The sequence below is a fragment of the Dankookia rubra genome, from assembly GCF_004355005.1.
Classification (GTDB): Bacteria; Pseudomonadota; Alphaproteobacteria; order Acetobacterales; family Acetobacteraceae; genus Paracraurococcus; species Paracraurococcus ruber_A.
In genome coordinates this window covers 1-111,374 of sequence record NZ_SMSJ01000007.1, presented here as the reverse complement: position 1 = coordinate 111,374, position 111,374 = coordinate 1, and the positions used below count along the sequence as shown (strand labels likewise).

106 protein-coding genes (1 of these 106 running past the window's edge) are annotated in these 111,374 nt (G+C 71.5%); 51 read left to right on the top strand and 55 right to left on the bottom strand.

The window, feature by feature from the left end; translation table 11 throughout:
* The 3 genes from E2C06_RS08660 to E2C06_RS08650 form a co-directional block, all read left to right on the top strand.
* Positions 1-324, top strand: the 3' end of a protein-coding gene (locus E2C06_RS08660; RefSeq protein ID WP_133288201.1) for a glycosyltransferase family 2 protein. 846 nt of this gene lie to the left of the window's left edge; only the last 324 of its 1,170 coding nucleotides appear in the window; its start codon lies beyond the left edge, outside the window; its stop codon occupies positions 322-324.
* 71 nt (positions 325-395) lie between these two features.
* Positions 396-1,034: a sugar transferase gene (locus E2C06_RS08655; RefSeq protein WP_133288200.1), complete on the top strand. Its 639-nt coding sequence runs from the start codon at positions 396-398 to the stop codon at positions 1,032-1,034.
* A gap of 177 nt (positions 1,035-1,211) precedes the next feature.
* The gene (locus E2C06_RS08650; RefSeq protein WP_133288199.1) at positions 1,212-2,405 is read left to right on the top strand and encodes a glycoside hydrolase family 108 protein; all 1,194 of its coding nucleotides are present in this window, start codon (positions 1,212-1,214) and stop codon (positions 2,403-2,405) included.
* A gap of 8 nt (positions 2,406-2,413) precedes the next feature.
* Here the strand turns inward: E2C06_RS08650 and ugpC are convergent, their stop codons facing one another.
* The 5 genes from ugpC to E2C06_RS08625 all read right to left on the bottom strand — a co-directional run bounded on the left by ugpC (position 2,414) and on the right by E2C06_RS08625 (position 7,913).
* Complete coding sequence (gene ugpC / locus E2C06_RS08645; protein ID WP_133288198.1) at positions 2,414-3,487, bottom strand: sn-glycerol-3-phosphate ABC transporter ATP-binding protein UgpC; 1,074 nt, start codon at positions 3,485-3,487, stop codon at positions 2,414-2,416.
* Entirely contained in the window at positions 3,487-4,341 is an 855-nt protein-coding gene (gene ugpE / locus E2C06_RS08640; RefSeq protein ID WP_241671178.1) for a sn-glycerol-3-phosphate ABC transporter permease UgpE, read from the bottom strand. The genes ugpC and ugpE overlap by 1 nt, the downstream gene beginning before the upstream one ends.
* The gene (ugpA, locus tag E2C06_RS08635) at positions 4,328-5,209 is read right to left on the bottom strand and encodes a sn-glycerol-3-phosphate ABC transporter permease UgpA (RefSeq protein ID WP_133288196.1); all 882 of its coding nucleotides are present in this window, start codon (positions 5,207-5,209) and stop codon (positions 4,328-4,330) included. Before ugpA ends, ugpE begins: the two co-directional genes overlap by 14 nt.
* A gap of 84 nt (positions 5,210-5,293) precedes the next feature.
* Positions 5,294-6,625: a sn-glycerol-3-phosphate ABC transporter substrate-binding protein UgpB gene (gene ugpB / locus E2C06_RS08630; protein WP_133288195.1), complete on the bottom strand. Its 1,332-nt coding sequence runs from the start codon at positions 6,623-6,625 to the stop codon at positions 5,294-5,296.
* Between the two features lie 124 nt (positions 6,626-6,749).
* Positions 6,750-7,913: a diaminopropionate ammonia-lyase gene (locus E2C06_RS08625; RefSeq protein ID WP_133288194.1), complete on the bottom strand. Its 1,164-nt coding sequence runs from the start codon at positions 7,911-7,913 to the stop codon at positions 6,750-6,752.
* 85 nt (positions 7,914-7,998) lie between these two features.
* On the opposite strand from E2C06_RS08625, the gene denD reads away from it, so the two are divergent.
* Positions 7,999-8,985, top strand: a complete 987-nt coding sequence (denD, locus tag E2C06_RS08620) for a D-erythronate dehydrogenase (RefSeq protein WP_133288193.1) — start codon at positions 7,999-8,001, stop codon at positions 8,983-8,985.
* The gene (locus E2C06_RS08615) at positions 8,985-9,377 is read left to right on the top strand and encodes a RidA family protein (RefSeq protein ID WP_133288192.1); all 393 of its coding nucleotides are present in this window, start codon (positions 8,985-8,987) and stop codon (positions 9,375-9,377) included. Before denD ends, E2C06_RS08615 begins: the two co-directional genes overlap by 1 nt.
* A 58-nt stretch (positions 9,378-9,435) precedes the next feature.
* Here E2C06_RS08615 and E2C06_RS08610 read toward each other — a convergent pair whose 3' ends face one another.
* The 3 genes from E2C06_RS08610 to E2C06_RS08600 are packed head-to-tail and all read right to left on the bottom strand — an operon-like array spanning position 9,436 to position 11,170.
* Complete coding sequence (locus E2C06_RS08610; protein ID WP_133288191.1) at positions 9,436-9,816, bottom strand: YkvA family protein; 381 nt, start codon at positions 9,814-9,816, stop codon at positions 9,436-9,438.
* A 3-nt stretch (positions 9,817-9,819) separates the two neighbouring features.
* Positions 9,820-10,662 carry an alpha/beta fold hydrolase gene (locus E2C06_RS08605; RefSeq protein WP_165982284.1) on the bottom strand — a complete coding sequence of 281 codons (843 nt, stop codon included), beginning with the start codon at positions 10,660-10,662 and terminating at the stop codon, positions 9,820-9,822.
* Positions 10,663-10,720: 58 nt separating this feature from the next.
* A complete protein-coding gene (locus E2C06_RS08600; RefSeq protein ID WP_165982283.1) occupies positions 10,721-11,170 on the bottom strand; it encodes an acyl-CoA thioesterase in 450 nt (149 codons plus the stop codon).
* Between the two features lie 89 nt (positions 11,171-11,259).
* Here E2C06_RS08600 and E2C06_RS08595 point away from each other — a divergent pair, with 89 nt between their 5' ends.
* The 5 genes from E2C06_RS08595 to E2C06_RS08575 all read left to right on the top strand — a co-directional run bounded on the left by E2C06_RS08595 (position 11,260) and on the right by E2C06_RS08575 (position 18,913).
* Positions 11,260-12,222 (top strand): tripartite tricarboxylate transporter substrate binding protein, encoded by a 963-nt coding sequence (locus E2C06_RS08595; RefSeq protein ID WP_133288188.1) that lies wholly within the window; start codon positions 11,260-11,262, stop codon positions 12,220-12,222.
* A gap of 650 nt (positions 12,223-12,872) precedes the next feature.
* Positions 12,873-13,523 (top strand): GntR family transcriptional regulator, encoded by a 651-nt coding sequence (locus E2C06_RS08590; protein ID WP_165982282.1) that lies wholly within the window; start codon positions 12,873-12,875, stop codon positions 13,521-13,523.
* A gap of 148 nt (positions 13,524-13,671) precedes the next feature.
* The gene (locus tag E2C06_RS08585; protein ID WP_133288186.1) at positions 13,672-15,246 is read left to right on the top strand and encodes a gamma-glutamyltransferase; all 1,575 of its coding nucleotides are present in this window, start codon (positions 13,672-13,674) and stop codon (positions 15,244-15,246) included.
* A 97-nt stretch (positions 15,247-15,343) separates the two neighbouring features.
* The gene (locus tag E2C06_RS08580; protein ID WP_133288185.1) at positions 15,344-17,809 is read left to right on the top strand and encodes a methyl-accepting chemotaxis protein; all 2,466 of its coding nucleotides are present in this window, start codon (positions 15,344-15,346) and stop codon (positions 17,807-17,809) included.
* Positions 17,810-17,935: 126 nt separating this feature from the next.
* Positions 17,936-18,913: a Bug family tripartite tricarboxylate transporter substrate binding protein gene (locus tag E2C06_RS08575; RefSeq protein ID WP_133288184.1), complete on the top strand. Its 978-nt coding sequence runs from the start codon at positions 17,936-17,938 to the stop codon at positions 18,911-18,913.
* 25 nt (positions 18,914-18,938) lie between these two features.
* On the opposite strand, the gene E2C06_RS08570 is transcribed toward E2C06_RS08575, so the two are convergent.
* A complete protein-coding gene (locus tag E2C06_RS08570) occupies positions 18,939-19,838 on the bottom strand; it encodes a polysaccharide deacetylase family protein (protein WP_133288183.1) in 900 nt (299 codons plus the stop codon).
* A gap of 77 nt (positions 19,839-19,915) precedes the next feature.
* Here E2C06_RS08570 and rutA point away from each other — a divergent pair, with 77 nt between their 5' ends.
* Positions 19,916-20,995 (top strand): pyrimidine utilization protein A, encoded by a 1,080-nt coding sequence (gene rutA, locus E2C06_RS08565; RefSeq protein ID WP_133288182.1) that lies wholly within the window; start codon positions 19,916-19,918, stop codon positions 20,993-20,995.
* A 10-nt stretch (positions 20,996-21,005) separates the two neighbouring features.
* On the opposite strand, the gene E2C06_RS08560 is transcribed toward rutA, so the two are convergent.
* From E2C06_RS08560 to E2C06_RS08535, 7 genes are all read right to left on the bottom strand, one after another.
* Positions 21,006-21,701, bottom strand: coding sequence for a Crp/Fnr family transcriptional regulator (locus E2C06_RS08560; protein WP_165982281.1), 696 nt, complete (start codon positions 21,699-21,701; stop codon positions 21,006-21,008).
* A gap of 221 nt (positions 21,702-21,922) precedes the next feature.
* The gene (locus E2C06_RS08555) at positions 21,923-22,978 is read right to left on the bottom strand and encodes an LLM class flavin-dependent oxidoreductase (protein WP_165982280.1); all 1,056 of its coding nucleotides are present in this window, start codon (positions 22,976-22,978) and stop codon (positions 21,923-21,925) included.
* Positions 22,979-23,051: 73 nt separating this feature from the next.
* On the bottom strand, positions 23,052-23,201 hold the full coding sequence (locus E2C06_RS37470; protein WP_165982279.1) for a hypothetical protein: 150 nt from the start codon (positions 23,199-23,201) through the stop codon (positions 23,052-23,054).
* A 101-nt stretch (positions 23,202-23,302) separates the two neighbouring features.
* On the bottom strand, positions 23,303-24,490 hold the full coding sequence (locus E2C06_RS08550; protein ID WP_133288179.1) for a M20 family metallopeptidase: 1,188 nt from the start codon (positions 24,488-24,490) through the stop codon (positions 23,303-23,305).
* A gap of 59 nt (positions 24,491-24,549) precedes the next feature.
* The gene (locus E2C06_RS08545) at positions 24,550-25,527 is read right to left on the bottom strand and encodes a tripartite tricarboxylate transporter substrate binding protein (RefSeq protein WP_133288178.1); all 978 of its coding nucleotides are present in this window, start codon (positions 25,525-25,527) and stop codon (positions 24,550-24,552) included.
* Between the two features lie 96 nt (positions 25,528-25,623).
* On the bottom strand, positions 25,624-26,508 hold the full coding sequence (locus E2C06_RS08540; RefSeq protein ID WP_165982278.1) for a fumarylacetoacetate hydrolase family protein: 885 nt from the start codon (positions 26,506-26,508) through the stop codon (positions 25,624-25,626).
* Between the two features lie 40 nt (positions 26,509-26,548).
* Positions 26,549-27,943, bottom strand: coding sequence for an amidase (locus tag E2C06_RS08535; RefSeq protein ID WP_133288177.1), 1,395 nt, complete (start codon positions 27,941-27,943; stop codon positions 26,549-26,551).
* A gap of 155 nt (positions 27,944-28,098) precedes the next feature.
* Between E2C06_RS08535 and E2C06_RS08530 the strand changes: the two genes are divergently transcribed.
* Together E2C06_RS08530 and E2C06_RS08525 are read left to right on the top strand one after the other, a co-directional pair.
* The gene (locus tag E2C06_RS08530; protein ID WP_133288176.1) at positions 28,099-30,264 is read left to right on the top strand and encodes a malate synthase G; all 2,166 of its coding nucleotides are present in this window, start codon (positions 28,099-28,101) and stop codon (positions 30,262-30,264) included.
* Between the two features lie 187 nt (positions 30,265-30,451).
* Complete coding sequence (locus E2C06_RS08525; RefSeq protein ID WP_133288175.1) at positions 30,452-32,656, top strand: SulP family inorganic anion transporter; 2,205 nt, start codon at positions 30,452-30,454, stop codon at positions 32,654-32,656.
* 33 nt (positions 32,657-32,689) lie between these two features.
* Here the strand turns inward: E2C06_RS08525 and E2C06_RS08520 are convergent, their stop codons facing one another.
* Genes E2C06_RS08520 through E2C06_RS08500 form a run of 5 tightly spaced genes read right to left on the bottom strand, consistent with a single transcriptional unit; the run spans position 32,690 to position 37,584 of the window.
* Entirely contained in the window at positions 32,690-33,133 is a 444-nt protein-coding gene (locus E2C06_RS08520) for a DUF3237 domain-containing protein (protein WP_133288174.1), read from the bottom strand.
* On the bottom strand, positions 33,130-34,008 hold the full coding sequence (locus E2C06_RS08515) for a DMT family transporter (RefSeq protein WP_241671177.1): 879 nt from the start codon (positions 34,006-34,008) through the stop codon (positions 33,130-33,132). Before E2C06_RS08515 ends, E2C06_RS08520 begins: the two co-directional genes overlap by 4 nt.
* A complete protein-coding gene (locus tag E2C06_RS08510; RefSeq protein WP_133288173.1) occupies positions 34,005-35,249 on the bottom strand; it encodes a M20/M25/M40 family metallo-hydrolase in 1,245 nt (414 codons plus the stop codon). The genes E2C06_RS08515 and E2C06_RS08510 overlap by 4 nt, the downstream gene beginning before the upstream one ends.
* Positions 35,250-35,281: 32 nt before the next feature.
* Positions 35,282-36,553: a flavin monoamine oxidase family protein gene (locus E2C06_RS08505; protein ID WP_133288172.1), complete on the bottom strand. Its 1,272-nt coding sequence runs from the start codon at positions 36,551-36,553 to the stop codon at positions 35,282-35,284.
* Complete coding sequence (locus tag E2C06_RS08500) at positions 36,550-37,584, bottom strand: MBL fold metallo-hydrolase (protein WP_133288171.1); 1,035 nt, start codon at positions 37,582-37,584, stop codon at positions 36,550-36,552. Before E2C06_RS08500 ends, E2C06_RS08505 begins: the two co-directional genes overlap by 4 nt.
* Positions 37,585-37,826: 242 nt before the next feature.
* Here E2C06_RS08500 and E2C06_RS08495 point away from each other — a divergent pair, with 242 nt between their 5' ends.
* Positions 37,827-38,870: a sensor histidine kinase family protein gene (locus E2C06_RS08495; protein ID WP_133288170.1), complete on the top strand. Its 1,044-nt coding sequence runs from the start codon at positions 37,827-37,829 to the stop codon at positions 38,868-38,870.
* Between the two features lie 3 nt (positions 38,871-38,873).
* Positions 38,874-39,425: a sensor histidine kinase gene (locus tag E2C06_RS08490; RefSeq protein WP_133288169.1), complete on the top strand. Its 552-nt coding sequence runs from the start codon at positions 38,874-38,876 to the stop codon at positions 39,423-39,425.
* A 20-nt stretch (positions 39,426-39,445) separates the two neighbouring features.
* On the opposite strand, the gene rfbA is transcribed toward E2C06_RS08490, so the two are convergent.
* The 4 genes from rfbA to rfbC are packed head-to-tail and all read right to left on the bottom strand — an operon-like array spanning position 39,446 to position 42,880.
* Positions 39,446-40,318 (bottom strand): glucose-1-phosphate thymidylyltransferase RfbA, encoded by an 873-nt coding sequence (rfbA, locus tag E2C06_RS08485; RefSeq protein ID WP_133288168.1) that lies wholly within the window; start codon positions 40,316-40,318, stop codon positions 39,446-39,448.
* Entirely contained in the window at positions 40,315-41,208 is an 894-nt protein-coding gene (gene rfbD / locus E2C06_RS08480) for a dTDP-4-dehydrorhamnose reductase (protein WP_133288167.1), read from the bottom strand. The genes rfbA and rfbD overlap by 4 nt, the downstream gene beginning before the upstream one ends.
* Positions 41,208-42,269, bottom strand: coding sequence for a dTDP-glucose 4,6-dehydratase (gene rfbB, locus E2C06_RS08475; RefSeq protein ID WP_133288166.1), 1,062 nt, complete (start codon positions 42,267-42,269; stop codon positions 41,208-41,210). The genes rfbD and rfbB overlap by 1 nt, the downstream gene beginning before the upstream one ends.
* 11 nt (positions 42,270-42,280) lie before the next feature.
* Complete coding sequence (rfbC, locus tag E2C06_RS08470) at positions 42,281-42,880, bottom strand: dTDP-4-dehydrorhamnose 3,5-epimerase (protein ID WP_133288165.1); 600 nt, start codon at positions 42,878-42,880, stop codon at positions 42,281-42,283.
* Between the two features lie 277 nt (positions 42,881-43,157).
* On the opposite strand from rfbC, the gene E2C06_RS39215 reads away from it, so the two are divergent.
* Positions 43,158-43,994, top strand: a complete 837-nt coding sequence (locus E2C06_RS39215) for a flagellin (protein ID WP_133288164.1) — start codon at positions 43,158-43,160, stop codon at positions 43,992-43,994.
* A 15-nt stretch (positions 43,995-44,009) separates the two neighbouring features.
* On the opposite strand, the gene E2C06_RS08460 is transcribed toward E2C06_RS39215, so the two are convergent.
* Positions 44,010-44,771, bottom strand: a complete 762-nt coding sequence (locus E2C06_RS08460) for a hypothetical protein (RefSeq protein WP_133288163.1) — start codon at positions 44,769-44,771, stop codon at positions 44,010-44,012.
* A gap of 77 nt (positions 44,772-44,848) precedes the next feature.
* Between E2C06_RS08460 and E2C06_RS08455 the strand changes: the two genes are divergently transcribed.
* Complete coding sequence (locus E2C06_RS08455) at positions 44,849-45,826, top strand: Bug family tripartite tricarboxylate transporter substrate binding protein (RefSeq protein ID WP_133288162.1); 978 nt, start codon at positions 44,849-44,851, stop codon at positions 45,824-45,826.
* A 29-nt stretch (positions 45,827-45,855) separates the two neighbouring features.
* Here E2C06_RS08455 and tcuA read toward each other — a convergent pair whose 3' ends face one another.
* Positions 45,856-47,376, bottom strand: coding sequence for an FAD-dependent tricarballylate dehydrogenase TcuA (gene tcuA, locus E2C06_RS08450; protein ID WP_133288161.1), 1,521 nt, complete (start codon positions 47,374-47,376; stop codon positions 45,856-45,858).
* Positions 47,377-47,556: 180 nt separating this feature from the next.
* Between tcuA and E2C06_RS08445 the strand changes: the two genes are divergently transcribed.
* On the top strand, positions 47,557-48,420 hold the full coding sequence (locus E2C06_RS08445; protein WP_133288160.1) for an HpcH/HpaI aldolase/citrate lyase family protein: 864 nt from the start codon (positions 47,557-47,559) through the stop codon (positions 48,418-48,420).
* A gap of 13 nt (positions 48,421-48,433) precedes the next feature.
* Here E2C06_RS08445 and E2C06_RS38470 read toward each other — a convergent pair whose 3' ends face one another.
* From E2C06_RS38470 to ypfJ, 3 genes are all read right to left on the bottom strand, one after another.
* A complete protein-coding gene (locus E2C06_RS38470; protein ID WP_193560436.1) occupies positions 48,434-49,558 on the bottom strand; it encodes a general stress protein in 1,125 nt (374 codons plus the stop codon).
* Between the two features lie 23 nt (positions 49,559-49,581).
* Positions 49,582-50,016, bottom strand: a complete 435-nt coding sequence (locus E2C06_RS08435) for a hypothetical protein (RefSeq protein WP_206664476.1) — start codon at positions 50,014-50,016, stop codon at positions 49,582-49,584.
* Between the two features lie 80 nt (positions 50,017-50,096).
* On the bottom strand, positions 50,097-50,978 hold the full coding sequence (gene ypfJ, locus E2C06_RS08430) for a KPN_02809 family neutral zinc metallopeptidase (RefSeq protein WP_133288159.1): 882 nt from the start codon (positions 50,976-50,978) through the stop codon (positions 50,097-50,099).
* Between the two features lie 172 nt (positions 50,979-51,150).
* Between ypfJ and E2C06_RS08425 the strand changes: the two genes are divergently transcribed.
* Positions 51,151-52,356, top strand: a complete 1,206-nt coding sequence (locus E2C06_RS08425) for a cupin domain-containing protein (protein ID WP_133288158.1) — start codon at positions 51,151-51,153, stop codon at positions 52,354-52,356.
* Positions 52,357-52,371: 15 nt separating this feature from the next.
* On the opposite strand, the gene E2C06_RS08420 is transcribed toward E2C06_RS08425, so the two are convergent.
* Genes E2C06_RS08420 through E2C06_RS08395 form a run of 6 tightly spaced genes read right to left on the bottom strand, consistent with a single transcriptional unit; the run spans position 52,372 to position 58,807 of the window.
* Positions 52,372-53,601: a CaiB/BaiF CoA transferase family protein gene (locus E2C06_RS08420; RefSeq protein ID WP_241671175.1), complete on the bottom strand. Its 1,230-nt coding sequence runs from the start codon at positions 53,599-53,601 to the stop codon at positions 52,372-52,374.
* Positions 53,602-53,612: 11 nt separating this feature from the next.
* Positions 53,613-54,575, bottom strand: coding sequence for a Bug family tripartite tricarboxylate transporter substrate binding protein (locus tag E2C06_RS08415; RefSeq protein ID WP_133288156.1), 963 nt, complete (start codon positions 54,573-54,575; stop codon positions 53,613-53,615).
* A gap of 12 nt (positions 54,576-54,587) precedes the next feature.
* Positions 54,588-56,153 carry an ABC transporter substrate-binding protein gene (locus E2C06_RS08410; RefSeq protein ID WP_241671174.1) on the bottom strand — a complete coding sequence of 522 codons (1,566 nt, stop codon included), beginning with the start codon at positions 56,151-56,153 and terminating at the stop codon, positions 54,588-54,590.
* On the bottom strand, positions 56,150-56,995 hold the full coding sequence (locus E2C06_RS08405; RefSeq protein ID WP_133288155.1) for a fumarylacetoacetate hydrolase family protein: 846 nt from the start codon (positions 56,993-56,995) through the stop codon (positions 56,150-56,152). Before E2C06_RS08405 ends, E2C06_RS08410 begins: the two co-directional genes overlap by 4 nt.
* 3 nt (positions 56,996-56,998) lie before the next feature.
* Positions 56,999-57,901, bottom strand: coding sequence for a TauD/TfdA dioxygenase family protein (locus E2C06_RS08400; protein ID WP_133288154.1), 903 nt, complete (start codon positions 57,899-57,901; stop codon positions 56,999-57,001).
* A 54-nt stretch (positions 57,902-57,955) separates the two neighbouring features.
* A complete protein-coding gene (locus tag E2C06_RS08395; protein ID WP_133288153.1) occupies positions 57,956-58,807 on the bottom strand; it encodes a phytanoyl-CoA dioxygenase family protein in 852 nt (283 codons plus the stop codon).
* A gap of 130 nt (positions 58,808-58,937) precedes the next feature.
* On the opposite strand from E2C06_RS08395, the gene E2C06_RS08390 reads away from it, so the two are divergent.
* Complete coding sequence (locus E2C06_RS08390) at positions 58,938-59,432, top strand: CinA family protein (protein WP_133288152.1); 495 nt, start codon at positions 58,938-58,940, stop codon at positions 59,430-59,432.
* Here the strand turns inward: E2C06_RS08390 and E2C06_RS08385 are convergent.
* Entirely contained in the window at positions 59,423-60,589 is a 1,167-nt protein-coding gene (locus tag E2C06_RS08385) for an acyl-CoA dehydrogenase family protein (protein ID WP_133288151.1), read from the bottom strand. The genes E2C06_RS08390 and E2C06_RS08385 overlap by 10 nt on opposite strands.
* Positions 60,590-60,781: 192 nt before the next feature.
* Positions 60,782-61,555, bottom strand: coding sequence for an SDR family oxidoreductase (locus tag E2C06_RS08380; RefSeq protein ID WP_133288150.1), 774 nt, complete (start codon positions 61,553-61,555; stop codon positions 60,782-60,784).
* Positions 61,556-61,632: 77 nt separating this feature from the next.
* Between E2C06_RS08380 and E2C06_RS08375 the strand changes: the two genes are divergently transcribed.
* Positions 61,633-62,259, top strand: a complete 627-nt coding sequence (locus E2C06_RS08375; RefSeq protein WP_133288149.1) for a DUF2459 domain-containing protein — start codon at positions 61,633-61,635, stop codon at positions 62,257-62,259.
* A 6-nt stretch (positions 62,260-62,265) separates the two neighbouring features.
* On the opposite strand, the gene E2C06_RS37460 is transcribed toward E2C06_RS08375, so the two are convergent.
* The 5 genes from E2C06_RS37460 to E2C06_RS08355 all read right to left on the bottom strand — a co-directional run bounded on the left by E2C06_RS37460 (position 62,266) and on the right by E2C06_RS08355 (position 70,492).
* Entirely contained in the window at positions 62,266-62,415 is a 150-nt protein-coding gene (locus E2C06_RS37460) for a hypothetical protein (protein ID WP_165982277.1), read from the bottom strand.
* Between the two features lie 116 nt (positions 62,416-62,531).
* Positions 62,532-64,070, bottom strand: coding sequence for a TolC family protein (locus E2C06_RS08370; RefSeq protein ID WP_133288148.1), 1,539 nt, complete (start codon positions 64,068-64,070; stop codon positions 62,532-62,534).
* Positions 64,067-67,213 carry an efflux RND transporter permease subunit gene (locus E2C06_RS08365; protein WP_133288147.1) on the bottom strand — a complete coding sequence of 1,049 codons (3,147 nt, stop codon included), beginning with the start codon at positions 67,211-67,213 and terminating at the stop codon, positions 64,067-64,069. The genes E2C06_RS08370 and E2C06_RS08365 overlap by 4 nt, the downstream gene beginning before the upstream one ends.
* A 97-nt stretch (positions 67,214-67,310) precedes the next feature.
* Positions 67,311-68,705, bottom strand: coding sequence for an efflux RND transporter periplasmic adaptor subunit (locus E2C06_RS38465; protein ID WP_133288146.1), 1,395 nt, complete (start codon positions 68,703-68,705; stop codon positions 67,311-67,313).
* Positions 68,706-68,953: 248 nt separating this feature from the next.
* Positions 68,954-70,492, bottom strand: coding sequence for an acetolactate synthase large subunit (locus E2C06_RS08355; protein ID WP_133288145.1), 1,539 nt, complete (start codon positions 70,490-70,492; stop codon positions 68,954-68,956).
* A 128-nt stretch (positions 70,493-70,620) separates the two neighbouring features.
* Here E2C06_RS08355 and E2C06_RS08350 point away from each other — a divergent pair, with 128 nt between their 5' ends.
* The 5 genes from E2C06_RS08350 to E2C06_RS08330 all read left to right on the top strand — a co-directional run bounded on the left by E2C06_RS08350 (position 70,621) and on the right by E2C06_RS08330 (position 76,665).
* Positions 70,621-71,061: a hypothetical protein gene (locus tag E2C06_RS08350; protein ID WP_133288144.1), complete on the top strand. Its 441-nt coding sequence runs from the start codon at positions 70,621-70,623 to the stop codon at positions 71,059-71,061.
* An 88-nt stretch (positions 71,062-71,149) separates the two neighbouring features.
* Entirely contained in the window at positions 71,150-72,187 is a 1,038-nt protein-coding gene (locus tag E2C06_RS08345) for an ABC transporter substrate-binding protein (RefSeq protein ID WP_133288143.1), read from the top strand.
* A gap of 531 nt (positions 72,188-72,718) precedes the next feature.
* Positions 72,719-73,570, top strand: a complete 852-nt coding sequence (locus E2C06_RS08340) for a YsnF/AvaK domain-containing protein (protein WP_133288142.1) — start codon at positions 72,719-72,721, stop codon at positions 73,568-73,570.
* Between the two features lie 223 nt (positions 73,571-73,793).
* Positions 73,794-75,089 (top strand): dicarboxylate/amino acid:cation symporter, encoded by a 1,296-nt coding sequence (locus E2C06_RS08335; protein WP_133288141.1) that lies wholly within the window; start codon positions 73,794-73,796, stop codon positions 75,087-75,089.
* A gap of 97 nt (positions 75,090-75,186) precedes the next feature.
* Positions 75,187-76,665 (top strand): methyl-accepting chemotaxis protein, encoded by a 1,479-nt coding sequence (locus E2C06_RS08330; protein ID WP_133288140.1) that lies wholly within the window; start codon positions 75,187-75,189, stop codon positions 76,663-76,665.
* A 126-nt stretch (positions 76,666-76,791) separates the two neighbouring features.
* Here the strand turns inward: E2C06_RS08330 and E2C06_RS08325 are convergent, their stop codons facing one another.
* Entirely contained in the window at positions 76,792-78,480 is a 1,689-nt protein-coding gene (locus tag E2C06_RS08325; RefSeq protein WP_133288252.1) for a sigma-70 family RNA polymerase sigma factor, read from the bottom strand.
* Between the two features lie 391 nt (positions 78,481-78,871).
* On the opposite strand from E2C06_RS08325, the gene E2C06_RS08320 reads away from it, so the two are divergent.
* A complete protein-coding gene (locus E2C06_RS08320; RefSeq protein WP_133288139.1) occupies positions 78,872-79,840 on the top strand; it encodes a serine hydrolase in 969 nt (322 codons plus the stop codon).
* 61 nt (positions 79,841-79,901) lie between these two features.
* On the opposite strand, the gene E2C06_RS08315 is transcribed toward E2C06_RS08320, so the two are convergent.
* On the bottom strand, positions 79,902-80,447 hold the full coding sequence (locus E2C06_RS08315; RefSeq protein WP_133288138.1) for a BON domain-containing protein: 546 nt from the start codon (positions 80,445-80,447) through the stop codon (positions 79,902-79,904).
* A gap of 86 nt (positions 80,448-80,533) precedes the next feature.
* Between E2C06_RS08315 and fdhD the strand changes: the two genes are divergently transcribed.
* From fdhD to E2C06_RS08230, 19 genes are all read left to right on the top strand, one after another.
* A complete protein-coding gene (fdhD, locus tag E2C06_RS08310; protein ID WP_133288137.1) occupies positions 80,534-81,457 on the top strand; it encodes a formate dehydrogenase accessory sulfurtransferase FdhD in 924 nt (307 codons plus the stop codon).
* Positions 81,454-82,080 carry a molybdenum cofactor guanylyltransferase MobA gene (mobA, locus tag E2C06_RS08305; protein WP_241671173.1) on the top strand — a complete coding sequence of 209 codons (627 nt, stop codon included), beginning with the start codon at positions 81,454-81,456 and terminating at the stop codon, positions 82,078-82,080. The genes fdhD and mobA overlap by 4 nt, the downstream gene beginning before the upstream one ends.
* Before the next feature lie 44 nt (positions 82,081-82,124).
* A complete protein-coding gene (locus tag E2C06_RS40220; protein ID WP_277751798.1) occupies positions 82,125-82,250 on the top strand; it encodes a hypothetical protein in 126 nt (41 codons plus the stop codon).
* Between the two features lie 189 nt (positions 82,251-82,439).
* Positions 82,440-82,985 carry a permease gene (locus tag E2C06_RS08300; RefSeq protein WP_133288136.1) on the top strand — a complete coding sequence of 182 codons (546 nt, stop codon included), beginning with the start codon at positions 82,440-82,442 and terminating at the stop codon, positions 82,983-82,985.
* Positions 82,982-83,497, top strand: a complete 516-nt coding sequence (locus tag E2C06_RS08295) for a hypothetical protein (RefSeq protein WP_206664475.1) — start codon at positions 82,982-82,984, stop codon at positions 83,495-83,497. Before E2C06_RS08300 ends, E2C06_RS08295 begins: the two co-directional genes overlap by 4 nt.
* Before the next feature lie 43 nt (positions 83,498-83,540).
* Complete coding sequence (locus tag E2C06_RS08290; RefSeq protein WP_133288135.1) at positions 83,541-84,338, top strand: RibD family protein; 798 nt, start codon at positions 83,541-83,543, stop codon at positions 84,336-84,338.
* Positions 84,335-85,306 carry a zinc-dependent alcohol dehydrogenase gene (locus tag E2C06_RS08285; protein WP_133288134.1) on the top strand — a complete coding sequence of 324 codons (972 nt, stop codon included), beginning with the start codon at positions 84,335-84,337 and terminating at the stop codon, positions 85,304-85,306. Before E2C06_RS08290 ends, E2C06_RS08285 begins: the two co-directional genes overlap by 4 nt.
* A gap of 12 nt (positions 85,307-85,318) precedes the next feature.
* Positions 85,319-85,720, top strand: a complete 402-nt coding sequence (locus tag E2C06_RS08280; protein WP_133288133.1) for a 6-pyruvoyl trahydropterin synthase family protein — start codon at positions 85,319-85,321, stop codon at positions 85,718-85,720.
* Positions 85,721-85,973: 253 nt separating this feature from the next.
* Positions 85,974-87,011 carry a glycosyltransferase family 4 protein gene (locus E2C06_RS08275; RefSeq protein ID WP_133288132.1) on the top strand — a complete coding sequence of 346 codons (1,038 nt, stop codon included), beginning with the start codon at positions 85,974-85,976 and terminating at the stop codon, positions 87,009-87,011.
* Positions 87,008-87,907 carry a class I SAM-dependent methyltransferase gene (locus tag E2C06_RS08270; protein ID WP_133288131.1) on the top strand — a complete coding sequence of 300 codons (900 nt, stop codon included), beginning with the start codon at positions 87,008-87,010 and terminating at the stop codon, positions 87,905-87,907. Before E2C06_RS08275 ends, E2C06_RS08270 begins: the two co-directional genes overlap by 4 nt.
* 65 nt (positions 87,908-87,972) lie before the next feature.
* A complete protein-coding gene (locus E2C06_RS37450; RefSeq protein ID WP_165982276.1) occupies positions 87,973-88,149 on the top strand; it encodes a hypothetical protein in 177 nt (58 codons plus the stop codon).
* Positions 88,150-88,168: 19 nt separating this feature from the next.
* A complete protein-coding gene (locus E2C06_RS08265) occupies positions 88,169-88,615 on the top strand; it encodes a GNAT family N-acetyltransferase (RefSeq protein WP_133288130.1) in 447 nt (148 codons plus the stop codon).
* Positions 88,612-89,085, top strand: coding sequence for a cupin domain-containing protein (locus tag E2C06_RS08260; protein ID WP_133288129.1), 474 nt, complete (start codon positions 88,612-88,614; stop codon positions 89,083-89,085). Before E2C06_RS08265 ends, E2C06_RS08260 begins: the two co-directional genes overlap by 4 nt.
* A gap of 66 nt (positions 89,086-89,151) precedes the next feature.
* On the top strand, positions 89,152-89,793 hold the full coding sequence (locus E2C06_RS08255; RefSeq protein ID WP_133288128.1) for a MarC family protein: 642 nt from the start codon (positions 89,152-89,154) through the stop codon (positions 89,791-89,793).
* A 448-nt stretch (positions 89,794-90,241) separates the two neighbouring features.
* Positions 90,242-90,721 carry a hypothetical protein gene (locus E2C06_RS08250; protein WP_133288127.1) on the top strand — a complete coding sequence of 160 codons (480 nt, stop codon included), beginning with the start codon at positions 90,242-90,244 and terminating at the stop codon, positions 90,719-90,721.
* Positions 90,722-90,723: 2 nt separating this feature from the next.
* The gene (locus E2C06_RS40215) at positions 90,724-91,965 is read left to right on the top strand and encodes an HlyD family secretion protein (protein WP_133288126.1); all 1,242 of its coding nucleotides are present in this window, start codon (positions 90,724-90,726) and stop codon (positions 91,963-91,965) included.
* Positions 91,966-92,372: 407 nt separating this feature from the next.
* Entirely contained in the window at positions 92,373-93,638 is a 1,266-nt protein-coding gene (gene otnK, locus E2C06_RS08240; protein WP_133288125.1) for a 3-oxo-tetronate kinase, read from the top strand.
* A 95-nt stretch (positions 93,639-93,733) separates the two neighbouring features.
* Positions 93,734-94,339, top strand: coding sequence for a nitroreductase family protein (locus tag E2C06_RS08235; RefSeq protein ID WP_206664474.1), 606 nt, complete (start codon positions 93,734-93,736; stop codon positions 94,337-94,339).
* Positions 94,336-95,004: a nuclear transport factor 2 family protein gene (locus E2C06_RS08230; protein WP_133288124.1), complete on the top strand. Its 669-nt coding sequence runs from the start codon at positions 94,336-94,338 to the stop codon at positions 95,002-95,004. Before E2C06_RS08235 ends, E2C06_RS08230 begins: the two co-directional genes overlap by 4 nt.
* A 135-nt stretch (positions 95,005-95,139) precedes the next feature.
* Here E2C06_RS08230 and E2C06_RS08225 read toward each other — a convergent pair whose 3' ends face one another.
* The 5 genes from E2C06_RS08225 to E2C06_RS08205 form a co-directional block, all read right to left on the bottom strand.
* On the bottom strand, positions 95,140-95,727 hold the full coding sequence (locus tag E2C06_RS08225; RefSeq protein WP_133288123.1) for a histone H1-like repetitive region-containing protein: 588 nt from the start codon (positions 95,725-95,727) through the stop codon (positions 95,140-95,142).
* 268 nt (positions 95,728-95,995) lie between these two features.
* Positions 95,996-96,400, bottom strand: a complete 405-nt coding sequence (locus tag E2C06_RS08220; protein ID WP_133288122.1) for a hypothetical protein — start codon at positions 96,398-96,400, stop codon at positions 95,996-95,998.
* Positions 96,401-96,476: 76 nt separating this feature from the next.
* The gene (locus E2C06_RS08215) at positions 96,477-97,616 is read right to left on the bottom strand and encodes a bifunctional 2-methylcitrate synthase/citrate synthase (RefSeq protein WP_133288121.1); all 1,140 of its coding nucleotides are present in this window, start codon (positions 97,614-97,616) and stop codon (positions 96,477-96,479) included.
* 12 nt (positions 97,617-97,628) lie between these two features.
* Complete coding sequence (locus E2C06_RS08210; RefSeq protein ID WP_133288120.1) at positions 97,629-98,126, bottom strand: GNAT family N-acetyltransferase; 498 nt, start codon at positions 98,124-98,126, stop codon at positions 97,629-97,631.
* A gap of 56 nt (positions 98,127-98,182) precedes the next feature.
* Positions 98,183-99,721: an MmgE/PrpD family protein gene (locus tag E2C06_RS08205; protein WP_133288119.1), complete on the bottom strand. Its 1,539-nt coding sequence runs from the start codon at positions 99,719-99,721 to the stop codon at positions 98,183-98,185.
* Positions 99,722-99,899: 178 nt separating this feature from the next.
* Here E2C06_RS08205 and E2C06_RS08200 point away from each other — a divergent pair, with 178 nt between their 5' ends.
* A complete protein-coding gene (locus E2C06_RS08200) occupies positions 99,900-100,835 on the top strand; it encodes a LysR family transcriptional regulator (RefSeq protein ID WP_165982275.1) in 936 nt (311 codons plus the stop codon).
* Between the two features lie 54 nt (positions 100,836-100,889).
* Here the strand turns inward: E2C06_RS08200 and E2C06_RS08195 are convergent, their stop codons facing one another.
* Together E2C06_RS08195 and E2C06_RS08190 are read right to left on the bottom strand one after the other, a co-directional pair.
* Positions 100,890-101,924, bottom strand: coding sequence for a methyltransferase (locus E2C06_RS08195; protein WP_133288117.1), 1,035 nt, complete (start codon positions 101,922-101,924; stop codon positions 100,890-100,892).
* A gap of 5 nt (positions 101,925-101,929) precedes the next feature.
* Positions 101,930-102,877: a Bug family tripartite tricarboxylate transporter substrate binding protein gene (locus E2C06_RS08190; RefSeq protein WP_133288116.1), complete on the bottom strand. Its 948-nt coding sequence runs from the start codon at positions 102,875-102,877 to the stop codon at positions 101,930-101,932.
* A 152-nt stretch (positions 102,878-103,029) separates the two neighbouring features.
* Here E2C06_RS08190 and E2C06_RS08185 point away from each other — a divergent pair, with 152 nt between their 5' ends.
* A complete protein-coding gene (locus tag E2C06_RS08185; protein ID WP_133288115.1) occupies positions 103,030-104,418 on the top strand; it encodes a dihydroorotase in 1,389 nt (462 codons plus the stop codon).
* A 2-nt stretch (positions 104,419-104,420) separates the two neighbouring features.
* Positions 104,421-105,368, top strand: a complete 948-nt coding sequence (locus E2C06_RS08180; RefSeq protein WP_133288114.1) for a nitrilase-related carbon-nitrogen hydrolase — start codon at positions 104,421-104,423, stop codon at positions 105,366-105,368.
* Positions 105,369-105,526: 158 nt separating this feature from the next.
* Here the strand turns inward: E2C06_RS08180 and E2C06_RS37445 are convergent, their stop codons facing one another.
* Positions 105,527-106,405 (bottom strand): DUF1186 domain-containing protein, encoded by an 879-nt coding sequence (locus E2C06_RS37445; protein ID WP_165982274.1) that lies wholly within the window; start codon positions 106,403-106,405, stop codon positions 105,527-105,529.
* Positions 106,406-106,484: 79 nt separating this feature from the next.
* Here E2C06_RS37445 and E2C06_RS08170 point away from each other — a divergent pair, with 79 nt between their 5' ends.
* A complete protein-coding gene (locus tag E2C06_RS08170) occupies positions 106,485-107,873 on the top strand; it encodes a carotenoid oxygenase family protein (protein WP_133288113.1) in 1,389 nt (462 codons plus the stop codon).
* On the top strand, positions 107,866-108,336 hold the full coding sequence (locus E2C06_RS08165) for a DUF5662 family protein (RefSeq protein WP_206664473.1): 471 nt from the start codon (positions 107,866-107,868) through the stop codon (positions 108,334-108,336). The genes E2C06_RS08170 and E2C06_RS08165 overlap by 8 nt, the downstream gene beginning before the upstream one ends.
* Here the strand turns inward: E2C06_RS08165 and E2C06_RS08160 are convergent, their stop codons facing one another.
* Positions 108,337-109,764 (bottom strand): alkaline phosphatase family protein, encoded by a 1,428-nt coding sequence (locus E2C06_RS08160; RefSeq protein ID WP_133288112.1) that lies wholly within the window; start codon positions 109,762-109,764, stop codon positions 108,337-108,339. It lies immediately after the preceding gene.
* 21 nt (positions 109,765-109,785) lie between these two features.
* Positions 109,786-110,772: a Bug family tripartite tricarboxylate transporter substrate binding protein gene (locus E2C06_RS08155; protein WP_133288111.1), complete on the bottom strand. Its 987-nt coding sequence runs from the start codon at positions 110,770-110,772 to the stop codon at positions 109,786-109,788.
* Positions 110,773-111,374: the final 602 nt, after the last annotated feature.

The window sequence follows — 111,374 nt, the reverse complement described above, 5'->3', positions numbered from 1 at the left end:
CCGCGGCATGGCGGCATCGCGCTGGCCTTCGCTTCCGGCAAGGCGCTGCGGGTGGCGATGCCCTTCCTGCTGCTGCTGGCGATGCTGGGTACCCTGGCGCTCGCCCCCGTCTCCAGATTCTTTCTTTTCCTCGCAATTTGCGAAGCAATCGGCCTTACTCTGGCCCTGCTCGGGATGCTACTCGGAACTCGCGCGCTGAAGCCATTGGTAATCCTCAATTATTTAGTGACCGGCCACCTTGCCAGCGCGATCGGCGTGGCACGCTACCTGCTGTTCCGTCCCCAAGCGCCCTGGCGCCGCGCGGAGAATGCCGCGACGGCCTAGGGCGGAAGCGCCGCCTTTCCCCGGCAGCGCCTCCGCCCGCCAACAGCGGGGCGAGGACCGGAGCCACCGCGATGACCGAGACCTTGCACCTGCCGCTGCATGTCGCTGCCGCCAAACGAGCCTTCGACATCTTCGTCGCGCTGCTCGGGCTGCTGCTGACCCTGCCGCTCTGGCCGTTGATCGCGTTGGCGATCCGCCTCGACAGCCCGGGGCCGGTGCTCTACCGGCAGATGCGGATCGGCCGCATGCTGCCGGACCGCACCGAGGTCTTCATGATGCTGAAGTTCCGCAGCATGCGGACGGATGCCGAGATGGCCGGCGCGGTTTGGGCGCAGAAGCGCGACCCGCGCATCACCCGGGTCGGGCTCTTCCTCCGCAAGACCCGACTGGACGAACTGCCGCAGCTGATCAACGTCCTGCGCGGCGATATGGCGATTATCGGCCCGCGGCCGGAGCGGCCGGGCTTCTACCAGACGCTGGAACGCTCAATACCCTTCTTCGCCGACCGTACCGCCGGCATCCGCCCGGGCATCACCGGCCTGGCGCAGGTGAACCAAGGCTACGACACCTGCCTGGATGATGTCCGCAACAAGGCGGCCTTCGACCATGCCTATGCCATGGCGCTGCGCGACCTGCGCGCCTGGTTTTTCATGGATACCTCGCTTGCGCTGCGGACCTTCACGGTCATGGTGACCGGCCGCGGGCAGTAGCTTGCCAAGATGCCCCGGCAACGGCAGGCCGGGGGCCGGCGGGCCGAACCAGCCCGCCTGGTGAGCCGTAATGCCGACCCCGTTATAGCAATATTTTCCTTGCAAAAGGCGTCCGGATTTAGGTAATTTTTCCTCTCCGGGGCCGGTGCGGCCGGTCCCCCGTCGAGGAGACAGGCCATGCTGCCGCTGATTCCCCTGATATCTCTCGCCGGCAGCCTCGTGCCGGAGCTGGTCGGGTTGTTCGGCGGGCGTCGTGCCGGCGAGGTGGCCGGCAGGGTCGCCGAGGTGGTGCAGTCCGTCGCCGGCGTCGGTAGCATCGAGGATGCCGCCAGCGCGATCCGGGCTGACCCGGCCAAGGTCAGCGCGCTGACGCTCCGACTGGAGGAGATCCGGCGGGAGTACCTGGAGTTGCAGCAGAAGGATCGCCAGGCCGAGCGGCAGGCGCTGGCCGAGGCGCTGCGCACCGAGCTCGACGACCGCAGGCGGGCCAGCGAGGCCATGCTGGGTGCGCTCGGCGCCGAGGGCTGGACCGCCAGGACCGTGGCGCTGGGGCCGGCGATGGTTTCGGTGCTCGTCCTGCTCGGCTTCTTCGCTTTCACAGCTTGGCTGGTGCGGGATCCGCCGCAGACCAGCGACGGGACCGCGCTGACGCTGCTGAATGTCGTCGTCGGCTCCCTGGTCGCGGGCTTCACCGCGGTGGTGAATTTCTGGCTCGGCTCCAGTCAGGGATCGCGCGACAAGGACCGTACGCTGGTGGCGCTGCAGCAGGGCCAGGTGGCGGAGGCGGCACGGCGGGTGCCGGTTGCCGCCCCCGCCCCCGTTTCCACGCAACCGTTCCCCGGCCTGGTGCCCGGGCAGCCAAGCCGCTTCGACCTCTGCATGGAGGTGGTCCTGGCGAAGGAGGGCGGCTTTGTCGACGACCCGGCCGATCCCGGCGGTGCGACGCAGATGGGCATCACGGCCCGGACCCTTGCGGCCTGGCGCGGCCGGCCGGTGACCGCCGAGGAAGTCCGCGACCTGCGGCCCGCGGAAGCGAAGGAGATCTACCGGGCGCAGTACTGGAATCTGATGCGTTGCGAGGACCTGCCGCGCGGTGTCGACCTGGTGGTCTTCGATTTCGGGGTGAATGCCGGGCCGGCCAACGCGGTGAAGGCGCTGCAGCGGTCGGTCGGCACCACGCCGGACGGCGCGGTCGGGCCCTTCACCCTGCGCGCGGCGCAGGCGGCGGATGCCCGGGCCCTGGTCGGTGCCATCTGTCAGGCGAGGCTGGAATTCTACCGCAGCCTTGCCGGCTTTGACCGCTTCGGCCGCGGCTGGACCAGCCGGGTCGAGGACGTCCGGCGGCAGGCGCTGCTGATGGTGACGGCGTGAGCCGCCGCTCAGTCGCAGGCCGGGTCCAGCCGGCGGCCCCCATCCGCCGCGAAGACGTGCAGCGCCTCGGCCGGCAGGGCGACTGGCAGCGTGCCGTCGCGCGGGCCGGGGCCGGTGAGCTTGACCACCAGCGCCTCCCCATTCGGCAACCGGCCGTGCAGCACGGTCTCCGACCCCAGCGGCTCGGCCAGTTCCAGCGCGAGGGCGAGACCGGCGGCATCGAGGCGAATATGCTCCGGCCGGACGCCAATCGTCAGCGGCATGCCGTCCGGGCCCGGACGCGGGCCATCGGCGAAGCGGATCACCGGCCCGGCCTCCAGCGCCACGGCCTGCCCGGCCTCCGCCAGGCGGCCCGCCAGGAAGTTCATGGAGGGGCTGCCGATGAAGCCGGCGACGTAGGTGTCGGCCGGCCGCTCGAAGATCTCCATCGGCGTCGCCACCTGCGCCGCATGGCCCTGGTGCATCACCACGAGACGGTCGCCGAGGGTCATCGCCTCGACTTGGTCATGCGTCACGAACAACGAAGTGACGCCGAGCCGCTTCTGCAGCCGGCGGATCTCGGCCCGCATTTGGACGCGGAGCTTGGCGTCGAGATTGGAAAGCGGCTCGTCGAACAGGAACAGCTTCGGTTCGCGGATGATGGCGCGGCCCATGGCGACGCGCTGGCGCTGGCCACCCGAAAGCTGGCGCGGCCGGCGGTCAAGCAGCGGGCCGATGCCGATGAGTTCGGCCGTCGCGGCGACCCGGCGGGCGATCTCGTCCCGCGGCAGGCCACGGATTTTGAGCCCGTAGCCCATGTTCTGCGCGACGGTCATGTGCGGGTAGAGCGCGTAGTTCTGGAACACCATGGCGATGTCACGGTCGGCGGGCTCGAGACCGGTGACCTCCCGCCCCTCGATCCGCACATGGCCGCTGGTCGCGGTCTCGAGCCCCGCGACGATGCGCAGCAGCGTCGACTTGCCGCAGCCCGAGGCGCCGACGATGACGATCATCTCGCCATCCGCGACATGCAGGTCGACGCCGTGCAGCACCTGCGTCGGACCGAAAGACTTGCGGACGTCCATGAGGTCGAGGGTGGCCATTACTTCTCGGTATCCGTGAGGCCTTTGACGAACCAGCGCTGCATCAGCATCACCACCAGGACCGGCGGCAGCATGGCGAGCACGCAAGTCGCCATGACGATGTTCCACTCGGTATTGGACTCGGAGCCGATCATCTTGACCATGCCGATCACCACCGTCTCGACATCGGCCGAGGTGGCGACCAGCAGCGGCCAGAGATACTGGTTCCAGCCATAGACAAAGAGGATGACGAAGAGCGCCGCCATGTTGGTGCGCGACAGCGGCAGCACCACGTCCCAGAAAAAGCGGAGCGGCCCGGCGCCGTCCATCTTCGCCGCCTCGACGAACTCGTCCGGGATGGTCAGGAAGAACTGGCGGAACAGCAGCGTCGCCGTGGCGGAGGCGATGACCGGGATGATCAGCCCGGCATAGGTGTTCACCAGGCCGAGGTCGGACACCACCTTGAAGGTCGGGAAGATTCGGACCTCGACCGGCAGCATCAAGGTGATGAAGATCGCCCAGAAGAACAGCCGCCGGCCTGGAAAGCGGAAGAAGACCACCGCATAGGCCGAGATGATGGAGATGGCGATCTTGCCGATCGCGATCGACAACGCAATGACCATGCTGTTCCACAGCATCCAGCCGACGCCGACGCCGGTGCCGCCCTGGGTCCAGGCGGCGCGGTAGTTCTCCAGTGCATGGGCGCCCGGCAGCAGCGGCACCTCGCCACGGCCGATGGTGGCCGCGTCGTGGGTCGAGCCCATCAGGACGATCCAGAGCGGCAGGGCAAACAGGATGACGCCGATCCCGAGGATCGCATGCGTCACCCAGGCGCCCGTCTGGCGCTCGATGGCGGGCGCCTCAGTAGTGGACACGGCGTTCGACATAGCGGAACTGGATGGCGGTCAGCAGGATGACGACGATCATCAGCACCACCGACTGGGCCGAGGAGGAGCCGAGGTCGAGGTTCACCCGGCCGTCGACATAGGCGCGGTAGATCAGCGTCTCCGTCGCCTTGGCCGGGCCACCCTTGGTCAACGCGTCGATGACCCCGAAGGTGTCGAAGAAAGCGTAGACCAGGTTGACCACCAGCAGGAAGAAGGTGGTGGGCGAGAGCAGCGGGAAGATGATGGTCCAGAACCGCCGCGTCGCCCGTGCCCCATCGATGGCGGCGGCTTCCAGCACCGCCTTCGGGATGGATTGCAGGCCGGCCAGAAAGAAGATGAAGTTGTAGGAGACCTGCTTCCAGGCGGAGGCCAGGATCACCACCAGCATCGCCTGGTTGCCGTTCAGCTTGTAGTCGAAGGGCAGGCCGGCATCGTTCAGGGCCCGGCCGATCAGCCCGATCGAGGGGTGAAAAAGAAAGATCCACAACACCGCGGCGATCGCCGGCGCGATGGCATATGGCCAGATCAGCAGGGTGCGGTAGCCCGTGGCGCCGCGGATCTGCCGGTCCGCCAGCACCGCCAGCAGCAGTGCCACGGCCAGCGCGAGGATGGTCACGCCGGTCGAGAAGACCGCGGTGTTGCGGATCGTGTCGAGGTAGAGCGGGTCGGCGAAGAGGTCGGTGAAATTCTCGAAGCCCACGAAGGTGGTGCGGATGCCGAAGGCGTCCTGCCGCAGGAAGGCGAACCACACAGCCTGCCCCGCCGGCCAGAAGAAGAAGACGAGGGTGATCGCCATCTGCGGCAGCAGCAGCAGATAGGGCAGCAGCTTCTGATTGAAGACGACCTTCCGATCCAAGTCGCGCGCCTTGCTAGAGGTTTCCAGAGGCCTTTCGGCCTTTAGCGGGTGGGTCCAGGGAGGGCGGCGCCCTCCCTGGATGGTTCAGGCCTTGTTCGCCCGCTCGAAGTTCCGCAGCACCACGTTGCCGCGCCGGTTGGCGGATTCGAGCGCCGCGGTCGCGCCCTGCTGCCCCTGCAGCGCCTTTTCCAACTCCTCCTGGATGATGTTCCTGATCTCGACCATCCCGCCGAGCCGGAAGCCGGCGCTGTTCGGCGTCGGCTCGGCGCGGGAGAGCTGCAGGATGGCGGCGTCGGCGCCGGGGTTCTGCGTGTAGTAGCCCTCGGCCTTGGCCTTCTCGTAGGCCGCCAGGGTGATCGGCACGTAGCCGGTCGCCTTGTGCCACCAAAGGTCCTGGTCGACGTCGGAGATCGAGCGGAAGAACTCCGCCACGCCCTTGTATTCCGCCGGCGTCCGGGTCTTCGAGGTCAGCGTCCAGAGGCTGGCGCCGCCGAGCACGCCATTCTTCGGCGTGGCGATCACGTCGTCATGGTAGGGCAGCGGAACCGAGGCCCATTTGAACTTGGCCTCCTTGCCGACGCGCGCGCGCAGCGAGGAGGACATGAAGCTGACCGCCGCCTCGCCCGAGACGAAAAGCCCGTCGGCGGCATTGTCGCGGCCGCCGTAGCGGAACATGCCGTCCTTCTGCAGCGCCAACAGGTATTCCACCTGCTTGACGAAGAGCGGGCTGGTCAGCCGCAGCTCGGCGCCCAGCCCCTCGAAGCCGTTCGACAGGGTGGCGAAGGGCACGTCGTGCATCGCCGCCATCTGCTCGAACATGACCCAGGTGGGCCAGGACGTCGTGACGGCGACCGGCGCGGCATTGGCCGCCTTGATCTTCTCCGCCGCGGCGCGGATCTGCTTCCAGGTCTTCGGCAGGTCGGTGGTGGACAGCCCGGCCTTCTCGAAGGCGTCGAGGTTGATCCACATGATGGCGGAGGAGGAGTTGTGCGGCATCGAGATCAGCCGCCCCTGGGTGTCGCTGTAGTAGCCGCGGACGCCGGCGAGGTAGCGCTTCGGGTCGAGCGCAACGCCCGACTGGGCCAGCAGCTCGTGCACCGGGCGGATCGCCGGGCCGGCCGACATCATGGTGGCGGTGCCAACCTCGAAGACCTGGACGATATGCGGCGGGTTGCCGGCCCGCCAGGCAGCGATCGCCCCGGTCATGGCATCGGTGTAGCTGCCCTTGAAGCTCGGGACGACGGTGACGCTGGCCTGGCTGTCGTTGAAGCGCTTGACCTGCTCGGCCACGATCTCGCCGAGGACGCCGGGCATGGCGTGCCAGAACTGGATTTCGGTCCGGGCCTGCGCCCGCACGGCCGCGGGCGCGGCGAAGCCGAGGGCGGCGGCCCCGGCCAGCAAGGAACGGCGATGCATGGCGTGATCTCCCCGATCATCGATTGGTGCGGCGGCAGGTAGCCGCCGCGCGTTGCGCTTCTGTGACAACCTGGCGTCAGATTGGTGAAGCGGCAGCCCCGCGGCAAGCGGCCGCGCCGAAATATCACCCGGCCAGCTTGGCATAGAGCTCCGGGTCAGTGGCCCCCTCGGTACCGAAGAGCAGGATCCGGCTGCCCTCATCCAGCCCCAGCGCGTTGCGGCCGAAGGGATCGCGGGCGGCCAGCAGCAGGCCGGCGAGGCCGGCGACCGCGCTCTCCCCGGCAACCACCTTCGGGGTGCGCTTCGCCAGCAGCCGCATGCAATCCACCGCCGAGTCGTCCGGCACCGCCATCCAGGCGAAGGCGGCGCGCTCCAGCTCCTGCCAGGCGAGCAGGCTCGGCTCGCCGCAGGCCAGGCCGGCCATCAGGGTGTCCAGCTCGCCCTCGATGGCGGTCGGCTGCCCGGCCTCGGCGCTGGCCAGCAGGCAGGCGGCCTTCTCCGGCTCCACCACGACCAGCTTCGGGGCATTGGCGCCGTAGCGGGCGCGCATCTGGACCGAGACGGCGGCAGCGACGCCCCCCACCCCGCCCTGGATGAAGACATGAGTTGGCGGTTCGGGCAGGGATTCGGCGGCCTCGTCGGCCATCACCCGGTAGCCCTGCATGACGTCGCGCGGCACCTCGGTGTAGCCGGGGTAGGAGGTGTCGGAGACGACGAACCAGGCCTCGGCGGTAGCCGTGCGCTGGGCCACGCGCACGGCATCGTCATAGGTGCCGGGGATCACGCGGATCTCGGCGCCATATTTGGCGATGGCGTCGCGGCGACCCTGGCTTACCGCTTCGTGCACGAAGATGACGCAGCGGGCGCCGAAGCGCTGGGCGCCCCAGGCGACGCTGCGGCCATGGTTGCCGTCGGTGGCGCAGGTCACGGTGATGGCGTCGACGGCGTCCTTGTACTGGCCCTCGGCCAATTCCTCGGCGGTGGCGGCATTGGCCACGCCGCGGCGCGACAGCTCTGCCTGCAGCAGCTTCATCACCGCATAGGCCCCGCCCAGCGCCTTGAAACTGCCGAGCCCGAAGCGCCCGCCCTCGTCCTTCCAATGCACCGCTGCCACCCGGGCGGCAGTTGCCATATCCGGCAGCGGCAGCATCGGCGTCGGCGCATAGCCGGGCCAGGAGGCGATCTCCGCCTTGGCGCGGCGGAACCCGCCATCGGGCAGGACGACCACGCCGGGGGTCCCGGCATGGCGGTTGAGCAGCAGGCGGTAGGGGCAGCGGGGTATGGTCATGGCGGCGGACCATGGCCCGCTTGCGCCGATGCTGCCAAGGCGCGACATCAAGGCCAGGGCGCCACGGCGCGAAAAGGAGGACGCCATGCAGATCACGATCCTGGGCGGCGGGGGCTTCCTCGGCCGCAAGCTGGCGCATCGCCTGGCGGCCGACGGCGCGCTGGACGGCCAAGCCATTACCGGCCTGACCCTTTTCGACCTCGCGGCGCCGGCCCCGGTCGAGGCGCCCTTCGCGGTCCGCTGCCTCGGCGGCAACATCGCCGATGCCGAGGCGGCGAAGGCGGCGGTCCCGCCCGGCACCGACGTGGTGGTGCACTTGGCGGCCGTGGTCTCGGCGCAGGCGGAAGCCGATTTCGACCTCGGTTTGACGGTAAACCTGCACGGGACGCTGGCGGTGCTGCAGGCCTGCCGTGCCCTGCCGAAACCGCCGCGGGTGGTCTTCACCTCCTCGGTCGCCAGCTTCAGCGGCGGGCAGGAGGCGCGGCTGGAGGACGATGCGCGCCAAATGCCCGGCAACAGCTACGGTGCGGAGAAGGCGGCGGCCGAACTGCTGCTGCAGGATGCCAGCCGACGCGGCATGCTGGATGCGGTCAGCCTGCGCCTGCCGACCGTCATCATCCGGCCGGGCCGGCCGAACAAGGCGGCCTCGTCCTTCGTCTCGGCCATCCTGCGGGAGCCGCTGCTGGGGCTCGAGACCGAATTGCCGGTGCCGGAGGAATTCGCCCTCTGGATCTGCTCACCCCGCCGCGCGGTCGACTGGTTCCTGCATGCCATGGCGATGGACACCGCCCCACTCGGCCTCGACCGCGGCATCAACCCGCCGGGCCGCAGCGCCACCGTGGGCAAGATGCTGAGCGCGCTGGAGGCGGTGGCGGGCCCCGAGGCGCGGGCCCGGGTCAAGCCTGTGCCGGATGCGGCGATCGAGGCGATCGTCGGCACCTGGCCGGCCAGCTTCACCGCCGAGCGCGCCCGCCGGCTGCACGGCTTCTCCGAGCAGGAGAGCCTGGAGGAGATCGTCGAGGCCTTCATCGCCGACGACCTGGCGGCGACCCGGGCCGAGCGCGGCCTGTAGTGCTGGAGGTCACCCGCTTCCTGCTGCCCGATGCGCCGCAGCGCGTCGCGCCTTTCAGCCATGCGGTGCGGGCGGGCGACTTCCTGTTTGTCACCGGCCAGATGCCGACCCTGCCGGGCGGCGGAATGCGGCTGGTGGAGGGCGGGATCGAGCCGCAGACCCGGCAGGTGATCGAGAACCTGAAAACGGTGCTGTCCGGCAGCGGCGGCGCCTGGAAGCGGGCGGTCTTCGCCCGGGTCTACCTGACGGAGTTCGTCCGCGACTATCCGGCGATGAACGCGATTTGGGAGGCCAGCTTCCCGCCCGGCGGCCTGCCGGCGCGGACCTGCGTCGGCGTCACCGCGCTGGCGGTCGGCGCGCTGGTGGAGATCGACCTGGTGGTGGCGCTTTAGCAGCCGCGGGCAACGGAACGAGGGCAGGCCGGGGAGGACATGCCTTTTCCGCCCCGACCTAAGCCGCCGTCCGCGGCCAGAACCACCAGGCCAGCCCCGCGGCTGCCAGCAGCCAGACCAGAACGACGAAGGCCGCCCCCACCCGGCTGCCCGGCCGCGCTTCGGTCGCCGCGGCGGTGGCGCGGAACTCCGCCAGCAGGGGCGCAGGGATCAGCCGGATCACCAGCAGGATCGCCAGCGGCAGCAGGATCGCCTCGTCGAGCAGGCCGAGCACCGGGATGAAGTCCGGAATCAGGTCGATGGGCGACAGCGCATAAGCGGCGATCAACAAAGCCAGCAGCCGCGCCGGCAAGGGCGTGCGCGGGTCGCGCGCCGCCAGCCAGAGGGCATGGACGTCGCGCCGGACCGCGCGCGCCCGATCCTTCAGCCGGCGCAGCAAGGCTCAGCCCCGCCGCGCCTCCTGGCCGCGCAGGAAGTTGATGAAGACGGCAGCCAGCCGCGCCGTCGCCGCCTCCCAGCCGGCAAAATCGACATCGGCATCGGCCGGCGTGGTCAGCACTTCGCGGAACACGCTGTTCGGCATGCAGCGATGCGCGGACTGCGCGCCCTCGGCCGGGTGGACCCGGTCGTTGCCGGCAACCAGCACGGCGGGGACGGCAATGCGGCGCAACTCCTCCGGCGCCAGCCCGGCGACGGGATGGCCGGAGCCCTGGTGGAAGCCGGCCAGCCAGCGCCGCATCTGCGGCGCGAAGGCCTCGGCGCCCATGGCCTCGAGCCGCGCGCGGTTGGATGGGTTCGCCTTGATCAGGGCGGAAAAATGTTCGGTCCCGCAGACCGCCTCGATCCCACCCCGCTCCACCGCGGCCAGGTACTGCTCGTAGTAGTTGAAGGCGAGCCGCTTCGCCGCGTAGGCGCCGCCGGTGACGCGCCAGAGCAGCAGGCCCAGCACCGCGTCCGGGTGGCGCAGGCCGAGCAGCAGCGACAGCCGGGCGCCGGAGGAACACCCGGCGACATAGGCCGGGCCGGTGCCGAGCGCCCGGAGCAGCGCCAGCAGATCCTCCGCCTGCTCGTGGCTCTCGGAATCACCCGCCAGCGCGATGTCCGACCCGCCGGTGTTGCGGCGATCGTAGACCAGGGCCCGATATCCCGCCTCGGCCAGCAGCAGGCCGAGAGCGCGGTCGGAGCCGAGGCCACGCCGCCCGCCGGGGGAGATGGCGACCACCGGGCCGCTGTCGCCCAGAACCTCGTAGACGAGGTTGACCCCGCGGACCTGCATGACGGGCATGGGCGCTTCCTGTTCCGGAGTTTCCGGCCGGGAGACTAGGACCGCCGCCGGCGCCGCGTCACCCCGCCTCGTCCTTCGCGCCGGCGGCCAGCATCGCTGCGCGGATCGGCGGCGGTACCGGAACCCGCGCGCCGCTGGTCTGGTCCACCGCCACCAGCACCGTCCGGCAGGAAAAGCAGAGACCCTGCCGCCACACCGCATACTCGTGCACGAAGCTGGTCCGCTTCACCGCGGCGAAGCGCAGCGTGACCATGGCCTCGTCCTCGAAGACCAGCGACTTCAGGTAACGCGCCTCCAGCTGGGCGACGACCGGGCTGACCGAGCCGGGGGCGAAGGTGCCGCCCAGCGCCGACCAGCCGGGCCCGACGCGGAGATCCTCACAGAGCGTCAGGTAGGCCACGTTGTTGGCATGCCCCAGCGCATCGCATTCCGACCAGCGGATGCGGTGGCGCCGCGCCACCGGCCAGTTGCCATCGATCCCGAATGCCGCGCGGTCTTCCGGTGTCATCGCCGCCTCATGCCCTTGCGCCTGGCGCATGGCGTATCGCACCCTCTGGCAAAATCCCACCATGGGAATCCCCGAGGGAGCGTCCGCCCATGCCGACCCGCCGCGGCGCGCTCGCCGCGCTGCCCGCCCTGCTTTCCGCCCCGGCGCTGGCCGAGGCGCCATGGCCGACCGCCCGGCCAATCGAGGTCTTCGTCCCCTTCCCGGCCGGCGGCGGCGTCGATACCATGGTGCGCGGCATCACCGCGCAGGTGGCGACGCGCCTGCCCGGCGCCCGCTTCGTCGTCACCAACCGTCCAGGCGCCGGCGGCCAGCTGGGGTTCGAGGCGAACTTCAACGCCGCCCCGGACGGCTATACGCTGGGCGCCGCCACCAATACGGCGATGAACGCCATCAGCGTCGAGCGCATGCCGCGCTACCGGCCGGCCGAGTTCACCTACATTGCCAACGTGGTCGACGACCCGGCGGCCTTCTGGGTGCATCCCGACAGCCCGTGGAAAAACCTGTCGGACCTTGCCGCTGCCGCGAGGGCACAGCCGGAGGCCTTCGGCGTGGGCACCGCCGGGGTGGGGTCGGACGACCATATCCTGCAGCTTACCTTCGAGGAGGCGAGCGGCACCCGCCTCATCCACATTCCCTACAACGGAACCGCGCCGACGCTGCGGGACCTGCTCGGCGGCCGGCTGCCGATCGGCAGCTTCAACATGGGCGAGGGCATCACCCTGCTGCGGGAGGGCAGGATTCGCTGCCTCGGCCAGGCGGGGCCGCAGCGGTGGGAGGCGGCGGCGGACATCCCGACCTTCCGCGAGCAGGGCTTCGACATCCTGGGTGGCAGCGCCCGCGGCATCGCCGGCCCACCCGGCATCCCGGCGCCGATCCGCGGCGCGCTGCGGGAGGCCTTCCGCGAGGCTCTCTCCGATCCCGGTTTCGTCGCCGAGGCAGCCAGGCTGAATCTGCCGCTGCGGCCGCTGATCGGCGACGACTACGCGGCGATGATGGCGGCCGACCTTGCATCGCTCCGGCGGCTCTGGACGCGGCGGCCCTGGAAGGACTGACGGCGGGGTCGCGGCCTGGTGGCAGGACGGGCCGCCGCGAGTGGCTTGTCCAGGCGCCCGTCATCGGCCGGCCAACGCGGCCATGACGCAGCCAGGTCCGAGTCGGGGCCTCGCCGCGCCGATCCGCTCCGCCAAGCCGCCGCAGTTCCGGGCACCGCAGGCAATCCCGGGTGCCCGATTGGCGCCTCGGCTGGCTGGTTGCGGGCCGGTGTTCCTGGCGGGAGTAAGCGGTTCACCGCTTTCGGATGGAACCGTGTCTTTGGAGACACATGTGCTTTAGCCGGCTGAGGCGGGCCGGATACAGCCCTGCGTTGTACCGAATACGTCACATATTGTATGCCGCTTTACTCGCGATCACGTGAATGGCTGCTTGCGGGCACATCGGAAATCCGGTATAAAACTTTTGGTTGAATAAGCCGGAGACGCTTGAGCGCCATGGTCTGCAAGTTGCGGTCGCCGCGGCGAAGTCTGCGCGGCCACGGCATTGCTTCCCAAACCAACAGGTTGAATTTAAACTTCTCGGGTTCGCGAGCGGGACGGGAGCTATGTCTGTGGCAGTTCGGGACCACCGCGCGCGCGCCGGCGCAACGGTGGCAGTCATCTCCTCCGGTACGGATCAGCGTCGCCTCGTGCCGGTTCAACCGCGCACAATGGTGGAGCAGGCGGCCGAGGCGATCGTCGCCGGTGCCGCCCGCGGCATCTTCCTGCCGGATGACCGGTTGGTCGAGGCGGAAATCGCCCGCGACCTCGGCATCAGCCGGGTCCCGGTCCGGGAGGCGCTTCGCCTGCTGGAAAGCCAGGGTATCGTGGTCAGCACGCCCTACAAGGGCATGCGGCTCATGCAGGTCAGCAACAGGGGAGTTGCCGCCCTGATGCGGGTGCGCTTGGCGCTCGAGACCCTGGCGGTGCGGGAAGCGCTGGCCCAGCCGGGCGGCCCGGAGCGGTTCGACCGCCTGCGCCGCGCGGCTGACGCCTTCGCCGATGCGACGCGGTCGAGCGATCCCGCCCTGCACGTCCTGGCGGAGCAGGAATTCCACGCCGAGCTCTGCCGCTCCGCCGGCAATCCGCCATTGCTCGCGCTCTGGCAGAGCTTGGCGCGGCAACTGGCCGTCGTCTGGGGCCTCGCGCTGCAGTTGCGCGACAGTGCGTCGCAAAGCGAAGAACACTACACCCTGCTCGAGGCGCTCGAGTGCGGCGACGGTACGGGCGCGCTGGCGCTGCTGGTTGCCCATATCGAGCAGCACGGCGAACTCGACTTCGAGACCCTGGTCGCCGAGCGACGGAACCAACCGGCCGGCTGACCGCGCGGCTTCGGGCGCCCGGCCGATCGGCGCCCGTGGCGCCGACCATACCGGGGCCATCCGGGACGACGTAATCCAGGCCGGGGGGCTTGCCGCCGCCCTGGTGCGGCAGGACCATGCCGGCGAGATCCTTGCCGGAGCCCGAGACATGTCGGAATTCCCCGCCCCGCACGTGACCCAGAACTGGCAGCTGCGGAAGCCCGCGGCCCGGAGTGGTGGCGGCATGGTCGTCTCCCAGGTCAAGGCTGCGGCCGAGGCCGGCGCCCTGATGCTGGAAGCGGGCGGCACGGCGGCGGACGCGGCCGTCGCCACCGCCTTCGCCCTCACGGCGCTCGAGCCGTGGAATTCCGGCCTGGGCGGCATCGGCTTCGCTCAGGCGATGAAGCCCGGCATGGCGCAGGCCGAGACCTTCGATTTCGGTCCGGTCTCCCCGGCCGGGCTCGACCCCAGTGCCTATCCGCTGACCGGCGGGATGAAGCGCGACCTCTTTCCCTGGCCGGAGGTCGAGGGCGACCGCAACGTGCACGGCCCGCTCTCCTTCGTCGTGCCCTCGGCCGTCGCCGGCTATGCCCTGCTGCACGAGACGCATGGCCGCCTGCCGATCCGCGACGTGCTGGCCCCGGCGGTGGCGCTGGCAAAGCGCGGCCTGCCGCAGGACTGGTACACCACGCTGAAGGTCGCCTCCTCGGCTGCGGTGCTGCGGCTCTACCCCGAAAGCGCCCGGGTTTACCTGCCGAACGGCCTGCCGCCGGTGCCGCCCTACCAGGGCAGCCCGGGCTTCTTCACCCTCGGCAACCTGCCGGCGACGCTGGAGCGACTGCAGCAGGCCGGCCTCCGCGACCTCTACGAGGGCGAGATCGCGGCGCAGATCGCATCGGATGTGAAGGCGATGGGCGGCTTCCTCTCGGCCGCCGACCTCGCCGCCTGCCGCGCCCGCATCCTGCCCTCGGTCGCCGTGCACTGGCGCCGGCGGGAACTGATGCTGGTGAACGGCTTGACCGCCGCGCCGACGCTCCGCCGGGTGCTCGACGGCATGGCCGATGCCGACTGGGCGGGGGCCGAGCCCTCCGCCGCGTGGTATGGCCGGCTCGCCCGCGCCATGCAGGATGCCTATGCCGAGCGGCTGGCCGGATTGGGCGATGCGGAACCGAAGGGCGCCGACAGCTGCACCACCCACATCACCGCCGCCGACAAGGACGGGATGATGGTGGCGATGACGACGACGCTGCTGTCCTCGATGGGCTCGCGCGTCATGCTGCCGGGGACGGGGATCATGATGAACAACGGCGTCATGTGGTTCGACCCCGTCCCCGGCACGCCGAACGCGATCGGCCCGGGCAAGCGGGCGCTGAACAACATGTGCCCGGTGATAGCTGCCAGCGGCGGCCAGCCGGAGATCGCGGTCGGCGCCTCGGGCGGCCGCCGGATCATGGCCTCGGTCTTCCAGCTGCTCTCCTTCGTCGCCGATTTCGGCATGGAGGTGGAGGCGGCCGCGCATCACCCGCGGATCGACGTCTCCGGCCCGGCCGGCATCGGCGCCGACCGCCGGCTGCCGGAGGCCGTGCTGGCCGCGCTGCGCACCGAGGGCGAGGTGGAACTGCTGGAGCACGGCGTCATGCCGATCAACTTCGCCTGCCCCAACCTGATCCGGCGCGGGCCGGAGGGGGTGGTCGGCATCAGCGACGCGGCCAGCCCCTGGAGCGCGGCGGTGGCCGCGGGGTGACGCGCGGCCGGCCTTCGGAGACCTTGGCATTGAGGAGGCCTTAGCAAAGCTCGGTGCATGCTCCGCGGGCGAAGCCCTGTCCGAGGAGCGGAATGCGATGCGCGTGAACGAGCCCGTCACCACCCGAGAGACCCTCGTTCCCGAGAACGACGTCCTGGTATCCAGTACGGATACCGGCGGGCGCATCCGCTTCGCCAACCCGGCCTTCGTGGCGATCAGCGGCTTCACCGTCGAGGAGCTCGAGGGCGCGCCGCACAACCTGGTCCGCCACCCGCACATGCCGCAGGCGGCCTTCAAGGACCTGTGGTCCGCCATCAAGGCCGGCCGGCCCTGGGAGGGGCTGGTCAAGAACCGCAGCAAGTCCGGCGACTTCTACTGGGTCCGCGCCAACGTCACCCCGGTGGTGGAAGACGGCAAGGTCACCGGCTATGTCTCCATCCGCACCCGCCCCGAGCGCGAGGAGGTCGCGGCCGCCGAGGCCGCCTATGCGGAGCTGCGCCAGGGCAGCCACCGCTTCGCGCTGCGGGACGGCGAACTCCTGCCGACCGGCTGGCGGCACAACATTGCCGAGCTCGCCGGCAGCGTCACCGGCCGCCTGGTCGCCGCCGGCGCGGTCACCGCGCTGGCCATCGGCCTGGTCGGCTGGCTCGGCATCGCCGGCATGGCGGCGACCACCGCCGGCCTGCGCACCGTGCATGAGGAGCGGCTGCAGCCGGCCCTGCAGCTGGCGGAGATCCGCGACCTGGAGCGGGATGTCCTGCTGCAGGTCGCCCTCATGCCCGGCGAGATCCTCAGCGGCACCAGCATCACCCCGCGGATCGAGGCGGTGCGCGCAAATCTCGCGCAGGTCGGCACGGCCTGGCCCGCCATAAAGAATCGCATGCACGACGCCGCGGAGATTTCGCTGGTGGACCGCCTCGAGGCGGCACGGCAGCGTTTCCTGCGGGAGGGGCTGGAGCCTGGTCTCGGGATTGCCGAGCGGGGCGACGGATTGGCGTTGCGCGCCCATCTGCGCCAAGCGCTGGTGCCGCTCTTCACCCCGGTGAGCCAGCTCAACCTGGAACTATCGGCCCTGCAGGCGCGGGGCACGGCCGCGAGCAACGATGCGGCTCAGGCTGATTACCGTCGACGCCTCTGGATGGTGCCGGCGGCCGGCCTGGGTGGGCTTGTGCTGCTCGGCGGGCTTGGCCTGCTCGGCTACCTTGGCCAGCGGAGCCATCTCCACCAGCTCGAGGCCGAGCTGGTGCGCATCAGCCGCGGGGAACTGCAAGGCAGGATTCCCACCCCGCCGGCACGCGAGTTCCGCCACGTGGTCGCCCTGCTGCGGGCGCTGCGCGCCCGGCTCGCCTACGCCGAGCAGGAACGGGCCGAAATGGACCGCTGGGCCGGCGAGGAGCGCAGCGCGGCGGTGCGCGAGATGGCCGGGAAGGTCGAGGCGGAGGCGCGGACCGCGGTGGATTCGGTGGCCAGCCGCGCCACCGAGATGGCGACGCAGGCGGAGGAGGTCGCCGGCGCGGCGGACCGGCTTGGCGAGAATGCCGCCGCCGCGGCGCAGGCCTCGGGCCGCGCCCTCGAGAATACCCAGGCGGTCGCCGCCGCGACCGAGGAACTCTCCGCCTCGATCCGGGAGATCGCCACCCAGACGGCGCATGCGAGCGAGGTGGTCGGCCGTGCCGTCGAGGGTGGCCGCACCGCCGAGGCGACCATCGCCTCCCTCGCCGAGGCCGCAAGCCGGGTCAACGACGTGGTGCACCTGATCGGCGACGTCGCCGCCAAGACCAACCTTCTGGCGCTCAACGCGACGATCGAGGCGGCGCGCGCTGGCGATGCCGGCAAGGGCTTCGCGGTGGTCGCCGGCGAGGTGAAGCAGCTCGCCGCACAGACCGCGCGGGCGACCGAGGACATCTCGCGCCAGCTCACCGGCATCGCCACCGCGACCAGGGCGGCGGTCGAAGCCGTCACCGGCATGGGCGAATCGATCGGCAGGATTTCCGAGACTGCCGGCGCCATCGCCGCCGCGGTCGAGCAGCAGGGCGCCGCGACGCAGGAGATCGCCCGGAACGTCGCCGCCAATGGCGAGGAAGTGCGCGAGATGGCCGGTCGCATCGACGCGGTGGCCCGCGACGCCATGGCGGCCGGCATGCGCGCCGGGCACCTGCGCGACGGCACCGGCGAGGTGGGCGAGAGCGTGCGCGAGTTGCGGCAAGGGCTGATGCTCGTGGTCCGTACCTCGATGGCGGAAGCCGACCGGCGGGTCGAGCCGCGCTTTCCGACCTCGGAGGCCTGCGTGGTTGAGGTCGGTGGAACGCGGACGGAAAGCAACCTGATCAACCTCTCCGCCCATGGGGCGCTGCTGGCGGGCACCACGGGGATGTCGGCCGGGATGGGCGGAACGCTGGAACTGCCGCGGCACGGGGTGCGCATCAGCTTCGAAGTGCGCGAGGCCAGCATGCGCGGGCTGCACCTGCGCTTCCTTGATGCGGGGCTGACGCCGGCCTGGCAGCAGGCCTTTCATTCGCTGACCGGCCAGCGCTTCCCGCAGCCGGCCGAAGTGGCGGCCTGAGCGAGGGCGGGCGGCACGTCCCTTGCTGATCCGGGCCTGTCGGGGCAGGGCAGCAAGCCGGTTTCGTTAACTCTGCGTCATCTGCAGGCAAGCTGCCCTCGCCCCTGCCGCAAAGGAGCGCAGAGCATGCAACGCCGCCACCTTCTTGGTCTCGCCGCCGCCCTGGCCCTGCCGGCTCTTGCCCGCGCCCAATCCGGCGCCTGGCCGGGCCGCGGCTCCATCCGCCTGGTCGCGCAATTCCCGCCGGGCGGGCTGGTCGACACCATCTCGCGCCTCATCGCCCCGCCGATGGCGGCCGCGCTCGGCCAGACCGTGGTGGTGGAGAACCGGGCGGGCGCCGGCGGCGTCATCGGCACCGACTTCGTCGCGAAGTCGCCGGCGGATGGCTACACCTTCCTGGTCAGCCATGCCTCGGTGCAGGTCTTCTCCACCGCGACGCTCCCGACCCTGCCCTTCGACCCGGTGACGGATTTCACCCATCTGGGCATGCTGGTCGAGGCGCCGAATGTCCTGATCGTCAAGGCGGGCTCGCCCTACAAGACCCTGGCCGACTACCTGGCGGCGGCGAAGGCCGGCCCGGTGCGCTACGGCTCCTCCGGCATCGGCTCGGCGCCGCACCTGCTCGGCGTGATGCTGGGGGCGGAGGCGCAGGCCCGCAACCTCGACCACGTGCCCTATCGCGGCAGCGCCCCGGCTATGCAGGACCTGATGGCTGGCACGATCGAGAGCATGATCGACCCGGTCACCACCAACGTGGCGATGCTGAAGGACGGCACGCTGCGCTGCCTCGGCATCTCCTCCCCACGGCGGCTGCCGCAGCTGCCGGATGTGCCGACCTTCGCCGAGCAAGGCTTCGGCAAGCTGACATCCAACCAGTGGCTCGGCCTGTCGGCGCCGAAAGGACTGCCGGAGCCGGTCGCGGAGAAGATGACCGCGCTGATCCCCGCGTTGCTGGAGACGCCGGTGCTGAGGCAGCGCTGTGAGGACTTGGCGACCCTGCCGCGCAAGCCGACGCCGCTCGGCGCCGACTTCGTCAAAGTGATGCGGGAGGACATCGGCACCTGGACCGCCATCGCAAGGCAATTCAACATCGTCCAGAGCTGACGCTTGCCTGCACGCCGGGGGTGGTTCAGCCCCCCGCCGCGGCCTTCACGTGGCGCGCCACCTCCTCATGCGTGGCGAACCAGACGTCGCCCTTGGCCTTCATGTGCTGGATCAGACGGTCCAGCAGGGCGATGCGGCTGCGGTGGCCGATGACATGCGGATGCATGGTCAGCAGGAACATCCCGCCTTCCGCATGAGCGCCGTCGAACTCAGCGCGGAACACCTCCTCGACCCCCGACGGCGGCGTGTAGGGCCGCAGCGCGCTGAAGCGGACGAAATTGAAATAAGGCGCGTCGTCGCGGATCCACTCCGGCGGCAGCTCGATGATCCCGGTCGGCTCACCCTGGTCCAGCAGTTCGTAGGGATCGTCATCCGCCATCAGGCTGCTGTCGTAGAACAGGCCGAGCTCGCGGATGATGGACAGGGTGTCGGTGGAGAAATCCCAGCTCGCGGTGCGGATCCCGACTGGACGGCGGCCGGAGAGCGATTCCAGCACGTCAGCGGCGCGGAAGGTCAAGTCCCGCTCGACGCCGGGCGGCAGGGCAGTGTTGGCCTCGTGGATCCAGGAATGGATGCCGATCTCATGGCCCTCTCCGGCTACCGCGCGGATCTCCTCCGGGTGAAGCAGCGCCGAGACGGCGGGGTAGTAGAAGCTGGCGCGCAACCCGTGTTTCGCCAGCAGCGCGCGGATGCGCGGCACGCCCTGGCGGTTGCCGTACTGGCCCTGGCTGATCCGCATTGGGCTGTGGTCGGCGTCGCGTAGCGGAATGGTCTCGTGGTCCGCATCGAAGGACAGGGTGACGCAGCAGCGCGCGCCGCCTGGCCAGGCTTTGGGCGCCAGACTGCGGCCGGCGCGGGCATTGCCGACGATCCGGCGCCAATCCGGCTCCGGCCATTCCCAGGGCTTCGCGGGTTCGTCGCTCATGCCTGCCCTCCCGTGTCGCGGCATCCTGGCATGCCGATTGCTGCGCCGCACAGGGACATTGCACCAGGGGTCATGCCATGGACATCGGCGTCTTCATCCCGATCAACAACAACGGCTGGATCATCTCCGCCACCTCCCCCCAGTACATGCCTAGCTTCGAGCTCAACAAGCAGGTGGTGCAGAAGGCTGAGGGCTACGGGTTCGACTTCGCGCTGTCGATGATCAAGCTGCACGGCTTCGGCGGGAAGACCGAATTCTGGGACCACGGGCTCGAAAGCTTCTCGCTGATGGCCGGCCTCGCCGCCGTGACCAGCAGGATCCGGCTCTATGCCTCGACCGCCGTGCTGACCATCCCGCCGGCGATCGTCGCCCGCATGGCGGTGACGATCGACAGCATCTCGGGCGGCCGCTTCGGGGTGAACATCGTCTCCGGCTGGCACAAGGTGGAATACAGCCAGATGGGCCTCTGGCCCGGTGACGCGCATTTCGGCAAGCGCTACGACTACAGCACCGAATACGTGCGGATCATGAAGGAGCTCTGGGAGACCGGAACCTCGGACTTCAAGGGCGAGTACTTCCAGATGGACCAGTGCAAGCTGTCGCCGCCGCCGCAAGTGCCGATCAAGCTGGTCGCGGCGGGGCAGTCCGACCGCGGGATGGAATTCGCCGCGACCTACTGCGACTTCAACTTCGCCCTGGGCGAAGGCGTGAACGAGCCGACCAAATGCGCCGAGGTGCCGCGGCGGATGACGGAGCATGCAGCGAAGACCGGCCGCGATGTCGGCTCCTACATCCTCTACACCGTCATCGCCGAGGAGACCGACGAGGCGGCCCTGGCCAAGTGGGACCTCTACAACCGCGGCGCGGACCGGGAGGCACTGGCGCATCTGCTCGGCCATGCCGCGGCCGACACGACAGCGCACGACACCTCGATGGCCGCGGCGATCAAGCGGGCACCCTCCCCGATCAACTTCAACATGGGCACGCTGGTCGGCTCCTATGCCAATGTCGCGCGCATGCTGGACGAGGCGGCATCGATGCCAGGCACCAAGGGCCTCATGCTGGTCTTCGACGACTTCATCGCGGGCATGGACAAGTTCGGCCAGCATGTCCAGCCGCTGATGCAATGCCGCAGCCACCTGAAGCTGGCGGCCTGACGGGCGCCCCTCAGCCGCGCTGGTAGGCGAAATCCGCCAGCGCGGCGGAATCCAGCACGGCGATGCGGTTGTAGCCCAGCCGCACCCAGCCCGCCGCCTCGAACTGCGCGAGCGACTTGTTGACGAGGTTGCGGGAGGCATTGGCCATCCGCGCGATCTCCAGCTGGGTCAGCCGGATGTCGCCGGTTGGCGCCAGCGCTGCTTCGTCCAGCGCGCCGGTCACCCGCAGCAGCACCGCGCCGATCCGGCGGTCGGCGCGCCGGATCATCAGCTGGGCGACGTTGGCGATCGCCACCCGCATGGCGATCTGGCCGAGCTGGCCGACGCTGCGCGCGGCGGCCGGGTTCGAGAGCACCAGCGCCCGCGCCGCCTCATAGGGCAGGTGCATGGCCCAGGACGACTCCATCGACCGTACGGTCAGCACCCGCTTCGGCCCGCCGAGCGCCGGCCCCTCGCCGCACCACCAGCCCGGATGCAGGATGTGCGACAGCGCCGGCGCGGAATAAGGCGTGCTCACATAGGTGCCGAAGGAGCCGGCGACGATACCATACAATCCGCCTGGACCGTCGCCGGCCTGGAAAACGACCTCGCCCTTCCTGAAGTGGCGCGGCTCGGCTCCGGCGAGCAGCGCCGCCTGGAAGTCGGCCGGCTGATCCGGCAGCCAACCACGGGAGAGCAGGATGGCTTCGGCCGCCCGGCGATCCATGGCCGGGTGGTGCCGCCATGCAGTCGCGGTTCCGGCAGCGTCCCCGTCAAGCCGGGACGCATCGCGTCCAGCTCCGCACGCCATCCTATCGTTCCCCCACGCCACGCGGCAGCCCGCCCGTAGACTCCGGCATCCAGCCGCGCGGGAAAGGGTGCGGCAAATACCTCGCGTCTTGCAACAGGAACGATTCCGGGATGCGGGACGGAGGCCGTCGCACTGCCTCAGGCGGCGAGCGCTTCCGCCTCCGCCGCGCGGCGCAGCAGGGGCAGCACCTCCCGCCCGAACCGCGTCAGCGACCGCTCGACCGCGGCGCCTGCCAGGCCCGTGAAGCCCATGTAGAGGCTGTAGTGGGTCGGCCGCAGCAGGCGCATGTCGCCGGCGAGTTGCTCGGCGATCTTGCCCGGCGCGCCGATCAGCCCGTGTTCCAGCAGCCACTCCACCGTCGGCTCGCCCTGGAAGGGCACGGCGCGGAGATGCACGCCGTCCCGGGCCGGCAGCGCCGCGCGCAGCGCGACCGTGTTGCGGGCCAGCGCCAGCAGTCCCTCGGCAGCCTGCCGCGCCTCGGCAGCATCCTCCGTGACGAAAAGATAGCGCTGGATGCCGAGCGGCAGCGGCTCCGCCCCGCCGACACCGCGCCAAGCGTCGAGCATCGCCTGCCGCATCGGCAGGGCCTGAGTGCCGGTGCGGTAGCCCTGGCTGATCATCGGCGTGGCACCTGCCCTCACGCCGCGCGCCAGCACCGCCGGCGTCGCGGTGGCGACGTACATCGGCGGCATGCGGCCCGAGAGGGTGCGGGCGGCGACCGGCGTGTCCTCGATCCGGTAATGCTCACCGAGGTGGTGGACACGGCCCGTTGTCAGCGCCTGCTCGACGATGTCCCAACCTTCCAGCAGCCGGGCGTAGCGGCTTTCCAGCGGTACCTGCAGGCTGCGGAATTCATGCGGCTGGTGCCCCGGGCCGAAGCCTAGCAGCACGCGGCCGCCGCTGATCTGGTCGAGCATGGCGACCTCCTGCGCCACCCGCAGCGGATGGTGCAGCGGCAGCACCACGACGGCGGGGCCGAGCAGGATGCGGCTGGTCACCGCGGCGCAATGCATCGCCATGAGGAGTGGAGAGGCGCAGATCGATGCGTTGGAAAAATGATGCTCGGCGAACCAAGTGGCGTCGAATCCGAGTTCCTCCGCCAGGCGCACCTGGCGGACGGTATTCGCCAGAACCTCCGCCGGGGTCTCCCCCTGGTGGTTCATCGACATCAGATTGAAATAGGCGAACTGCATCTCGGGCCTGGCCTGCTGCGCTGCGGCAAGACTGGCATCCGGCCCGCCCTGGCGCAACGCCGGGGCGGCGATGCTACCTTGCCCTGGCCGGCTGCGACTGGCCGGCGCTGCTGCCGGACGGCGTGGTTTCCATGCTGCGGGACGTCGGGGCATCGCGCGTGCAGCCCGCGACCAGCAGCAGGGCGAGGAAGGCACCGGCGAACAGTCCATGCCGTGAGATCATGCCGGCAATCCTTCTGCGTGCAGTGAAAACTGCCAACGCAGCACCGGCGGCATCGCTCCCTGCGGACGCCCATCCATTCGGAGGGGAGCGAGGCGCCTCACCTACAGGCCCGCCCGGTCCAGCCGCAGGATCGCCCGCGCCATGGCCTGGGCGCGCGGCACCAGGCTGGCGACCTCGAGGTATTCCTCCGGGCTGTGCGCCTTGCCGCCCACCGGGCCGACGGCGCAGATGGTGGGCGCGCCGACCGCCGCGGTGAAGCCGCTGTCGGCGCAGCCGCCGGAAAACTCGCCGGTCACCGTCAGGCCGCTTTCCTTCGCCGCGTCGACATACATGCCGAAGAGCCTCGCCGCCTCGGGCGTCTGGGTCAGCGGCAGGAACTCGCCGCGGATGGCCAGCGTCGCCTTAGTGCCGGGGATGAAGCTGCGGGCGATGATCTCGTGGATCCTGCCCATCACCTCGTCGCGGTCGGCGGGCTCCACGTAGCGCAGGTCGATCTGACCCTGCGCCCAGGGGGCGACGGTGTTCACGCTCTGCCCGCCGGAGACGAGCCCGACATTCAAGGTAATGCCGCGCTTCAGGTCGGTCAGCGCATGCAGGGCGGTGATCTTCGCCGCCAGTTCGCCGATGGCGCTGATGCCGGCCTCGAAATTGCCGCCGGAATGGGCCGCCTTGCCCTCGATGTCGAAGACCGAGAAGACGCCGCCCTTGCGTCCCGTGACGACCCCGCCGTTGGGCCGGCCCGGTTCGCTGTTGAACACCACCCGGGCCTCGCGCGCCGTCGCCTCGATCACTTCGCGCCCTTCCGGGCTGCCGATCTCCTCGTCGCCGGTGAACAGGCCGAGCAGCGGGCCCGGGGCGCCGCCGAAGCGCTTGAAGCCGGCCAGGACGAACATGTTCATCACCAGGCCGGCCTTCATGTCGGCGACGCCGGGGCCGGTGGCGATCCCGTTCTCGATCCGGAAGGGTCGCCGGGTCGGCTCGCCCTTGGGGAAGACCGTGTCGCGGTGGCCCATCATGACGATGGACCGCTTCATGTTGCCGCTGTTGAGCGCCTCGTCGCCCTCCACCCGCGCCTTCAGGCAATCGCCGTGCTTCTCGCGCGGCACCACCTCGACCGGGATGCCCTGCTCCGCCATGAAGCGCTGGACGATGGTGCCGACCGCATCGACGCCCGGCTTGTCGTAGCTGCCGCCATCGGTGTTCACCATGGCCTCGAGCACCCCGAGCATCGCCTCCTGCTGGGTGGCGAGCCAGGCGGTGATGGCGGATTCGGGGCGCTCGGCGGTCATGCTGGTCTCCGGTGGGGTGCGGCGAAAAGCCTGGAACCGCCGGCCGGGGCTGGCAACCCCTACTCGATCCGGCCGATCCGCTGCACCGCCTTGACCAGCCGCGCGGTGTCCTCCCGGAAGAAAGCCTCGAAGGCGGCGCCGTCGCGGTAGTCGAGCGCATTGCCGCCGGCGGCCAGCGCCCGCTGCACCTCCGGATCGCGCGAAGCGGCCGCCATAGCCCGGCGCAGCGCCTCCCGCAGCGGGGCCGGCGTGGTCGCCGGGGCGAAGACGCCGGCCCAGATGTAGTACTCGATCCCGTCGAAGCCGCGCTCCTGCAGGGTCGGCACCTGCTCGAAGCCGGGGATGCGCTTGGCGCCCCAGCTCGCCAGCACCCGCAGCGCGCCGGATTTCAGGTGCGGGGTGATCGGGCCCGGCCCGCTGGTCATGGCCTGGACTTGGCCCGAGAGCAGCGCGGTCAGCGCCGGACCGCCGCCCTGGAAAGGGACGTGCAGCAGGTCGAGCTTCGCCGCCGTGGTCAGCATCGCCATCGGCAGATGCAGCGCGCCGTAATTGCCGGAGGAAGAGTAGGAGATCGCCCCCGGCCGCGCCCGCGCATCGGCGATGAACTCCTCGAGCGTCCGCCAGGGTGCGGCGGCCGGCACCGCGAGAAAGGTCGGGTCGGCGGTGAAGAGCGCGACCGGCGCGAACTGGTCGATCTCATAGGCCGGCTGCCGGCCGAACAGCCGCGCCGCTTCCGGGATCACCGCGAGCGAGGAGAGCCCCATCAGCAGGGCGTAGCCATCGCCTGCCGCCCTGGCGATGGAGGCATAGCCGATCTCGCCCGAGGCACCAGCGCGGTTCACCACCGGCACCGGCTGCTTCCACAGCCGCTCCAGCCCCGCCGCCACCGGCCGCGCCACCACGTCGCCCTGCCCGCCCGGCGGAAAGGCGACCACCATGGACACGGCATGGCTGGGGAAGTCGGCGGGCTGGGCGTGGCCGGAACGGGGCAAGGCCGCCGCGGCAAGGGCGGCGGCCAGCAAGGGGCGGCGAAGCAAGGGCGTCTCCCGGGGTTTCCTTGTGCCCGGAGGATAGGCCGGATCGCCGCAGGGCGGCATCGCCCGAAGGCGTGAATCCGGCCTGATTCGCGGAGGTCAGCCGACCGGGTTCTCCAGCACCCCGATCCCCGGCACCTCCACTCGCACCACGTCGCCCTTCTTCAGGAATTTCGGCGGGGTGAAGCCGATGCCGACGCCGACCGGCGTGCCCGTCGCGATCACGTCGCCCGGCTCCAGCGTGATGCCGGCGGAGATCGCCTCGATCAAGGTCGGGATGTCGAAGATCAGGTCGGCGACCGATGCGTCCTGCCGCTTCTCGCCGTTCACATGGGTGATGACCCGCAGCGCCTTGGGGTCCGGCACCTCGTCCGCGGTCAGGATTGCCGGGCCCATCGGGCAGAAGCCGTCGATGCCCTTGCCGATCACCCATTGCCGGTGCCTGTGCTGCAGGGTGCGGGCGGTGACGTCGTTGACGATGGTGTAGCCGAAGACGTGCCGCAGCGCCTCCGCCGCCTTGATGCCGCGCCCGCCATGGCCGATGACGACCGCAAGCTCACCCTCGTAGTCCGTGGAGTTGCTGGTATCGAGATGGGCCGGGATGGCCTCCCCGGTCGGGATGATGGCGGTGGCCGGCTTGCTGAACACCACCGGCGCCTCCGGCACCACCTCCTTGCTGCTGGCATCGAAGCCGGAGCCGGCGAACTCCTTCGCATGCTCGTGGTAGTTCTTGCCGACGCAGAAGACGTTCTTCGGCGGCCGGGGGATCGGCGCGCAGAGCACGGCGCCCTCCGCCACCGGCGCCCGCGCCACCGCGTCCTTGGCATGCTGCAGCGCCGCCGCGCCGCCAGCGATGAAGGAGGGCATGTGGCCGCCGGCCAGCGCCGGGTCGGCCGCCGCCAGGTCGAGCACCGCGCCGTCCTCGCGCAGCGCGCCGATATGCGTCCCCAGCCTATGGGGCTTCTTGAACGTCACCAGCCGCATGGGCCTCGGCCTCCCTGTGTCGCCGTGGTGAAAAGCAGGTTCAGGCCGGCTGCGCCAGCGGCAGTTCCGCCGCCCGCTCCAGCGCCCGCGCGGCGCGGAACACCAAATCGTCGCGGTAGAGCGCCGCGGCGATCTGGACCGCCCGTGGCATGCCATGCTCGTCGAGGCCGATCGGCACGCTGATCGCCGGCTGGCGGGTCAGGTTGAAGGCGAAGGTCCAGGGCGCCCAGTCGCGCCACAGCGCCTCGGTCGGGCGAATGGTCGGCTGGTCGGCGGCGAAGGCGGCGGTCGGGGTGCAGGCGGTCAGCACCAGGTCGTAGCGCTGGTGGAAACGGGCCATCGCATGCGCCGCCTCGATCCGCAGCGCCTCGGCACCGAGGAAGTCGGTCGCCAGCATCGCTCCCTCGCGCTCTGCGACCTCGGTCAGCCCGGCCTCCAGCAAGGGGCGCTTCTCGGCCGGCGTCGTTGCCACCAGCCGGGCGAGCGCCACGCCCCAGACCCGGCCGAAGATGGCGCGGGTGTCGGGCAGGCCCGGATCCGCCTCCTCGACGATGGCGCCCTGGTCCTCCAGCAGCTTAGCCGCCCCCACCAGCGCCGCCTCGCCATCCGCATCGAGGGGCGGCTCGAAGCCGAGGCGGCGGACCAGCGCGACGCGCATCCCGGCGACGCCGTCCTCGATCCCCCGCCGCCAGTCCTGTGCCTCATCGGGCAGGCTGAAGGGGTCGCGCAGGTCGTGCTGTGCCATGGCGGAAAACATCAGCGCATTGTCCCGCACCGTCCGGGTCATCGGCCCGGCGCAGGCGACGCTGGCGAAGGCGCCGAGCGGCCATTGCGGCACCCGGCCGAAGCTGGGCTTGAGGCCCACCAGCCCGCAGAAGGCCGCCGGGATGCGGACCGACCCGCCCGCATCGGTGCCGATATGCAGCGGGCCGAAGCAGGCGGCGCCCGCGGCCCCGGCGCCGCTGCTGCTGCCGCCGACGGTGCGCTCGCGGTTCCAGGGATTGCGGGTGATGCCGTGCAGCGGGCAGTCGCCGGGCGACTTCCAGCCGAACTCGGTCGTCGTGGTCTTGCCGAGGATCACCGCCCCGGCCTGCTTCAGCCCCGTGACGGAGGGCGCGTCCTCGGTGGCCGGGGTCGCATCCGTGGTCTTGCTGCCGCGCCGGGTCGGAAACCCCGCCAGATTCAGCAGGTCCTTCACCGTTGCCGGCACGCCGTCGAGCGGCCCGATCGGCCGTCCCGCCATCCAGCGCGCCTCGCTTTCGCCGGCCTGGCGCAAAGCCTGCGGGTTCATGGCGGCGAATGCATTGACCCAGGGGTTGTACAACGCGACCCGCTGCATCACAGCCTGCAGCACCTCGACCGGCGATAGCGCCCGGCGGGCATAGAGGCCGAGCAGGGTCTCGGCGGACATCAGGGCGGGGTCGGTCGGGGTCATCGCTTGTCCTGGGCCAGTGGGCGGCAATCTGCGCCGCGGCCGGGGCCGGTGGAAGCCCCGGGGAGGCCCGCCCCCTTTGCGCCCGCCAGGGTTTCCGCCTAGGTACGCCCCAGCTTTCCCGGCCCGGCCGGGGCATCCAGCAGCGGAGACGGTCAGTGGCGGATACGGTCGAGATTGCGGGCCTGACGGTCGCGCGCAGCCTGAGCAAGTTCCTCGAGACGGAGGCCCTGCCCGGCACCGGGGTGACGCCGGAGCGCTTCTGGACCTCCTACGCCGCGATCCTCAAGGACCTTGCCCCGCGCAACGCCGCGCTGCTGGCCAGGCGCGACGAGTTGCAGGCGAAGATCGACGCCTGGCACAAGGCGCATCCGGCGAAGCCGGTCGATCTCGGCGCCTATGCGGCCTTTCTGAAGGAGATCGGCTATCTCGTGCCGCCCGGCCCCGATTTTGCCGTCGGCACCACCGGGATCGACCCGGAATTCGGCCAGATCGCCGGGCCGCAGCTGGTTGTCCCGGTGTCCAACGCCCGCTACGCGCTGAACGCGGCGAATGCCCGCTGGGGCAGCTTGTACGACGCGCTCTACGGGACCGATGCGATCCCCGACAGCGATGGCGCCGCCCGGGGCCGCGGCTTCAACCCGGTGCGCGGCAAGAAGGTGATCGATTTCGCCCGCGGCGTGCTGGACAGGATGGCGCCGCTGGCCGGCGGTGCCTCGCACCGCGACGCGAAATCCTATGCCATCACCGCCGGCGCGCTGGCGGTCACGCTGCAGGATGGCCGCAGCACCGGCCTCGCCCAGCCCGGCCAGTGCGTCGGCTATCAGGGCGAGCCGGCGGCGCCGGACGCCATCCTCTTCGTCCATAACGGCCTGCATGCCGAGCTGCGGATCGACCGCGACCACCCGATCGGCCGCGACGATCCGGCCGGCATCGCCGACCTGGTGCTGGAGAGCGCCGTCACCACCATCGTCGACTTCGAGGACAGCGTCGCCGCGGTGGATGCCGCCGACAAGGTCGAGGTCTACCGCAACTGGCTCGGCCTGATGAACGGCACGCTGCAGGCGAGCTTCGAGAAGGGCGGCAAGACCCTGGTCCGCGCCCTGAACAAGGACCGCACCTGGCTGAAGCCCTCGGGCGGCGCGGTGACGCTGCCGGGCCGGTCGCTGATGCTGGTGCGCAACGTCGGCCACCACATGATGACCGACGTGGTGACGGAGGGCGGCGCCGAGACGCCGGAGACCATCCTCGACGCCATGTGCAGCGTGGCGATCGCCCTGCACGACCTGCGCGGCAAGCGGCTGAACAGCCGCGCCGGCAGCGTCTACATCGTCAAGCCGAAGATGCACGGGCCGGAGGAAGTGGCCTGGGCGAACGAGCTCTTCGCCCGGGTCGAGGACGCCTTCGGCCTGCCGCGCGACACGCTGAAGATGGGCATCATGGACGAGGAGCGCCGCACCACGGTGAACCTCCGCGAATGCATCCGCGCCGCGCGCGACCGCGTGGTCTTTATCAATACCGGCTTCCTCGACCGCACCGGCGACGAGATCCATACCTCGATGGAAGCCGGGCCGGTGATCCGCAAGAACGACATGCGCGGCGCCGCCTGGATCAAGGCCTACGAGGACTGGAACGTCGATACCGGCCTCGCTTGCGGCCTGCGCGGCCGGGCGCAGATCGGCAAGGGCATGTGGGCGGCCCCGGACGAGATGGCGAAGATGCTGGAGCAAAAGGTCGGCCACCCCAGGGCCGGCGCCAATACCGCCTGGGTCCCCTCGCCCACCGCCGCCACGCTGCACGCGCTGCACTACCATGAGGTCGATGTCGCGGCGCGGCAGGACGAGCTGGTTGCCGGCGGCCGGCGGGCGAAGCTCGACGACATCCTGACCATCCCGCTGGCGACCGATACCAACTGGCCGGCCGATGCGGTGAAGGCCGAGCTCGACAACAACGCGCAGGGCATCCTCGGCTACGTCGTCCGCTGGGTCGACCAGGGCGTCGGCTGCTCCAAGGTGCCTGACCTGCACGATGTGGGCCTGATGGAGGACCGCGCGACGCTGCGCATCTCCGCCCAGCATATCGCCAACTGGCTGCGCCACGGCGTCGCCACCAGGGCGCAGGTCGAGGAAACGATGCGCCGCATGGCGGTCGTGGTTGACAAGCAGAATGCCGGCGACCCCGCCTATGCGCCAATGGCTCCGGGCTTCGACGGGCCGGCCTTCAAGGCCGCCTGCGACCTGGTCTTCGAAGGCGCGACCCAGCCGAACGGCTATACCGAGTTCGTGCTGCACAAGCGCCGCCGCGAGGCGAAGGCGCGCGGCTGAGCGCCAGGCGGCGCACATCTGCGGAGGGGCGGCGCCAGTCCTGCCGCCCCTCCCGCATAAGAGAACCAAATCGTAACCGTTCCTGTGTTTTTCCGAATACTTTATTCGTTCTACAGTCCTGCAACGAGACGCAGCCGTGGCCTTGCCGGCCTGACGGTATTCAGCGGCTGGGCGGGAAACGTCGGGCATGGACTCTTCGGTTGCCGCTGCCGGCGGTACCCGAAAGGGTAGGTTGTTCCGTAGCTTGGCAGCCGTCCCGGCGGGCGGGCTCGTCGCCCTGGTCACCATTACCTACACCATGTCCTACGCCGCCTTGGTCTTCTCGGGGGGCCTGGCGCCTGCCTACGGGCTCGGCCTGTCCAGCATGCTGATGGGCTGCGTCCTGTGCGGCGTGCTGACCGCCCTCTGCAGTTCCATTCCCTTCGCCGTCTCGGCGCCCGACAGCAACGTCGTGGCGATCCTGGCCGCCTCGCTCGCTCCGCTGGCCTGGCAGGTGGGACGCGGCGCCGACCCGGAGGCCCTGGCTGCGACCTCCCTGCTCTCACTGGTCCTGGCGACGCTCGCCGTCGGCTTCGTCATGGGCGGCCTCGGCCTTGCCCGCGCTGGCCGCCTGGTGCGTTTCCTGCCCTTCCCGGTCATTGCCGGCTTCCTCGGCGGCTCCGGGTGGTTCCTGGTGGCGGGCGGAGCGGGCGTCGCGGCCGGCCTGCCGGGCCTTGAGGGCCTGCTCGAGCCGGAGAGACGGCCGCCGCTCGCCGCGGCACTGGCCGGCGGCGCCGCGCTGCTCGCCGTCACCAGCCGCAAGGCGGGGCCCTTCAGCCTGCCCTGGCTGATCCTCGGTGGCGTGCTGCTGCACCACGCGATCGCCGCCTGGTTGGGCATCGACCTGGCGACGCAGGCTGCGGCCGGCTGGCTGCCGCCGGCGCCGGACCGGCTCGCGCCGCCCCTGCCCTGGGATCCTGCGATGCTTGCGCTGGTCGACTGGGACACGATCATCCGGCACCTGGCCGACCTCCCCATGATCGTCCTGGTGACCACCATCGGCCTGCTGATGAATGTCAGCGGCGCCGAGGCCGCGACCGGCCGGGATGCCGAGATCGACCGGGAATTGCGCGTGGCCGGTGGCGCGGCGCTGGCGGCTGGCGCCGCCGGCGGGCTGTTCGGCCTGATCTCGCCCGGGCGCAGCCTCCTGCTCTGGCGCACCGGCGGCAACGGCCGCCTCGGCGGCGTGGTCGGCGCCCTGCTCGTCAGCCTGCTGCCGCTGCTGATGCCGCAGGCGCTGCGCCTGGTGCCGCGCTGGGTGCTCGGCGCCCTGCTGGTCTTCCTCGGCCTCGACCTGCTGCGGCGCTGGGTGATGCTGTCGCGCCGCGACCTCTCCCTCGGCAAGTGGCTGCAGGTGGTTGCGGTCGCCGGAGTCACCATCGGCTTCGGCTTCCTGCTCGGCCTCATCGCTGGCCTGGTTCTGGCCTGCGGGCATTTCATCGCGCTCTACGGCCGCGCCTCCCCCATCCGCAACCGCTACGACGGCACGGTGGAAACCGGCCACCGCGCGCGGCCGGAGCAGGACCGCGCGGCGCTCGACGCGACGGGCACGGCGCGGCTGATCCTGCACCTGCAGGGCTTCCTGTTCTTCGGCACCGCCAACCGCCTGGTCGAGCTGGTGCGGGCCGAACTGGCCTGGCCGGCGCCGCTCACCCACCTGCTGCTTGACTTCCGCGAGGTCGTCGGGCTCGACAGCTCCGCCGCGATGGCCTTCACCCGCCTGCGGCCGATGGCCGCGGGGCGCGGCGTGACCCTGGTGCTGACGGCCCTCGCGCCGCATGTCTCGGCAAGGCTCGGGCCGCTGGCGACCGACCCTTCCATCCGTCGGCTGCCGACCCTGCAGGATGGCGTCGACTGGATGGAAGAGGATGCGCTGGCCAGCCTGCCGCCCTGCCAGCCGCCGCTGCCCTTCCCGCAACGCCTCGCAACCCTGATGGGCGAGGCCACGGCCGCGCGCTTCCTCGCCGCCCTGCCGGAGGTGGCGGTGCCGCCGGGCACCACGCTGATGGTGCAGGACGAGGGCTCCGACGACATGGTGCTGCTCGAGGAGGGCGAGGTCACCATCCGCATCCGCTCCCCCGGCCGCGTCATGCTGCTGCGGGTGCAGGGCTCCGGCGTCCTGATCGGCGAGATGGGCTTCCTGCTCGGCCTGCCGCGGACAGCGACGGTGACGACAGAGGTGCCCTGCCGCTTGCGCCGCCTGACCCGCGCCGACCTCTCGCGGCTGGAGCGGGACGAACCCGAGCTTGCCATCCAGTTCCACCGGCTGATGGCGCGTCTGCTGGCCGGCCGGATCCAGGACAAGGACCGTCTGATCGCCGGACTGCTGCGCGGCATGCGCCAGCCGGCGTGAGTTGCCTGGTGCGGCGAGGCCGAACCGCTGCCGTCAGGGCACCAGGGCGAAGACCCGCACCAGCACCGCCGGGCGCGGCGCCAGTGGGTGCAGCGTGCCGATGAAGGCCAGCCGGTTCAGCCAGGCGTGCGGGCCCTCCGGCGCGGCGATCTCGAGCGTCGAGGCGCGGTAGTCGGGCGCGCCCTCCCTCGGCGCGATGACGACGCGGTTGAGCACGGTGATGACCGCGCCATCCTCGGCCTCGATCTCGTAGAGCGCCTCCAGCCGCTTCACCCCGTCGCGGCGGATCAGCTGGCGGTCGGCGCCGCCCGGCAGCACCCGGCCGCGGATCCGCGGCCCGGCGAATTGCCCGCCGGTGATGGGGACGATGCGGCGCTCGCCGAGCGGCCCCTCCCCCAGCAACCGGGTCGGCGCGATCTCGACCAGCGCCTCCCAGACGAAGTCCGCGCCCGGGGTGACGAGGGGGATCTCGGTCATGCTGTGGCCTCCCTGCGCAGCCGCGCCTCGCGCCGCGCGATCCAGGTGGTGCTGGCGAAGATGATGGCGCCGCCGAGCAGCGTCGCCGGGCCGGGCAGGTCGCTCCAGACCGCGAAGCCGACGAGGGAGGCCCAGATCAGCTCGAGGAATTTAACCGGCTGGGTGGCCGAGACATCCGCCAGCGAGATCGCCCGGGTCAGGCAGAAATGCCCGGCCGAGCCGATCATCCCGGTCAGCAGGAACAGCGCCCATTGCGCCGGCGTCGGCCAAGTCCAGGCCAGCAGCGCCAGCGGCATGCTGAAGAGCGTCACGGTGATCGCCTGCCAGACCACGATCACCTGCGGGCTGTCCCGCCGGGTCAGCGCCTTGGTGATGAGGAAGGAGGCGGCAAAGAGCGGCGATGCCGCCAGCATGACGAAGCCATAGGGCCCGCCGCCGCCGCGCAGCCCCGGCGAGACCACCACCAGCACGCCGGCGAAGCCGACCAGGGCGGCGATCCAGCGCGCCGCCACCATCCGCTCGCCGAGGAAGAGGATGGCGCCGAGCATGATGAAGAGCGGCGTGGTGAAGCCGAGCGCGGTCATCTCCGCCAGCGGCACCCGCGGCACCGCGATGAACCAGAGCAGCAGGCCGGAGGTATGCACCGCGCCACGCCAGAGCTGGCCCGACAGCCCCTTCGGCCGGTAAGCGGCAAGCCCGGCGCGCCAGATGAAGGGCAGCATCACCAGCGCGCCGGCACCGTAGCGGAGGAATTGCGTGACAAAGGGGTCGAGCTGCTGCGCCAGGGTCCGCAGCAGCGCGTTCAGCCCCGTGAACAGCAGGCCGGAGGCGAGCATCCACAGCATCGCCCGCGGGACATTGGCGATCTGTGTCACGCCGCGAGGAAGTCCAACGCCGCCAGCGCATGCACAAGCGCCACTTGGCGCAGCTCCTCGACCAGCACGTATTCGTCCGCTCCGCCCATGTTGTGCGGCGTCGGGCCATAGACCACGGTCGGCAGGCCGGCCATGCGGAACCAGCGCGCATCCGAGCCGCCGACCCGCATGTTCACCGCGCAGGGGCCGCCCAGCACCTCGGCCGCCGCGGCGGCGGTGCGGCGGACGATCTCATGCGCGGGGGCGGTGTGGTTCGGCTCGAAGCGGCGGAGGACCTGGTAGCTGATGCCCTCCCGCCCGCCGAGTGCCGCGGCCAGCGCCGCCTCGGCCGTGGCGCAGGGGATGCCGACCGGCAGGCGGATGTCGATGCCGGCGCGGGCGCTGGCGGGCACCAGGTTGGTCGAGGTGCCGCCCTCGACCCGGCCGATATTCACCGTGACGCTGCCGAGCACCTCGGCCTCGCCGGCCCCGGCCAGTGCCTCGCTGACCGGCCTCGCCGCGGCGATCGCCGCCGTTACCCCCGGCGGCGCATCCGGCACCAGGTCGCGCAGCCCTCGCACCGCATCCAGCGCGGCGCAGAGGCGGTCGAGCGCATTGACGCCGAGATGGACATGCGCGCCGTGGCTGGCGCGGCCCGTGGCCTCCAGCTCGATCCAGAGGAAGCCCTTCTCGCCGAAGCGCAGCACCCGCGGGCTGCCGGCATCGCCGATGATGACTGCATCGCCCACCGCATGCGGGACGTTGTCCATCAGCCACCTGGTGCCGAGGACGCCCATGCTCTCCTCGTCGCCCGCCAGGGTCAGCACCGCCTCGCCGCGCCAGAGGCCGGGATGCTCGGCCAGCAGCGCCAGCGCGTGGATCGAGGCGGCAATGCCCCCCTTCATGTCCGCCGTGCCGCGACCGTAGAGCCTGCCGTCACGCAGCAGCCCGCCGAGCGGCGGCACCGTCCAGGGCAGCGCCTCGTTCACCGGATAGGTGTCGAGATGGCCGTTGAAGACCAGCCGCCGTCCCGGCGCATGGCCGCGCACCCGGGCCACCAGGTTGGTGACGAGGTCGGAGGTCGCATGCAGCGCGATCTCCACCCCGGGCACCGCATCGCCGACCAACGCAGCGGCGACTTCGGCGCAGGCGCGGGTGTCGCCCGGCGGATTGGGCGAGGGCACGGCGACGAGGGCCCGGGTCAGGGCGACGACGCGATCGGCGTCGGACTCGGCGCGGGCGGCGAATTCGGTACGTGTCATGCGCGGCACCATGCCCTGCCGCGCCGCCGCCGTCAGCCGAGCGCGGCGTCGACCTCGCGCGCGGCGCGCTCGCCGCTCTCCCAGGCGCCGCCGACCGTGCCGGCGGTGCGGGTATGGCAGGCCTCGCCGGCGAAGCGCAGCCGCCCCCCGGCCAGAACCGCGTCGCGCAGCGTCGCGCGGGCGCCGTAGCAGCCCACCCGGGCATGGCTATAGGCGCCGAGGAAGAGCGGGTCCTCCGCCCAGCCGGTCGCCACCGCGCCGGGGGCGAAGGCGCGCGCCACCTCGGCCGCGCCGAAGTAGCGGGCCAGTTCGGCCCGGGCGAAGGCCCCTGCCGCGGCCGGGCCTTCCCGCGCCAGTGCCCAGGCCGTCGCACCGCCGATGAAGCCCACCGCATGGTCGCGGCCCCAGGGCCACAGCATCCAGGACATCGGGTGGTCGCCCGCACCCTGCGCCTGCCGTCCGAGCCGGGCGAAGGCGCCGAGGCCGAGCCGCGCCTCCCCCGCCGCCCGCAGCGCGACCTTGCTCAGCAGCCCCTGCGGCAGGCCGGCGATTGCCGCCTGGATATCGTCCGGCAGCGCCGGGTCGAAGCGGATGCCCTCGGCGGCCAGCACGCCGGTCGAGACGGTGACAATCGCCGCGCCGGCGCGCAGCGCCCCCCATGCCCCCTCCGCCCGCACCCCCGCGCCGTCCCAGCGCAATTGCGCGACGGGCGTCCGCAGGGTCACCGGCAAGCCTTCGCCCAGCCGCGCCACCAGCGTGCCGAACCCCTCGGCGACCTGCAGGTTGGCACCGTCCAGCCCGGTCGCCACGTAGTCGCGCAGGCTGAAATCCTCGGCCTCGACGCCCGAGATGATGCTGCTGAACCAGTGCGAGACGGTGGCGTCCCAAGGCCCGTCCCGCGGCACCGCCGAGGCCAGCGGGATGTCGGCGTCGCCCGCCGCGTCGCGCGCCTCGACCGCCGCCTCCCAGGCCTCGCAGGCGGCGTCGTGCGCGGCGCGCTCGGCGGCGCTCGCCGGGCGCCCCTCGAACAGCAGGATATCGCGCACCCGTCGCCGTTCGTCGCGCAGGGTGAAGCCCATCTCGCGCGCGATCGGCGTCAGCGGGTTGCGCTCGGCGACATGGATCCAGGAGGCGCCGTGGTCGAAGGGCGCGCCGAGCGAGGCGGTCTCCGTGAAGGCGCGGCCGCCGATCCGGCCGCCGGCCTCCAGCAGCCGCACCGTCCGGCCGCGTGCCCGCAGCAGCCGGGCCGCGGCGATGCCCGCGGCGCCGGCCCCGACCACCACCACGTCGACCTCGGGACTCATGCGCGGGTGCGGAACCTCACGGCCTCCCCGGGGCCGGGCTCGACCGCGAGCCGGCCCTGCCGTTCCAGCCGGCGGAGATGCGCCAGGGTCTCGCCGACGGTGAAGCCCATCTGCGGCAATTCGCCGGTCGCCCGGGGAAAGAGGATCTGCGCCGCCTCGAAGGCGGTCAGCGGCTCGCGGCAGGCCTCGGCCAGGGTGTCCAGCCGCTCCGCATGGTGGCCGGCCAGCTGGTCCAGCCGGCGGTGCAGGGTGTGGAAGGGCTCACCATGCGAGGGCAGCACGTAAGTGTCGTCCGGCAGCGGCCGGAAGCGCTCGTTGCTGGCGAGGAAGTCGCCCAGCGGGTCGGCCTCCGGCTCGCCCGGATGCAGGCCGATATAGGGCGAGATCCGCGGCAGGATCTGGTCGGCCGAGATCAGCACGCCGCGCTCGGCGCAATAGAGCGTCGCCATGTCCGGCGCATGCCCGGCGCCGGTGACGACGCGCCACTCGGTGCCGCCGATCGTCACGCCGCGGCCGTCCTTCAGCGCGTGGAAGCTGCGCGGCAGCTCCCCCACTGCCCGCTGGTACAGCGCGCCGCGGCCCTCGACAAAGGACAGGTATTCCGGCGGGCAGCCGGCGCGGGTGTAGTGGGCGATCTGCTGCGCCATCATGTGCGGCCCGCTGTCGTACCAGAGCGCGCGGGCCATCAGCCACTCGATGCGGGTCATCATCGGCAGAATGCCGAAGCGCTCGCAGAGCCAGCCGGTCAGGCCGATATGGTCGGGGTGAAAATGCGTCACCAGCAGCGCGGTCAGCGGCCGGCCGCCGAGCTGCGGCTGCGCCAGAACCTGCTCCCACAATTCCCGACTCGCCCGCCCGGCAACCGAGGTATCGACCGCCAGCCAGCCCCCATCATGTTCCAGGAACCAGATGTTCACGTGGTTCGGGGGAAACGGCAGCGGCATGCGGGCCCGCAGCAGGCCGGGCTGCAGCACCCGCACCTCCCCCGGCGCCGGCACGTCGGGGGCGAGGTCGCGCGGGGCGTCGGGCATCCTGGGGCATCTCCGCCGCTGGCGATCGGGCCAGGCTGGGGCTGGGGGGAGCCGTGGGGTGCGGCCTTACCGGAAGATAAGGGGGTCCCAGTGGGATTGTCGATCCGCCCGCCCCGTTATCCCGGAGGACACTAATTCGCCTCTCACGAGATTTCGAACTACGATCGTTCGCATTATGGTCCATGGTGTCACGCAACAGCATGGGGCGCAGGGCCCGGTGCGACGGGAACAGGCGCCCCGAGTTGGGCTATACCGAAACCATCCACCCCACGCCGATATCGGCTCAGGCCAGGCCGGACCTGCGTCCTGCCGCGCGGCGCAGCGCACCGCGGGCGTCCGGCCTGCTGTTCCTGGCGGCCATTCTGCTGCCGTTGGCGCTGCTGCCGCTCGGCCGGCTGGTGCCGACGCTCGGGACGGAAGCGGGCGACCTGGCACGGCAGGCTGCGGTCGCCGCCGCGCAGGTGGCCAGCAGTCTCGGCCGGCAGGGCGATGCCTCCCGCGATGCCGCGGCAGACCCGGCGCTGCTGGTCACCGCCCTGGCCGGCGCGCCGCCGCCGGGCGGGATCCGGCTGGCGATCCTGGGGCCGGATGGCCAACTCCTGGCCAGCGCCTTCGGCGAGGCGAGCCCCGGCGCCACCCCCTTCCTGACCGCCGAGCATGCGGTGGCCGGCTGGCCGCTGCGGGTGCTGGCGATCCGCACCGCCCCGCCGCCGCGGGACGGGATGCTGCCGCTCGGCGTCGCCATGGCGGCCCTGCTGGCGCTGGCGGTCATGACGCATCGCCGCGAACAGCGCGCCCGCGCCGCTGCGGCGACGGAGGCACGGCGGGAAACCCTGCGCGCCGCCGCCCTGGCCGAGAGCGAGGCGCAGCTCCGCCTCGCCCTCGCCGCCGCCGAGCTCGGCTGCTGGAGCTGGGACGAGGCGGCGGACCGCGTCGCCTGGGACGCCCAGGCCGCGTCCATCCTCGGCTGGTGCCAGTCCGGTCCCGTCGGCCTGACGGCGCTGCGCGACTGCGTCGACCCGGCCGACCGGGCGCTGTTCGACGCGACGATCGCCCGGGCGCGGCGCAGCGGCGACCCGGCGCAATGCGCGGTCCGGCTGCGCGCCACCCCCGGCCTGGCGCCGCGCTGGATCGAGCTCCGGGCCCAGGCGACGGCCGGGCTCGGCTGCCCCACTTGGCACGGCGTGATCGCCGACATCACCGAACGGCGCCTGGTGGAGGAGCAGCAGCAGCTGCTGCTGCGGGAGGTCGACCACCGCGCCAAGAACACCCTGGCCGTGGTCTAGGCGCTGCTGCGGCTGACCCGGACCGAGGATGCCGACAGCTTCCTGCCGCGGGTCGAGGCGCGCATCGCCGTCCTGGCGCGTGCGCATACCCTGCTGGCCCAGACGCGCTGGCAGGGCGTCGGGCTACGGCGCCTGGTGGAATCCGAGCTTGGCCGCCATCCCGCGCCGAACACGGCGCTGCAGCTCTCCGGGCCGCCGGTGATGCTGGCCTCGGTCGCCACCCAGCCGCTGGCGATGGTGCTGCACGAATTGGCGAGCAATGCGTCGCGCCATGGCGCGCTGGCGCAACCCGGCGGGACGCTGACGATCGACTGGAACGTGGCCCCGGCCGGCTGGCTCGAGCTGGTCTGGGCGGAAAGCCTGGCCGCTGCGCCGGACGGGCCGCCACCGCCGCCGCCGCCGCACAGTATCGGCTCGCGCATCCTGGAAACGACGGTGCAGGATCAGCTCGGCGGCCGCATCGCGCGGGACTGGACGTCAACGGGGATGCGCTGCGCCATCCGCCTGCCGCCAAGCTGCCTGCGCCCTGCTGCCCCGGCCGAGGCGGCGGCCTGAGCGAAGCCCCCCGGCGAGACTTAGCCGTGGGCGTGCTGCAGCAGCGATTCCAGATAGCGGCCATAGCCACTGTTGCGGAGCGGCTTGGCCACCTCCAGCAACTGGGCGTCGGTGATGAAGCCCTTGCGCCAGGCCACTTCCTCCGGCGAGGCAACCTTCTGGCCGGTGCGCTTCTCGATCGCCCGGACGAATTCGCCGGCTTCCAGCATGCTGTCATGCGTGCCGGTGTCGAGCCAGGCATAGCCGCGGCCGAGCCGTGCCACGCGCAGCGTGCCTTCCTCGAGATAGACCTTGTTGAGATCGGTGATCTCGTATTCGCCCCGTGCCGAGGGGGCGAGGTTGCGGGCGATCTGCGGCGCGCGACCATCGTAGAAATAGAGGCCTGTCACCGCCCAATCAGATTTCGGCTTGGCCGGCTTCTCCTCGAGCGACAGGGCGCGGCCCGCGGCATCGAATTCGGCGACGCCGTATCGTTCGGGGTCGGCGACGCGATAGGCGAAGACGGCGGCGCCCTTGTCCGCCACCGCATCCGCCATGCGGTTGTCGAGCTCATGGCCGTGGAAGATGTTGTCGCCCAGTACGAGGGCAGAGGGACCGCCGGCGAGGAATTCCTCGGCCAGCACCAGCGCCATGGCGATGCCGTTCGGCTTCTCCTGGATCTGGTATTCGAGTTTGATGCCCCATTGGCTGCCATCGCCCAGCAGGCGCTGGAACAGCGGCATGTCATGCGGCGTCGAGATGATCATGATCTCGCGGATGCCGGCCAGCATCAGGACGGACAGCGGGTAGTAGACCATCGGCTTGTCGTAGACCGGCAGCAGCTGCTTGGAGACGGCAAGCGTCGCCGGATAGAGCCGGGTGCCGCTGCCACCGGCGAGGACGATACCCTTCATGCCGCGGGATCCTTCATCAATTGGTCGAGGCAGCGTTCGAGCCCTTCGCGCCAGTCGGCCGGCGGGATACCGAGCACGGCCGCGGCGCGGCTGCAGTCGAGCCGGGAATTGGTGGGACGGCGGGCCGGCGTCGGGTAGTCCGCCGTGCCGATGGCGGTAAGCTTCGGTGCCGGCTGGCCGCGCCGGGCCGCCGCCGCGAAGATCGCCTCGGCAAAGCCGTGCCAGGTGGTGTAGGGTGCGCCGGTCAGGTGGGTGACGCCGAAGACCGGGTCGCCGGCCGGCGCGGAAGCCAGGCGCGGCAGCAGCGTGACAGCGGCATCGGCGAGGTCGGCGGCGAAGGTCGGCGCGCCGTGCTGGTCGGCAACCACGCGCATCTCCGGGCGCTCCTTCCCGAAGCGCAGCATGGTCTTGACGAAATTTCCCCCATGCGGCGAGCAGACCCAGGCGGTGCGGAGCGTCACGCTGCGCGGCTGCGCCAGGTGCAGCAGCAGCTCCCCCGCCAGCTTCGAGGCGCCATAAGCGCCAACCGGGTCAGGCGCATCGGTCTCGGCATAAGGGGTGTCCTTGGCGCCGTCGAAGACGTAGTCGGTGGAGTAGTGGATCACGGGAATGCCGGCGCCGGCCGCCGCCTCGCCCAGCAGGCGCGGGCCGGTCGCATTGACCGCGAAGGCCATGGCGCGCTGCTCCTCCGCCTTGTCGACCGCGGTATAGGCGGCACAGTTCACCACCGCCTCCGGCCGGAAGCGCTCGAAGGCGCCTGCGACCTGGGCGGCATCCGTCAGGTCGAAATCAGGCGGTTCCAGCGCGAGTGGGTCGTGCCCGGCCGCGGCGAGGCGCGGCAGCAGCTCGGTGGCGATCTGGCCGGTGCGGCCGATGACGAGGACCCGCATCAACCCGCCTTCGCGGGAAGCAGGCCCAGCCGCTCGCCGGTGTATTTGCCCTCCCGCAGCGGCCGCCACCACCAGTCATTCGCCAGGTACCAGTCGATGGTGCCGGCGATGCCGCTCTCGAAGCTCTCCTGCTGGCGCCAGCCGAGCTCGCGCTCGATCTTGCTGCAGTCGATGGCGTAGCGCTGATCGTGACCGGGGCGGTCGGTGACGAAGCGGATCAGCTCCCGCCGCGGCCGCACCGCCGGCCGGCGCTGGTCCAGCACGTCGCAGATGGTCTCGACCACCGCCAGGTTGCGCCGCTCGGCCCGCCCGCCAATGCAGTAGGTCTCGCCGACCCGGCCGCGCTCGACCACCGTCACCAGGGCGCGTGCGTGGTCCTCGACATGCAGCCAGTCGCGTATGTTGCTGCCATCGCCATAGACGGGCAGGTCGCGGCCCTCGAGCGCGTTGAGGATGACCAGCGGGATCAGCTTCTCGGGGAAGTGGTAGGGGCCGTAATTATTCGAGCAGTTGGTGACCAGCACCGGCAGCCCGTAGGTCTCGTGCCAGGCGCGCACCAGGTGGTCGGACGAAGCCTTGCTGGCCGAATAGGGCGAGCGCGGATCGTAGGCCGTGGTCTCCGAGAACGCGCCGGTCGGGCCGAGCGAGCCGAAGACCTCGTCGGTCGAGATGTGGTGGAAGCGGAAGGTCGCCTTCGCCGCGCCGTCGAGCGAAGCGTGGTAGGCCCGCGCCGCCTCCAGCATGCAGAAGGTGCCGTGGATGTTGGTCTGGATGAAGTCGGCCGCGCCGGTGATGGAGCGGTCGACATGGCTCTCGGCCGCCAAGTGCATTACCGCGTCGGGGCGGAACTCGGCCATCGCCGCGCGCATCCGCGGCAGGTCGCAGATATCGGCCTCGAGGAACTGGAAGCCGTGCTTCCCCTCGCAGTCGCGGATCGAGCGGCGGTCGCCGGCATAGGTGAGCTTGTCCACCACCAGCACCGTGGCGCCGCGCTGCTGCGCGAGGAGCCGGGTGACGGCCGAGCCGATGAAGCCGGCACCGCCGGTGACCAGGATACGCATGGGTCTGGGCCTCAGTCGAAGACGGTCGGCAGGTCGCGCAGGCGCGGGGCGCGCCGGTCCTTGTCGGACAGCTCCACCGCGGCCGGGTCGAATGGCCAGGGCAGCGCCAAGTCGGGATCGTCCCAGGCGATGCCGCGATCGCAGTCCGGGGCGTAGAGATCGGTCACCTTATAGGCGACCTCGGTATCCGGGGCGAGCGTGCAGAAACCATGCGCGAAGCCGGCCGGGATGAACAGCTGCCGCGCATTCTCGGCGGTCAGCTCGACCGCGACGTGCCGGCCGAAGCTGGGCGAGGACCGGCGGATATCGACCGCCACGTCAAGGATGGCTCCGCGCAACACGCGAACCAGCTTCGCCTGGGCATGCGGCGGCAACTGGAAATGCATGCCGCGGATCGTCCCGGGCTTCGCCGACAGCGAATGGTTGTCCTGCACGAAGACGTCCGGGATGCCGAGCGCAGCGAAGTCGCGCGTGCTGTAGGTTTCCAGGAAGAAGCCGCGATGGTCGCCGAAGCGCCGCGGCGTGATCAGGACCGGGCCCGGCACCGCGAGACGGGTCGCGGTGAAGTTGCCTGATATCAGCTTGCCGAAGTGTCGGTCGCCATCGCTCATACCCGTCTCAGTCGTCTGTCGCGCGAGCACCGGTCAACCCCCGTCAGCTGGTTTCGATCGCAATCAGGCTTGATGTCTGGAGCCGCAGAGGCGGTTTGCCCGCCTCTGACACGCTCTGTAATTGAACCCTGAGTGAAGTCAACTTCAAGGGAGTTCAACGGTACGAGCGCGCTACAGCTTTGGAAATGAGGGGTTTTGCTTAACTGCGTCTTAACCCCACCGCGCGATCCTACAGCTTCTGGCCCAGGATCGGGCCGTCGCCACGGGGAAAATCTCCATGCCGTTGAATTCCGTGAACACCAACGTCGGCGCGATGGTCGCGCTGCAGTCCCTCAACCGTACCGCGGACGAGCTTTCGGCAACCCAGAAGCGGATCTCCACCGGCTACCGCGTCGCGGATGCCCGGGACGACGGCGCTGCCTATGCGGTCGCGGAACGCATCCGCGGCGACATGGCGGCGACCAACTCCGCCAACCAGCAGCTCGGCGGCGTGAAGGGCCTGCTGGAGGTCACCAATTCGGCGTTGCAGAACGTCTCCACCACCCTGCAGAAGCTGAAGGAGATCACCGTCAAGCTCGCCGACGGCACCATCACCGCCGAGCAGCGCACCCAGTACCAGTCGCAGGCGAAGCAACTGACCAACAACGTCCAGGCCTTCATCCAGGACGCCAGCTACAACGGACTCAACATCCTGGACGACGCGAGCGCCACGGCGGTGAGGGTCATCACCAGCGGCAGCGGCACCTATTACAGCTTCAGCAGCTACTCGGCGCAGGCGCAGGTCTTCAACGCCGTGTCCGGGGCAGATACCTGGACGGCGGGCGATGCGGCGGCGGCGCTGACGGCGACCGGCGCGGTCGGGGCGGCAATCACCAATACCCTTACCCAGCTCAACAATTTCGGCTCCTACGCGAACTACATCGACAATCAGATCACCTACAACAAGTCGATCCTGGACGCGCAGGAAAGCGGCCTCGGCGCGTTGGTCGATACCGACATGGCGAAGGAAAGCGCGCGGCTGCAGGCGCTGCAGATCCGCCAGCAGCTTGGCACCCAGGCACTCGGCATCGCCAACCAGGCGCCGCAATCCCTGCTCAGCCTGTTCAAGGGCTGAAGCCGGCGCCGGCGGTTAGTCGCGCCCAGGGCCGACCGGTCCGATGAGCGGCGGCGGGGTCATGGCGGTGGCCAAGGGCGCGAGGAGCGGCGCCGCGCCAGGAGGCAGGCTCGGTGCCGGCGGCGGCAGGGCCAGGAGACGGCTCGGCGGGGTCGAGAGCGGCACGGTGGCCGCGACAGGTGGCAGTTCCAGCGTCGGCGGGAAAGCGGACACCCTCGGCAGCGGCGAGGCGATCGGCGGAAGCCGGACCGGCCTGGGCTCGGCCGGCGCAGCCTTGACCTGCGGATCGGCGCGGCGGTCGAGGCCCTCGCTGCCCAGCCCCGGCGCCTTCGCCGGCTGCAGCAGGATCATGGCGGACGCGGCGGGAGACTGCTGCGACAGAGTTGCCTGCGGCGGCGGCAGAGCCATGGGGCGGCGGTCGATGCCTTCGCTCAGCACCGGGGCCATTTCCGGTCGCAGCAGCACCATCTGCGGCGCAGCCGGGGGCACGGTGGCGACCGGCGCTGCCCCTGGCACAGGGATTCGGCCGGTGCAACGAAAGGCCAGTCGATAGTCGTCCCGCCCCATCTGCGTGCCAAGGATCTGGGTTTGCCGGCCCTGCCCCGCGCAATGCGCCGTGGCGTCATGCAGCCCGCGTTCGGTCGCCGCTGCCAGGCTCGGGCCGCTGACCGTCAGGTTCAGCAGGCCGTCCGCGCCCTCCACCACCCCGGTCGAGCGTGACCCGCAACTGCTGAGCGCCAGGGCGCCGACCATCATTCCAGCTGCCCAGCCGCGCATCTCCGCCGCCACCCTTTCAACACCGTGCTGCCCGGCTCTATAGCGCAAGCCGGACCGGAAAACGGGAGGAAGATCGAATGCATCGTCTCGGCCGCCGGGCGGCGCTGCTCGCCTCCCCCGCCCTGCTGCTCGGCCGCGGCGCCGGGGCCCAGGACGCTTGGCCCAGCCGCCCCGTCACTCTGATCGTACCCTGGGCGCCCGGTGGCTCGAACGACGTCGCCGCGCGGCTGCTGGCCCCGGCGCTGGAAGCCCGCTTCGGCCAGCCCTTCGTGGTGGAGAACCGGCCGGGCGGCGGCGGCAGCCTCGGCATGGGACAGGCGGTGCGGGCCAGGCCGGACGGGCAGACGCTGCTCGTCTCCTCTGCCTCCAACCACGTCTTCCACCCACTGATCGCACCGAGCCTCGGCTACGACGTGCAGGATGCGCTGGTGCCAGTCTGCATGCTGGTCGACGTGCCGAACGTCATCGCCGTCTCCAACGCCTTCGGCGTGACCACCCTGCAGGAACTGATCGGGAAGGCCCGCCGGACCAAGGGCGGCATCAGCTTCGGCTCCTCCGGCGTCGGCTCCTCCAACCACTTGGCGGGTGAGCTGCTGCGGATGCGGACCGGAATCGAGCTGACTCACGTGCCCTATCGCGGCGGCGGCCAGGCGATCGCCGACCTGATCTCGGACACCGTGCCGATGGTGGTGCTGAACCTGCCGACCGTCTTCGGCCCCGCCTCGGCCGGGCAGGTGCGGATCATCGCCGTCGGCTCGGCGGAGCGCGTCCGCAGCCGGCCGGAGATTCCGACTGTGCAGGAACAGGGCGTGCCGGACTACGCCGTGCGGTCCTGGACCGGGCTCTTCGCGCCGAAGGGGACCCCGGCCGTGGTGATAGAAAAGCTCGCGCCGGCGCTGCGCGAGATCATGGAGGTGCCGGGGACGCGGCAGCGACTGGCCGACATGGGAAGCGAGCCGATCTGGATGGACCCGGCCGAGACCGCGCGCTTCGTCCGCGCTGAATACGACCGCTGGGCCCCGGTGGTGAAGGCCGCCAACATCAAGCCCGAATAGGGGGCGCGCAGCGCGCGCGCCCGCCAGCTTCAGGCCGGGACGGGCGCCGCCAGGCCGCCGGCATTGGCCTTTTGGTCGGCCACCGCAGTGGCGCCGGCCAGCTTGCCGAAAACCGAGCCGTTGATGAGACCAGACCCGCCGGGATAGTTGAAGTAGAAGACGCCGCCAACCAGCTCGCCGGCCGCATAAAGGCCGGTGATCGGCTGCTGGTCGGCATCCAGCACCCGCGCCTCGGTGTCGATCCGCAGGCCACCGAAGGTGAAGGTGATGCCGCAGCCGACCTGGTAGGCCTCGAAGGGGCCTTCATCGATGGTGTTGGCCCAGTTGGACTTGTTCACCGCCAGGCCTTCGGTGCAGCGGCCGTCCTTGATGTTCGGGTTGAACGGCACGTCCTGCTTCACCGCGGCGTTGTAGGCGCGGATCTCTTCCAGGAAGGCCTTGCCGTCGACGCCTTCCAGCTTGCCCGCCAGCTCCTCCAGCGTGTCGGCCCGCACCTTGGTCACCTGCTTGATGCGGTACTCGTCGCGCAGCTGCTTGGCGACCTTCTGGTCGAAGACCTGCCAGGCGAAGTTGCCGGGCTGCTCCAGCACCACGCGGCCGTACTTGGCATAGGTGTAGTTGCGGAAGTCGGCACCCTCATCCAAGAAGCGGCGGCCATTCGCGTTGATCAGGACCGACCACGGGTAGCTGTGCTTCTGGAAGGCGTCGCCGACCGCGAGGTCGCCGTATTCCGGCGCGTTGAAATCCCACTGCACCGCGTGGCAGCCGGAGTAGTTGCCGAAAGGCGAAGCGCCGATGTCGAGCGCCATCTTGATGCCGTCGCCGGTGTTGAAGCGGGTGCCGCGCACCTTGGCCAGTTCCCAGCCCGGACCGAGGTAGCGGGTGCGCATCTCGGCATCGCCCTGAAAGCCGCCGGCCGCCAGGATGACGCTCGGCGCCTTGATGTCGTAGATGCGGCCGGGCGACTTCACCTGCACGCCCTCGACCTTGAATCCGTCATAGAGGATCCTCTGCGCCCGCGTGGCGTAGCGGATCTCGACGCCGCGCTTCTTCGCCGCTTCCGTTTCCGCCTGCACCAGGCCGGGGCCGCCGCCCCAGGCGGCGACGGTCAGGCCGCCCCAGAACTTGAACCTGCCGTCGATCTTGAAGGCCTGTTGGCCCCAGATCGGCACGAAGCGCACGCCCTTGCCGCGCAGCCACTTCATCGTCTCGAAGCTGCGGCGAACCAGGATCTCGCAGAGATCCGGGTCGGTGCGGTTGCGGGTAACGCGGAACATGTCGTCGAAGAACTGGTCTTCGGTATAGGTGCCGAAATCAGTGATGGCGATCTCGGCCTCCGTGAGGTCCGGCATGATCTCCTTCAGGTCGTCCACGCCGCGATAGGCAAAGCGGATATTGCCCGCGGTAAAGCGGGTATTGCCGCCGCATTCCTCCTCCGGCGCGCGTTCCAGCACGACCACCCGGGCGCCCTGCTCCTGGGCCGAGAGCGCGGCGCAGAAGGCGGCATTGCCGCCGCCGACAACGATGACGTCGAATTCCTCGGTGGCCATGCCGTTGATCCCTCTTGGCGCCTCTCTCGACAGGCATGTCTACAGCGCCCGCCGGCCAAGTCCAGACCGCCCCTCGGTCGGCAAGGCGCGGGTATTCGATCCTCAGGCTCTTGAAAGATTGGGCAATTGCCACCTGCCCTGCCGCTTCGCGGCGCTGCCCGGCCGCGCTAGCCTCGTCCGATGCGCAAGCTCCCGACCTGGCGGTCCCTCCTCTATGTTCCGGCCACCCGCGAAAGCTTCGTGGCGAAGGCCCATACCCGCGGCGCCGACGCGATCATCCTCGACCTTGAGGACGCGGTCGCCCCGTCCGAGAAGCCGGCAGCGCGCGCTGCGCTGGCCAAGGCGGTGCCGATGGTCCGGCAATCGGGCGCCGAGGTCTGCGTCCGAATCAACCGGCCGCTGCGCATGGCACTGCCCGACATCGATGCCGCGGTCGGCGCCGGCGCCGAGGTCCTGGTGCTGACCAAGCTGATGGGCCCCGACCATGTCCGACTGCTCGCGGAGCTCACCGCGGAAGCCGAAACCGCCCATGGCGTCCGGGTCGGCCGCACCCGCTTCATCGGCCTGGTCGAGACCGCGGCGGCGCTGACGGTGATGGAGGCAATTGCCCGGGCGGATGAGCGGCTGGTCGCGCTCGGCGCAGGTGGCGAGGACTTGGCGACCGACCTCGGCATGGAGCCGACGCCGGATGCGCTTTATGTCCCGAAAATGCTGGCGGTGGTGGCGGCGCGGGCGGCCGGCGTGCTGCCCCTCGGCTTCGTTGGCACGGTGGCCGGCATCTCCGACCTGGATGGCTACCGCGCCATGCTGCAGCGGTCGCGCGCGCTCGGCTTCGCCTGTGCCAGCTGCGTGCACCCTGCGCAGGTGCCGGTCGTCAACGAGGAATACGGTACCCGGCCGGAGGATCTCGATCGCGCGCGGCGCATGGTCGAGGCCTTCGAGGCAGCGCTCGCCCAAGGTCTCGGGGCGGTCAGCTTCGAGGGCGACATGATCGACGAACCGGTCGTGGAACGGGCGCGGCGATTGCTCGCACGCGCCCGGTAGCCACGGCCTAGTCTCAGCGGCGCGGGTTGCCCGTCACGCCGCCCGTCGCGGTGCCCGGCGTGGTATTGCCGGTCGCGCCCTTCGCCTCGTTCTCCGGATGTGCGCCGCTGACATTGGTGCCGGCGACCTCATCCACCCCGCGCGAGAGCTTGGTGCCTGGGGGGTTGCCCGGGGTGCCGTCCGGAGCGCTGCTGCCGAGGCCGCTGGTGCCCCGCGTCTCGTTCTGCGGCCGCGCCCCGCTCACGTTGGTCCCGAGGGCGTCGTCCGCTGCACGTGAGAGCTTGGTCCCCGGCGGGTTGCCCGGCGTGCCGTCCGGCGCGCTGGTCGAGCGCGTGGTGCTGCCGAGACTGCCGCCCGTCGCGGTATGCGACTCATTCTCCGGCCGCGCGCCGCTCATGTTGGTGCCCAGCACGTCGTCGGCGCCGCGCGAGAGCATGGTGCCCGGCGGGTTGCCCGGAGTGCCGTCGGGCGCGCCGCCGACCAGGGATGCGTCGGTGCGGGTGCCCGTCCCCGTCCGGGTACCCATCTGCGCCGCCGCCGTGGTGGTGCCGACGCCGGCCGCAGTGCCAAGCCCGCTGCTCGGATCGGCCGCCCCGTCGTAGCCGGTCCAGCCGCCGGCGCGATAGTCCGCACCCCGCGTCTCCGCGGTGGCGGCATTGTGCCGCTGCATGATGGACTCGACCTCGGCCGACCGGCTCTCGTCGACGCGCACGGTCACCAGGTTGCCGCCGCGGCGGACGCCCTCGGCGTAGACATGGCTCTCCTCCTCGGAAAGGCCGGAGCCGGTGAGCGCGCCGAGCAGGCCACCCGCTGCCGCGCCGACGCCAGCGCCGGTGACGGCTGCGACCAGCCAGCCCGCGGCGACGATCGGGCCAAGCCCCGGGATGGCCAGCGCGCCGAGCCCGGCGAGCAGTCCGGCGCCGCCGCCGACCAAGGTACCGAGCGTGGCGCCGGTGCCGGCGCCGCTGCTGGTCTCCTCGGTGGTGTCGCCGGTCGTGGTCGTGGTGGTGCCGTCCTCGCCGCGGTTGGCGATCAGGCTAATGTCGTCACGCTGGAAGCCGGCAGCTTCCAGGTCGCGCACGGCGGACGAAGCGTCCGAATAGCTATCGAAAAGACGTGCGATGGTGCGGGTCGCCATGGGAATACTCCGTGTCTGTTGGTTCAGCGGCCGGCGTTCGGGACGACGTTGCCCTGGTAGTCGAGCGCGACGCTCACCTGCTGCGAGCCCTGCTGCGCCTTGCCGCGCCAGATGCCCTGATCGTCCTTCTGCAGGTCGGAAACATTGGTGAAGCCGGCGGCCTCGATACGGCTCTTCGCTTGGCCCTCGGTGAAGCTGTTGGCGCCGGCCGCAGGCGTCGTCGCAGTGCGCGTGCCGTCATCGACGCGGGCGGCGGCATTGCTGTCCGAACCGCGGTTCGGCGTCGTGGCACCGCTGCGGGTTTCCGGCACCACCGGCACGGCCACGCCGGGTCGGGTGCTGTCATTGGTGGCGGCACCGGGCACGGTGCGGTCCGGCGCCGTCGTCGAGGTCTGGGCATAGGCCGGCACAGCCGCAACGGCGCCGAGCAGCGCCAGGCGGAGGAACGTCTTGCGCATTGTTTTTTCCCGTGTGGTGGTCACGCAGGCTGGTCGCCTGCTTGCATCACCCCTAACGGGATACCATCGAAAGCGTTCCGTCACAGGCGGTCTGTGCCGAAAGTGTCACAGCGCTGGATGTCGCCGCTCTCAAGCCCGGTGCGGAACCAGCGCACCCGCTGGGCGGAGCTGCCGTGGGTGAAGCTCTCGGGCACCACATATCCCTGCGCGCGGCGCTGCAGCCGGTCGTCGCCCACCGCGGCAGCGGCACCGATCCCGGATTCGACATCGCCTGGCTCCAGGATCCGACGCATCTGCTCGGTCCGGTTCGCCCAGATGCCGGCGAAGCAATCGGCCTGCAGCTCGATGCGGACCTGCAGGGCATTCGATTCCGTCTCGCCCATGCCGCGCCGCTCCCGGTCGACCTTGCCGAGGATGCCGAGCTGGTTCTGCACGTGGTGGCCGACCTCATGCGCGATAACATAGGCGCGGGCGAATTCGCCGGGCGCGCCGAGCTTGCGCTCCATGTCGCGGAAGAAGGCGGTGTCGAGATAGACCTTGCGGTCGTTCGGGCAATAGAAGGGGCCGACCGCGGTCTGGGCGAAGCCGCATGCGCTCTGCGTGCCGCCACTGAAGAGCACCAGGTTGGGCGGCTCGTACTGACGATTGGCACGGCGGAAAATGTCGGACCAGGCATCCTCGGTCGTCGCCAGCACCTGGGAGACGAAGCGGCGCGCGCCGTCGTCCTGTCCCGCAGGTGGGGCGCTGCGGTTTTCCGTCACCTGACTCTGCGGCGGGGCTTCCTCGCCGCCGCCAAGGATGACGCGGGGATCGACGCCGAAGAACAGCGCCAGCAGCACCAACGCCACCGTCCCGAGCCCGCCGCCGGCGACTCCGATCGGAATGCCACCACGGCCGAAGCCACCGCCACCGCCGCGGCGGTCCTCGACATTCTCGCTTTCGCGTTCACCGTCCAGGCGCATGGCCCACCCCTCTTGCGTTGCGCAAGAAAAACGTCAAGGCGGGAACGAGGTTCCATCGATCGCAACCGGGATGCGGCGGCCCCGTTTGCCTGGCTGTGCCCCGCCAAAAAGCGGAAAAGCCTGTGCCGGGGGGCGCCGTGGCGGCTGATGCACTGCAGGAAGGGGTGTATTCATGCCATCATCCAACAGGCGTACCCTGCTCGGCGCCGCCGCCGTTGGCGCCAGCGGACTCGTTTCATTTGAGCACATCGCGGAGGCGGCGCAGGAAGCCGCCGCCAATGATCACGGCAAGCCGGGCGAGGGCGGCTTCGGCCGGCAGGCGGTGCAGTTGCCCGCGGGCGCCAAGGTCGCCTATCACGACCCGAAGGACGTGGCGGCGATGCCGGATTTCCGCTTCTCGCTTGACGGCAACGTGCCGAAGATCACCTCCGGCGGCTGGGCAAAGGAGGCGACGGTCCACCAGTTCCCCATCAGCAAGGGGATCGCCGGCGTCCACATGTTCCTCAATCCCGGCGCTTCGCGCGAGCTGCATTGGCACGCGATCGCGGCCGAATGGGCCTTCGTCATTTCCGGCCGTTGCCAGACCATGGTGTTGGAACCCTCGGGCGCCAGCGAGATCAACAACTACATGCCGGGCGACCTCTGGTACTTCCAGAAGGGGCATGGCCATTCGATCCAGACGATTGGCAACGAGCCCTGCCACTTCATCCTGTCCTTCGACAACGGCGCCTTCTCGGAACACGGCACCTTCAGCATCACCGATTGGATGGACGTGACGCCGAAGGACATGCTGGCCAAGGAATTCGGCGTGCCGCGCGACATCTTCGACGCCTTCCCGAAGGGCGAAACCTATATCCAGGCCGGGCCGGTGATCCCGGTCTCGGACGCGATGGACGCGCCATGGCCGCGTGAATCAACTCACAAGTTCCGCCTGCTGCAGGACCGCCGAGCTGTGCGCGACTTCGAGGGCGGCCAGTTCTACCTGGCGACCATTGAGGAGTTCCCGGCCTCGAAGACCATGTCCGGCGGGATCATGGTGATGAAGCCCGGCGAGATGCGGAAGCTGCACTGGAACGTCAATGCCAACGAATGGCACTACTACCTGAAGGGCAAGGGCCAGGTCGCGATGTTCGGCTCCGGCGGCCGCGGCAAGGTCGCCGAGTTCAGCCCGGGTGACGTCGCCTACATCCCGATGGGCTTCGGCCATGCCATCCGCAACACCGGGACCGAGGACCTCGAGATGGTCCAGACCTGGGACAACCCGCTCTTCGAGGAGATCGACCTCGACAGGTGGATCGCCGCCAGCCCGCGCTACCTGCTGCAGAACAACTTCGCCGGTGTTTCGCCGGACAACATCGGCAAGCTGAAGCAGGGCTGACGTGGCCCGCGCGGCTCAGGCATCGCCTGGGCCGCGCACCACACCCGACCTGCAGAGGCGTTCGTACTCCGCCTCGCCCAGCACCGGCGCCAGGATCTGCGCGTTGTGCTCGCCGATCTGTGGCGCCGGTCGGGCCAGGATGCCGGGCGTCGCCGACAGCCGCGGCACCATGCCATGCATCGGCAGCCAGCCGCCCGGCATTTCATCGTCCGGCACCTCGATCACCGCCTCGCGCTCGGCGACGTAGCGGTCGTGCTCCAGCATTTGGGCGTCCATGATGGGGCCGATGGTGACGCCCGCCTTGTCGAAATGCGCCAGCGTCTGCTCGAGTGTGAGCGCCGCGATATAACCGGCAATGATGGCGTCCAGCTCTTCGCCATGGCGGACGCGGTCGGCATTGGTGCGGAAGCGGGGGTCGGTGATCAGCTCCTCCCGCCCGATGCTCCGCAGCAGCTTCTCCGTCATCCCCTGCGTCGAGGCCGAAAGGCAGACCCAGCCGCCGTCGCTGGTGCGGTAGGCGTTGCGCGGCACGGCATTGGTGCTGCGGCTGCCGGTGCGTGGCTTGGGCTGGCGGGTCAACTGCCAGTTGGCGTGCTGCGGCTCCATCATCACGTGGATCGGGTCGAAGAGCGTCAGGTCGATCACCTGCCCCTGCCCCATGGCTTCCGCGTGACGCAGCGCGATCATCGCGGTCGCCGCGCCGTACAGCCCGGCATAGCCGTCCGCCATGTACATCGGCGGCAGCACCGGCTCGCGGTCGGCGAAGCCGTTCACCGCGGCGAAGCCGGAATAGCCCTCGACCAGGGTGCCGAAGCCGGGCTTGTGGCGGTAGGGCCCGTCCTGCCCCCAGCCGCTGACACGGACGATCACCAGCGCCGGGTTGATCGCCAGCAGCACCTCGGGCGAGAGGCCCATGACTTCGAGGATGCCGGGGCGGAAGCTCTCGACGAGCATCGCCGCGCCCGCGACCATCCGCTTCACCACGGCGATCGCTTCCGGGTTCCGCAGGTCGAGGCAGACCGAGAGCTTGTTGCGTGACAGCGTCTTCCAGGTGGTGGAGATGCCATTGATCCGCCAGGCGCGCAGCGTGTCGCCCTCGGGCGGCTCCACCTTCACCACCTCGGCGCCGTGGTCGGCCAGCACCTTGGTCAGCAGGTTGCCCGCGACCAGGCGCGAGAGGTCTACGACGCGGACACCCTGCAGGGCGCCGGTGGCGGCGGGGTCGAAATGGCGGCGGTGCGGCATGGTGGTCCCGTTCATTCGATCCGTATGTTCGCCGCCTCCGCCACCTTGCGCCAGCGGTCCATGTCGGCGCGCAGGACGGCGGCGAATTCATCGTAGGGGCCGGGCGACGGCACGGCCCCCTCGGCCTCGTAGATGCGGCGGAGCGAGGGCTCGGCCAGGGCCTCGGTGACCGCGGCATGGATGGCGCGGCGCACCGGCGGCGGCAGGCTCTTCGGCGCCAGCAGGCCCCACCAGATATCCGCCTCGTAGTCCACGCCCTGCTCGCGCACGGTGCGCACCGCCGGCACCTCGGGCGGCAGCATCCCGCCCGGCGCAGCGGCGGCGATGACCCTGACGCGGCCCTCGCGGATCGCCGCATTGGCGCTGGCGACGGTGGTGATGACCAGCTGGATCGTCCCGGCGATCAGGTCGGTCACCGCCTGGGCGGTGCCCTTGTAGGGCACATGGGTCATGCGGATGCCGGCGGCCTGGCAGAAATACTCGCTGACCACATGGTTCAGCCCGCCGGTGCCGGAGGAGCCGTAATCCACCGCGCCCGGCCGCGCCTTCGCCCAGGCGACCAGCGACTGCACGTCGCGCGGCGGGAAGTCGGGGTTAGTCAGGAGGTAGTAGGGCGCGCGGGCCAGGATGGCGACGGCATCGAAGCTGCGTTCGGCGTCCCAGCTGGTCTTCTGCAGCACCGCCGAGGTGGCGAAGGAGGAGGAGGTGACCATCAGCGTATGGCCGTCCGCCGGTGCCTGCGCCACCGCCGTCGCGCCGATCGAGCCGCTGGCACCGCCGCGGTTCTCGACGACGAAGGGCTGGCCGAAGCGGGATTGCAGGCGCTCGGCGAGCGGCCGGGCCATGACGTCGTTGGAGCCGCCCGGCGGGAAGGGCACGACGACGCGCACCGGTCGCGTCGGCCAGACCGCTTGCGCGCGGGCGATGGTGGGTGCAGCGAACGTGGCGCCAAGCAGCAGGCGGCGGGCGATCATCGCGGTGCTTCCCTATTCGGCCGGCCGGATGTCCTGCGGCCGGCTGCGCTCGTCGGCGCGGCCGTCATGCCGCAGGCCCCGGCGCATGGCCCAGACATTGACCTGGAAATGGGTGGTGAGGATCGCGGCGTCGTCCACCATGGCGACGCGCGTCGCCTCCTGCAGCATCCGCTCCCGCGCCCCGGGATCGAGGATGTTCATGGCCGCCAGCACCCGCTTGTCGAATTCCGGGTTGGAATAGCGGCTGCGGTTGACCGCGCCCATCCCGCTCGCCGGATCCCAGGTGCCGAGGGCGGCGCGCAGCCCGGCGGACGGCTCGCCGGAGGAAGAGCCCCAGGAGACCAGGAAGGCGGAGAATTCCTGCCGGCTGGCGCGCGAGATGAAGGACGCATAGGGCGCCGCCTCCACCGCCGTGCGCACGCCGGCGCGGCTCCACATCTGCGCGACCGCCTGCAGGATGCGCGCATCGTTGAGGTACCGGTCGTTCGAGCCGTGCAGGGTCAGGCGGAACCCCTGGGGATAACCGGCTTCGGCCAGCAGGCGGCGCGCGGCCTCGGTGTCGATCTCCGGCACCGGGATCGTCGGATCGTAGCCATAAGCGCCGGGCGGCATGAACTGGCCGGTCGGCACCGCGACACCCTCCATCACCCGCTCAACGATCGCCCGGCGGTCGAGGGCGAGCGACAGCGCCCGGCGTACCCGTACATCCTTCAGCGGGTTGCGCGGCAGGGGCTTGCCGTCGTTGTCGGTGACAAAGGGCGTCGGCCCGTCCCGCAGGTGATCGAAGGCGAGGTAGAGGTGCCGGAGGCTCGGCTTGTCCGAGACGGCGAGGCGCTGGTCGCGGCGCAGCCGGGCGATGTCGCTGGTCGGCACCTGGTCGATGAACTCGACGTCGCCCGAGAGCAGCGCGGCGACCCGGGCGCTGTCGTTCAGGATGAGCCGGTAGGTCACGCGCTGCCAGGGCAACGCCCCGCCCCACCAGCCATCGTTGCGAGCCAGTTCCATCCGGTCGCCGCTGCGCCAGGACTGCAGCCGCCAGGGGCCGGTGCCGATGGCGAGCTCGCCGGAGTTGAAGCCCTCCGTCGTCGCATCGCGGTGGATGACGTGGTGCAGGACGGCGACCTGCGAGATGTCGTTCGGCAGCACCGGGGAGGCGCCGCCGGTGCGCAGGCGGAAGCGGCGGTCATCAAGGATCTCGACCGCCCGCACCTGGCGGGTGAAGACGGTGAAGGCGCCGGGGCTGTTGGCGACGCGCGGCACCCGGGCCAGCGTGAAGGCGACGTCCTCCGCGGTGAGCGGCGCGCCATTCTGGAAGCGGACGCCCTCGCGCAGGGTGAACTCCCAGCCATCGCCATCCGCGGCCGGCTCCCAGCGCTCGGCAAGGCCCGCCTGCAGCCGGGAGTCGCCGTCCTGCTGCAGCAGGGTGTCGAACAGCATCGAGGCGACAGTGTTGTTGGGCCCGATATTGTGGAAATGCGGGTCGATCGATGTGACGGGCGCGCCGACCGCCATGATCAGCGTCTGCGCCGCGGCCGGCAGGGCCAGCAGCGCGGCGAAAAGGCCGAGGCGGAGGCTCACGCCGGCTCCGCCACCACCGGGTTGCGCAGGATGCCGATGCCGCTGATCTCGACCTCGACCACGTCGCCGGGCTTGAGCCAGGGCGGCGGCTTGCGGGCATGGGCCACGCCCTCGGGCGTGCCGGTGGCGATGACGTCGCCGGGCGAGAGCGAGGTGAAGGCGGAAATGTACTCGATCAGCTCGGGGACCGAGAGGATCATGTCGCTGGTCCGGGTATGCTGCCGGCGTTCGCCGTTCACCCGGGTCTCCAGCGTCAGCGCCGCCGGGTCGGGGATCTCGTCGGCGGTGACCAGCCAGGGGCCGAGCGGGCCAGTGCTGGGGAAGTTCTTCCCCGCCGTGACCGAGTGCTTCTGGTAGTCGCGCAGGCTGCCGTCGTTGAAGATGGTATAGGCGGCGACGTGGTCGAGCACCTGCGCTGCCGGGATCCGGCGGCCCGGCCTGCCGATGACCACGGCCAGCTCGCCCTCGTAGTCGAAATGCGTGGAGTTGACGGGTCGCCAGAGCGGCGCGCCATGCGCGATGATGGTATCGGCGAGGCGGGCAAAGATCCGCGGGTTCTCCGGCACCTCCCGACCCGCGCTTTCGGCCACATGGGCGCGGTAGTTCAGGCCAACGCAGAGCACCTTCCGAAGCGGCGAGGGCACTGCGGGAAGCAGCGTGACATCGGCCAGGGCGAAGTCGGGCGCCGCGGCGGCATGCGCAACCAGGTCCGGCAGCGCACCCGCGGCAAGCGCGGCGGAGATATCCGCATGCGGCGTGCGGCGGCCGAGATCGACGATGCCATCCGGCGTGACGATGCCGAAGGACGGGCCGGCTTGCGTGGCATAGCTGGCGATGCGCATCGGTCAGGCCGCCCGCAGCCACTGGTGACGAAAGCCCGGATCAAAGACGCTCTCCGCCATCACCTGGCAACGCAGCATCAGCCGTTCCTCCTGCGGGCCGTAATCCGGGATGGCGTTGTGCAGCGTGCCGAGATGATCCCAGATCAGCACGTCGCCGACCGTCCAGCTATGTGCGTACTGGTACTTCGCCTGAAGCTGGTGGGCGAAGAGGAAGTCCAGCATCTCCCGGCTCTCCGCCTCGGGCAGTTCCAGGATGCGCTCGGCATAGCCGGGATTGCAGTAGAGCACGGTGCGGCCGGTGATCGGATGGGTCATGAAGACGGGGTGCACCGCCGGCGGGCGCTTGGCGCGCTGTTCCGGCGTCAGCGGCGCGCGGGCGCTGCCGGGGCGGGTCCGCATGTTCTCCCAGAAGACGTTGAAGTCGTGCCGCGCGGTCATGCCGGCGAGCCGCGCCTTGATCTCGGCGGGCAGGTCCTCATAGGCCGCGTGCATGTTGGCAAACAGCGTGTCGCCCAGGGACCTGCCGTCGCGCTCGGGCACCTTCACCGCGTAGAGCACGTTCACGAAGCCCTTGGTCGCGGTGTAGGACATGTCGGTGTGCCAGTCCTGCCCGGCATCGGCGATGCCGATCGGCTCGCCGTTCTCGACGACGTTGGAGAGGATGCCGACCTCCGGCACATCCCGGTGATGGAACTTCCCGGTCACCGAGCCCTGGATGCTGCCGAAGCGCCGCGAAAAGTCGCGGAGGTCGCGTGCCTCGATCCGCTGGCCCGGAATGCGCAGCACGCCGTGCTCGCCGAGCGCCCGCAGGACGACGGCGAAATCGGCATCCGCCAGGGGCCGGGTCAGGTCCAGCCCGTGCACGGTGGCGCCCAGCACGGCGCCGGTCGGTTCGATCGAGAGCATGGTTGTTTCCTCCGCGGGCGGGAGTCTGTCACCCCTGGCCGCCGCGTCAACGCCTCAGCCGGGCTGGATCGTCGCGCCGAGCTGCCCGTCCTTCGCCGCGCCGGCATAAAGGATGGCAAGCTGCCGATCCATGATCGCCTTGTGCCGCGCCAGGGCATGCGGGTGCAGGTCCGCCTCCGGCGCGGTCTCGTGCTCGAAATGGCCGAAGCTGTCATGGCCGCGTACCAACAGCGCGCTGTCCCGCGGGCCGCCCAACTGGCGGACATGGGTCGGGACGTAGCGCACCGCGAGGCCGATCCGTGGCCAGCCCGCGCGGTTCGGCTCCGAGCCATGCACGATCAGCACGTGGTGCAGGCTCATCTCGCCGGGTTGCAGGCTGATGTCGACCGCTTCCGCGTCGTTCACCTGCACCGCGACCTCCTGCCCGCGCGAGAGCAGGTTGTCCTGCGCGAAGGTATCGGTATGCGGGACCTTGGTCCGGTGCGTGCCCGGCACCACGCGCATGTTGCCGCTTTCCGGGATGCTGGGCGTGAAGGCGATCCAGGCGGTGACGACCTCGGGGCTCGACAGGCCCCAATAGGTGCCGTCCTGGTGCCACGACACGTAGGCCGGGTCGCGCGCGTCCTTCATGAAGAACTGGCTGCTCCAGCAGAGCAGGTTCGGCCCCAGCACGCTCTCGACCGCATCCAGCACCGCGGGGTGCCGCACCAGGTCGCAGATCCAGGGAAAGAGCAGATGCGGCTTCTGGTTCATCCGCCCGGTGAGCCTGCCGCCGAGCCTCGCTTCCGTCGCCCGCAGCCGGGCCAGCATCGCCTCCGCCTCGGGCGGCGCGAAGGCGCGGATCGGGAAGTGGTAGCCCAGCCGGCCGTAGTCGGCGACCGCGGCTGCGGAGAGGGAGGCGGGCATGCGTTATCCTCCGCGCCCCGTCCCGGGGCTTGCGGCGAAGGCGAGCATGCCGCGCCCGCAACTGTCAATCGCGCGGCTTGCCGCGGCCCGGGCTGCCGCCTAGCGTTCCCGCGAGACCGGAGGATCATCCATGGACACGCTCCTGCCCATCGCCGCCCGCGCCGGCGCCTTGCTGAAGGCGCGCGGGGAGACCATCGCGGTGGGGGAAAGCGCGACCGGTGGGCTCGTCTCGGCGGCGCTGCTCGCGGTGCCCGGCGCCAGCGCCTATTTCCTCGGTGGCGGCGTTGTCTATACGCGGGCCGCACGGACCACGCTGCTGGGCGTCCCGGTCGCGGCGCTCAAGGCGGCGGCGCCGGCCTCCGAGGAGATGGCCGCGCTGCTCGCGCAGGCGGCGCGCGAACGCCTCGGCGCCGCCTGGGGCCTGGGCGAGGCCGGTGCGGCGGGGCCGACCGGCAACAGCTACGGCCATGCCGCGGGGCATGGCGTCCTCGCGGTCGCCGGCCCGGTCAGCCGCTCCCTCACCATCGAGACCGGCAATACCGACCGCGTGGCGAACATGCGCGTCTTCGGCGCGCGGCTGCTGACGCTGCTGGTGCAGTGCCTCGAGGCCGCGCCTCAGAAGTAGCCGAGGCCCATGATGCCGTCGGGGCCCAGATCCTCGCCGGCCAGCTTCCGCCCGATCAGGTCGCGCAGGGTCTCCGAGGCACCGCCGCCGAGCGAGCCGTAGCGCGCCCCCCGGTACAACCGCGACACCGGATATTCGTCGGTGAAGCCGAAGCCGCCATGCAGCTGCACCGCCTCATTGGTCACGCGGATCGCCATCTCGTTGCAGAAAACCTTGGCGGTCGCCGCCAGGAAGGGGTCGGGGAACGGGTCGGCGGTCCAGCAGGCGCGGTAGAGCAGGCCGCGCGCCGCCTCGATATCCTTGTACATGTCGGCCAGCTTCCAGCGCACGCCCTGGAAATCGGCGATCGGCTTGCCGAAGACCGGCCGGTCCCGCACGTAGCGCGTGGTCTCGTCGAAGGCGCCCTCGGCCAGGCCGAGGCTGATCGACGGGTTGAGACAACGCTGGGTGTTGAAGGCGGTCAGCAGCCGCTTGAAGCCGTCCTCGCGCAGGACGAGGTTCTCGAGCGGCACTTCCATGTCGTTGAACTGCACCTCGTGCAGGTTCTCGCCGCCCATGGTGTGGTAGGTGCCGGTCACCGCCAGGCCCGGCGTGCCGCGCTCGACCAGCACGCAGCCGATGCCCTCGCGGCCCGGGCGGCCGTCGATGCGGGTGAAGACGACGAACATGCCGGCTTCCTCCGCCCGGCTGATCAGCGTCTTGCTGCCGTTGACGATGACGCGGTCGTGCTTCACCACCGCATTGGTTCGGTAGTTCGCCACGTCGGTGCCGGCATGCGGCTCGGTCATGCAGATCGACAGGATGCAGTCGCCGCTGACCACCGCGGGCAGGATGCGGGCGCGGATGCCCTCTGGCGCATACCTGGCGATGACGCGGGTCTGCACCCCCGCCTCGCCCAGCACCGCCATCGCCGTGGGGTAGCAAACCTTGGCGATCTCCTCGAGGACCAGCGCCGTCTCGAAGACCGGCAGGCCCAGGCCGCCATACTCCTCCGGCACCGTCATCCCGAGCACGCCGAGACCCGCGAGGTCGCGGATATTGTCCCAGGGGAAGGTGCCGTCCATCCAGCGCAGCGCCCGCTGGCGGAAGGTGGTCTGCGCCATTTCCCGCACCGGCGCGATCAGCGCGCGCTGCTCGTCGGTCAGCCTGAATTCCATCGGAGTCTTCCGCGTTGCAGTGGTCACCCGTGGGTCGCCGCAGGCCGGGGAGAAGGTATTCTCCCCGGACCCCTCATCTATTTTTCTGAGTCCGGCACTCGCCGCGCGGCGGCAGCCGCCTCCCAAAAAGGAAGGCTGGGATCTGGGGAGGGAATACTTTTTCCTCCCCAATCCTGCCTTCCGAACCAGCACTCAGCCCCGGAACTGCGCCCCGCCATCCACGTCGAGCGTCGCGCCCGACAGATACCCGCCGCGCGGGCTAGCGCAGAAGACCGCGAGATCGGCGATTTCCTCCGGCTTTCCCGCCCGGCCCAGAGGCAAACCGGCCAGCATCTCCTCCCAGCGGCTCTCGTCTCCGAACTTCGTCTTCGCGCGGCTCTTCGACAGGGTGATGATGCGGTCCGTCATGGTGGCCCCCGGCGCGATGCCGACCACGCGCACGTTGTGGTCCGGCGACTTGCCGCCGAGCGCCGCGGTGAAGGCGATGAGCGAGGCATTGCCCGCCGCGCCGCAGATGTAGTCCGCACGCGGCCCGCGCCCCGCCATGCCGATGATGTTGACGATGACGCCGTCCCGCTTCGCCTCCATCCCCGGCAAATAGAGCTGCGTCAGGTGGATGTAGCCGAAGACCTTCAGCGCCCAGGCCTGCTGCCAGCGGTCGAGGCTGATGTCGTGCACCGTGCCGCCCGGGATGGCGCCGGCATTGTTCACCAGCACGTCGATCTCGGGATGCGCCGCATGCAGCGCGGTGCGCGCCGCGCTCTCGCCGAGGTCGCCGGCGAAGACGGCGACATTCACGTTGTGCCGGCCGCGGAGGGCGGCGGCGGCCGTCTCCAGCGCCGCCGGGTCGCGCGAGGCGAGGATCACGTCGCAGCCCTCCGCCGCGAAGGCCTGGGCGCAGGCCAGGCCGATCCCCTTCGAGCCGCCGGTGACCAGCACGCGCTTGCCGCGGATGTCCATGTCCATGGTCGTGTTCCCCGCTTGCGGAGCCGCTTGGCGCATGCGAACCGCTTCGGCTCACCGCGCGGGCCCCGTCCTTCCGCATGACTATCGCCGCCGTCACCGGCCGTCGCAAGACCGTGGCCGCCGCCCTCGGCCTGCTCGCCGGCTGCGTCCGTCCTGCGCCGCCGACCTGCGCCGCGCGGCCGGAAGGCGCCATGGCCTGGGTGGTCGACCAGGGCTGGCATACCGAGATCGCGCTCGACGCCGCGACGCTGCCGGAGCCCCTCGCCGGCCTGCGCGCGCTGTTCCCCGGCGCCTGGACGCTCGCCTTCGGCTTCGGCAAGCGCAGCTATGTCCTGGCGGAGGCAGGGAATATTTCGGAACTGCTGCTGGGGCCCCTGCCCGGCCCCGGCGTCATCCAGGTGAAAGGCCTGCGCGTCGCGCCGCGTGAGGCCTGGCCCGGCCGCGTCACCGCCCTGCCCTTGAATGATGAAGGTCTGGCCGCGCTTGCCGGCTTTTTGTGGGAGAGCATCGCCCCGGAGGCCGCGGCGCAGTCGCTGCAGGGCAGCCTGTTCCTCGCGGCCAGCCGCGACTACACGCTCGGCTTCACGTGCAATACCTGGACAGCGGCGGCGCTGCGGCGCGCCGGCCTGCCGGTCGATCCCGCCGGAGTGGTGCTGGCCGACGCCGTGCTGGCGCAGCTCCGCCCGATCGGCTGTACGGCCTGAGGCGCCCTAGCGGCAGGGCGGGGCGTATCCGCCGGGGCAGACCACGGCGCTGCCCTGCGGCACCACGATCACCTGGCGCGGCTCCGGGCTGCTGAAGGTCGGGCTGCAGCCCGCCAGCAGGCCGAGGAGACTGGCAGCGAACGCGATCCTGGCCATGGGCAACCTTCCCTCAATGCGATTGGCTGCCGAGGGTGGGAAGGATCGGCGGTTGCCGCAACGGCGCGCGAGGCCGTCTCGCGCGCCGTTGATGCTGCGCACCGATCCGTGCGGGCTCACAGCCGCGGCGCGATGCCCGAGATGCCGGTTGCCTGTTCCAGTTGCGCCAATGCCAGCAGATAGGCGTAGCGCGCCTGGTTGGATTGGATGCGCGTGGCGTTCAGCGTGCGCAGCGCGTCCAGCACGTCGATCAGTGACCGGCCGCCGGCGAGGTAGGCCTGCTCGGTGCTGCGATAGGCCTCTTCCGCCCGGTTCAGCGCGCCGCCGGTGAACAGTGTCAGCAGTGCGCGCGCCTGTTCGTAGGTTGCCCAGGCGGCGGCGAAGTCGGCGCGCGCCTGCAGCAGGGTGGCGCGTGCCTGCGCCTCGGCCTGGCCGGCCTGGGCGCTGGCGACGCCGACATTTCCCTCGATGATCCGGCGGGTGAAGATCGGCACCGAGAGCTGGATGCCGAAGCTGTTCACCGCGTTCAGCTGGTCGGTCGAGTTCGGCAGGTCCTGCGACAGCCGCGACCGGGCCCAGCTGCCGTTCACAGTCACGTCGCGCGAGCGCCCGGCCTCGGCCAGCAGCCGGTTGGAATTGGCCGCGGCATATTGCCGCTGCGCCGCGACGACATCGGCTCGGCTCCCGATGCCCCGCGCCAACTCGTCGCGGCCGATGCCGAGTTGCGGCACCTCGTTGAACCGGCCGCGCAGGTCGAAGGCGACCGGGGATAGAATGGTCCGAACGCTGGTCGGCGCGCTGGCCGGGCCCGACGGCGCCGCGGCGCGCTGGCTGGGCGGCACCGCGCCGAGCGCCCCCGGCACCGCCGGCGTGATGCCGAGCGCGCCGATCTGCCCGGCCCCCGGCTGGAAGGCGGCCGGATCGGCCGAGAGCAGCGCCGCCACCGCGGCAACGCCGGCGGCATAGGCCTGCGCATTGGTCGTCACGTCCGGCTCGAATTGCAGCCGGCTGGCCTGGAAGCGCAGCAGGTCGCCTTCCGGGATGGCGCCGTCGCGCAGCTGGCGGCGCAGCAGCGTCTCGGTCCGGTCGAGACTCATCCGGTTGCCGAGCGCGACCTCGAGGTTGGCGCGGGCCAGCAGCGCGCCGAGGAAGGCTTGCCGCAGGGTAAAGAGCTGGGTGCGGACGGTGTCCAGCACCTGCGCCTCGGCCGCGCCGATCTGGTCCTCGGCGACGCGCGTGCGGAGCGTCCGCTTGCTGCCGCGCTCGACCAGCACCTGCAGCCCGGCGACGATGTTGTTGCTCGGGCTGAGGAAGCGGGCACCCTTGATGGCGCCGGCCTGGGTTTCGTTGAACTGGGCGAAGCTGTTGCCGACCGTCACCTGCGGCGGCGGCAGGGAGGCGGCGACGAGCCGGTTGGCCCGTGCCGCATCGACGCCGCGCCGCGCGGCGATCACCGCGAGGTTGCGGTCGATCAGCAGCTGCTCGGCCGCCGCCAGGCTCAGCGGTTCCGTCCCCTTGCCCAGCGGCAGGGGCAGGCTGCCCACGGCAGCGGGCGCCGGGGTCGCGGGTGCCGTCGGAGAGGTGGTCGCCGTCTGGGCCAGGGCCGGCGGTGCCAGCAGCGCGACGCCGAGCAGCAGGGCGGGCCGCAGCCTCATGCCCGCAGGCCCAACGCCCGCGCCGAGGCGTTTTCCTGCCGCAGGTGGCGCGGCTTGCCGAAGAGATCGATCATGACGGGGAAGACCACGAGGATGAAGAGCGGGACGAGCCCGATGCCGCCGACGACGACGAGGGCGAGCGGCTTCTGCACGTCGGCGCCGATCCCGGTGGCCAGCGCCATGGGCAGCAGGCCGGTGAAGCTGGCGAAGCAGGTCATGAAGACCGGCCGCATCCGGTCGGTGCCGGCCTGGTCCAGCGCGGTGCGCCAGGGCATGCCTTCCAGCCGCAGGTGGTTGAAGTGCGACAGCATGATGATGCCTTCCATCACCGTGATGCCGAACAATGCCAGGAATCCGATCGCCGCGGGGACCGAGAAGTTGAGCCCGGCCACGGCCAGCGCGGCGATGCCGCCGGTCAGCGACAGCGGAACGATGCCGAAGACCAGCAGCGTCTCCCGCAGCGTGTTGAACTGCACGTAGAGCAGCACGAGGATGAGGGCGAGCGCCGCCGGCACCACCACCATCAGCCGGCCCAACGCCTCCTGCAGGTTGCGGAACTCGCCGAGCCAGTCCAGCCGGTAGCCCGGCGGCAGCTCGACCCGCTGCGCCACCAGCGCCTGCGCCTCGGCCACCGTGCTGGCCGGGTCGCGGCCGCGGACCGAGAATCGGATCGGCACGTAGCGGCTGGCATCCTCGCGGTAGATGTAGGACACGCCGGAGACCAGCCGGATCTCCGCCACGTCGGCCAGCGTCGCCGCGCGGTTCCCGCCGACCGGCACCCGGCCGATCGCCTCCATGCTGTCGCGATAGGGCGCGGCGAGCCGGACGATCAGCGGGAAGTTGCGGTCGCCGCCGGGCTCGTAGAGCCGGCCCGCCTCGCTGCCGCCGATCGCCGCCTGCACGACCTCGTTGATGTCGCCGACCGAGAGGCCGAAGCGCGCGGCGCGCGCCCGGTCGATCTGCACCGCAACGGTCGGCTGGCCGAGCGAGCGGAAGACCGCGAGGTCGGCGACGCCCTCGACCTCCGTCATCACGCGGCGGATCTCCTCCGCCTTGTGGGCGATGATGTCGAGCTCCGGCCCATAGACCTTGATGGCATTGGCGCCCTTCACGCCCGAGGCCGCCTCCTGCACGTTGTCGCTGATTGCCTGGGCGTAGCTGAACTCGATGCCGACGAACTCCCGGCTCAACCGGGCCTGCATGGCATGCACCAGCCCATCGCGGTTCTTCGCCGTGGTCCATTCGTCCGGCGGCTTCAGCGGCAGGAAGAATTCGGCATTGAAGAAGCCGGCGCTGTCGGTGCCATCGTCCGGCCGGCCCTGCTGGCTGGTCGCGGTGATGACCTCGGGGAATTCCATCAGCACGCCGCGGATGCGGTTCACCGTGCCGTTGCCCTCCTCGAGGCTGATGGTCCCGGGCATGGTGGCGCGGACCCAGAGGTTGCCTTCCTCGAGCGTCGGCAGGAATTCGGCGCCGAGGGTCGAGAGCAGCAGCAGCGCCAGGCCGAAGAGCGCCGCCGCCAGGGCGACGCAGACCAGCCGTGCCCGCATCGCCAGGCCATAGAGCCGCCGATGCGCCCAGCGCAGCGCGCGGACCACGTGGGTGTCCTGCTCCCGGCTGTTCTCGCTCAGCATCGCCGCGGCGAGCGCCGGGGTGACCGTGAAGGTCGCCAGCAGCGCGCCGATGATCGCATAGGCGTAGGTCTTCGACATCGGGCCGAAGATCCGGCCCTCGATCCCGCCCAGGGTGAAGAGCGGGATGAAGGCGGCGATGATGATCAATGCCGAGAAGAAGATCGCCTTGTCGACCTCCCCCGCCGCCCGGAGGACGGTCAGCGACAAACCGGAAAGCTCCTTCGACCCGGCCGGCGGGATGTAGCGGTGCGCTGCCTGCCGCGCCAGGCCGAGATGGCGGTAGATGTTCTCCACCATGATGACGGTCGCATCGACCAGCAGGCCGAAGTCGAGCGCCCCGAGCGACAGCAGGTTGGCGCTCTCGCCCCGGCTGAGCATCAGCAGGATGGCGAAGAGGAAGGCGAAGGGGATGGTGGCCGCCACCACCAGCGCGCCGCGGAAGTCGCCGAGGAAGAGGTACTGGATGACCAGGATGAGGATCACGCCCTCGATGATGTTGTGCACCACCGTCCGGGTGGTGATCTTCACCAGGTCCTCGCGGTCATAGAGCGGGTGGATCTTCACGCCCGGCGGCAGAACCCCGCCGGCATTGATCCGCGCCACCTCGGCCTGCACGCCGCGGATGGTCGGCAGGGTCTGCTCACCGCGCCGCATCAGCACGGTGGCCAGCACCACGTCGTCGTCGTCCTCGTGCCCGGCGATGCCGAGCCGCGGGGTATTGCCGATCTCCACCGTGGCGAGGTCGGAGAGGAGCACCGGATTGCCGCCCTCGGCCGAGACCACCACGCCGCGGATGTCGTCGAGGTTGCGGATCAGCCCGATGCCCTGCACCACCGCCGCCTGCGGCCCGATCCGGATGGTGCCGGCGCCGACCGTCGCATTGCCGGCGCGCACCGCCTGGATCACCTGCGGCAGCGCCAGGCCATGGGCTGCCAGCCGCGGCAGGTCGATGACGATGTTGTAGCTCTTCGTCAGCCCGCCGAAGGAGGTGACGTCGATCACCCCCGGCACCCGCTTGAAGCGACGGTCGAGCACCCAGTCCTGCAGCGTCTTCAGGTCGGCCAGCGAATAGCCGGGCGGGCCGACCAGCCGGTAGCGCATGATCTCGCCGATCGGGCTGAGCGGTGAGATCTGCGGCTGCGCGCCCTCCGGCAGGCCGTCGAGCTGGCCGAGCCGGTTCAGCACCTGCTGCAGCGCCTGGTCGTAGGTATAGTTGAAGTTGAACTGCACCCGCACGTCCGAGAGGCCGAAGAGGCTGGTCGAGCGCACCGAGGTCAGGTTCGGCAGCCCGGCCATCGCGACCTCGACGGGGATGGTGACGTAGCGCTCGATCTCCTCGGCGGACTGGCCGGGGTTCTGGGTGATGATGACGACCTGCGGCGGCACCGGGTCCGGGTAGGCCTCGATGTTCAACTTGGTGAAGCCGACCAGGCCGATGACGATGAAGGTGAAGAACAGCAGGATCACCAGCGGCCGGCGCTGCAGGGAGAAGGCGACGATCTGGCGCATGGCTGGTGTCCCGGCAGGGGTCGGGGCGGCTTGCCGCCGCCCCCTTCACGTCATTCCTGAAACCTGGTCCCGGCCCTGGCCAGGCCGGGGCGCCGGGTCAATCGATCCGGGCGGCGCGGTCGATGAACAGCGCGCCGCCGGTGACCACATGCTCGCCCGGCTGCAGCCCGTCCAGCACCTCGACCATGTCGCCGCTGCGGATGCCGGTCTTCACCCGGCGCAGGATGAAGCGGTTGCCGTCGAGCGCGACCCAGACGCTGGCCTCGGCGCCGCGGTAGATCAGCGCGTTCACCGGCACCGCGACAGCCCGCTGCTCCTCGCCGACCGAGATGCGGAAGGTGGCGAACATCTCGGGCTTCAGCAGGTGGTCGGGGTCCAGCACCTCGGCCCGCACGGTCATGCGGCGGGTGCTGGGGTCAAGCCCGGCGCTGGTCGCGATGATGCGGGCGTCGAATTCGCGGTCCGGCAGGGCGCCGACCGCGACCTTCACCGGCTGCCCCACCTTGATCAGCGGCGCGTCGAGCTCGCGCACCGCGGCGACCAGCCACATGGTGGAGAGGTCGGCGATGGTGAAGACCGGGTCCGAGGCGCCGGTCGAGAGCCACTGGCCCGGGCCGACCCGGCGCTGGGTCACGGTGCCCCCGATCGGCGCCGGCACCGGCACCACGGCATCGACCATGCGGGTCTGCTCGATCCTGGCGATCTGCTCCATGCTGCGGCCGAGCACGCGCAGCTTGTCCCGGCCGGCGGAAAGGCTGGCCTCGGCGCTGCGCAGGTCGGCGACGGCGCCCATGGCGGCGACCCGGGCCTGTTCGACGTCGCGCTGCGAGGCGGCGCGGGCGGAGAAGAGGCTGACCTGGCGGGCTTCCTCGCGCTTCGCCTGGTCGAGCGTGGCACGCGCCTTGTTGGCGGCATCGGCGGCCGAGAGCAGGTCGTTGGCGGCGCCGGCAAGGTCGGTGGTCTCGACCTCCATCAGCGGGTCGCCGGCCTTCACCGCGTCCCCCATGCGGGCGAGGACACGGACCACGCGGCCGTTATAGGGCGAGAAGACCGGGGTCGCGCGGTCTTCGTTGTAGGCGATGCGGCCCTCCGCCACCCGCTCCGCGCGGAAGTCGCGGAGCTGCATCTCCTCGATCCGCAGCGCCCGCATCTCGTTGTCCGAAAGGCGGAACTCGCCCTGCGACATCGGCTCGGTCACGCTGGCGGCCGGGGAGGTCGGCACCTCCCGCGCCTGGTGGGTGTAGAAGTAGCCGGCGGCACCGCCACCGGCGAGCAGCAGCAGCAAGGCCGGAATCCAGAGCCGGCGGCGGCGCGGCGGAGCCTCGGCCAGCGGCGCCTCGGCCGGGGGCGAACCGGGGGCCGCACCCGCGGGCGTGGCCGCGCCGGGGCTGGCACCCGGGGCGGGATGGACCGGCGGCACGCTGATGGTCTGGACGCTTGGCCGCACGACGGCTTCCTCCGGCACGGGGTGCGGCTGGTGGATCATGTTCATCGGTGATCTGGACTCGCCGCTAGCCGCATTGCCGTCTGCCCCCGCGAAATCCCACCGTCTGCCCCGGGATGACGCGGGCGCCCGGGATCATGGCCTAACCCAAGCGGCAATAAAATGCACCAGTGCGTCTTACCGGGACATGCGCGAAACCTGAACGCTTGGAAACTATGTTCCGGATGGCGTGTCCCATGCTGCATCACAGCATGGGCGGGACGCGGACGTTGCAGTGCCGCGTCCCGCAGTCCGGGTCAGATCATCAACTCGATCAGGAAGGGTCCCGGCCGCGCGAAGGACTGCGCCATCAGGTCGCCGAGCTGATCCAGGGTGCTGGCCTGCGCCGCTTCCACCCCCATCGAATTGGCCAGCTGCACCCAGCCGATATCGGGATTGCCGAGGTCGAGCATGTCCATCGCCGTCCGGCCCGGGTTGGCGCCAACGTTCTGGTACTCGCCAATCAGGATCTGGTACTTGCGATTGGACAGCAGCACCGTGGTCACCGGCAGTTTCTCCCGCGCCTGGGTCCAGAGCGCCTGCGGCGTGTACATGGCGCTGCCGTCGGCCTGCAGGGCGACGACGCGCCGGCCCCCGGCACCGATCGCCGCCCCCACCGCGACCGGCGGGCCATAGCCGATGGCGCCGCCGCAATTCTGCAGCCAGTCATGCGCCGGGGCGGCATAGGTCTCGGGGAAGAAGCCGCGGCCATAGGTCACGGATTCATCGACGATCACCGAATTCTCGGGCATCAGCGCCGCAACGGTGCGGGCCAGGCCCTCGGGGCTGAGGGCGCCGCGCGGCGCCTGCGGCCGCGGGCCCGGGTTCGGCATCGCCGCCTTCGGCGCGCCGAGCGCATCGGCCAGCGCCCGCAGCGCGCCCTCGGCATCCTGGTCGAGGCGGGTCAGCAGGTGCAGCTCGCATCCCGGCGGCCAGAAGCGGCTGGGCTTGCCGGGATAGCCGAAGAAGCCGATCGGCTCCTTGGCATTGACCAGCACCAGGTGCTCGACGCCCTTCAGGGCCGCCACCGCCTGCTCGTTCACATAGGGCACCCGGTCCAGCATCAGCCGGCCCTGGCCGCGCTGGATGCGGGCATTGGAGCCCTCGGCCAGCAGTCGGCAGCCGGTCGCGGCGGCGATCCGGTTGGCCTGGACCTGCGCCGCTTCCCGGAGCGCCAGGCCGCCGAGCAGCAGCAGCACGTTCTTCCCGCTGCGCAGCACCCGCGCCGCCTGCTCCACCTGGTGCGGGTCGGCCTGCGGCACCGCCGGGACGGTCAGCGCCGCGCCGACCACGCCGCCCTCGTTCCAGGAACTGTCGGAGGGCAGGATCAGCGTCGCCACCTGGCCGGGCGAGGTCCGCGCCGCCTGCACCGCCATCGCGGCATCGGCGCCGACATCCTCGGCGCGGGAGGAGGTGCGGACGAAGGCGGAGACGCCGCGCGCCCAACCCTCGGCATCCGCGGTCAGCGGCGCGTCGAAGGGGCGGTGGTAGACCGCCTGGTCGCCGACCACGTTGACGACGCCGCTGCGCGCGCGCCGCGCGTCGTGCAGGCCGGCGAGGCCATTGGCCAGGCCCGGGCCGCAATGCAGCAGCGTCGCGGCCGGCTTGTCCGCCATCCGCCAGTAGCCGTCGGCGGCGCCGGTGACGACGTTCTCCTGCAGGCCGAGGACGCAGCGCATGCCAGGGACGCGGTCCAGCGCGGCGACGAAGTGCATCTCGCTGGTGCCGGGATTGGCGAAGCAGACATCGACGCCGCTCCCCAGCAGCGTCTTGACCAGGCTTTCGGCTCCGTTCACGGCAGTTCCCTTCCCTCGCGGTGTCGGACGCAGGGTGCGCGGGGCGGCGGCATGCCGCAAGATGCCCCGGGCCGCGCCGCGGGACGGGGTGGGGTGACAGCCACGGCGAACCGGCCCTAGCGTCGCCTATGCCTCGCTCCCTTCTCCTCGGCTTCGTCGCCGGCTTCGTCGCGGTCCTGGTCTTCCACCAGGGCACCGCCTTCCTGCTCCATCACCTCGGGAACGACATCCCGGCGGTGGTCTCGGTCTTCGGCAAGACCTCGGCACCCTTCGCCATGGCACCGACCAAGCCGCTCGGCGTGCCGATGGTCCTGTCCCAGGCCTTCTGGGGCGGGGTCTGGGGCATGGTGCTGACCCTGATCCTGGTGACGCTGCGGCCGCCGGCAATCCTGTTCTCCACCCTCTTCGGCGCCCTGGCGCTGACCGCCGTCGCGGTGTCGCTGGTGCCCTGGCTGAAGGGCCTGCCGACCTGGAACGGCGCCATCCCCTGGCGCGGCCTGCTCTACAACGGCGCCTGGGGCTTCGGCGTGGCGCTGATGCTGCTCAGGCCGCTCGGGCTGCGGCGGTAGGACCCGCCCCGGCCCGCTGGCGCTTGCGTCGGCGGCTGGGCGTGCCACCTTTCCGGAAGCCAAAGGCTCTCCGGGGGGAACCGACCAGATGACCAGGCACCGCTTCACCGTCTCGCGCCGCGCGGCGCTCGGCCTGCTCGGCGCCGGGGCGCCGCTGCTGGCCGCCGCCCCCTTCCCCGCCCGGGCCCAGCCGAAGCTGGACAAGGTCAGCTTCGTCACCAACTGGCGCGCCCAGGCGGAACACGGCGGCTTCTACCAGGCCCAGGCCGCCGGGCTCTATCGCGCCGCAGGGCTCGAGGTCGAGCTGCGCACCGGCGGGCCGCAGATCAACCCGGCCCAGCTGCTGCTCGGCGGCCGGGTCGACATGGCCATGGGCAACGGGCTCGCGGCGCTGAACTTCGTGCGGGAGGGCATCCCCTTCCTCTGCATCGGCGCGATCTTTCAGAAGGACATGCAGGTCCTGATCGCCCACCCGGACACCGGCTTCACCGACTTCGAGGCGCTGCGCGGCCGCACCATCCTGGTCGGGGCCGAGGCGCGGGTGACCTGGTGGCCCTTCCTGGTGAGGAAGTACGGGCTGAAGGAGGACCAGCTGCGGCCCTATACCTTCAACCTGCAGCCCTTCCTGGCGGACAGGCAGGTGATCCAGCAGGGCTACCTGGGATCGGAGCCCTTCACCATCCGCCAGGCCGGGGTCAGGCCCGACATGCTGCTGCTGCACGATGCCGGCTTCGAGAATTACGGCACCACGATCAACATCGGCGCGAAGACGCTCGCCGGGCGGCGCGAGGTCATCCAGCGCTTCGTCGACGCCACCATGGCCGGCTGGGACCAGTACCTGAAGGGCCCGGCCGGGGGCTTCGACACCGCGCCGGCCAATGCGCTGATCAAGGCGCACAACCCGGAGATGGGCGACGACCTCATCGCCTTCGGCACCCTGATGATGAACGAGGCCGGCATCGTCCGCTCGGGCGATGCCGCGACCCTCGGCATCGGCGCCATGACCGAGGCGCGCTGGCAGCGCTTCCACGCGGCGATGGCCGATGTCGGGGTGCTGCCGGCGGCGCTCGACTGGCGGAAGGCCTTCGACCTGTCATTGGTCAACAAGGGCATCGGCAAGGCCTGAGCGGGCCGGCCTCAATTCGCTCAATTCGGCTCAATCCAGCTCAACCGGGTTGAGGCCATCGCGGCCCTTTCACCCGGACGCCGGCCCCGGCGGCCGGGTCCGCCCCAAGGGGTTTTTGGTATTCAGGAATTTTATCTTTGAATGACGCTTTCCGGCCTTCCGGGCGGAAGCAACCGAGGCACCGGTTCCACCTCCGGCACCGCAAGGGGAACACGCCCCGCACCGCACGGCAGGCGCCAGGTAGGGTTGCATTGAATGCCAAGGGCGACATGGCGCCGGGATCCGGCGGTGCAGCCCGGACTGGCCGCGCCTAGACTATATTCCTATAATCTGAACCGTATCGCAATTCAACCAGCCGCTGCCCAGGCGAAGAGGCGGGGAGTCCGACCGACCAGGCCGCGAAGCCGACTTACCTGCTGGAATTCCCGGCCTTCCTCGCCCGCCCGCAACGAACGGCCCGATGCCCCGCCCGTTAGCCCGCGACCTGCCGGAGCTTTCGGCAGACCCGGATATGAAACGCGGAGATTTTCAATGACCCGGACCATCACCGCCTATTTCGACGATGTGCAGACCGCCGAGCGCGCCGCGCACGACCTGGCCCGCCATGTCCCCGGTGTCAGGGGCGAGGTCTTCGACGCCCGCAGCGACAGCAGCCGCATGGCCGGTCTCGGCCTGCCGGACGAGGATGCCGTCGTGCTCAGCGAGGGCTTCCGCCGCGGCGGCGGCGTGGTGCATGCGGAGGTGCCGGATGGCCGCTTCGAGGAGGTCGCCGCGGCGCTGGAGAACAGTGGTGCCGTCGACCTCGACGAGCGCGAGGCGGCCTGGCGGAAGGAAGGCTGGAGCGGCGCGGCCGCGCCGGTCGCCGCCGCGGGCACCGCCACCGGCGCTGCCGCCACGCGCACTGCCATGGGCACCTCCGCCGGCGCCACCACCGGCCAGGGCCAGGTGCAGCAGCTCGGCGCGGCGAACGACGAGGCCAGCATCCCGGTGATCGAGGAGCGGCTGCGCGTCGGCAAGCGGGAGGTCGGGCATGGCCGCGTCCGCATCCGCAGCTACGTCGTCGAGACCCCGGTGCAGGAGCAGGTGACCCTCCGCGAGGAACACGTGCAGGTCGAGCGCCGCCCGGTCGACCGGCCGCTCTCCGGCACCGAGGCCGCCTTCGGCGAGCGCACGATCGAGGCGACCGAGCGCGCCGAGGAGGCCGTCATCGCCAAGGAGGCACGGGTGACGGAGGAGGTGAGCCTCCGGAAGACCGCGGAGGAGCACACCGAGACCGTCCGCGACACCGTCCGGCATACCGAGGTCGAGGTGGACGACGACCGCAAGACCGGCGCCGCCCGCACCGCCACGCCGGCGGACAAGGAGCGCGCGCGGGACATCTGACGGCAGAGCAAGGCCGGGGAGACGCCGTTCTCCCCGGCCCCCTCGTCGATTGTCCCGACTCGGCAGCCGCCGCGCGGCGGCCTCCGCTCCCCAGGAAGCGAAGGGCGGGGCCCGGGGAATAGCCTTCGCCCTGCCTACCCGCCTGAAACCCTGCCGCAGCGCCGGCGCTAGCTTCTCACCCCGCGGCGCATCCGGGCGCCGCCCGGGGTCCGGAGGGCGGCGCATGCGGACGCAGCGGCTGACGATCCTGATCATGGCCGGCATGGTCCTCGGGATCCTGGTGGGCCATTTCTGCCACATCCTCTGGCCGAACCCCGCGACGGCGAAGTCGATCGCCGGCTACATCTCCCTCGTCACCGACATCTTCCTGCGGCTGATCAAGATGATCATCGCGCCGCTGGTCTTCTCGACCCTCGTCGTCGGCGTCGCGCATATGGGCGACACGCGGGCGGTCGGGCGGATCGGCGCCAAGGCGATGCTCTGGTTCGTCTCGGCCTCGGTCGTCTCGCTGCTGCTCGGCATGGTGCTGGTGAACATCCTGCAGCCAGGGGCGCGGCTCGACATGCCGCTGCCCGACGCGGCGGCGGCGAGCGGGGTCGGCACCTCCTCGCTCTCGCTCAAGGACTTCGTCGCCCACCTGGTGCCGCGCTCGATCTTCGAGGCGATGGCAACCAACGAGATCCTGCAGATCGTGGTCTTCTCCATCTTCTTCGGCGTCGCCTGCGCCGCGCTCGGGGAGAAGGCGAGGACGGTGGTCGCCTGGTGCGAGGAGATCAGCCACGTCATCCTCAAGGTGACCGGCTACATCATGCTGCTGGCGCCGCTCGCGGTCTTCGCCTCGATGGCGGCGATCATCACGACGCAGGGGCTCGGCATCCTGGTCACCTACGGGGTCTTCGTCGCCGAATTCTACCTCGGCCTGGCGATCCTCTGGTGCCTGCTGGCCCTGGTCGGCTTCCTGATCTTCGGCCGCCGGGTCTTCGAGCTGATCAGCCTGATCCGCCAGCCCTTCCTGCTCGCCTTCAGCACCGCGAGCTCCGAGGCCGCCTATCCGCAGCTGATGGAACAGCTGGTGCGCTTCCCGGTGTCGCGGAAGGTGATCAGCTTCGTCCTGCCGCTCGGGTACAGCTTCAACCTCGACGGCTCGATGATGTACTGCACCTTCGCCACCATCTTCATCGCCCAGGCCTACAACATCGAGCTCTCCATGGGCCAGCAGATCACCATGCTGCTGCTGCTGATGCTGACCAGCAAGGGGATGGCCGGGGTGCCGCGGGCCTCGCTGGTGGTCATCGCCGCGACGCTGGCGACCTTCAACATCCCCGAGGCCGGGCTGCTGCTGATCATCGGCATCGACCAGTTCCTCGACATGGGGCGCTCGGCGACCAACGTCATCGGCAATTCCCTGGCGACCGCGGTGGTCGGCAAGTGGGAGGGCGAGATGGCGCCGGAGCCGGAGGATGTGGCGGACGCCGCCAATGACCAGGAGGGCTTCGTGGCGACGGGCCGGGTCGCCTGACGGGCAAACCGAGCCCGTTACATGAAGAGGCTGTCATGTTCACCGGCCGTTAGCAGCGCTGCTGTGACATCGGGGCAGTGGTAGGAAGGACTCCTCGATGTTCGGCAGCTTCAAGCGCGACACCGGTACGACACCCAGGCTCGCCGCCCTCGACGCGGTGCGGGCCCGGATCATGATAGCCGATGACGATCTCACCATCACCTACATGAACCCGGCCGTCGTCGAGCTCATGCGGGACGTCGAGGCCGACCTGCGCCGGGAGCTGCCGCGCTTCAGCCTCGCCACCCTGATCGGCAGCAACATCGACGTCTTCCACAAGAATCCGACTCACCAGCGGAGGATGCTGGCGGGGCTGGAGAAGCCGCATGCCGCGACCATCCAGGTTGGGCCGCACGCCTTCGACCTGCTGGTCAGCCCGCTGCGGCAGGATGGCCGGCGGCTCGGCTACGTCGTGGAATGGGCGGATGCGAAGGAGCGGCTGCTCAACCTCGACTTCGCGGCGCAGATGAAGGCGGTCGACAGAGCCCAAGCCTTCATCGCCTTCAGCCTCGACGGCACCGTGCTGGACGCCAACGAGAACTTCCTCAAGGCCATGGGCTATACCCTGGCCGAGATCCGCGGCCAGAAGCACGCCATCTTCGTCGAGCCGGCCCATCGCGACAGCCCCGAATACAAGGAGTTCTGGGCGGCGCTGCGTCGCGGCGAGGCGCAGGTCGGCCAGTTCCGCCGCGTCGGCAAGGGCGGCAAGCCGGTCTGGATCGAGGGTTCCTACAGCCCCATCCTGGATGTCCACGGCAAGGTCACCAAGGTGGTGAAATTCGCCAACGACGTCACCCACCAGATCGCCCTGCTCGCCGATCTCAAGAAGCTCATCGACATCAATTTCGGCGAGATCGACGGCGCCATCGACCTGTCGACGCGGGAGGCCGGCTCGGCCATCCAGGCCGCCGAGGAAACCTCGAGCAACGTGCAGATGGTCGCCGCCAGCGCCGAGGAGCTGGCCGCCTCCATCGCCGAGATCGCCCACAACATGGCCAAGTCGCGCACCGCGACCGAGGACGCCTTCGTCCAGGCCAGTGCGGGCGGCGAAAGCACCGGGCAACTCACCCACGCGGCCCAGTCGATGAACGGCGTGGTCGGGCTGATCCAGGGCATCGCCGGGCAGATCAACCTGCTGGCGCTGAACGCGACGATCGAGGCGGCGCGGGCCGGCGATGCCGGCAAGGGCTTCGCGGTGGTGGCGTCCGAGGTGAAGAACCTGGCCAACCAGGCGGCCAAGGCGACCGAGCAGATCTCGCGCGAGATCGAGGGCATCCAGGCGACCTCGGCCACGGTGGCGGCGGCGCTGACGGCGATCCGCGGCGCGGTCGAGGCGGTGCGGGAGCATGTGGCGGTGACCGCCGCGGCGGTCGAGGAACAGAGCGCGGTGACCCGCAGCATGTCGGCCAACATGCAGACGGCGGCCAATGCGGTGCAGACCGTCTCGGGCAGCATCACCGAGATCGCCTCGGCGGTGCACCAGGCCGCCGGCGCGGTGACCAAGACCAAGGACGCGGCTGCCGTCCTGGTGCGCTGATGCCGGGCGGGCGGCTGGCCCGCCCGCCGGACGCAGGAAGGGCGGCCCCGTGGCCGCCCCCCCTTCTTGCCGGCGCGTCCCGCGGTCTTGCGGCGGAACGCCGGATGCAAGGTGCGGCGAGCGGCCTCAGCCGCGGTCGAGGTAGCTCCGCAGCGCCCGGCCGCGCTGGCCGTTCTGCAGCTTCTTCAGCGCCTTGGCCTCGATCTGCCGGATGCGCTCGCGGGTCACGTTGAAGGTCTTGCCGACCTCCTCCAGCGTGTGGTCGCGCTCCATGCCGATGCCGAAGCGCATCCGCAGGATCCGCTCCTCGCGCGGCGTCAGGTCGGACAGGACCCGCGCTGCCGCTTCCCGCAGGCCCGAGCGCGCCACCGCCTCGAAGGGGTGGACGGCGTTGCGGTCCTCGATCAGGTCGCCGAGGCGGCCGTCATCCTCCTCGCCGATCGGGGTATCGAGGCTGACCGGTTCGCGCACGATGCCCTGCACCGACTTCACCTTCTCGGTCGGCACGCCGAGCCGCTGCGCCAGTTCCTCCGCGGTCGGCTCGCGCCCCGTGCGGTGCGCCAGGATGCGGCCGAGCCGGGCGATCTTCGAGGCCGTCTCCGCCATGTGGACCGGCACGCGGATGGTCCGCGCCTGGTCGGCGATGGCGCGCGTCATCGCCTGCCGCACCCACCAGGTGGCGTAGGTCGAGAACTTGAACCCCTTGCGCCAGTCGAACTTCTCGACCGCCCGCATCAGGCCGATATTGCCTTCCTGGATCAGGTCGCCCAGCAGCAGGCCGCGGTTGCGGTACTTCCGGGCGATATGGACGACCAGCCGCAGGTTGGCCCGCGTCAGCTCCTCCTTCGCGCGGCGCATGTCGCGCTCGCCGCGGCTCATCTCGGCATGCAGGCGGCGCAGCTCCGGCGCGGCGACGCCGGCCTCGGCCTCAACCGTGCCGACCTCGGCGCGGATCCCGCGCAGCTCGGCGCCGGCCGACTTCAGCTTGGTGGCCAACTTCGCCGTGCCCGGCTCGCCGCCGTCCCACAGCTTCAGGAAGTCGTCGCGGCCGACCTTGGCCGCCGTCGCCAGCCGCAGCGCGCGGCCGTCGAGCGTGGTCAGCTTGCGATGCGCCGCGCGCACCGCCTCGATCAGCGTCTCGATCCGGTCGGCGCGCAGCCGCAGCGCGGCGATCAGCGCCGCAGTCTCGGTCGCCGGCGCCGCCGGGTTGCCGGTCAGCGCGGCGTCGAAGGCCAGCAGGATCTCCGGCCGCAGCCGCTGGTCGAGCGTGCCCTCGGCGGCCTCGCCCTCCTCGCCCTCGGCCGGCGCCTCGGCGGCGGCGGCCATGGCCTCGAGCTCCACCAGGTCGCGCAGCGGCAGCTGCCCGGCGGCGACGGCGTCGCGCCAGGCGCCCAGCTGGGCGCGGGTCGCCGGGCAGGCGCCGAGCGCCCCGAGCATCGCCTCGCGCCCCGCCTCGATCCGCTGGGCCAGCGCCACTTCCTGCTCGCGCGTCAGCAGCTCGGTACGCGACGCCTCGCGCAGGAACATGCGGACGGGGTCGTCGGTCCGGCCCAGCGCGGCTTCGTCGTAGTTGCCGGCAACCGGGGCGGCGGCCTCGGCGGCCGGGGCGGCCTCGCCGTCCTCGTTCTCTTCCTCCGCCAGCTCCTCGGGCGCGTCCTCGCCATCCTCGGCGGTCTCGCCCTCCTCCCAGGCGGGGAGGTCCTCACCCGGGACGCGGGCCACCAATTCCTCGAAGGCCGGCGCGCCATGGGGGCGCGAGACCCGCATCTCGGTCTCGCTCTCGTCCAGCATCGTCTCGGTGACAAACCCGTCCATCACTCGATCCACTCCTGCGCGGGCACGGGGCCCGTTGCAATTCGGCCGGCGCCAGGGCGGCTTCTCCGGAAACGGCGAAACGCCCGACGGACCGCGAAGGCGGCACGGTCGGGACATCGGCCGGGGGGAGAAGCGCGCTGCCAAGCGGCGCACGGGGGATGTGGTGATACACACAAGCGTTAACCAGCCCCGCTGCGCAATTGGCAGGGCTGGGTTGCGCGTACGGCATGATGCCGGGCGATCCCGGTCCATAGGCATCGCGGAAAGCGTCGGTCAAGGCGGCAATGGGCTTTTTTTTCGGTGAGGTGACGGGATCGTTCGTCCTGCCCGCCGGACCCCGCTGCCGTTTCAGGACTTCCGGCCATGCCTGCCCCGCCGGAGGACCGCAAAGATGCACCGTCGATCCCTTTCCGCCCTGCCGCTGATCGGCCTCGGCGCGATGCAACCCGCCGCGGCCCGCGCCGCCGAGGCGCCGGAGGCGGCGCTGCGCCGCTACCGGGCGCTGCCCGGCACCGCGGCCTACATGGTCCGGCTCGGCCCGGAGGGCACGGCCGGGCGCTTCGCGCATCGGCCGAACCAGCAGCTTTTCATCGCCAGTGCGTACAAGACCTTCGTGCTCGGCCAGTACCTGCGGGACGTCGAGGCCGGGCGGCTGGACCCGGAGGCGCAGCTCGCCGTCGACGACGACCTCCGCAGCCCTGGCAGCCCGGTGCTGCTGAACCTGACCGGCACCACCACGGCGCGTTCTGTGCTGGAGGCGATGATCACCCACAGCGACAATACCGCGACCGATATCGCCACGCGGCAGGTCGGCGCCGACCGGGTCCGGGCGCTGATCGCCGAGGCCGGGCTGCGCCGGGTGCAGATCCCGGACAGCACACGGATCTTTGCCTCCTACCTGCTCGGGGCGCCCATCGGGGTCGATGTTGGCTGGGCCGGGCTGCAGCATGCCGACCAGTTCCCGCCCGAAGGGTATCGCGCTCCCCTGAACGGGGTGCAGAGCCTGGCCGGCAGCGCCGGCGACCTGGCCTCCTGGTACGACCAGGCGCTGCGCGGCGCGATCTTCCGCAGGCCAGGCACGCTGCGGGAGTTCAAGCGGATCCAGGCCATGGCGGTGCAGATCGCCCGGGTCGCCCCGCCCGATATCCCGGTCCATGCCAAGGGCGGCGAGGTTGCCGACTTCCTCGGCTTCTGCGCGAAGAGCTTCGCCGGGCAGATGGTGGTCGGCGGCCGGACCCCGGTGAGCTTCGCCTTCCTGCTCAATTGGGACAGCGCCGAGGGCGGCTTCGCCGAGGTGCAGGAGGCCTATTTCGACGCCATCCGCGACATCCTCGCCGCCCTGGCGGAGACCCTGGCCTGAGTCCCGGCGCCGGGCCCGTGGCCCTCCCGGCCTTCGGCGCGGCGGTGCGGCAGCGCCCCCGCTAGCGAGGCGGCAGCCGCAGCACCATGCCCGGCCGCAGCGCCGAGGCGTCGGTCAGCACCGCCGCGTTGCTCTCCAGCACCCAGCCCGCGGCCGCCGTGTCGTGGTAGTGCCGCGCCGCGATCGCCTCCAGCGTCTCGCCCGGCTGCACCAGGTGCAGGATGCTGCCGCCCGGCCCGAAGCCGGTATCGCCGGCCTCCGGGCTGGCGCGATGCACGGTGGTGCTCGCCGCCTCGGTGCTGGCGCTGCCCGCGGGCAGCCGGGCGAAGGCGCCGAGCGTGTCCAGCAGCCCGGTGCCGCGCGCCACCGTCAGCCGGTCATCGACCCGGGCGATGCCCTGCAGGTTGCCGACCACCAGCAGCACGCGCTCCCGCGTCGCGTCGTCCGGCACCTGGCCTTCCAGGGTCGCGGCGTCGTCGTGCCGGGTGATCATCACTTCCTGCCGTGCCAGGCCGAGCTCCGCCAGCCGGTCGGTGATGGCCGCGGCGGTCGGCGCTCCGCCGTCCAGGGCCAAGCCGGCCTCGGCGGGGAAGCGGTAGGTGGGCATGGCGGGTCTCCCGTTATCGGATGGGGAAAACGTCGCCGCCGGCGCCCGGGTTGCGCCGCAACCCATGCCGCCCCACCCTTTCCGGCATGCGAGAGACGCCCCTGCTGGTCCAGCCCGATCCCGCCGACCCGCGGCTGACGCGGCGCGTCCGCGGCATCGACCAGGCCGGCGCGCCGGTCGAAGCCAGCGTGACCGTGGAGCGACCGCTGACACTCTACCTGAACGGCCAGGAGATTGTCACCATGATGACCATCCTCGACCGCCCGGAGGATCTGGCGCTCGGGTACCTGCTGAACCAAGGCATGCTGCGGCGGGACGATGCGGTGACCGGCATCGACCACGACGACGACCTGCAGGTGGTGGTGGTGCGGACCGAACGCCGCACCGACTACGAGGAGAAGCTGAAGAAGAAGACGCTCACCAGCGGCTGCGCCCAGGGCACCGCCTTCGGCGACCTGCTGGAGGATTTCTCCGGCCGGCGGATGCCGGCGGGCGCGGTGATCCGCACCTCGGACCTTTATCGCCTGCTGCACCGGATCAACACGCTGCCGACGCTCTACCTGGAGGCCGGCGCCATCCATGGCTGCGCGCTGTGCCAGGCCGACCAGCCGCTGGTCTACATGGAGGACGTCGGCCGGCACAACGCGGTCGACAAGATCGCCGGCTGGATGTTCCGCAATGCCTGCGACCCCGCGGACAAGGTCTTCTACACCACCGGCCGCCTCACCTCGGAGATGGTGATCAAGACGGTGCGGATGGGCATCCCCATCCTGGTCTCCCGCAGCGGCTTCACCGCCTGGGGGGTCGAGCTGGCGCAGGAGGTCGGGCTGACCCTGATCGGCCGCTGCAAGGGCAAGCGCTTCACCGCGCTGGCCGGCACGGAGCGCATCCTCTTCGACGCCGACCTCGCCTACGTCGAGGAGGAGAGCGCGCGCCACTGGCGGAAGAACAGCCGGGAAGCGCTGGGCGACCCGAGCGGATCGCAGGGCGCCGAAGGGCACGGCGCATGACTTCGATCGGCATGCGCGGCTCCGTCATCGCGGTCGTGCTGGCCGGCGGCCTGGCCCGGCGGATGGGCGGCGGCGACAAGCCGCTGCGCCTGCTGGCCGGGCGGCCGCTGCTGGACCATGTGCTGGACCGCGTCGCGCCGCAGGTGGCCGGCGTCATCCTCAACGCCAATGGCGATGCGGCGCGCTTCGCGTCCTATGGCCTGCCGGTGGTGGCGGACCCGCTGCCGGATTTTCCCGGGCCGCTCGCCGGGGTGCTGGCCGGGCTCGACTGGGTTGCCGAGCACCGGCCGGACATCCCTAGTCTCCTCTCCGTCCCGGGCGACGGCCCCTTCCTGCCGGCCGACCTGGTGGCGCGGCTGGAGGCGGCGCGGGCGACGGCGGGCGTGCCGATGGCCTGTGCCGCCTCGGGCGGCTGGACGCACCCGCCGATCGCGCTCTGGCCCGTGGCGCTGCGCGGCGCGCTGCGCGAGGCGCTGCTGGCCGGCGAGAAGAAGATCGACCGCTGGACCGCCCGCTTCGGCTGCGCCAGCGCCGAATGGCCGGCCGATCCCATCGACCCCTTCTTCAATGCCAATGCGCCGGAGGACCTGGCCGCGGCCGAGCGCCTCTTGCAAGCGGGCTGAGGGCGACCCATACGCAAGCGGCTGAACCAAGGGAGTCCGCCGCCGTGAAGGCCATCCTCGCCGGCATCCTCGCCGCGCTCGCCATCGCGGTCTGCGCCGCGGTGGTGCTGGATAACGAGTTCCAGAAATCCGCCGCGGACCGCTTCCAGACCGAGGGCGTGCGGCTCTGAAGGCCAGGTTGGGGAGGGAAACAGGTATTCCCTCCCCAGACCCCACCCTTCCCTTCCGTGGGTCGGCTGCCACGGCGCGGCGAGTGTCGGCTCACAGAAATAGATGAGGGGTCCGGGGGAGAATACTTTCTCCCCCGGCCTTCCCCACGGGATTGCCCGGCGCCGCATCCGCGCGCAGCGTGGCGGCCGATGCTCCGCACGCTCCGCCGCCATTCCAGCCTCGCCATCATTCTCTCGATCGGCCTCGTCTCCGGCAGCCTGGTCTGGGTGCTGCACGGGCCGGAGGCCTTCCGCCGCGCGCTTGGCGTCGCCTGGGGCGTCTTCCTCACCGTGCTGCCGGCGCTGCTGGCCGGCTTGCTGCTGGCCGGCAGCCTGAAGCAGCTGATCCCGCCCGGGGCGCTGGCGAAGTGGATGGGCGCCGAATCCGGCGCACGCGGGCTGCTGGTGGCGACGCTCTGCGGCATGGCCATGCCGGGCGGGCCGATGGCGGCCTTCCCCCTCGTGCTGGTCCTGGCCCAGGCCGGGGCGGACCGCGGCGCGCTGATCGCCTTCATCGTCGCCTGGGCGCTGAACGGCTTCCAGCGCGTCCTGGTCTGGGAGGTGCCGCTGCTCGGCGCCGACTTCGCGCTGCTGCGCTTCCTGTGCGGCCTGCCGCTCTCGGTCATCGCCGGCGCCGTCGCGCGGCGCATCCCCGTAGCCTGGGTGCCGCCCGGCACGCCGGAACCCCGCGCGTGAGCATCGGCCAGGCGATCCTGCTGGTCCTGGCGCTCGGCGCCTTCGGCCTGGCGCTGCGGCGCGGCGTGCCGACGGCGCAGCGGGCGCTGCGCGAGACCGGGCAGACCATCCTCCGCGTGCTGCCGCTGCTGGTCGCCGCGCTGCCGATGGCGGCCTTCCTGGCGGAGCTGATCCCGGCCGACCTCGCCGCCGGCTGGCTCGGGCCGGAGAGCGGCCTCGCCGGCATCGCCATCGCCTCGCTGGCCGGCGGCTTCATCCCGGGCGGGCCCTTCGTCTCCTTCCCGTTGGTGCTCACCTTCATCAAGGCGGGCGCGGGTGGGCCGCAGATGGTGGCGCTGATCACGGGATGGGCGATCCTCGGCTTCCACCGGGTGATCGCCTGGGAATGGCCGGTGCTCGGCGGGCGCTTCATCCTGATCCGGCTGCTGGCCTCCGGCCTGCTGCCGATCCTGGCGGGCGTGCTCGCGCAATGGCTGCTGCCGCTGTTCCCGCATGCCCTCGTCAGGCCTTGATCGGCTGGCATCCTCGGCACGCTTCCGGCATGGTCCGCGCCCGATGGATGGAACGACACCCATACCCGAACTCGCCCCCGACTGGGACGCGCTGCTGGCGGCGCGCGATGCGCCCTGCCGGCTGCCGGCCGGGCCGCTCGGCGCGCTCTTCGGCCCGCTGCTGGCGCCGCCGCGCGCGGCGGACGGCTGCATGGTGGTCGGCCGCCTGGCGCAGACGCTGGACGGGCGGATCGCCACGCTGTCGGGCTCCTCGCAATGGATCGGCGGGCGCGGCGACCTGCTGCACACCCACCGGCTGCGCGCGCTCTGCCATGCCGTCGTGGTCGGCGCCGGGACGGTGCGCAGCGACGACCCGCGGCTGACCACGCGCGACTGCACCGGCCCGCATCCGGTGCGCGTGGTGCTGGACACCGACCGCCGGCTCGGCCCGGACTTCGGCGTCTTCCGCGAGGGACCGCCCACGCTCCTCCTTTGCGCCGAGGACGCGCCCGGGCCCGATCGGCTCGGCATCGCCGAGGTGCTGCGGCTGCCGCGCGACGGGCTGGTCGGCGGGCTGGCGGTCCCGGCGATCCTCGCCGCGCTGGCAGCGCGCGGCCTGACCCGGATCTTCGTCGAGGGAGGCGGCGTCACCGTCAGCCGCTTCCTCGCCGCGGGCTGCCTCGACCGGCTGCACGTGACGGTGGCGCCGGTGCTGCTGGGCTCCGGCATCCCCGCCTTCACCCTGCCCGAGGCAGCGCGCATCGCCGATGGGCTGCGCTTCGCCTGGACGGTGCATGCGCTCGACCCCGACGTGCTGTTCGACATCGCGCTCGGCCGCGCGCGGCCGGGGGTCTGCGGGTGAAGGCGACCGCGCTCTGGACCGTGGCGCCCGGCCTCGCCGCGTTGCGCGCGGAAGACCTGCCGCCGCGAGCGGCCGACCAGGCGCTGGTCCGCAGCCGCGCCTCCGCCCTCTCGCGCGGCACCGAGCGCCTGGTGCTGGAGGGCCGCGTGCCGCCGAGCCAGTACGCGGCGATGCGCGCGCCGCTGATGGCGGGCGACTTCCCCTTCCCCGTGAAATACGGCTACTGCGCCACGGGCGTGGTGGAGGACGGGCCGCCGGGCCTGCAGGGCCGCCGGGTCTTCGTCCTGCATCCGCATCAGGACCTGTTCCTGGCACCGGCCGCGATGTGCATCCCCGTCCCCGACGCGGTGCCGGACCACCGCGCGGTGCTGGCGGCGAACATGGAGACGGCGCTCAATATCCTATGGGATGCGCGTCCCCTGGCCGGCGAGCGCTGCCTTGTCATCGGCGCCGGCGTCGTCGGGCTGCTGGCAGCGGCGCTGCTGGCGCGCATCCCCGGCATCGCGCCCGTGGTGGTCGACATCGACCCGTCCCGCGCCGCGCTGGCCGAAGCCCTCGGCGCCCGCTTCGCCCCGCCGCCCGAAGTGCCCGCCGAGCAGGAGCTGATCGTCCATGCCAGCGCCAGCGCCGCCGGCCTGCAGCTTGCCCTCGACCGCGCCGCCTTCGAGGCGCGCATCGTCGAGGCGAGCTGGCATGGCGACCGCATGGTGCCGCTGCCGCTCGGCGAGGCCTTCCATGCGCGGCGGCTCACGATCCTCTCGACCCAGGTCGGCGCGGTCGCACCCGCCATGCGCGGCCGGCGGAGCCATGCCGAACGCCTGGCCCTGGCGCTCGAGCTGCTGGCCGACCCGCGCTTCGACGCGCTCTGCGCGCCGGCCGCCCGCTTTGCCGACCTGCCGGCGGCGCTGCCCGCGCTGCTGGCGACGGGCGCCGCCGCGCCCGCTTGCCCCGTCATCACCTATCCATAAGAGAGGTGCGAGATGTACTCGCTGACCGTCTGCGACCACATCATGGTCGCCCACAGCTTCCGCGGCGCCGAATTCGGCCCGGCCCAGCGCCTGCACGGCGCCACCTTCGCGGTGGAGGCGGAGTTCCGCGCCCCGAAGCTCGACCACCTGCACCTGCTGGTCGATATCGGCCTGGCCAAGGTGGAATTGCGCAAGGCGCTGGACGGGCTGGACTACCGCAACCTCGACGGCGAGCCGGCCTTCGCCGGGCTGAACACCACCACCGAATTCCTCTGCGCGCATATCCATGGGCTGCTGGCGGCGGCGTTGCAGGAAGGCAAGCTGGGTGCACAGAGCGGCAGCGTGACCTCGCTCAAGGTGCTGCTGCGCGAAAGCCCGAATGCCTGGGCCGCCTACGAGGGAGAGGTTGCATGAGCACGGCCGATCCAGGCCTGCGGCGCCCGGCTGCGCCTCGCCCTCCGGTCATTGGACGCATGAGCACGGCCGATTCAGACCTGCGGCACTCGGCTGCGCCCCGCCCTCCGGTCATCGGACGCATGAGCACGGCCGATCCAGGCCTGCGGCACTCGGCTGCGCCCCGCCCTCCGGTCATCGGACGCATGAGCACGGCCGATCCAGGCCTGCGGCACTCGGCTGCGCCCCGCCCTCCGGTCATCGGACGTGGCGCATGAAGCTGGCGCTGCTCGTCCCCGGCCCCTTCGGCACCGTATCCGGCGGCTATATCTACGACCGGCGGATCGTGGGTGGGCTGCGCGCGCTCGGCCATGACGTGCAGGTGGTCGAGCTCGCCGGCCGCCACCCGCTGCCCGACGCGGCGGCGACGGAGGCAGCGCGCGCCGCGCTGGCCGCCCTGCCCGAGGACGTCCGCCCGGTGATCGACGGCCTTGGCCTGCCCGCCTTCGCGCCGCTGGCCGAAGACCTCGTGCGGCGCCGCGGCATCGGCCTGATCCACCACCCGACCGCGCTGGAACATGGCGCGCCGCAGGAGGACCGCGCGGCGCTGCGCGGCATCGAGCGCGACCTCTTCCCCCGGCTCGCCCGGCTCATCGCCACCTCCCCCCACACCGCCGCGCGGCTCGCCGCCGATTTCGACGTGCCCGCCGGGCGCATCGGCATCGTCGAGCCGGGCACCGACCCGGCCGGGCGCGCGCAGGGTTCCGGCGGCCCCGGCACCGCGATCCTCGCGGTCGGCACGCTGGTGCCGCGCAAGGGCCACGACGTGCTGCTGCGGACGCTGGCCGGCCTGCCCGACCTCGACTGGACGCTGACCATCGCCGGCGGCGCGCGGGATGCCGTGCACGCGCATGGGCTGAAGGCCCTGGCCGAGGAGCTGACGATCGCCCAGCGCGTGACCTTCGCCGGCGAGGTCGACGCCGAGGCCCTCGAGGCGCTCTACCGCCGCGCCGACATCTTCGCGCTGGCGACCTGGTGGGAGGGCTATGGCATGGCCGCCGCCGAGGCCATGGCGCGCGGCCTGCCGCTGGCGATCACTGCCGGCGGCGCCATCGCCGACCTGGTGCCGATGGAGGCCGGTGCCGTCTCGCCGCCCGGCGACACCGTCTCCCTCACCAAGGCGCTGCGGCGGATGATCGTCGATACCGAGATGCTGCGCGAGATGGCCGAGGCCTCCTGGGCCGCCGGCCAGGCCCTGCCGCGCTGGGCCGACCGCGCCAGCGCCTTCGCCGCCGAGCTGGACCGCGCGTGAGCGAGGAGTTCGACCTCGCCTGGCTCGACCTGCGCGAGCCCTTCGACGCCTTCGCCCGGTCCGAGGCGCTGGCTGCCGCGCTGCTTGCCCGGCTGCCGGCGCGGCCGCGGCTGATCGACCTCGGCGCCGGCACCGGCAGCCTGCTGCGCTGGCTGGCGCCGCGCATCGGCCGGGCGCAGGCCTGGACCCTGGTCGACAGCAGCCCGGCGATGGCCGAGGCGGCCTTCGACACCATCGCCGACCGCGCCGACCTGATGGGCTTCCCGGTCACCGCGCCGAACAGGCGCACCCTGCTGGTGCATGCCCCGGGCGGCGCCTGGAGGATCGAGGCGCTGGTGGCCGACCTGGCGGAAAGCCCCGCCAACCTGCCGCTGCAGGCGGCCGATGCGGTGCTGAGCTCGGCGCTCTGCGACCTCGTCTCCCGCGCCTGGCTGGAGCGGATGGCGGCGGCGCTGCGCATTCCCTTCTACGCCGCGCTCTGCGTCGACGGGCGGGAGGTCTTCGCCCCGCCGCATCCGGCCGATGCCCGGGTCGCCGCCGGCTTCCGCCGCGACCAGGGCCGCGACAAGGGATTCGCCGGGACGGCACTCGGGCCGCGCGCGCCGGCGGTGATCGCCGAGGTGTTTTCGGCCCGCGGCTTCGCGGTGGACGCCGCGCCGAGCGACTGGGTGGTCCGCGCCCGCGGCCCGGTCCGGCACCCGACGCTGCGCGACGGCGCCGGGCGATTCCTGACCGAGCTGGTGCTGGGCCATGCCGAGGCCGCCGGGCGGCGGGACCGCCGCGGCGACGCGCGGATCGAGGCCTGGATGGATTCGCGGCTCGACCAGGTGGCGGGCAGGCGGCTGTCGGCCCGGATCGGCCATCGCGACGTGCTGGCCCTGCCGCCGCGCCGCTGAGGCGGCATGGAACATCCGCCCGCCCCCGCACGTTCCTCCCCGACACTGTCCCAGGGGAGGACCGCATGGCCGACAAGCCGCAATCGACGAAGCTCAACCCGGGCGACGTCGCCCCGCCCGGCACGCCCGCCACCGGCGAGGGCCCCTGCCCCGACTGCCAGGGCAAGGGCCAGCTCAACGGCCAGCGCTGCCGGACCTGCGACGGCAGCGGCATCGTCATCCAGGGGGTGGCGGGCGGCTGAATCGCGTTATGCTGCCGGGATGGACCTGCCGCCCGGAGTGACGCTCCGCGTCGAGGACAAGCCGGCCGAGGCCGATATCGAGGCCTTGGCCGACGGGCTCGAGACCTTCAACGAGGCCGCCTGGCCCAGTCACCAGCCCTGGGAGGAATTCGCCCTGTTCCTGCGCGACGCGGAGGGGCGGATCCTCGGCGGGCCGGTCGGGCAGGTCTATGCCGGCTGGCTCTTCGTCCGCTTCCTGTCGCAGCCCCAGGCGCTGCGCCGGCACCGCCTGGGGGCCGGGCTGATGGCCGCGGCGGAGGACCGGGCCCGCGCGCGCGGCTGCCATTCGGCCTATGTCGACACCTTCGACTTCCAGGCGCCCGGCTTCTACCGGAAGCAGGGCTATGAGGAATTTGCCCGGCTGCCCTACCCGCCAAAGGGCGAGCGCATCTGGCTGCGCAAGCGGCTTACGGAGGCAGCGCCATGACCAAAGGCCCGATCGCGTTGCGGGCAGCCGACGTGCCGCCGCGGGCGCGCGCCACCAGCTACCCGGCCGACCTCGCCGCCAAGATGGCCGGGCGGGAGAAGCGGGTGCTGGGCGACCTTTTCGGCCTGGCGAATTTCGGCGTGAACCTGACGCGTCTCGCGCCCGGCGCAGCGTCCTCCCTGCACCATGCCCGTGCGAAGCAGGACGAGTTCGTCTACATCCTCGAGGGCAGGCCGACGCTGGTTGTCGGCACCGAGGCGCGCCTGCTCTCGCCCGGCGACTGCGCCGGCTTCGCCGCCGGGGGCGCGCCGCACCACCTGGTCAATCGCAGCGACCGCGACGTCGTCTATCTCGAGGTCGGCGACCGCACGCCGGGCGACAGCGCCACCTATCCGGAGGACGACCTGGTCGCCACGGCCGATCCTGCCGGTGGCTGGCGCTACACGCGCAAGGACGGCACGCCGCTGTAGCCGTCGTTTGCGCTGGCGCTGCCACCGCGCCGATACTCTCCCGTCACGCTTGCGGGAGGGAATGCGATGGGCAGCGGCGGCACACCCAGCCTGGTGCAGGTCTGGGGCTTCTTCTTCCTGCTGCTGGGCCCGATCAAGATCCTCGGCCCTTTCCACCGCATGACCGTGGACGCCGAGCCGGCGCTGCGCCGCAAGCTGGCGGTCCGCGGCGCCCTCTTCGCCACCTGCATCGTCCTGCTGGCCGGCACCCTCGGCGTGCAGGCGCTGCGCAACTACGCCGTGCCGCCGCCGGTGCTGGCGCTGACCGGCGGGCTGGTGCTGTTCCTGGTGGCGCCGCAGGGGCTGCTGGAATCCTTCAACCCGCGGCAGCGCGCGGCCGCGCCCGAGCCGCCGGGGATGCAGGCCGCAGCCATGCCGCTGGCCTATCCGATCATCGTCACGCCCTCCGGCATCGCCGCCGTGATCATCTACATGACGCTGGCGCCGGGATGGCCGGACAAGGGGGCGATCGTCGGCCTGCTGCTGGCGGTCATGCTGCTGAACCTGCTGGCGATGCTCTTCGCCTCCGCCGTGCTGCGCTGGCTCGGCATGCCGCTGCTGGTGCTGGGGACCGTGCTGGGTGTGGTGCAGGCGGCGCTCGGGCTCAACATCATGCTGAATGCGCTGCGGGTGCTCGGGGTGATCGCCGCGGTGCCTGGGGCGGGGTAGGACATCCGGCGCTCATGCAGCCCGGGCGGATGATGGCGCCCCGACAAGACGCCCGGCCTCCCCGCCCCCCCGGGCGCTGAACAAGGCCAAGGCCACGCGCCGTTCGGGCAGCCCCGGATGTGTCCGCCATGCGCGCGCGAACGGAAGCAGCCGCGGCGCAGCGACGCAGGCCAGAAACGACCGCCGATCCGGGTGCGGCCAGGCAAGGCGGAGGCCCAGCCCCGCCGCATCCGTCACCGCGGCTGGGCGCGGCCGTCCTCGACGGCGATGCGGCCGGAATAGCATTGCGATGGAAATCATCTTGTGTTGATGCTTGACCGCATCGCCCAGGTCCCGCGGCGTCGGCCTGCTCCGGCACGGACGTCGACCGCCACCAATGAGCCGCCCCACAAGGCAGACGCTTACCGCGGCGCCGGCCCGCGCCGCGCCGTGCCGCAAGGACATCGCCGTGAACGCCCCGACCCACCCGGCCGCGCCGCACCACCTCCCCTTCTACCTGCCGGGTCCTGACGGATCCGACCCGGTGATGGCCGGCACGGGGATCCTCCTGCTCATCGGCGTGCTGGCCTTCGGCCTGCTGTTCCTCCGGCTGCACACGTTGCCCGAGCGGATGGCCCATCGCGGCAAGAAGCTGCAGTTCGAGGTCGTGGCCGTGCTCGGTCTGCTGGCGCTGTTCACGCACATGCACATCTTCTGGGTGGCGGGCCTGCTCCTCGCGCTCGTCGACCTGCCCGACGTCACCGGGCCGATGCGCCGCATCGCGGGTTCGGCGGAACGGATCGCCGGATTGCCGCCGGGCGCTGGCGACGCGGCAGACGACCGGCCGGTGCCGCACGACGCCGCCCGGGCCATGCCGCCGCCCGATGAGGCTGCGCCGCATGCACCGTCCGCCGCACACCAGGCCGCCCCTGCGCGGCGCGAGGTCTGACCATGCTCGAGCTGATCATCTGCGCCGTCTTCACGATCCTGCCCGACTACCTGTACCGCCGCCACGTCCAGGGGAAACGGATCGGCCGGGAGATCACCCTGTATTCGGTGTGGTTCGAGCTGCGCTGGGGCATCGTCTCCTGCGTGCTGCTCACCGTCAGCCTGATCACCGCGATCTTCTACTTCCACCCCGCGACGACCTACGCCACGGCGGTCTTCCGCAGCGTGCCGGTCCTGCCGGATGCGGGCGGACGCGTGGCGGAGGTCTTCGTGCGCGGCACCGACCACGTGGAGGCCGGCCAGCCGCTGTTCCGCCTGGTGGACACGACGCAGCGCACGGCGCTCGAGACGGCGCGGCGCGCCGTCGCAGAGGTGGACGCCGCCGCGGCGCTGGCGCGGGCCGATCTCGCTGAGTCCCAGGCGCGCATCCTGGAAGCGCAGGGGGCCTTGCAGCAGGCGCGCGACGAGTACGACACCAAGGTCGAGCTGAACCGCGGCGCCTCGAACGTGGTCTCGCGGCGCGAGATCGAGCGCCTGGGCGTGCTCGTGCAGACCCGCCAGGCCGGCGTCCAGGCCGCCCAGGCCGCCCGCCAGGCGGTCGAGGCACGGCGGGACGAGCAGCTGCCCGCGCAAAGGGCAAGCGTCGAGGCCGTCCTGGCCGAGGCGGAGGCCGAGCTTGCCAAGACCGTGGTCCGTGCCGGCGTGTCCGGCCGGATCGAACAGTTCCTGCTTCAGGTCGGCGACGTCGTGAACCCCATGCTGCGTCCCGCCGGCGTGCTGATCCCGGACCGCGGGGGACTCCAGCGCCCCATGCTCGTCGCGGGCTTCGGCCAAATCGAGGCGAAGGTCCTGCGCGCCGGCATGCCGGCGGAGGCGACCTGCGTGTCGCAGCCCTGGACCGTGATCCCGCTGGTCGTGACGGAAGTGCAGGGCTTCATCGCGACGGGGCAGGTCCGCAGCACCGACCAGCTGATCGACCTGCAGCAAGTCGGCCGGCCGGGCACGGTCCTGGTCTCGCTCGAGCCGGTCTACGAAGGGGGACTCGCAGGCGTGCTGCCCGGCAGCAGCTGCATCGCCAATGCCTATACCTCCAACCACGAGGCGCTGGACGATCCGAAGGTGAGCACGGGGCGGTACCTCATGCTGCACGGGATCGATGCCGTCGGGCTCGTGCATGCGATCCTGCTGCGCATCCAGGCGCTGCTACTTCCCTTCAAGACGCTGGTCCTGTCCGGAGGCCACTGACCACCGCTGCAGTGCCGCGCGGCTTTCCGATGCGCGACGTGCGTCGCGCGGCGAAGCCCGGGGCAGCACCAGACGGGCACGGATGCGGAGCCGGAGGCCCGGCGACCTTGCCGCCTCACGCCCGGGCGGCGCCGCGCCGACGCGCCAGGGCGCCCGCCGCCATCGGCGTGGCCTTTGGCAGGACGGCAGGCGCGACGACGCTGTCCAACCGCCGCAGATGGCGCGAGGGCGACACCGCGCGGCGTCCGGCCCTGGCGTGGGATGCGGTCGCCGGGCCGCACCTGCGGCAGGCCCCTCCCCATGCGCGCGACGCGCAACGGAGCCACGCACCAACCGTTCAGGTCACCGGGCGATCCGCGCTAGAAGCGGCCGAGGCCACATCCATCGCCCCTCCGGGAGAGACGACCATGCCCCTGCTCGGCTGCATCGCCGACGACTTCACCGGCGCCACCGACCTGGCCAATACCCTGGTCAAGGGCGGCATGACCGCGGTGCAGGTCATCGGCGTCCCGACCGGCCCGCTGCCGGAGGCGGACGTCGTCATCGTCGCGCTGAAGTCGCGCACCGCCCCGGTGGCCGAGGCGGTGGCCGAGAGCCTCGCCGCCTGCGAGGCGCTGCTGGCCGCAGGCAGCCGGCAGATCTTCTTCAAGTACTGCTCGACCTTCGACAGCACGGACGAAGGCAATATCGGCCCTGTCGCCGATGCGCTGGTGAGGCGGCTCGACTGCGGCTTCGCGCTGGCCAACCCGGCCTTCCCGACCAATGGCCGCACCGTCTACCAGGGCCACCTCTTCGTCGGCGACAAGCTGCTCAACGAGAGCGGGATGGAGAACCACCCGCTGACGCCGATGCGGGACGCCAACCTGGTGCGCGTGCTCGGGCGGCAGACCACGGGGACGGTGAAGCTGGTCCCCTACTCGGTGGTCGAGCAGGGAGCGACGGTGATCCGCCACACCATGACCGGCCTGAAGGAGAGCGGCTGGCGCTATGCCATCGTCGACGCCGTCACCGACGCGCAGCTGGTGGCGATCGGCGAGGCCGCGGCCGACCACGCGCTGATCACCGGCGGCAGCGGCATCGCCATGGGCCTGCCGGCCAACTTCCGCGCCAAGGGCCTGCTGCCTGACCGCGGCGAGGCCGCCGCGGCGCTGCCGCCGATGCAGGGCCATGCCGCCGTCGTGGCGGGCTCCTGCTCGCGCGCCACGCTCGGGCAGATCGGCTATGCGCGGGACCACGCGCATACGCTCGAGCTCGACGTGCTGGCGACGCCGGATGCCGCGGCGCTGGCGCGGCAGGCGCTGGGCTGGGTCGAGGGCAAGCTCGGCGACCACCCCGTGGTGATCGCCGCCTCCGCCCCGCCGGAGAAGGTGGCGGCGCTGCAGGCGAAGCTCGGCCGCGACGCCGCCGGCGCGCTGGTCGAACACGCGGTGGCGAGCATCGCCGAGGGCCTGGTCGCGCGCGGCGTGCGGCGGCTGGTGGTGGCGGGCGGCGAGACCTCGGGCGCGGTGGTCTCGCGGCTCGGCGTCACGGCGCTGCGCATCGGGCCGGAGATCGATCCGGGCGTGCCCTGGACCTATGCCGAGCCCGCCAAGGGGGGAACGCCGCTGCACCTCGCGCTGAAGTCGGGGAATTTCGGGACGCGGGACTTCTTCCTGAAGGCCTTCGGGGTGTGAGACGCGGGGGAGAGTGGACACCGCTCTCTCCCCCCATGCCCCCATTCACCGTTCCCCGTGGAAAAGGCGCTGCGGCGCCGGAGGAGACCATCCGAATGAGCATGCCGGACCGCGACGCCCCTGCCGCCCATCCGATCGACCCGCTGCTGGCGCGCCGCTGGAGCCCGCGCAGCTTCACCGCCGCCCCCCTGCCCCCCGGCGCACTCGAGAGCCTGCTGGAAGCCGCCCGCTGGGCCGCCAGCAGCAACAACCTGCAGCCATGGCACCTGATCGTCGCCCGCCGCGACGCCGAGCCTGGGGCCTTCGAAAAGCTCGTCGGCGTGCTCTCGCCGAACAACCAGACCTGGGCGCGCAATGCCGGCGTGCTGATGCTCTCGGTCGCCCGCAGCCACAACCCGGCGAACGGCAACCCGATCCGCCATGCCTGGCACGATACCGGCGCGGCCATGGCGCAGATGGCGCTGCAGGCGGCCGCGATGGGACTGCAGGCGCACCAGATGGCGGGCTTCGACGCCGCCGCGGCGCGCAGCGCCTTCGCCATCCCCGAAGGCTTCGACCCCGTCGCCGCCATCGCCATCGGCGAGGTGGGCCCGCCCGAGGCCCTGCCCGAGGTGCTGGCGCAGCGCGAGACCGCGCCGCGGCAGCGCCGCCCGATCGAGGAATTCGCCTTCCTCGGCGGCTGGAAGGCCGAAGGGAGATGAACGGCGCCACGGATGCGGAATTGCACGACCGCCTCGCCATCCGCGCGCTGGTGGAGAACTGGGCGGTCTCGCGCGATGCCGGCGACTGGGACCGCTTTGCCACCTGCTGGCACGAGGACGGCTATATGTGCGCCACCTGGTGCCAGGCGCCCTGGCGCGACTTCATCGCCGCCAGCGTCGCCGGCTGGGAGAAAGGCGTCTCCATCCTGCACTTCCTCGGCGGCCACAGCGCCGAGCTGGCCGGCCGGCGCGCCATCGCCCAGACCAAGATGACCATCAGCCAGCGCGCCGCGGTACATGGCGTGATGGTGGACGTTGTCTGCACCGGCCGCTTCTACGACTTCCTGGAGAAGCGCGACGGGGATGACGGCGCGGCTGGTCCGCGCTCCGGGCCTGCGGCGCCGCACGGCCGGGCGCGCTGGGGCGTCGTGCTGCGCCAGCCGATCTACGAGAAGGACCGCATGGACCCGGTCGACCCGGCGGCGCGGCTCGCGCTCGACCCCGCCCTGCTGGCGCGCTTCCCGGAAGGCTACCGGCACTTGGCCTACCTGCAGACGCAGATCGGCTACGCGGTGAAGACCGACATGCCCGGCCTCAAGGGGCCGGAGGTCGAGGCGCTTTACGCCCGCGGCGCGCGCTGGCTGGCGGGCGGCGCGCCTGGCTGAGCCGAGCAGCAGGTCGCGGGATGGTGTGAACGGCAGCGCCGCGCTCGTGTCCGGGCGCAAGCCACCGGAGCGCGGTTGCGACAAGGGCGCCGTCCCTCGCGGGACGACGCCCTCACGCCGGGATCAGCAGCGCATTCAGGTCGAGGAGGTCTCGTCGCCCATCGCTTCCGGCATCGGCGTGGCGGCAGCGGTGGCGGCAGCAGCCTTCTTCGCGGCGCGGGTGGCAGCGGCCTTCTTCGCGGCTTCCGAGCGCGACGGGGTCGTCGCCTTGGCGGCGGCGGCACGCTTCGGCGCGGCGGCCTTGCGCGGTGCGGCGGCCTTCCGCGGCGCGGCAGCCTTTCGCGGCGCGGCAGCCTTGGCGGCCGGCTTGCGCGTGGTCGCGGCCTTGCGGGCGACCGGCTTCTTGGCGACAGCCTTCTTCGCGGTCGTGGCCTTCCTGGCGACGGCCTTCTTCGGCGCGGCCTTCCGGGCAACGGCCTTCTTCGGCGCAGCCGTCTTCGCGGCCGGCTTCCTGGCCACGGCCTTCTTCGGCGCGGCCTTCTTCGCGGCAGGCTTGCGGGCGGCGACCTTCTTCGGCGCGGCCTTCTTCGCGGCCGGCTTCCTGGCCACGGCCTTCTTCGGCGCGGCCTTCTTCACCGCGGGCTTGCGCGCCGCCGGCTTCTTCGCGGCGACGCGGCCGCGCGCGGTGGCGGGCTTCTTCGCGGTGCGGCGGGTGGTCGACATCGCCATCGCCTGGGCAGTGGCGGGGGTCTCGGGGGTATCTGTCACGGTCAGGATCTCCTTGCGCGTTCCGTGGTGGGCCTGACCGCCATGTGGCGGCGGGCCCGGGCGAGAGCAGGATCGGTCGTGCGATGGCGGCGGCGCGCGGATCCCGTAGCGCGTGGCGCCGACTTGGTCGCTGTCCAGGTGGTGCGGGCAGAAAGCGGCAACGGGCGATCGGCGGCATCGTGCCGCATCGCTTCCCTGCTTGCCGCGTCTCCTTCGCCGGGCTTCAAGCCGCTGCCCTGCGACGGCGGGGCTGTCCGACGCAGCGCGCCGCCATCCCGTCCTGCCTGCGGTCCATGGACCGTCCTTCCCTGCTGCGGCATTCTGTCGATGCGATCGGGCAATTCCGATTCGCGCGAATCGCGTACGACGTCATGCGCAATCGCACGCTATCTGCACCCACAACCGGCATGTCAAACGAAAACGCAATTCGCGCGATGATTTTTCGCGCGCGCACGCTGCCGTGCGATGCGCGGCGCATGCCGATGCGGGCGAAGCGGTGCATCCGAAGCGCGCGGCGCATGCCGACGAAGCCTGTGCACAGCAGCGCTGACGCACAGCGCATGCCGCCGCGACATGCCGCGCCGAAGACGGCAACGGCCGCCGGATCGCTCCGGCGGCCGTCCCGCATCTCCTGCCGCCGCACCGCGGCGCGGCGGCGGAATCGACGAAGCCTTAACGCGTCGCCATCGGCGACGGGCCTCCGCTCAACGTGCGGCCATCGGCGGCACGGGGCGCTGCTCCGGCCCGGTGTACCAGGACAGCGGCCGGATCAGCCGGTTGTCGGCGCCCTGCTCGAAGACATGCGCCGCCCAGCCGGTGATGCGGGACGCGACGAAGAGCGGGGTGAAGAGCGGGATCTCGAAGCCCATCAGGTAGTAGGCGGGGCCGGCCGGGAAATCGAGGTTCGGGTGAATGTTCTTCTTGGTCAGCATCTCGTCCGCCAGGATGCGGGAGATCTCCATCCAGGTGCGGTCCTGCACCACCTCGGCCATCTTCTCGGCGTATTTCCGCATCGTCGGCACGCGGCTGTCGCCCGACTTGTAGACCCGGTGGCCGAAGCCCATGACCAGCGCCTTGTGGTCGAAGCGGCTCTGCAGCCACTCCCGTGCGATCTTCGGGTCGCCGATCTCCTTCAGCATGTGCATCACCGCCTCGTTCGCGCCGCCGTGAAGCGGTCCCTTCAGCGAGGCGATGCCGGCGGTGATCGCCCCGTGCAGGTCGGCGCCCGAGGAGGTCACCAGCCGCGCGGTGTAGGTGGACGCGTTGAAGGTGTGCTCGGCGTAGAGGATCATCGAGACATCGAAGGCCTTCAGCACCTCAGGCTGCGGCACCCGGCCCTGGATCAGGTGGAAGACGTTCTCGGCGAAGCTGTGCTTCGGGTCGGGCGCCGCCACCTCCTGGCCCTTGGCGGCGCGGTAGGCCGCGGCGATCGCGGTCGGGATCTTGGCGAAGAGCCGCATCGCCTTCCGCCGCTGCGCCGCGTCGGAGACGTCGCCCGCCTCCGGATCCTCGAGCCCCATGAAGGAGACCGCCGTGCGGATCGCGTCCATCGGATGGGCGTCGTGCGGGAACTCCCGGATGACGCGCTGCAGCGCCGGGCTGATCTCGCGCTGGGAGGAGGTCTCGGCCTTGAAGGCCTCGAGCTGCGCGGCGTTCGGCAGCTCGCCGTGCCACAGCAGGTAGGCGACCTCCTCGAAGGAACATGTCTCCGCCAAGTCCTGCACGGCATAGCCGCCATAGGTCAGGCTGTTGGTCTCCGGCATCACCTTGGAGACGCTGGAGACGTCGGCATAGACGCCGACCAGGCCCTTGTAGATGGTGGGTTTTTCCGGGTTCTCGCTCATGGTCTGCGCTCCTCAGGTCAGCTTGGGCATGGTGGGGGACCAGACGTAGCGGACGTCCGGCATCCCTTCCTCATTGGCCGTGCCGGGACGGAACGCCCCGGCACGGAAGCCGTGCCTCTCGTAGAAGGCGCGGGCAGCGTGATTGGACTCGAAGACGATCAGGCCGAGGCCGGACGGCATGGCCGCCCGTGCCTGCCGCAGCAGGCTCGCCCCGACCCCCTGCCGCTGCCAGGGGGGCGAGACGTACAGATGCAGGATCTCCGCGGCCGCGGCATCGAGCCCGAGATAGCCGATCGCCATGCCGCCGGCCGCGGCGACCGTGACCCGATGCCGGGCGAGCAGCACGCCCTCCAGCCAGGCCGCCACCGCCGCCTCGCCGTGCGGCTCGGCGAAGCGCGGCTGCGCCGAGCCGCGGGCGGCCAGGAAGACGCGGGCCAGGGCGGCGGCATCCGCCGCCTGTCCCGGCCGCAGCGTGACCATCGGTCCGGCGCTCCCGCCCGGCTGGTTCATCCTGCCCTCCCCAAGGGCCGGACCGTCGCGTGGCGGTCCGGCCGTCGCATGCCGGGCTAGAAGATGCCCGGCTTGCCCTCGAGCAGCGTGCCCGCCGGCAGCGCCACGTTCAGCAGGTGCAGCTCGCCCGCCTGCAGCTTCGCCAGGTCCTGAACCACCTCGAGGAAGCGGTTGGACTCCCGGGTGGAGATGATGCCCTCGGTCAAGGTCCGGAACTTCTGGATGTACTGCTCCCGGCCGAAGGGGCGGGCACCGTTCGGATGGGCATTGGCGACGCCGAGCTCATCAACCAGCTTCGAGCCGTCCTTCATGAAGATCTCGACCCGGCCGCCGAAGGACAGCTCCTCGGGGTCCCGCGAGTGGTACTTGCGGGTCCATTCGGGGTCCTCGGTGGTCTCGATCTTGTGCCAGAGCCGCACCGTGTCGGCCCGCTGCGCCCGCTTCGGCGCGTAGCTGTCCACGTGGTGCCAGCGGCCGTCCTGCAGGGCGACGGCGAAGATGTACATGATAGAATGGTCCAGCGTCTCGCGGCTGGCCTTCGGGTCCATCTTCTGCGGGTCGTTGGCGCCGGTCCCGATCACGTAGTGCGTGTGGTGGGAGGTATGGATGACGATCCGCTCGATGTCGTCGAAGTCCTTCACCTGCTCGCGCATCCGGAAGGCCAGGTCGATCAGCGCCTGGGACTGGTACTCGGCCGAGTGTTCCTTCGTATAGCTGTCCATGATGGCGCGCTTGGCCTCGCCCGGGCCGGGCAACGGCACGGTGTAGTAGACCGGCTCGTAGGCCGCGGCGCGGCCCTTCTTGTCGGCCTCGGTGCGGCCCGAGAGGATCCAGCCGATGACGCTGTCCTCGCCCTCGTAGATCGGGCTCGGCGCACCCTCGCCGCGCATGGCGCGGTCGGCCGCCTCGATCGCCAGCTTGCCGGCATGCGCCGGGGCGAAGGCCTTCCAGGTGCTGATCTCGCCCTTGCGGGACTGCCGGGTGCTGACCGAGACGTGCAGCGCCTGCTGGATCGCCTGGTAGATCACCTCCTGCTTCAGGCCGAGCAGCGTGCCGATGCCGGCGGCGGCCGAGGGGCAGAGATGGGCGATGTGGTCGATCCGGTGCTCGTGCAGGCAGATGGCCCGCACCAGGTCGATCTGCAGTTCGTAGCCGGTGGCGAGGCCGCGGATCAGCTCCTTGCCGGACTTCTCCATGGTCTGGGCGACCGCCAGGATCGGCGGGATGTTGTCGCCGGGGTGGGAGTAGTCGGCCGCCAGGAAGGTGTCGTGGAAGTCGAGCTCGCGCACCGCGGTGCCGTTCGCCCAGGCCGCCCATTCCGGCGAGAAGCCCTTCGCGCCCGGCATGCCGAAGATGGTGGCGCCGCCCTTGCGCGGATGGCCGAGCGCCATGGCGCGGGCCGAGACGACCGGGCGGCGGTTGACCGAGGCGATGGCGACCGAGGCGTTGTCGATGATCCGGTTGATGATCATCGCCTGCACGTCGCGTTCGACGGCGACCTTGTCGGCGGCGACGCCGGCCATCTTCCAGGCCAGCTGGTCCTCGCGCTTCAGCAGCGCCTTGGACGGATGGAGCTTGACGGGATGCATCTGCATGGCGGCTGTGGGTCCCCCTGGTTCGGGCCGATGGGCAGTTCGAATGGCGGCTTTGTCCTGCCGCCGGCGCTATACGTCCATTCCGAATGATGGCGTAGTCCGATAGGGTTTCCGTATCGCCGCAATCGCGCAAGCCCGCGACACGGCCAGCATGGGCCCGACAGGACCGCCACCGCCGATGGACTTCCGCATCCTCCGCCGCATGGCGCATTTCCTCGCCGTCGCGGAGGAAGGCCATTTCGGCCGCGCCGCCGCCCGCCTCGGCCTCTCGCAGCCGCCGCTCTCGGCGCAGATCCAGGCGCTCGAGGCCGAGCTCGGCGTCAAGCTGCTGGAGCGCACCCGCAAGGGCGCCCGCCCGACGCGGGAGGGCGAGGCGCTGCTGCCGGTGATCCGCCGCCTGGCCGAGGATGCCAAGCAGGTCGAGGCGCTGGCGCGCGAGCTGCGCACGGGGCGGCAGATGCCGATGGCGCTGGCCTGCGTCACCTCCGCGCTCTTCGACTTCCTGCCCCCCCTCGTGCGCGCCCTGCGGGACGCCCAGCCCGACGCGGCGATGGCGGTGCAGGAGATGGACACCGCCGATGCGGTCGAGGCGCTGCGCCGCGGCGAGGTGGATTTCGCGCTCGCCCGGCTCGACCGCGACCGGCCGCCGCTGCGCGTGCTGCGGCTCGGGCTCGACGCGCTGGTGGTGGCCTTGCCTGAGGGGCATGCACTGCTCGGCCGGCCCGGGCAACCGGTGCCGCCGCTGCCGCTTTCGGCCCTGGCGCGGGAGCCGCTGATGCTGCTGCCGCGCAGCATCAGCCCGGCCTATTTCGACGCGCAGGTCAGCGCCTGCCGCGAGGCGGGGTTCGAGCCGGTGGCGGTGCGCGAGGTCTCCTCCGCCATGGCGCAGCTCGCCTTCGTCGCCGCCGGACTCGGCGTCGCGCTGGTCAGCTCCGGCATGGCGGTGCTGCGGCCGCCCGGCGTCGGCTTCCGCGAGCTGGCCGGGCCGGTCGCTTCCGTCGGCGTCGCGCTGGTCTGGAATGCCGAGCGGGAGTCGGAAGCGGCGAAGCTGGCCGTCGCGGTGGCGAAGCGGGTCTTCCCGCACAGCGCCGGCCTGCCCGCCGCAGCGGGATGAGCCGGTGGCGCGAAGCCTCGGCGGCGCGGCGGGTCGGGGCGCCGCGCTCCCGCGTCAGGCCGCCTCGCATTCCAGGATGGCATAGCCCGTCGCCGTCGGCACCGTGCGCAGCCAGCGCAGGCCGGCAGCCTCGAACAGCGCGCGGAACTCCGCCCGGGTCCGCTCCCGCCCGCCGGTGCGCAGCAGCATGCGCAGGTCGGCCAGCGCCACCATCCGCGCCTCGGGGCCCATGCGGTCGGGCATCAGCCGCTCGATCACCAGCAGCCGCGCCGCGGGCGCCATCGCCGCGCGCACTGCCCGCAGGACCGCGCCCGCCGGGCCGTCGGCCCAGTCGTGCAGCACGCTCTTCAACATGTAGAGGTCGCCGCCGGGCGGCACCGCGGCGAACATGTCGCCGCCCACCGCCTCGGCCCGCGTGCCGAGACCCTGCCCGGCACCGCCCTGCCCTGCCAGCGCAGCGGCGGCGGCCTCGGCCACCGGAGGCAGGTCGAAGACCACGCCGCGCAGGCCGGGATTGGCCCGCAGCACCGCGGCGAGCAGCGCCCCCTCCCCGCCGCCGACATCGACCACGAGGCCGGTCGCCGGGAAGCGCCAGGCGCCCAGCACCGCGGCGATCGTGCGGCCGGACAGCGCCGTCATCCCGGCATTGAAGACATGGCCGAGCGCCGGTTCCGCGGCATAGCGGTCGAAGCTGGTCTCGGCGCCCCAGAGGTGCCGCACCGCCGTCTCCCCGGTGCGGACCGAGTGTTCCAGGTCGCCCCAGCTTCGCCAGAACTCCTCGTGCCCGAACAGCTCCACCAGCGGCCGCAGCGAGCCCGCGACGCCGTCCCGCAACGGGCCGCCGAGCGGGCCGAGCGCGAAGCGCCCGTCCGGTTCCTCCCGCACCACGTCGAGCGCCGCGAGCGCCCGCAGCAGCCGGTGCAGCGAGGGCGCATGCGCGCCGGCGGCGGCGGCGAGGCCGGCGGCGTCGCGCGGCCCCTCGGCCAGCAGGTCGGCCAGGCCGAGACGCGCGGCGACGATGACGGCCTGCGCCGCCTCGTGCCCCGTGGCGAGGCGGAGCAGGGCGGTGGCGGGATCGGGCTGGTCCATGACGGTCACTCCGCGCGAAGGTCGGCGGCGCGCGCCGCGTCGCCCCGGCGGACGCCCTCGGCCGCGACGAAACGCGTCCAGGCCGCTGCATCGAGCGGCCGGTGGGGTCCGGCGCCGAGGCCGGCGAGGAAGCGGCCATAGGGCTCGGAGCGGATGTTCGCGGCGACCTCGCGCTCCAGCCGTGCCACCACCGGCGCCGGCAGGCCGGCCGGGCCGCAGAGCCCGAACCAGACTTCCGCGACCAGGTCGAGGCCGGCCTCGCGGAAGGTCGGCGCATCGGGGAATCGCGGCACCCGCGCCGCGCTTGCCGGCGCCAGCAGGCGCAGGCGCTCCTGGCCACCGGTTTCGCCGAGGCTGGCCAGCGTCGCCTCGATGCGGCCGCCGAGGGTCCCGATGATCGCCGGGGCACCGCCGCGGAACGGGATGGCGGCGAATTCGGCACCGGTCTCGCGGCGCAGCAGGTCGGGGACGAGGTCACCGAGGGTGCCCTTGCCGACCGTCCCGGCGCGAAGTTGCCCCGGTGCCGCGCGCCCTGCGGCGATGAAGCCGGCGAGGTCGGCATGGGGCCCGGCGGCGCTGACCGCGAGGCTCAGCGGCAGCTCGCCGAGCAGCGCGAGATGGGTGACGTCGCGCAGCGGGTCGTGGCGCAGTCCGGGATAGGTGGCCGGCGCCATGGCATGCGGACCGAGATTGCCGATGCCGAGCAGGTAGCCGTCGGGCGGCGCGTGCGCGACAAGCCCGGCGCCGATGGTGCCGCCGGCGCCCGAGCGGCCTTCCACCAGCACCGGCTGGCCAAGCGCGGCGGTGAGCCGTTCGGCGAGGAAGCGCACCATGGCGTCCGGCGATCCCGCCGGGCAGGGATTGACGATCCGGATCGGCCGCGCCGGCCAGGCCGGCTGCGCGGCGGCGGAAGTGGCGAGCAACGGCGCGGCGAGCAGCGTGCGGCGGAGCATGCGGTGCCTCCCGGCGGGCGGCGACACAGTAGGGAGCGCGGCGCGCCGCCGCGATCACGCCCGCGGGAGATGCCTGCGCTGGCGCACCCCGCATTCCGGGGAGGTCGCCGCGCTGCTAGGGTCCGCGGCGACAATCCCGCCGGAGTCCGCCAATGCCGTCAGCCCCCTTCGACCGCGTCATCCTCGGCGACCTGGTGCTGCCCGACGGCGTACTCTCGGGCGGCTGGGTGGCGATCCGCGGCGAGGTCATCGCCGGCCTCGGCCAAGGCACGCCGCCGCCGGCCGCCGCCACCGCCGACCATACGGGGATGCTGGTGCTGCCCGGGCTGGTCGACGGGCACATGCACACGTCCAGCAGCACCGGCTGGCCGGGGATCGAGGGCGCGTCGATGTCGGCCGCCGCCGGCGGCGTCACCACCTGCGTCGACATGCCCTACGACGTGCCGCGCCCGGTCACCGATGCCGGGATCCTGCGCGAGAAGGTCGCGGTGGTGGAGGCGACCAGCCATGTCGACATGGCACTCTACGGTACCATCACCAAGGCGGGCGGCGTCGGGGCCATCGCCGGACTGGCCGAGGCAGGCGTCTGCTCCTTCAAGCTCTCCACCTACGAGTATGACGCGGTGCGCTTCCCGCGCATCGACCACCCGACCATGCTCGCCGCCTTCCGCGAGATCGCCCGCACCGGCCTGATGTGCGCCATCCACAACGAGGACCAGGAGCTGGTCATCCGCCTGACCGAGGAGGCGAAGGCGGCCGGCCGCACCGACCCGATCATGCACGCCCGCACCCGCCCCCCGCTGGCCGAGAGCATGGCCGACCTCGAGATCTTCGAGATGGCGGTCGAGACCGGCTGCCACGTGCACATCGCGCACAGCTCGATCGCGCGGGGCTTCGACCTGGCGGCGATGTTCCGGGCCGAGGGCGCCCGCACCTCCGGCGAGGCCTGCATCCAGTACCTCTGCATGACCGAGGAGGACCTCGTCCGGCTGGAAGGCTTCGGCAAGTGCAACCCGCCCTTCCGCACCGCCGAGGAGGTGGAGCGGGTCTGGCAGCGGCTGGTCGCCGGCAAGGTCGCCTATGTCTCGACCGACCACGCGCCCTGGCCGCGCGAGCGGAAGGTCTACACCGGCGACATCTTCGCCCCCGGCGCCGGGCTCACCGGGCTGCAGAGCTTCGCCCCGCTGATGTACACCCTGCTGGCCGAGCGCGGCCTGCCGCCGACCCTGATGGCCCGCTACTGCGCCGAGCGCCCCGCGCGCTTCCACGGGCTGTATCCAAAGAAGGGCGCGCTCCGGACCGGCAGCGACGCCGATCTGCTGGTGCTGGAACGCGGCGACTTCCGCTTCGACGAGGCCTCGATCCAGGACCGCGAGGATGCGAAGTGGTCGCCCTACCATGGCCGCGCGATGCGGGCCCGCGTCTCCGCCACCTGGCTGCGCGGCGCCTGCATCTGGGACGGCACCAGCGTCCTGGCGAAGCCCGGCACCGGCCGCTTCGTCCCCCGCCAGCACCGCGACACCTATCTCGGGGAGGACTGAGCATGTCCCGCATCCTGCGCGTCGCCGGGGCCCAGATGGGCCCCAACCAGCGGGCCGACGACCGCGCCGCGATCCTGGCGCGGATGCTGGCGCTGCTGGACCAGGCGGCCGCGGCCGGCGCGAAGCTGGTGGTCTTCCCGGAGCTCGCCTTCACCACCTTCTTCCCGCGCTGGCCGATGGACCGGGACGATCCGGAGCTTCTCGCCAGCTTCGAGACGGCGATGCCCAACCCGGCGGTGCAGCCGCTCTTCGACCGGGCGAAGGCGCTCGGGGTCGGGTTCTACGTCGGGTATGCCGAGCTGACGCCGGAGGGCCAGCGCTTCAACAGCGCCGTCACCGTCGGCCCGGACGGCGCCATCCTGTTCAAGTACCGCAAGATCCACCTGCCCGGCTCGGACGCGGTGAAGCCCGGCCAACGCTATCAGCAGCTCGAGAAGATGTATTTCGAGTATGGCGACATGGGCTTCCCCGCGAAGCGCGGCCCGGCTGCATGGGGCGCGCCGGTGCTCGGCATGCTGGTCTGCAACGACCGCCGGTGGCCGGAGGGCTGGCGGGTGCTCGGCCTGCAGGGTGTGGAGCTGGTGATGGTCGGCTACAACTCGGCCGCCTACGACCCCAATGGCGGCGAGGGCGAGAGCGCCGAAGTCCGCACCTTCCACTCGACCCTCGCGGCGCAGTCCAACGCCTACATGAATGCGACCTGGGCAATCGCGGTTGCGAAGGCGGGGGTGGAGGACGGCGCCGGGCTGATCGGCGGGTCCTGCATCGTCGACCCGAACGGGATGGTGGTGGCGCAGGCGAAGACGCTGGGGGACGAGGTGATCGTCGCCGATGTGGACTTCGACGCCTGCCGCCAGGGCAAGGAGAAGATGTTCAACTTCGCGGCGCACCGGCGGCCGCAGTGGTACGGGATGATCACCGAACGGGTGGGCGCGCGGGCGCCGGAGTAAGGCCGCGGGAGAAGGTATCTCCTCCGTTGGACGCATGCGTCCAACCCCTCATCGATGTTTGTGAGTCGGCACCCTCCGCGCAGCGGCACCCGACCCACAAAAGGGAAGGGTGTGGCTTGGGGAGGGAATGCCTCTTGCCCGCCCCAACCTTGCCTGCCTCACGCCGCCAGGCAGCACTTCTTGAATTTCTTCCCGCTGCCGCAGGGGCACGGGTCGTTGCGGCCGACATCGCGGTGCGGGTTCACCGCCGTGGTCGGCGCCGGGGCCGGCCGCGCCGCCCGCTTCGCCGCCTCCGCCTCGCGGATGCGGTGCCACTCCGCGAACATCGCCACCACGTCGCCGAGCGGCGCGACGCCCTGCTCCTCCAGCAGCTCCAGCCGATCGACGCCCGGCTCCGTGCCGTCCTTCAGGTCCGCTTCGAAATCCCTGGCGGACATGATCGAGCGGTCGATCCTCCCGGCGCGGAACAGTGCCATCGCCTCCGCCCGGAGCGCCGCGATCCCCAGCATCGACACCGCCTGCTGCCAGCCGACCCAGACCCAGTCGGGCGCCTCGCCCGCCAGCAGCAGGCGGCCGTGCAGCTCGCGCAGCACCGGCTCGGCCCGCGCCATCGGCAGGACGCGGGTGGCGAACAGCAGCGTCAGCGCCTCGATCGCCGCATGGCGGACCATCTCGTCCGCCGCCGGGTCGAGCGCCAGCGCCAGCAGCGCGTCGAGGTCGCCGTCGAAGGTGGCGGCCAGGATGCCGGGGAAATCCTCGGTCAGCCCGTCGCCGATGGCGGCGTCCAGCGCGGCCTCGTGGCGCGCCAGCCGGAGCAGCAGCGGGAAGGCCCGCCGCTCCCGCGCCTGCGCCGCCAGGTAGATGGCATGGAGCGCGATCGCGGTCGCCTCCTCGCCGCGGTCGCGGCCCTCGGCATAATCGGCCAGCACCGCGAGCAGCCGCGGCGCCTCGGCATCCCAGCGGGCCAGCGCCTGCTCCATGGCGGCGCGCGGAAAACCCTCGCCGGCCGAGGCGAAGGCGTGGAGGATGTCGTCCATCGGGCTGGTCCTTCTCGGCTGGCCTTTTCGCCTGGGCGCCCGATGTAGCGCAGGAACCCCGGTTTGCGGAGCGCCACGCATGGAGGACGCCCAGCCTTTCTTCGCCAGCGGCAACTACGTCCCGATCGCCACCGAGCACGACGTCGCCGACCTGCCCATCCGCGGCGAGCTCCCGCGCGGCCTGCGCGGCACGCTGTTCCGCAACGGGCCGAACCCGCAATTCGCCCCACCCGATCCGGCGCGGCACCACTGGTTCCTCGGCGACGGCATGGTGCACGGCTTCACCCTGGGGGATGGCCGGGCCGCCTGGCGCAACCGCTGGATCCGCACCGACAAGTTCCTGGCCGAGCGCGCCGCCGGCCGCGCCCTGGCGACCGGCTTCAGCGGCGGGCGCGAACTCGGCATCCCGGATACCGGCGTGGCCAATACCAGCCTCGCCTGGCATGCCGGCAAGCTGCTGGCGCTGGAGGAGGCGCACCTGCCCTGGGCGCTCGACCCCGCCACGCTCGATACGCTGGGCGTCGAGGAGCTCGGCGGCCAGCCGCGCCGCTTCACCGCGCATCCGAAGGCCGATCCGGCGACCGGGGAGCTGGTCTTCTTCGGCTATTCCACCGCCGGCCCGCTGAGCGCCGAGATGGCCTGGGGCACGCTCTCCCCGGCCGGCGCGGTGACGCGCTACGAGCGCTTCCCCGTCCCGTTCTGCGCCATGGTGCACGACTTCGCGGTGACCGAGCACCACGTGCTGTTCCCGCTGATGCCGCTGACCGGCAGCCTGCCGCGCGCCATGCGCGGCGCCCCGGTCTTCGCCTGGGAGCCCGAGCTCGGCGGTCATATCGGCCTGCTGCGGCGGCGGGAGGGGATCGCCTCGCTCCGCTGGTTCCGGGCGGAGGCCTGCTACGCCTTCCACGTGCTGAACGCCTGGGAGGACGCGGCGGGCCGCGTGCTGGCGGACGTCATGGAATTCGCCGCCCCGCCGCTCTTCCCCCGCGCTGATGGCAGCCCGAGCCCGAGGGAGGCGACCCGGGCCCACCTGACGCGCTGGGTGCTGGACCCGGCGGCGGGCACCGATGCCTTCCGGCGCGAGCGGCTGGACGACCTGCCCGGCGAATTCCCCCGCATGGACGACCGCCGCGCCGGGCTGCCCAACCGCCACGGCGCCTATATGGGCCAGTCGCGCGGCGAGGGCCTCGACACCCTCGCCTGGTGCGACCTGGCGACCGGCGGCCGGCGCCACTTCAGCGTCCCGGCCGGCGATGCGCTGTCCGAGGCGGTCTTCGTCCCGCGCCATGCCGCGGCGGCGGAAGGCGATGGCTGGCTGCTGACCGTTGCCTGGCGTGCCGCCGAGGGACGCAGCGAGGTGCTGGTGCTGGACAGCCGGGACATCGCCGCCGGCCCCGTTGCCACGGTCGCCCTGCCCGGCCGCGTGCCGCACGGCTTTCACGGCACCTGGGTGCCGGCCAATGCCTGAGGACCCGCCCGATGGCTACAACAGCCGCGCCGAAACGCTCGCGCATATCCACCGGGTGCGCGACCATATCGGCAGCTTCCTGTCCGTCATGCTGGCCCGCGCCGCGGCACATGACGCCAGCAACCTGGTCGAGCCGGAGAAGAGCGCCTTCGACCTGCTGCTGCCGCGGCTGCGCGGGGTCCCCTACGGCTCGGCCGGGTTCCGCGCGGTGGAGGCGGAGATGGCCGAGGCGATCGCCCACCACCATGCGGCGAACTCCCACCACCCCGAGCACTACGGCAACCGCGGCATCGCCGGGATGGACCTCTTCGACCTGGTCGAGATGGTCTGCGACTGGATGGCCGCGGCGGAGCGGCGCCCCGAGGACGGCGTGCGGCTCGACATCAACGCGGCGCAATTCGGCATCGCCCCGCAGCTCGAATCGATCATCGCCAATACCCTGGCGCGCTGGCCGCGGGGCTGATCAGCCCGCCCGGCGCAGCGCGGTGGGGTAGAGCCGGCCGCCCGGCGCGGCGCGCATCGCCTCCAAGAGGAAGCCGCCGGGCAGGTCGAGCACCTCGGGCAGCGGCGGCGCATCGGCCGCGGCGTCGAAGGCGGCGCGGAGCGGGCGGCCCTCCATCCCCTCGGTCGGCTCGCCCAGCATGTGAAGGACGGTGGGGACGATGTCGGTCAGGTCGGCGGCTTCCGCCGCGACCGCGCCGGCGCGGCAGGGGCCGCCCTGCATCACCAGCACCGTCGCCAGCTCCGCCCGGTGCAGCCCGCCATGCATGCCGCCGCCCTCGGGCACGTCCGCCGTGTCGAAGCCCGCGTTGCCGGGCAGGCCCCAGCCGTCCGCGGCCTCGCTGCCCGCGAAGGTGGCGACGAGGTCGGCGCTGCGGGCATGCGCGCTGCCGAGCAGGGCCAGGGGGAAAGCGCGGCCGGCCGGCAGGATCGCGGGGTCGCGCGCCAGCAGCGGGCCTGCCCAGTCCTGCGCCGCGAGGAAGTCGGCGATCTGCGGCGCCAGGCCCTTGTCGCGCAGCCACATCCCGGGGGCCGCGGCCGGCGCCACCACCACGTCGATATCGGGACCCATCCCCTCCCCCGCGCGGAATCCGGCGCGGCAGAGCTCCACCGCCAGGGAGCGCTTGCCGCGGCCGGTGACGTGGCCGTGGTCGGACAGCACGAGGATGGCGATCTCCGCCGCATCCGGCTGCGCGTCGCGCCAGGCGACGACCCGTCCCAGCACCGCATCCGCTGCCCGCAGCGCCGCCAGCGTCGCGGCATGCCCGAGGCCGAGATAGTGGAAGGCGATGTCGGGCTCCGACAGCCAGAGCAGGGCGACATCGGGCCGCAGCACCGGCAGGACGTGTTCCAGCAGGATGCGGCCGGCGAAATCCACCCGGGCGGCATTGGGCACCCCGGCCGGCGGCGTCGGGCCGAAGGCCGCGCGGACCGCGGCGGCGGTCTCGCCCTCCACGTCCTCGACGTTCCAGCGGAAGCTGCCGAGCCGCCCGGCCGCCGGGTGCAGCAGGGTGGCGGCGCCATGGGTGCCGGCGCTGACCAGGGCGAAGCGCTTCCCCGCCGGCGCCAGCCGCTCGGCGAGGGAGGGGCGCTGCAGCGGGCTCTCGGCGCCCCGCGCCATGGCGAGCACGTCGGCGACCAGCTTGGTGCGCAGCAGCCGGTCGGGCGCGACCGCGGCATCGAAGCAGGTATTCGCCACCATGCCGTGCCCGCCCGGGCGGCAGCCGGTGATCAGGCTCGGCGTCGCCACCCGCGTCTCGGACGGAAAGACGCTGCGGGCATTGGCGAAGCGGGTGCCGCGCGCCGCCAGGGCGCAGAGATTGGGAGTCAGCGCCGGGGTGGCCATGTCGGGCCGCAGCCCGTCCAGTGCCACCAGGACGCAGCGGGTCATCGGGCGTCCCGCCCGCAGCGGCTATTCGACACGGATATCCGCCTTCCGGATCACCGGCTCCCAGCGGCGGCCGTCCTCCTCGATGATGCGGGCGACGGTGGCGCCGTCGGCGAAGCTCGACTCGATCCCGCGCGCGGCCAGCGCGGCGCGGCCCTCCGGCGTGTCCACCGCCTGGCGGGCGGCGGCCTCGAGCCTGGCACGGATCGGCTCGGCCAGGCCGGCCGGGGCGAGGATGGCGCCCCAATTGTCCACCGCATAGCCCGGCAGGCCGGCCGCGGCGGCGACGGTGGGCACGCCCGGCATCAACGGGCTGTCCTGGCCGGCGACATTGCCCAGCGCCCGCAGCCGGCCGGCCTTCACCAGCTCATCGACGGCCGAGAGCGGCGCCGAGACCAGTTCGACCTCGCCGCTGACGCAGGCGGTCACCGCCGGGCCGGTGCCGCGGTAGTGCACATGGGTCAGCTTGCCGCCTGACATCGCGTCCATCAGCTCGGCGCTGACATGGGTGATGGTGCCGAGCCCAGGGGTGCCGTGATTGAGCAGGCCGGGGCTGCGGCGGGAGATCTCCACCACCTCGCGCAGCCCCGAAGCCTGCAGCTTCGGCCCGCCGCAGATCAGCGTGGGCGCGAGGGCGACCTTGGCGACCGGCAGCAGGTCGCGCTTCAGGTCGAAGGGCAGCTTCGCATAGACGAATTGGTTGACCACGACGGTGTTGAAGACGGTGACCAGCGTGTAGCCGTCCGGCGGGGATTTCGCGACCGCATCCGTGCCGATGTTGCCGCCGGCGCCGGAGCGGTTCTCCGGCACCACGGGCTGGCCGAGCGCCTCGCCGATCCGCTGCGCGAGCAGCCGGCCGAGGATGTCGCTGCCGCCGCCCGGCGGAAAGGGAATGATCATCTTGAGCGGGCGATTGGGGAAGTCGCCCTGCGCGATCGCGGGGGCGGCGAGCGGGCCGACGGAGAGCAGGGGGGCGAGCGCCAGGACGGCGCGGCGGGAGGGCTGGGTCATGGTCCCACCGTGATGCCGGAGGGCGGCGGGGCGGGCAAGCGTCGGGGTGGCCGATCGATGCGGGATGGCGCCGCGCACAGGCCCGGGCACCGCCCGCCGGCCCCGGCCATACCCGCCCCCGGTCCGTCCGCTGGCGACGGCCGGGGACGACGGGTGGGACAGGCGGCGACCGCCACGCTCTGCAGCTTATGCGTGCATCATGCTTGCCGGGGCGCCATATGTCCATCTCCCGGCCCTGCCCCGTGGCGACAGGCCTCTGCGGTGAGGGGGGCTTTGCCAACCGCCATGTGGCGCGCCTGCACGAAAGCGCATCGAAACCGGCGGGAGCGGCGGCCAAACAGGCATTTTCGGACCTTGGGGCTGCCGCTTAACGCGCCCGGCTTCCCCGCCGGAGAGCCTCCCCCGCCACCCAAAACAACGTAACGCCAAAAGATTAAAACAACCCTGAGTTGTTAAGATTCAGTCAGCACTCGGTTGTGAGAAGGGCGCATCGCTCGCGCTTGGTGCGGGCTCTGCTGGCGGAGGCTGCCACTTATGGGTGATTTCGCATCGGTCATCGGGTCCGGACCAATCGTCGGCCTGGACGACATCCCGAACAACCT

Bases quoted from the DNA above. Each gene is read 5' to 3' on its own strand.
- E2C06_RS08655 (WP_133288200.1), top strand. From the start codon at position 396: ATGACCGAGACCTTGCACCTGCCGCTGCATGTCGCTGCCGCCAAACGA.
- E2C06_RS08650 (WP_133288199.1), top strand. From the start codon at position 1,212: ATGCTGCCGCTGATTCCCCTGATATCTCTCGCCGGCAGCCTCGTGCCG.
- ugpC (WP_133288198.1), bottom strand. From the start codon at position 3,487: ATGGCCACCCTCGACCTCATGGACGTCCGCAAGTCTTTCGGTCCGACG.
- ugpB (WP_133288195.1), bottom strand. From the start codon at position 6,625: ATGCATCGCCGTTCCTTGCTGGCCGGGGCCGCCGCCCTCGGCTTCGCC.
- E2C06_RS08625 (WP_133288194.1), bottom strand. From the start codon at position 7,913: ATGACCATACCCCGCTGCCCCTACCGCCTGCTGCTCAACCGCCATGCC.
- denD (WP_133288193.1), top strand. From the start codon at position 7,999: ATGCAGATCACGATCCTGGGCGGCGGGGGCTTCCTCGGCCGCAAGCTG.
- E2C06_RS08605 (WP_165982284.1), bottom strand. From the start codon at position 10,662: ATGCCCGTCATGCAGGTCCGCGGGGTCAACCTCGTCTACGAGGTTCTG.
- E2C06_RS08600 (WP_165982283.1), bottom strand. From the start codon at position 11,170: ATGACACCGGAAGACCGCGCGGCATTCGGGATCGATGGCAACTGGCCG.
- E2C06_RS08595 (WP_133288188.1), top strand. From the start codon at position 11,260: ATGCCGACCCGCCGCGGCGCGCTCGCCGCGCTGCCCGCCCTGCTTTCC.
- E2C06_RS08590 (WP_165982282.1), top strand. From the start codon at position 12,873: ATGGTGGAGCAGGCGGCCGAGGCGATCGTCGCCGGTGCCGCCCGCGGC.
- E2C06_RS08585 (WP_133288186.1), top strand. From the start codon at position 13,672: ATGTCGGAATTCCCCGCCCCGCACGTGACCCAGAACTGGCAGCTGCGG.
- E2C06_RS08580 (WP_133288185.1), top strand. From the start codon at position 15,344: ATGCGCGTGAACGAGCCCGTCACCACCCGAGAGACCCTCGTTCCCGAG.
- E2C06_RS08575 (WP_133288184.1), top strand. From the start codon at position 17,936: ATGCAACGCCGCCACCTTCTTGGTCTCGCCGCCGCCCTGGCCCTGCCG.
- E2C06_RS08570 (WP_133288183.1), bottom strand. From the start codon at position 19,838: ATGAGCGACGAACCCGCGAAGCCCTGGGAATGGCCGGAGCCGGATTGG.
- rutA (WP_133288182.1), top strand. From the start codon at position 19,916: ATGGACATCGGCGTCTTCATCCCGATCAACAACAACGGCTGGATCATC.
- E2C06_RS08560 (WP_165982281.1), bottom strand. From the start codon at position 21,701: ATGGATCGCCGGGCGGCCGAAGCCATCCTGCTCTCCCGTGGTTGGCTG.
- E2C06_RS08555 (WP_165982280.1), bottom strand. From the start codon at position 22,978: ATGCAGTTCGCCTATTTCAATCTGATGTCGATGAACCACCAGGGGGAG.
- E2C06_RS37470 (WP_165982279.1), bottom strand. From the start codon at position 23,201: ATGATCTCACGGCATGGACTGTTCGCCGGTGCCTTCCTCGCCCTGCTG.
- E2C06_RS08550 (WP_133288179.1), bottom strand. From the start codon at position 24,490: ATGACCGCCGAGCGCCCCGAATCCGCCATCACCGCCTGGCTCGCCACC.
- E2C06_RS08540 (WP_165982278.1), bottom strand. From the start codon at position 26,508: ATGCGGCTGGTGACGTTCAAGAAGCCCCATAGGCTGGGGACGCATATC.
- E2C06_RS08535 (WP_133288177.1), bottom strand. From the start codon at position 27,943: ATGACCCCGACCGACCCCGCCCTGATGTCCGCCGAGACCCTGCTCGGC.
- E2C06_RS08525 (WP_133288175.1), top strand. From the start codon at position 30,452: ATGGACTCTTCGGTTGCCGCTGCCGGCGGTACCCGAAAGGGTAGGTTG.
- E2C06_RS08520 (WP_133288174.1), bottom strand. From the start codon at position 33,133: ATGACCGAGATCCCCCTCGTCACCCCGGGCGCGGACTTCGTCTGGGAG.
- E2C06_RS08510 (WP_133288173.1), bottom strand. From the start codon at position 35,249: ATGACACGTACCGAATTCGCCGCCCGCGCCGAGTCCGACGCCGATCGC.
- E2C06_RS08505 (WP_133288172.1), bottom strand. From the start codon at position 36,553: ATGAGTCCCGAGGTCGACGTGGTGGTGGTCGGGGCCGGCGCCGCGGGC.
- E2C06_RS08500 (WP_133288171.1), bottom strand. From the start codon at position 37,584: ATGCCCGACGCCCCGCGCGACCTCGCCCCCGACGTGCCGGCGCCGGGG.
- rfbA (WP_133288168.1), bottom strand. From the start codon at position 40,318: ATGAAGGGTATCGTCCTCGCCGGTGGCAGCGGCACCCGGCTCTATCCG.
- rfbD (WP_133288167.1), bottom strand. From the start codon at position 41,208: ATGCGGGTCCTCGTCATCGGCCGCACCGGCCAGATCGCCACCGAGCTG.
- rfbB (WP_133288166.1), bottom strand. From the start codon at position 42,269: ATGCGTATCCTGGTCACCGGCGGTGCCGGCTTCATCGGCTCGGCCGTC.
- rfbC (WP_133288165.1), bottom strand. From the start codon at position 42,880: ATGAGCGATGGCGACCGACACTTCGGCAAGCTGATATCAGGCAACTTC.
- E2C06_RS39215 (WP_133288164.1), top strand. From the start codon at position 43,158: ATGCCGTTGAATTCCGTGAACACCAACGTCGGCGCGATGGTCGCGCTG.
- E2C06_RS08460 (WP_133288163.1), bottom strand. From the start codon at position 44,771: ATGCGCGGCTGGGCAGCTGGAATGATGGTCGGCGCCCTGGCGCTCAGC.
- E2C06_RS08455 (WP_133288162.1), top strand. From the start codon at position 44,849: ATGCATCGTCTCGGCCGCCGGGCGGCGCTGCTCGCCTCCCCCGCCCTG.
- tcuA (WP_133288161.1), bottom strand. From the start codon at position 47,376: ATGGCCACCGAGGAATTCGACGTCATCGTTGTCGGCGGCGGCAATGCC.
- E2C06_RS08445 (WP_133288160.1), top strand. From the start codon at position 47,557: ATGCGCAAGCTCCCGACCTGGCGGTCCCTCCTCTATGTTCCGGCCACC.
- E2C06_RS38470 (WP_193560436.1), bottom strand. From the start codon at position 49,558: ATGGCGACCCGCACCATCGCACGTCTTTTCGATAGCTATTCGGACGCT.
- E2C06_RS08435 (WP_206664476.1), bottom strand. From the start codon at position 50,016: ATGCGCAAGACGTTCCTCCGCCTGGCGCTGCTCGGCGCCGTTGCGGCT.
- ypfJ (WP_133288159.1), bottom strand. From the start codon at position 50,978: ATGCGCCTGGACGGTGAACGCGAAAGCGAGAATGTCGAGGACCGCCGC.
- E2C06_RS08425 (WP_133288158.1), top strand. From the start codon at position 51,151: ATGCCATCATCCAACAGGCGTACCCTGCTCGGCGCCGCCGCCGTTGGC.
- E2C06_RS08420 (WP_241671175.1), bottom strand. From the start codon at position 53,601: ATGCCGCACCGCCGCCATTTCGACCCCGCCGCCACCGGCGCCCTGCAG.
- E2C06_RS08415 (WP_133288156.1), bottom strand. From the start codon at position 54,575: ATGATCGCCCGCCGCCTGCTGCTTGGCGCCACGTTCGCTGCACCCACC.
- E2C06_RS08405 (WP_133288155.1), bottom strand. From the start codon at position 56,995: ATGCGCATCGCCAGCTATGCCACGCAAGCCGGCCCGTCCTTCGGCATC.
- E2C06_RS08400 (WP_133288154.1), bottom strand. From the start codon at position 57,901: ATGCTCTCGATCGAACCGACCGGCGCCGTGCTGGGCGCCACCGTGCAC.
- E2C06_RS08395 (WP_133288153.1), bottom strand. From the start codon at position 58,807: ATGCCCGCCTCCCTCTCCGCAGCCGCGGTCGCCGACTACGGCCGGCTG.
- E2C06_RS08390 (WP_133288152.1), top strand. From the start codon at position 58,938: ATGGACACGCTCCTGCCCATCGCCGCCCGCGCCGGCGCCTTGCTGAAG.
- E2C06_RS08385 (WP_133288151.1), bottom strand. From the start codon at position 60,589: ATGGAATTCAGGCTGACCGACGAGCAGCGCGCGCTGATCGCGCCGGTG.
- E2C06_RS08380 (WP_133288150.1), bottom strand. From the start codon at position 61,555: ATGGACATGGACATCCGCGGCAAGCGCGTGCTGGTCACCGGCGGCTCG.
- E2C06_RS08375 (WP_133288149.1), top strand. From the start codon at position 61,633: ATGACTATCGCCGCCGTCACCGGCCGTCGCAAGACCGTGGCCGCCGCC.
- E2C06_RS37460 (WP_165982277.1), bottom strand. From the start codon at position 62,415: ATGGCCAGGATCGCGTTCGCTGCCAGTCTCCTCGGCCTGCTGGCGGGC.
- E2C06_RS08370 (WP_133288148.1), bottom strand. From the start codon at position 64,070: ATGAGGCTGCGGCCCGCCCTGCTGCTCGGCGTCGCGCTGCTGGCACCG.
- E2C06_RS08365 (WP_133288147.1), bottom strand. From the start codon at position 67,213: ATGCGCCAGATCGTCGCCTTCTCCCTGCAGCGCCGGCCGCTGGTGATC.
- E2C06_RS38465 (WP_133288146.1), bottom strand. From the start codon at position 68,705: ATGAACATGATCCACCAGCCGCACCCCGTGCCGGAGGAAGCCGTCGTG.
- E2C06_RS08350 (WP_133288144.1), top strand. From the start codon at position 70,621: ATGCCTCGCTCCCTTCTCCTCGGCTTCGTCGCCGGCTTCGTCGCGGTC.
- E2C06_RS08345 (WP_133288143.1), top strand. From the start codon at position 71,150: ATGACCAGGCACCGCTTCACCGTCTCGCGCCGCGCGGCGCTCGGCCTG.
- E2C06_RS08340 (WP_133288142.1), top strand. From the start codon at position 72,719: ATGACCCGGACCATCACCGCCTATTTCGACGATGTGCAGACCGCCGAG.
- E2C06_RS08335 (WP_133288141.1), top strand. From the start codon at position 73,794: ATGCGGACGCAGCGGCTGACGATCCTGATCATGGCCGGCATGGTCCTC.
- E2C06_RS08330 (WP_133288140.1), top strand. From the start codon at position 75,187: ATGTTCGGCAGCTTCAAGCGCGACACCGGTACGACACCCAGGCTCGCC.
- E2C06_RS08325 (WP_133288252.1), bottom strand. From the start codon at position 78,480: ATGGACGGGTTTGTCACCGAGACGATGCTGGACGAGAGCGAGACCGAG.
- E2C06_RS08320 (WP_133288139.1), top strand. From the start codon at position 78,872: ATGCACCGTCGATCCCTTTCCGCCCTGCCGCTGATCGGCCTCGGCGCG.
- E2C06_RS08315 (WP_133288138.1), bottom strand. From the start codon at position 80,447: ATGCCCACCTACCGCTTCCCCGCCGAGGCCGGCTTGGCCCTGGACGGC.
- fdhD (WP_133288137.1), top strand. From the start codon at position 80,534: ATGCGAGAGACGCCCCTGCTGGTCCAGCCCGATCCCGCCGACCCGCGG.
- mobA (WP_241671173.1), top strand. From the start codon at position 81,454: ATGACTTCGATCGGCATGCGCGGCTCCGTCATCGCGGTCGTGCTGGCC.
- E2C06_RS08300 (WP_133288136.1), top strand. From the start codon at position 82,440: ATGCTCCGCACGCTCCGCCGCCATTCCAGCCTCGCCATCATTCTCTCG.
- E2C06_RS08290 (WP_133288135.1), top strand. From the start codon at position 83,541: ATGGATGGAACGACACCCATACCCGAACTCGCCCCCGACTGGGACGCG.
- E2C06_RS08280 (WP_133288133.1), top strand. From the start codon at position 85,319: ATGTACTCGCTGACCGTCTGCGACCACATCATGGTCGCCCACAGCTTC.
- E2C06_RS08275 (WP_133288132.1), top strand. From the start codon at position 85,974: ATGAAGCTGGCGCTGCTCGTCCCCGGCCCCTTCGGCACCGTATCCGGC.
- E2C06_RS37450 (WP_165982276.1), top strand. From the start codon at position 87,973: ATGGCCGACAAGCCGCAATCGACGAAGCTCAACCCGGGCGACGTCGCC.
- E2C06_RS08265 (WP_133288130.1), top strand. From the start codon at position 88,169: ATGGACCTGCCGCCCGGAGTGACGCTCCGCGTCGAGGACAAGCCGGCC.
- E2C06_RS08260 (WP_133288129.1), top strand. From the start codon at position 88,612: ATGACCAAAGGCCCGATCGCGTTGCGGGCAGCCGACGTGCCGCCGCGG.
- E2C06_RS08255 (WP_133288128.1), top strand. From the start codon at position 89,152: ATGGGCAGCGGCGGCACACCCAGCCTGGTGCAGGTCTGGGGCTTCTTC.
- E2C06_RS40215 (WP_133288126.1), top strand. From the start codon at position 90,724: ATGCTCGAGCTGATCATCTGCGCCGTCTTCACGATCCTGCCCGACTAC.
- otnK (WP_133288125.1), top strand. From the start codon at position 92,373: ATGCCCCTGCTCGGCTGCATCGCCGACGACTTCACCGGCGCCACCGAC.
- E2C06_RS08235 (WP_206664474.1), top strand. From the start codon at position 93,734: ATGAGCATGCCGGACCGCGACGCCCCTGCCGCCCATCCGATCGACCCG.
- E2C06_RS08230 (WP_133288124.1), top strand. From the start codon at position 94,336: ATGAACGGCGCCACGGATGCGGAATTGCACGACCGCCTCGCCATCCGC.
- E2C06_RS08225 (WP_133288123.1), bottom strand. From the start codon at position 95,727: ATGTCGACCACCCGCCGCACCGCGAAGAAGCCCGCCACCGCGCGCGGC.
- E2C06_RS08220 (WP_133288122.1), bottom strand. From the start codon at position 96,400: ATGCGGGACGGCCGCCGGAGCGATCCGGCGGCCGTTGCCGTCTTCGGC.
- E2C06_RS08215 (WP_133288121.1), bottom strand. From the start codon at position 97,616: ATGAGCGAGAACCCGGAAAAACCCACCATCTACAAGGGCCTGGTCGGC.
- E2C06_RS08210 (WP_133288120.1), bottom strand. From the start codon at position 98,126: ATGAACCAGCCGGGCGGGAGCGCCGGACCGATGGTCACGCTGCGGCCG.
- E2C06_RS08205 (WP_133288119.1), bottom strand. From the start codon at position 99,721: ATGCAGATGCATCCCGTCAAGCTCCATCCGTCCAAGGCGCTGCTGAAG.
- E2C06_RS08200 (WP_165982275.1), top strand. From the start codon at position 99,900: ATGGACTTCCGCATCCTCCGCCGCATGGCGCATTTCCTCGCCGTCGCG.
- E2C06_RS08195 (WP_133288117.1), bottom strand. From the start codon at position 101,924: ATGGACCAGCCCGATCCCGCCACCGCCCTGCTCCGCCTCGCCACGGGG.
- E2C06_RS08190 (WP_133288116.1), bottom strand. From the start codon at position 102,877: ATGCTCCGCCGCACGCTGCTCGCCGCGCCGTTGCTCGCCACTTCCGCC.
- E2C06_RS08185 (WP_133288115.1), top strand. From the start codon at position 103,030: ATGCCGTCAGCCCCCTTCGACCGCGTCATCCTCGGCGACCTGGTGCTG.
- E2C06_RS08180 (WP_133288114.1), top strand. From the start codon at position 104,421: ATGTCCCGCATCCTGCGCGTCGCCGGGGCCCAGATGGGCCCCAACCAG.
- E2C06_RS37445 (WP_165982274.1), bottom strand. From the start codon at position 106,405: ATGGACGACATCCTCCACGCCTTCGCCTCGGCCGGCGAGGGTTTTCCG.
- E2C06_RS08170 (WP_133288113.1), top strand. From the start codon at position 106,485: ATGGAGGACGCCCAGCCTTTCTTCGCCAGCGGCAACTACGTCCCGATC.
- E2C06_RS08165 (WP_206664473.1), top strand. From the start codon at position 107,866: ATGCCTGAGGACCCGCCCGATGGCTACAACAGCCGCGCCGAAACGCTC.
- E2C06_RS08160 (WP_133288112.1), bottom strand. From the start codon at position 109,764: ATGACCCGCTGCGTCCTGGTGGCACTGGACGGGCTGCGGCCCGACATG.
- E2C06_RS08155 (WP_133288111.1), bottom strand. From the start codon at position 110,772: ATGACCCAGCCCTCCCGCCGCGCCGTCCTGGCGCTCGCCCCCCTGCTC.